Here is a 113,467-nt window from a genome sequence, read left to right as displayed (position 1 = left end):
ATCGGCATCGGGGCGGCCGCCGGGTGTCATGCCATTGGCGGTGAGGCCGCTGGGGGGGAGCGAGTCCATCACGTGACCTCCCGCGCTTCAAACCCGCAATGGTAGAGTTCGGTCAGTTCGAAGATCGCGACCCATTGCGTCCAGAAACGCTGGAAGGCGTTGGCGCGGATCACGGTCGCACTCGTCTCGAAGGTATAGCGTTCGCCGAATTCGACGCGGCCGGTCGTGCCGTGCACGATCACCTGGTCGCCCGGATTGAGGAACACGTCCTCCGGCACCGCATAGGCATGGAAGCTGTCGGCGGTGCGTTCGATATCCACTGAACAGGGCACTTCGAGGGTTTCATTCCCACCGAAGATCGCCCGGCCCACTCCCCAGTGGCCGTTCATCTCTGGTTCTCCTTGGTTGACAGGAAGCGTGCGAAGGCTTCGGCATTGGTCGTGCCGTAGGCGGCGAGGTCCAGCCGCGTGCGGGTTGCGGGATCTTCCAGCGTCAGCCGGCCATCGGACCAGCCGGTGAGGCGGAAGGGAGTCTCCTGGCCGATTCCACCGATCCGGCGTTCACGCACCAGGCCACGCAGCGCACCGCGGATGAAGCCATCCTCGCCCGGTGCGAGTTCGCCGATCGCCTGGCCGCTGCGCGCATCGGTGACGATGACGCCGCCATCGGCACGATCAGTGAAGAGAAGGTCGCGCTGCGCATTCGCATGGCCCTCATACTGCACGCCACCACCGATCGGCGGCATGGTCGTCAGCGCGAGGGTCGCGGCGATGAGCAGGGCGGCGGCGAGAATCGGGCCCTTGCCGGAGAGCGGATGCCGTATCGCCTGTGTCATCGTTCTCCCTCCCCTTCTCAGGCCAGCGCCGCGGCGCCGGGGCGCGCGGTCTGGCGGTTGCTGTCGGCCGCCATCGCGGGGACCGGCATCGCGGCATGGGCGGCCAGCGCCCGTGCCAGAATCTGCGCGGCCTGGTCCGCATCGGCCAGTGCACGCAGTGTGGGCTCTGGCCGCGCAACACGGAAGCTTTTCGTGTGCGGCCAGATGGCGATCCAGGCAACGCGGTGCGGCGCGGCCAGGGTCATGCTGATATCGCCCGTGCCATCGCTGTGCTTCACCACGCCCGCGCTCTGCATCAGGGCGAAGGGCAGGCTGATGGTCATGGGCAGGGCGACGCCGACGCGCATCACGACGCGACGGTTGGTGATGGTGTAGAGCGACGTCTTCGCCGAGAGGATGGCGAAGCCCGCCAGCAGGCCGATGGGCACCGCCCCCACCAGCAGCATCAGCAGGCCGCCGAGCGTCGCGTCCAGCGTCGATGCGCCCTCCGCCGCCATCGCCGTGCCACGCAGCACGCCGATGAAGGCGAAGTAGAGGGCGAGGCCACGGAGGTGGAGCGCACGGCGCGCGATGCCACCCCAGCGCGGGGCGCCCTGCCAGAGGATGACCTCACCCTCCGGCAGCACGGCCGGGAGGCCCGGGATGGGCTCCCCGTCATGCTCGAAGATCGGAAGCTTCTTCGTGCCGCTCATACGAAGGGCTCACTGCGCTCCGGCGTGGCGTAGAAATGCCCGCCGCCGAAATAGGCGGAGACCTTGTCCTCCTCCAGCAGCGTGATCTGCTCGGGGTTCCGGATGCCGGGCGCGGCGGCGAGCTGTTCGGCCGTGACGGAGACGACGCGGACCACGCCGTTGCTGTTCACGGTGGCAAGGAACATGGGCACCAGCACGCGACGGTCGCTGCCGGTCACCTCCACCTCCAGGTAGCGGAGGATGTACTCCGACTTGTCGACCCAGAGATCGACGACCACGCCGGCGATCTTGTCATCGAGCGTGCGGACCGGCTTGCCGCGGGGATCGGGGCAGGCCTCGTCCACCGACCAGCCGGCCGCGGCGCGCAGCGGCACGATCTTCGGCACGTTGTCGTCGAAGGTCATGTCCGGCACATCGGCGCGATGCGCCCAGGCTGCCGGGCCGATGCCATCCTGCATGGCGTTGCCGGTCGGGATCAGCGGCGCGCCCGGATAGGGGTCCGCGGCCACGACATGCGCGCTGATGTCGCGCTCGGCCTCGCGCGCCGGGGCGTGCTCGGGATGCGCCAGCTTGAAGACCTTGAGGTCCGGCACGCCGGGGAAGCCCTGGATGGGCGCGCGCAGCGGCTTTTCCGGCCGGTCGGAGACCAGCGGATAGCCCTCCCGCTTCCCTTCACGGTGGAGCCAGAGCACCAGCCCCGTGAAGAAGGCGAAAAAGGCGTAGAGCGACATCGCGGCGATATCGAAATTGACGGGCGTGGACATGCGGCCTCCGCTTCCTTGGATCCTGACGGGTTACACAGGCGCGGGGCCGGCGAGGCCGGTCCCGGTGACGGGCCGCGCCGGCACCTGGCGCTGTCTGCGCACCAGGGGACCGACGACGGCGAGAGTGACGAACAGCAGCGCAATCTCGATGAGATAAACGCCGAGATAGCCAGTGGCGGGGCCGGTGAGGCCGTCGCCGAGCGCGCCGGATTCCGCCAGCGCAGAGACGGCATCGCGAAGCCCGCCGCCGAAGGCCATGGCGCAGCCCGCCGCGGTGGCCTGCACTGCGCCCCAGACGCCGAGGGCGAGGCCCGTCTGTTCCGGCGGCGCCGCGGCCATGCAGGCCGTCAGTGTGGCATGGCCGAACAGGCCGGCGCCGAAGCCGATCAGGCCCACGCCCATCGCGAAGAGGAGCGTCGTCCCGAACGGTGCGGCCAGGACGATGAGGCTGAAGCCGGCGATGCCGAACAGGCCGCCATGCGCCGCGACCATATGCGCATCCGTGCCCTGGCTGAGCCGCCGCGCCGCGCGCAGGAAGCCGCAGACCGCGGCGGCCGCGAGGCCCGCGGACAGCGCCGTGGTACCACCGACGCTCAGCCCGAGGATCTGGCCGCCATAGGGTTCCAGCAGCACATCCTGCATGGCGAAGCCAGCCGTGCCGAGGCCTGCGCCCAGCAGGCGCCGGTTCCAGGGGCCAGTCTGGCGCAGCATGCGGAAGCTTTCCAGGAAGCCCGGCTCCTCCGCATCGGTCTTCGCCGTGCGCGTCGGGTCGCGCGCTTCCTGCTGCCAGGCGGCGATGAAGTTCAGGATCAGCGTCAGCGCGGCGGCGCCCTGCACTACCTGGATCAGTCGAAGCTGCGAGAAATCGGCGAGCAGCGCGCCGAAGATCAGCCCCGCGAGCACCATGCCGAACAACTGCATGGCGGAGAGCATGGCGACGACATTGGGCTGCTGGTCGCGCGGGGACAAATCGGTCGCCAGCGCGAGGCCCACGGTCTGCACCATGTGCATGCCAGCGCCCGTCATCAGGAAGGCGATCGCGGCGGCAAGTTGCCCGGCCCAGGGATCAGCCCAGGTATCGCCGGACAGCACCAGAAGCGCGAAGGGCATCATGGCGAGCCCGCCGAACTGGATGGTCGTGCCGAGCCACAGATAGGGCACGCGCTTCCAGCCGAGCACGGATTTGTAGTTGTCGGATCGGAAGCCGATCAGTGCGCGCAGCGGCGCGAAGACCAGCGGCAGGGCGACCATGCTGGCCACCAGCCAGGCCGGCACCTTCAGCTCCACGATCATCACGCGGTTCAGCGTGCCGACGAGCAGGATGGCCGCCATGCCGCAGGAAATCTGGAACAGCGACAGGCGCAGCAGGCGCGACATCGGCAGCCGTTCGGAGGTGGCGCTGGCGAAGGGCAGCAGATGCGGCCCCACGCCCTGCCAGAGACGGATGATGCGGCCGGGCTGGGTGCTCATCTCCGTCGCAGCTCCAGCGCCTGGGAGATGTAGAAGCCGCCCGCGACCCGCTTCTCCCGCCCGATGGTCCAGTCGCGCAGTGCGGGGTCGGCCTCGATCAGCGCGCGCAGATGCGCGGGCGCGACGGGGACGATGGAGGGGGCGCGATCGCCGCGCGGGAACAGCTTGCCCACATTGTGCATGGCGGCCAGCAGCTTCGTCCGGGGGGCGAAGGTGAAGACGATGGAGGAGGTGGTGCGCCGCGCCAGCATGCCCAGCACGCGCGTCACATCCGCGGGCTGGTAGTGGATCAGGATGTCCATGGCGACGATGTGGTCGAAGCGACCGAAGCCTTCATCGAGCATGTCGCCGACATGGAAAGTCACCTGGCCGGCGCCGTGCTTGCCTTCGGTCCGCGCGCGGCCGAGTTCCACCAGGGTGGGGGAGATGTCGACAGCCACGACATCCGCGCCGCGCCGCGCGGCTTCCACCGCCAGCGCGCCGGTGCCGCAACCCGCATCGAGGACACGGCGCGTGGCCAGATCCTCGGGCAGCCAGGAGAGGAGCGTGTTCCGCATCTCCTCCCGCCCCTTTCGCACCGTGGCGCGGATGCGCCCTACCGGGGCGTCGGAGGTCAGCCTCTCCCACGCCTTGACCGCGGTGCGGTCGAAGTAGGTCTCAAGCTCGCCCCGGCGCGTCTGGTAGGTCGCGGTCGGCATGTCAGTCATACCCCAGCAGGTCGAAGATCTCCCGATCCTTCAGCGGCGTGGCATCCAGCGGCGTGACGCCGGCGAGGAGGCCGGCGGCGAGCCGCAGGTATTCCGCGCGCACGCCCTCGACTTCCGGGGAGCTGTCCATGTCGAACAGCGTCGCCTTCTTGAGGCGGGAGCGGCGGATCACGTCGAGGTCCGGAAGGTGCGCCAGCATCTTCATGCCGGTCGCGTCGTTGTACTTCTGGATCTGGTCGGTGTCCTTCGACCGGTTGACGATGACGCCACCCAGCCGGACTCCGTAATTGGCGGACTTCGCCTTGATGGCCGCGACGATGCGGTTCATCGCGAAGATGCTGTCGAAATCATTCGCCGCGACGATCACGCCGCGATCGGCATGCAGCAGGGGAGCAGCGAAGCCGCCGCAGACCACGTCGCCCAGCACGTCGAAGATCACGATGTCCGTGTCTTCCAGCAGGTGATGCTCCTTCAGCAGCTTCACCGTCTGGCCGACGACATAGCCGCCGCAGCCCGTGCCCGCGGGCGGGCCACCGGCTTCGACGCACATGACGCCGTGGCGGCCTTCCACCACGAAATCCTCGGGGCGGAGTTCCTCCGAATGGAAGCCGACGCCGTCCAGCACATCGATCACCGTCGGGATCATGCGGCCCGTCAGGGTGAAGGTGCTGTCGTGCTTCGGATCGCAGCCGATCTGCAGCACGCGCTTGCCGAGCTTGGCGAAAGCGACCGAGAGGTTGGAGCTTGTGGTGCTCTTGCCGATGCCGCCCTTGCCGTAGACCGCGAAGACCTTCGCGCCCTCGATCTTCAGGGGATCGTCCATATGAACCTGGACGCTGCCGTCACCATCCCCGCGGCGGGAGATGCTGGAGCCCGGCGGTGGTCTCATGATCACGCTCATGCGGCCATCTCCACGGTGATTCCTTCAATCCGGTCCTCGAGTTCCTCGCCGGCGCGCTTCAGCGCCTCCAGGACCTCGGCATCCGGTTCCCAATAGCGGCGCTCCTGCGCCTCGATCAGGCGGTTTGCGATCTTCGCCGATGCGGTCGGGTTGAGCTTCGCCAACCGTTCCCGCATGGCGGGGTCGAGCATGTAGGTCTCGGCCATCTGCTGGTAGATCCAGGGAGCGACCTGGCCGGTGGTGGCGGACCAGCCCATGGTGTTGGTGACCTGCGCCTCGATCTGGCGCACTCCCTCATAGCCATGGGACAGCAGGGCCTCGAACCATTTGGGGTTCAGGGCACGCGTCCGGGTCTCCAGCGCCACCTGCTCGGCGACAGTACGGATCGTGCCCTCGCCACGGGTCTGGTCGCCGACATAGACGGCGGCTTCCTGGCCGTGGCGGGCGCGGCGCACGGCGCGGGACATGCCGCCGAGCGTATCGAAATACTGGTCGATGCTGGTCAGCCCGACCTCGATGCTGTCGAGGTTCTGGTAGGTGACATCGACGCTGCCCAGCACATGGCCCAGCAGCTTGTCCTGCCGCGCTGCCTTGCCGTCGATGCCATAGGCGAAGCCCTTGCGCTTCACATAGGCCTCGGCCAGCTCATCCTCATCGGTCCAGAGTCCGGCATCGAGGATCTGGTTGACGTTGGCGCCATAGGCACCTTCCGCGTTGCCGAAGACCCGCAGCGCTGCCTGTTCCATCGTGCCGCCATGCTGCGCGATGAAGGCCAAGGCGTGCTTGCGGATGTAGTTGCGGTCGGCGGGCTCGTCGGCCTCGGCGGCCAGGAGCGCGGCCTCCGCCAGCAGGCGGGTCTGCAGCGGCAGCAGGTCCCGGAAGATGCCCGACAGCGTCACCATCACGTCGATGCGCGGGCGGCCCAGCCCCTCCAGCGGGATCAGCTTCGCGCCGGTCAGGCGGCCGTAGCTGTCATGGCGGGGTTCCGCGCCCATCAGCCACAGCGCCTGCGCGATGGGGCCGCCTTCGGTCTTCAGGTTATCGGTGCCCCACAGGACGATGGCCACCGTCTCCGGCAGTCCCTTGCCGTCAGCCTGGTGGCGGGCCAGCAGGCGGTCCGCCTGGCGGGCGCCATCCTTCACCGCGAAGGCGGAGGGGATCTTGAAGGGATCGAAGCCGTGCAGGTTGCGGCCTGTCGGCAACACCGCGGTGTTGCGCAGCAGGTCGCCGCCCGGCGCGGGGCGGATATAGCCGCCATCCAGGGCGTGCAGGATGGCCGGGATCTCGTGTTCCGTGGCCAGCAGCGCATCGAGGCGCGTGCGTTCCTCGCCGACCGGCACCCCGGCGGCATCCAGCATCGCCGCGCGCTGTTCGCGGTTCGGCACATCGCCGACCACATGCAGGCCGTGCGGGATCAGCGTGTATTCGAGTTCGAGCAGCGCATTGCCCAGCAGGCGGATCGCCTCCGGCGCCGCATCGACGGACCAGGCGGGCTCGGCCGGGGCGAGATCGACGCCGGAGGCCTGGGCCTGGACGAGCTGCGCGAGGGAGGCGCGCACGCCGGCATCGCAATCCGGCTCCAGCACCCGCCAGCGATCGAGCGACGCCTTGAGGTCGAGCAGCCCACGATAGAGGCCGGCATTCGTAACCGGCGGCGTCAGGTAGCTGATCAGCGCCGCGCCCGCGCGGCGCTTGGCGAGCATGCCTTCCGACGGGTTGTTCGAGGCATAGAGGTAGAGGTTCGGCAGATCCCCGATCAGGCGATCCGGCCAGCATTCCGCGGATAGCCCGGCCTGCTTGCCCGGCATGAACTCCAGCGCGCCATGGGTGCCGAAATGCAGCACGGCATGGGCGCCGAAATCCTCCCGGATCCAGCGGTAGAAGGCGCTGAAGGCGTGGGTGGGTGCGAAGCCACGTTCGAACAGCAGGCGCATCGGGTCGCCTTCCCAGCCGAAGCCGGGCTGCACGCCGATGAAGACATTGCCGAAGCGGGCACCGAGCACATGGATCGTCGCCCCATCGGATTGCGCGCGGCCGGGCGCCGGGCCCCATTGCCGCTCGATATCCTTCAGGTAGGGCTCCCGCCGCACATGGTCATCGGCGGGGATGCGGGCGGCGACATTGGCGACGGCGCCGAACTGCGCCGCATTGCCGATGATGATCGCATTGCGCAGCGCATCCACATCGGCGGGCACATCGACCGTGTAGCCAGCGGCCCTCATCGCGACCAGCGTGTTGAACAGCGACTGGAAGACGGAGAGATAGGCGGCCGTGCCGGTATTGCCGGCATTGGGCGGAAAGTTGAAGACCACCGCGGCGACCTTGCGATCCCGCCGCGCGGCGCGGCGCAGCGCGACCAGCTTGGCCACGCGGTCCGCCAGCGTGGCCGCGCGTTCGCGATGCGCCACCATGTCGCGGCGCACATCCTCGGCACCCGCGATGGAGCGGCCGCCATAGGTCATCGGCCAGATCGCGCCATCGAGTTCCGGGATCGCGACCATCATGGTCGCCTCCACCGGCGTCAGCCCGCGCGGATCCTCATTCCACTGCTCGATGGTCTGGAATTCGAGGGGGTGGGCGGCGAGGTACGGCACATCGAGGCGGGAGAGCATCGCCTCCGCCGCATGCGCATCATTGTAGGCGGGGCCGCCGACCAGCGAGAAGCCCGTGAGCGACAGCACGGCGTCCACGGCCGGTGCGCCGTCCCGCATGAAGAAGCGTTCCATCGCCGGGCGGTTGTCGAGGCCCGAGGCGAAGGCGGGGATCACGCGCAGGCCCTTGGTCTCCAGCGCCGCGATCACGCCATCATAGTGCGCGGCATTGCCGGCCAGGACGTAGGACCGCATGACGAGCAGCCCGACGGTGCCAAGGCGGCCCTCGCCCGGCAGCTGGTCGACCCGTTCCGTCACCTGGCCGCGCAGGCGGGGGTGGTAGAGGCCGACTTCCGGATACTCGACCGGCGGCGAGACCTTGAGCGTGCCGACCAGCCCGGCGCGCGGGCCCGCGGCGTAGCGGTTCACCAGCATGCGGACCAGATTCGCCAGGTTCGCCTGGCTGCCGGCCAGCCAGTATTGCAGCGCCAGGAAGTAGATGCGGACATCCTGCGCAGTGCCCGGGATGAAGCGCAGCAGCTTCGGCAACTCCCGCAGCATCTTCATCTGGCCCTTGCCGGAAGCCGGGGCGCCTTCCTTCTTGGCGCCGCGCAGCCGCTTCAGCATGCCCATGATGCCGGTCGCCTCGGCACCCATGTCGAAGCGGCCGATGCGGGTCAGCTTCATGACCTCGCCCGCCGACATGCAGCAGACCATGGCGTCGCAGGCATCGCGCCGCGCCTTCAGGGCGGGCAGGACCTGGCGGATGTGATCCTCCAGGAAGAGCATGGTGGCGATGATGATGTCGCCGCGTGCGATATCGGCCAGGCAGTGTTCCAGCGCCGCGGCATCGCTGCCCCATTCATCGGCGGCGTGGACGGAGAGTTCGAGGCCCGGAATCTCCCGCCGCAGCGTGGCGCGGGCCTGCATCATGGCACCGGCCAGGTGGCTATCCATGGTCACGACCACGACGCGCATCGCGGTGGTCAGTCTGTTCACGCCCTCAGGCATGGTGCCCCCTGCGTGTATGACGAAGTGTCACCTCGAGTAATGCGCCTTGGCATCGTAGAGCGTCTCGAGCGTGATGGTCCCGATCCCGCGTTCCTGCGCGAACCGTTCGGTGTTGCGACGCGCCTTGCCGCGGACGAAGAAGGGAATCTTCTTCAACTCCTTCTCGGCATCGGCACCCCAGGCGACCACCAGCGTGCCGATGACGGCAGCAGAGGGGTCGCCCGCGGCAGCGTGGGGAGTCACTGCCGCGGGCGCGGGCAGGGGCTGCGCGGCGGGCGCGGCCTCCTTGCCCAGCTGTGACGGCGCACCATGTCCCAAGTGGGAAGGCTGCGCGCCGTCGTTGAACTCGAAATCTTCCCGGAACATGCCGAGGAGATGTTCCTCCAGCCCCATCATCAGGGGGTGGACCCAGGTGTCGAACAGCACGTTCGCACCCTCGATCCCCATCTGCGGCGAATGCCGGGCGGGGAAATCCTGCACATGGACGGGTGCGGAGATGACCGCGCAGGGAATGCCGAGGCGCTTGGCCACATGGCGTTCCATCTGCGTGCCCAGCACCAGTTCGGGCTGCAGCGTCGCGATCTGCTGCTCGACCTCCAGGTAATCGTCGGTGATCAGCGGCTCGACGCCATGGGTGGCGGCGGCGGCGCGGATCTCCCGGCCGAATTCGCGGGAATAGCTGCCGAGGCCGACGACCTGGAAGCCGAGTTCCTGGCTCGCGACTCGGGCGGCGGCGATGGCGTGGGTGGCATCGCCGAAGATGAAGACGCGCTTGTTGGTGAGGTAGGTGCTGTCCACCGAGCGCGAATACCAGGGCAGCCGCAGCGTGCCGTTGGCGGTGGCGGCGGGCACGCCGGCGAGCTGCGCGACCTCCGCCACGAAATCCTTCGTTGCGCCGACACCGATCGGCACGATCGTCGTGAAGTTCTGGCCGAAGCTGCGCTTGAGCCAGGACGCCGCCTGCCCCGCCACTTCGGGATAGAGCACGACGTTGAAATCGGCATCGCCGAGCCGCGCGAGGTCCGCCGGTGTCGCGCCCATCGGCGCGATGACATTGACCTCGATGCCGAGCGTCTCCAGCAGGCGCTCCACTTCCGGCACATCGTCGCGGTGGCGGAAGCCGAGCGCGGTCGGGCCGAGGATGTTGCAGCGAGGTGCGCTGCCACGTGCACGTCGGGTGCCGGGCGCCGGCACATGCGGCCCCGCGCAGGCGCGGACGAGCTGATAGAAGGTCTCGGAGGCACCCCAATTCTCCTTCCGCTGATAGGCGGGGAGTTCGAGGGGCACGACGGGAATCGGCAGGCCGAGCGTCTTGGCCAGGCCACCCGGATCATCCTGGATCAGCTCCGCCGTGCAGCTGGAGCCGACCAGCAGCGCCTGCGGGCGGAAGCGTTCATAGGCATCGAGAACGGCCTGGCGGAACAGGTTCGCGGTATCGCCGCCGAGGTCCTGCGCCTGGAAGGTGGTGTAGGTGACGGGCGGGCGCTTCGAACGGCGCTCGATCATCGTGAACAGCAGGTCGGCGTAGGTATCGCCCTGCGGCGCGTGCAGCACGTAGTGCACGCCCTCCATCGCGGTGGCGATGCGCATCGCCCCGATATGGGGCGGGCCTTCATAGGTCCAGACGGCGAGCTGCATGGCGCTACACCATCAACTTGGCGCGCCGCACGAGCGGGCGGGCGAATAGTTCGGCGAGATCGGCGGCCTGGTCGAAGCCCTGGATGGGCGTGAAGACCAGCTCGATCGACCATTTGGTCGTCATGCCCTCGGCCTCCAGCGGATTGGCGAGGCCAAGGCCGCAGACCGCGATGTCCGGCTTCGCGGCGCGGCAGCGATCGAGCTGGCGCTCCACATCCTGGCCCTCGGACAGCATCGTGCCGGCCGGCAGCATGGCCAGTTCCTCGGCCAGATGGTGCTTCTGCAGGTAGGGCGTGCCGACTTCCGCCAGCTTCATGCCGAGTTCGCGGGACAGGAAGCGCGCGATGGGGATTTCCAGCTGGCTGTCGGGGAAGAAGAAGATACTCTTGCCGTCGAGTCGCTCGCGGATGCGGCCCAGCGCCGCGCGGGCGCGGGTGGCGGCGGGGGCGATGGCCTCGGCGATGCGGGCGGCGGGCGTGCCCCAGACCTGCGCGGCCGCGGTCAGCCAGGCGGTGGTGCCCTCCACGCCCAGCGGGAAGGGTGCCGCGATACGGGTGGCACAGCGGGCTTCGAGCGCGCGGGCAGTGTCGTTGAGGAAGGGCTGCGCCAGGATGTAGCGCGTGCCCGGGCCGATCGGCGGCAGTTCGGAAGCGCGGCGGCTCGGCAGGAAACGCACGGGGCCGACGCCGAGGGCGGCGAAGAGGCGAAGGAACTGGTCCTCCACCACCTCGGCCAGGGCACCCACCACCAGCAGGGAGCGCGCGGTGCCGGGCTCGGCCGGCATCTCGGGCACCAGGGCCGCGAGGCAGGCATCCTCGCCCTGGGTGAAGGTCGTCTCGATGCCACTGCCGCTGTAGTTCAGCACGCGGACACCGGGGCTGAAGCGGCGGGACAGGCGCTGCGCGGCGCGGGAGAGGTCAAGCTTGATGACCTCGCTCGGGCAGGAACCGACCAGGAAGAGCAGCTTGATGTCCGGGCGACGCTCGATGAGGCGCGTCACCACCCGGTCCAGCTCGTCATTGCAGTCGGCGAGGCCGGCCAGGTCCCGCTCATCGATGATGGCGGTGGCGAAGCGGGGCTCGGCGAAGATCATGACGCCGGCGGCGGATTGCAGCAGGTGGGCGCAGGTCCGGCTGCCGACGACCAGGAAGAAGGCGTCCTGGATCTTGCGGTGCAGCCAGACGATGCCGGTGAGGCCGCAGAACACCTCCCGCTGGCCACGCTCCCGCAGGACGGGGGCATCCCCGCAGCCGGAGACAGGCACGGCGGGAAGGGCTGCGGCGGCGCTCATGCGGCTGACATTCCGGCCGGGCCACCACGGGCCAGCGCTTCGTCCCGCCGGGCGGCGCGCAGCTTCAGGACGAACTGCGCGGCGTTGACGAGGTAGGCGGCATAGGCGGCGAGCGCCAGGAGCATCTGACCCTGCCCGTCACCGACCCCGAGCAGCACGGTGCCGAGATAGGCGGTGTGCAGCCCCAGCACGAGCATCGAGAAGACGTCTTCCCAATAGAAGGCGGGGGCGAAGAGCCAGCGGCCGAAGACCACCTTCTCCCAGATCGAGCCCGTCACCATGATGACGTAGAGAACGATGGTCTTGACGACGACGGAGGCGGTGGCGACGGCCAGCCCCTCACCCGTGCTGAGGTAGCGGACCACGAGACCGAGGCTGACCAGGAAGACGGCGAATTGCAGGGGCGCGAGGATGCCCTGCACCAGGGTCCAGGGAGAGGCATCGCGGCGCTGCCGCTCGGCCTCCGTATAAAGGGGCTGACGCTGGCCGGCCTGGGCCCGGGCATGGCGGGCGGACCGACCGGTGGTTGCGCCCCAGGGCGACGCATCCAGGGCGTCCAGCAGGCCAGACAAACCGTTCGTTGTAAGCATTGCTTGACAACCCTCCGTCAAAGGCGGTCCGTTGGCCGCACGAGGCTGCCGCTGCCCCTGCACGACGGCCGACGAAGGGAGAAACTGCCGAGAAAGCCTGCGCAAACTGGCCCCGAAGGCCTGGAACCGCGCATTTCTTTCTCTCCCACTCGTCCTTGTTCAGGGAGGCTAGAAGCCCGGACCTCGTAGTGTCAAGCGTGATTGACGTAAATCGCGATTGACAGGAAGGGCCGGTGCGGTTGAAGTGTCATCACGGGAGCAGGGCGATGTCGCCGAAGCCCACGACCACGGGAAACGCCATGAGTGAGGTCAGCACACAGGCCAAGGAGGGGGGTGCCAGCGGCGCCCCGGGCCTGTCGCGTGACCAGGCCGGCGATGGCGATCGACAATCCCCGCAGGCCAATCCGCGCGCGCCGCCGCGGCAGGCCAAGCCCCCGGGCGGCGAGAGGCGGCGCGTCGCGCTGCTCGCCCGGACGCTGGAGACGGAGGTCATCCCCCGTCTCGTGCTTGCCCGGCGGGAAGCGAACTCCCCCGCCTATATCGAGACGCCAGGCGGGGCGTTTCCGCAGCCCGAGGATGTCTCCGTGGTCGCCGGCCTGGCGATGACCGGGGATCTGTCCGGGGCGCTTGACTACATCAGCGGCCTTCGTGCCCGCGGCATGCCGCTGGAGATGGTGTACCTGCAGCTTCTTGCCCCCGTCGCCCGGCGGCTTGGCGAATTGTGGGAACAGGATCGCTGCGACTTCACGGCCGTGACGGTCGGCCTCTGCTGCCTGCAGCAGGTGGTGCTGGAGAACAGCCCCGCCTTCCAGCCCCGCATCGGGCGCGCCGATGTCGATCGCCGCATCCTGCTGGCGCCCGTGCCCGGCGAACAGCACAGCTTCGGCCTGCTGATGGTGGGCGAATTCTTCCGTCGCCAGGGCTGGGACGTCAGTTCCGGCAGCGGCACCACGACCAAGGAACTGGCCGCGATGGTGCGGCGGCAATGGTTCGCCGCCGTCGGCCTTTCGCTGGCCTGCGAGGACAGGCTGGAGGTTCTGGCAACGACGATCCGGGAGGTCCGCAGGGCCTCGCGGAATCCGCAGATCGGGGTGCTCGTCGGCGGACGGGTATTCATCGACCGACCGGAGTTGGCAGCGCTGGTTGGCGCCGATGCCACCGCTCCGGACGGGCAGCAGGCAGCTCTCAAGGCCGAGACGCTGCTGGCGCTGCTGATGCGGGAAGCCTGACCGGCCGGAAGGCCAGTCGGATTTTACACATTGAATCAGTATGTTGACGATCATGAGGGGTGGGTTGAGAAGGGGGGCCCCTGGGATGAAGGACGGGATGGCTCGTGAAATCGTTCAATGCCCCAAGGACGTCGCTCGGACAGCTCGATGCGGATGCAACCGCGGGCTTGATCGCGGCTGCCGCGGACATCGCGCTCGTGCTTGATGCGAGCGGGGCCATTCGTGACCTGGCCTTCAGCAGCGAGGAGCTGGCCCGCGAGTTCGATTCGCATGATGGCTGGCTGGGTCGCTTCTGGGGCGACACGGTCGCGAAGGACAGCCGCCCCAAGGTCGATGCGATGCTGGAGCAGCCGCCGGCGAGCGAGGCGCCGCGCTGGCGCCATGTGAACCAGCTTTCGGCCCGCGGTGCCTCGATCCCCCTCCTCTGCTCCGTGGCGCCGGTCGGCAGCCAGGGGCGTCGCGTGGTCTTCGGGCGGGATCTTCGCCCCGTCTCCCAGCTGCAGCAGCGCCTGGTCGAGGTGCAGCAATCCATGGAGCGGGATTATTCCCGCCTTCGCCAGGCGGAGACCCGCTACCGCCTGCTGTTCCAGATGTCCGTGGACCCGGTGCTGATCCTGGAAGCCGAGTCGCAGCGGATCATGGAGGCCAATCCCTCCGCCCAGCGGCTGTTCGGTCGCACCGCGCGCCGGATGCCGGGGCGCGTCCTGTCCGATGTCTTCGCGCCGGAGGACCGCGCCGCCGTTCAGGCGCTGCTCGCCACCGTGCGCAGCGCCGGTCGCGCCGATGATGTCCGCGCCCGGCTGGCGGAGGGCGCGCAGGATGTCCTCGTCTCCGCCTCGACCTTCCGGCAGGAAGGCGGGCTGCTGTTCCTGGTGCGGTTCTCCGTCATCGGCGATGCCGGCCAGGCGCTGATGCTGCCGGAAGCCAAGACCAAGCTGCTGAAGGTTGTGGAAGTGGTGCCGGACGCCTTTGTCGTCACCGACAGCGCCGCCCGCATCCTGACCGCGAACGCCGCCTTCCTCGACATGGCGCAGGTGACGACGGAGGAGCAGGCGCGGGGCGAGCCGCTGGACCGCTGGCTCGGCCGGCAGGGGGTGGAGGTGGAGGTGCTGCTCTCCACGCTGCGCAGCCGGGGTTCCGTCCGCCTTTACGCCTCCACGCTGCGGGGCGAATTGGGCGGGCAGTCGGAGGTCGAGATCTCCGCCGTGTCCGTGATGAATGGCGGCCAGCCCTGCTTCGGCTTCGCGATCCGCGACATCGGGCCGCGGCTGCGGCCGCCGGTGCGCGCGCAGGAAGGTGCCACGCGGTCCGTGGAGCAGTTGACGGAACTCATCGGCCGGGTGCCGCTGAAGGATCTGGTGCGGGAAGCGACGGACGCGATCGAGCGGCTGTGCATCGAGGCCGCGCTGGAACTGACCGGCGACAACCGCGCATCGGCGGCGGAAATGCTCGGGCTGTCGCGGCAGTCGCTCTACGTGAAGCTGCGGCGCTATGGCCTCGGCGACCTGACGGCGGATGAGGGGCAGGACTGACCCATGCCGAGCGGGACCGACATCGTGGGGCGTGCGGGCGGGCAGCGGTTGCAGCCCTCGGCGGTGCTGGAACTGCTGAAGCCGGTCACGTGGTTCCCGCCGATGTGGGCCTTCGCCTGCGGCGCGGTGGCGTCCGGCGCCGCCTTCCTTGATGTCTATCCGATGATCGCGCTCGGCATCCTGCTGGCGGGGCCGATGGTCTGCGGCATGAGCCAGGCGGTGAATGACTGGTTCGACCGGCATGTGGACGCCATCAACGAACCGCAGCGGCCGATTCCCTCGGGCCGGATGCCGGGGCGGAGCGGGCTGTATGTCGCGATCGGCTGGACCTTCGCCTCCCTGCTCGTCGGCGCGGCACTTGGGCCCTGGGGCTTCGCGGCGACGGTGCTGGCGGTGGTCATGGCCTGGATCTACTCCGCGCCGCCGCTGCGCCTGAAGCAGAATGGCTGGTGGGGCAATCTGGCCTGCGGGATGAGCTACGAGACCCTGCCCTGGCTCACCGCGACCGCGGTGCTGGCGGGCAGCGCGCCGGACCCGAAGGTGGTGCTGGTGGCGGTGCTCTACGGGTTGGGCGCGCATGGCATCATGACGCTGAACGACTTCAAGTCGATCGAGGGTGACACGCGCTTCGGGCTGCGGTCCCTGCCGGTGATCCTGGGCGCCGAACGCGCGGCGAAGGTGGCCTGCCTGTTCATGGCGGCGCCGCAGGCGGTGGTGGCGGCGCTGCTGCTGGCCTGGGGCGCGCCCCTGCAGGCGGCGATGGTGGCAGGCGTGCTGGTGGCGCAGGGGCTGCTGATGCGCAAGCTGCTGCGGGACCCGCGCGGCCTGGCGCCCTGGTACAATGGCACGGGCATCACGCTGTATGTGTCGGGCATGATGGTGAGCGCGGTCGCGCTGTCTGGCGGCATGCCGTGAACGCGCTTCCGCCGCTGGGCTGGCTCGGCATCCTGCGCCTCGGCCTGGTGCAGACTTCGCTTGGCGCCATCGTCGTGCTGACCACGGCGGCGCTGAACCGCGTGATGGTGGTGGAACACGCGCTGCCGGCGACGCTGCCGGGCGTGCTGGTGGCGCTGCACTACGCCGTGCAGATGCTCAGGCCGCGGCTTGGCCATGGGTCGGACCAGGGCGGGCGTCGCACGCCCTGGATCATCGGCGGCATGGCGGTGCTGGGGCTGGGTGGCGTGCTGGCGGCGGTGGCGACGGCCTGGATGGGCACGGCGCTGGTCCCCGGCATCGCGCTGGCCGTGCTGGCCTTCCTGCTGGTGGGTATCGGCGTCGGCGCGGCGGGAACTTCGCTGCTGGTGCTGCTGGCGGCGCGGGTTGCGCCCGCACGGCGGCCGGCGGCCGCGAGCCTGGTGTGGATCATGATGATCGCGGGCTTCGTCATCACCACCGCGATTTCCGGCAGGCTGCTGGACCCCTATTCGGGCCCGCGCCTGGTGGCGGTGGCGGCGGGCGTTTCCGTGATCGCCTTCCTGCTGGCGCTGCTGGCGGTGGCGGAGATCGAGGGGCCGAGCCCCGCGCGGCGGGATGCGGACCGTGCGACGCAGGCACCCTTCATGGTGGCCCTCAAGCAGGTCTGGGCGGAGCCCGAGGCGCGGCAATTCACCATCTTCGTCTTCGTCTCCATGCTGGCCTACAGCGCGCAGGACCTGATCCTGGAGCCCTTCGCCGGCACCGTCTTCGGCATGACGCTCGGGGAGACCACCAGGCTTTCCTCGATGCAGCATGGCGGCGTGCTGGTGGGGATGATCGTCATCGCCATCGTCGGCAGCCTGTCCGGCGGCCGCATCGCTGTACTGCGTGCCTGGGCGGTGGGCGGCTGCCTGGCGGCGGCGGCGCTGCTGGCGACGCTGGCGGGCGCGGGCATGGCGGGCATCGGCTTCCCGATCCGGGAGGCTTTCTTCGCCCTGGGCGTCGCCAATGGCGCCTTCGCCGCGGCGGCCATCGCGTCGATGATGCAGCTCGTCTCCCGCGGGCGGGATGGGCGGGAAGGCGTGCGGATGGGGATGTTCGGCGCGGCGCAGGCGATCGCCTTCGGCGCGGGCGGTCTGGCCGGCACGGTGGTGCTGGATGTGGGCCGGCTGGTCACGGGCAGCGCCGGCGGCGGCTACGTCACCGTCTTCGTGGCCGATGCCCTGCTGTTCCTGGCGTCCGCGATGCTCGCTGCCCGGATCGGGCGGCCGGCAACGGAAAAGTCACGCGATTACGCTTCGATCAGCAGCCGCGATGCGCGGCTGGCCAATGGCGACTGAACGGAAGGATGGCCTCCATGAACAGCGCCGGGATCTTCGATGTGGTGGTGGTAGGGGGTGGCCCCGCGGGCGCCACCGCCGCGCATGACCTGGCGCGGCAGGGGCGGACCGTCGCGCTGCTGGACAAGGCGGGGCGCATCAAGCCCTGCGGCGGTGCCATTCCGCCCCGCGCGATCCGGGACTTCGACATCCCGAACCACCTGATCGTCGCCCGCATCAACGCCGCGCGCATGATCTCCCCCACCGACAAGGAGGTGGACATGCCCGTGGAGAACGGCTTCGTCGGCATGGTGGACCGCGATGTCTTCGACGAATTCCTGCGCGTCCGCGCCGCGGAAGCGGGTGCCGAGCGCCTGACCGGGAGCTTCGAGGCGGTGGAGCATGACGCCGATGGCGTCACGGTCGTCACCTGGACGCCCAAGGGTGCGCCCGATGGCACGGCGCCGCTGCGCCTGCGCACGCGCTGCGTGATCGGCGCCGATGGCGCGCGCAGCCAGGTCGGCAAGCAGACGGTGAAGGGCGCGGAGAAGATTCCCTGCGTCTTCGCCTACCACGAGATCGTGGAAGCGCCGAAGGGCGACGAGATCGCCAAGTACGACGCCAGGCGCTGCGACGTCGTCTACAACGGCCGCTACTCGCCCGATTTCTACAGCTGGATCTTCCCGCATGGGGACAAGATCTCCATCGGTACGGGGTCCGCGCATAAGGGCTTCTCGCTGCGCGGTTCGGTCGGCGAATTGCGCGCGGCGACGGGCATGGACCAGTTGAAGACCATCCGCCGCGAAGGCGCGCCCATTCCGCTGAAGCCCCTGAAGAAGTGGGACAACGGCCGGGACGTGGTGCTGGCCGGCGATGCCGCCGGCGTGGTCGCGCCGGCATCGGGCGAGGGCATCTACTACGCCATGCTGTGCGGGCGGCTCGCCGCCGATGCCGCGGCGGAATTCGTCGCGACCGGGGATTCGCGGGCACTCGCCACCGCGCGCAAGCGCTTCATGAAGGCGCATGGCCGCGTCTTCTGGATCCTCGGGATCATGCAGTACTTCTGGTACTCCTCCGACAAGCGGCGGGAGAAGTTCGTGAAGATCTGCCAGGACAAGGACGTGCAGCGCCTGACCTGGGAATCCTACATGAACAAGGAACTCGTGCGCCGCGATCCGATGGCGCATGTGCGGATCTTCTTCAAGGACCTCGCGCATCTGTTCGGCTTCGCCCGGGCATGACGCACCTCCTCCTCCTCCCCGCGCGCGGAGACGCCTGAGCATGCTGCTGTCATCACTCGACCAATCCACCGAGGGCCACCGCCACCGCGGTGCCATGCACGGGCATTCGCCCCATCACCGGCAGTCCACGCGCACCCTGCCGCTGAAGGTCGGCACGCGGGGATCGCCGCTGGCACTGTGGCAGACGCGGCATTTCCTCGAACTCATCACCAAGGTCTGCCCGCTGCTGCGGGAGGTGAAGGCCTTCGAGGAATGCGTCATCGCCACCAGCGGCGACAAGATCCAGGACAAGCGCCTGGCCGATATCGGCGGGAAGGGTCTCTTCGCGAAGGAGATCCATGAGGCGCTGCTCGATGGCCGCGTGGATTTTGCCGTGCACAGCATGAAGGACCTGGAGACGGAGCTGCCGCCCGGCATCGTCCTGGCCTGCGCGCTGAAGCGGGAGGACAGCCGCGATGCCATCGTCACCGGCCCCGATTGCGCCGGCGTCGATCGCGACGATCCCTATGCCTGCCTGCCGCGCGGCGCGCTGATCGGCACGGCCTCCGTCCGCCGGCAGAGCCAGCTGCTGCATGCGCGCCCCGACCTGCAGGTGGAGATCATCCGCGGCAGCGTGCAGTCCCGGCTTTCCAAGGTGCGGGCGGAAGGCGGGCCGCAGGCGTCGCTGCTCGCCATCGCGGGCCTCAAGCGGCTGGAAATGGCGCATGAGGCCGCGGTGGTGCTGGACGCGGAGACGATGGTGCCGGCGGCCTGCCAGGGCATCGTCGGCGTCACCGTCCGCGCCGATGACGTGGAACTGCGCGAACTGCTCTCCGCCATCGAGGATGGGGAGGCTGCCTCCGTCAGCGCGGCGGAGCGCGCGCTGCTGGGCTCGCTCGACGGGTCGTGCCGCACGCCGATCGGGGGCCATGCACAGGTGATGCCGGATGGGCAATTGCTACTGACCGGCCTCGTGGCGCGGGCGGATGGGTCCTTCCTGCTGAAGCGGAAGCTCTGGGGTGCCAAGGCGGATGCGGCGGCGATGGGCCGCGAGCTGGGCGAAAGCCTGCGGCGGGACAGCCCGGCCGACATCTTCGGCTGACCGGCGGTTCAGCGGCGAACCCGCAGCCAGAGGTCGAGGAGATGCGCGGCGAAGGCGCCCGTGAGCGCCATCGCCACCCAGGGCCAGCCCGCGCCCACCAGGGCGGCCCGCAGCGCCAGCACCAGGGCCACGCCCGGCAGGGCCAGGCCCAGCACGGCGGCGGGCGCCAGGCCGCGGCCGGTGCGGCGGTGCCAGACCACCAGCAGCGCCGCCTCCAGCACCAGCACCAGCAGCACCAGGTCGGCGACGTGGCCGGTGGCGAAGAATTCAGCCATGCGCGCATCCCTGCCCTTCAGCACGCAATCGTAGCGCGTGTGGCGGCAACCTGAAGGCAGTTTCATGCGCTGGGAGGGTTGCGCCCTCCGCTGCTGGCGCCACCTTGCGCCGGGCGGGAAAGACGCCATAAGCGTTGAGGCTCGTTCAACCTGCGCCGCGCCTGAAGACGCCCGCGGCGGGGCCGTTTCGACGAGACACGTTCAAGGAGGATCGCTGGAATGCGACATCTGACTCTGGCCATGGTGACGGCCCTTGCCTTCGCTCCCTTCGCCGCCCAGGCGCAGGATGCCGCGGCCGGTGCCCGCGTGTTCAACCAGTGCCGTGCCTGCCACACCATCGATGCCGGCGGCCGGAACGGCGTCGGCCCCAACCTGCACGGCATCGTCGGCCGCGCGGCGGGCTCGATCGAGGGCTTCCGCTATTCCGCCAACATGCAGGAATGGCGCGCGGGCCAGACCTGGACCGAGGAAAACCTCCGCCGCTACATCGGCAACCCGAAGGATCTCCTGCCCCGCGGCAGCATGTCCTTCCCGGGTATCCGGAACGAGCAGCAGCTGAACGACCTGATCGCCTACCTGAAGACCCAGGGCTGACCGGGTGGGCGGTGGCCGGTAGACCGGCCGCCGCCCCCTTCCCTACGGGATCGCCGCCGGCAGGCCTTCCCAGGCCTCCTCCACCGAGAGCGGCCGCGGCATCATTCCCTGTTCCGTGCAGTACCGGATGGCCAGCGCCAAGGCGGGCCGAAGGGTCTCGCGCGTGTGCATGCGCGCGCCGGATGCGGCGAGCATCCGCATGAGTTCCACCAGCAGTTCCGGGCGGGCATCCGCCACATCCCGCCGCACCACCACCAGGTGGTTGACGGGGATGAAGCCGTGGCGGTCGCGGAATTGCGCGCCGGCGGCCTCGGGATCCGGGAAGACGGTGCGCAGTCCCGTCGGCAGGTCATTGCCGAAGATGCCGGCCGCGGCCTCTCCCGATCGTGTCATGGCCAGCAGGTCCTGCGCGGCGGTGCCGCGCGTGACCCAGGGTGGATCCATGAATTCGGGGACATGCGCGTCCTCGAAGGTCGTCCAGCGCTGGGCGTCGGCACGGATGCCGTGGAACTCCGCGAGGCTGCCGCGCAGCCACATCCCCGTGGTCTGGCTGTAGGCCCGCACCGCGATATGCGCGCCGGAGAGGTCGGCAGGGCCGCGGACCGGGCCATCGATGGCGGTCAGCAGTGCGGATTCCTGCGCGCGTTCGGCCAGCACGACGGGCAGCAGGACCATCGGCTTGCCATAGGCCTTGGCCATCAGGAAGGTGGCGATCGCCATCTCGCTGACCTCGAAGGCGGATTGCCGCACCATCGCCGGGAAGGCCTTGCTGGGCGGGGTGTGGCGGATGTTGTCCAGCGCCAGCAGGTCCGACCCCACGCGGCCTTCCAGCAGCGCAGCCGTTTCGGGATAGGCGCCGATGGCGGCGCGCAGCGTGGACAGGGTCAAGGCGATCCTCATCGCCACCCGGGGGTTGCCCGGGCGGCGTTCTCTCGGTGGCGGCGGCGAGGGTTCAGTCGCGGTAGGACGGGTCGATCCGGTCCAGCTTCCGCAGCAGCGCCGGCCATTCCATCACGCCATAGGGGCGGCGCGTGCCGGGCTGGTAGTTGTTCCAGGTGGCATCCACCACGGCCTGCGGCACCTCCACCAGCTTCTGCCCGGTCGCCTGCGCGGCCAGCTGCGCGCGGCAGGAGAGTTCCAGCCGGTGCATGGCGTTGAAGGCCTCGCCGACCGACTTGCCGATGGTCAGCAGCCCGTGGTTGCGCAGGATCAGCGCGTTGTTGTCGCCGAGGTCGCGGACCAGGCGTTCCTGCATCTCCAGGTCCAGCACCACGCCTTCATAGTCGTGGTAGCCGATCTTCGCGAAGCGCATGGAGGTCTGGTTCATCGGCAGCAGGCCGCATTCCAGTGAGGAGACGGCCATGCCCGGCCAGGTATGGGTGTGGATGACGCAGGCGATCTCGTGCTTCGCCTCATGGATCGCGCCATGGATGACGAAGCCCGCGCGGTTGACGCCGTAGGAGAGGCCGCCCGGGAATTCGGGCTTCGCCAGCACGTTGCCATGCACGTCGATCTTCACGAGCGACGACGCGGTGATCTCCTCATAGAGCATCCCATAGGCGTTGATGAGGAAGGCGCCATCCTCACCGGGCACTCGAACAGAAATGTGGTTCGCGGCCATGTCGGACATGCCGTAGAGGTCCGTCAGGCGGTAGCAGGCGGCGAGGTCGATGCGGGCCTGCCATTCCTCTGGCGAGACGCGGTCGCGCATGGAGGGGATCTGGAAGCGTTCGGCGGCGCTGTCGGGCATGGGTCGGTTCCTCGGGTCTTATTCGGGCGATGCGCCGGAGGCGCGGACGATGGCGGACCACCGCCTGATCTCATGGGCGATGAAGGTGCCGAAGGCTTCCGGGCCATTGCCCACGGGGTCGGCGCCCTGTTCGATCATGGTGCGTTCGATGGCGGGCACGCGCAACGCCGCGTGACTGTCATCCGCGATCTTGCGGATGATCTCGGGCGGCGTGCGGGCCGGCGCCACCATGCCGAACCAGGAGGATGCGTCGAATTCGGGGAAGCCGAGTTCGACCATCGTCGGCACATCCGGGTTCGACCGCGACCGCTGGGTGGAGGAGACGGCGAGCGGCCGCAGGCGGTTGCCGCGGATCTGTTCCATGACGGAGGGGATGGTGGCGAACATGAAGTCGATGCGGCCCGACAGCAAATCGTTCAGCGCGACGGCGCCACGATAGGGCACGTGCTCCGTCCGGATGCCCGCCATCTGGTCCAGCATGACGCCCGAGAGGTGGGAGGAGGTGCCGACGCCCGTCGATCCATAGGACAACTGCCCGGGCCGGCGCTTCGCCTCCGCGATCAGGCCGGCGACATCGCGGGCGGGGTGGTTCGGCGCCACCACGAGGATGTTCGGCACCCCCGCCAGCAGCGTGATCGGCGCCAGGTCGCGCAGCGTGTCATAGGGCATGTTGCGGACGAGGGACTGGTTCACCGCCAGCGGCCCGACGGAGCCCACCATGATGGTGTAGCCATCGGGGGCGGAGCGGACGACATGCTCGGTCCCGATATTGCCGCCGGCGCCCGGGCGGTTGTCGATGACGACGGACTGGCCCCACATTTCCGAGAGGTGGGCGCCGACCAGGCGCGCGATGATGTCCGTGGTGCCGCCGGGCGTGAAGGCCACGACGATGCGCACGGGCCGGTTCGGCCAGGGCGCGGCCTGCGCGCGGGCAAGGCCAGGGACCGCTAGCAGGGGCAAGGCGATCAGGGCGCGCCGTGCGATCTTCATGGTCCGTTCTATTCTCCCGTCGGGCGGTCGTTCTGCCGCCTCATTCAAAGCGGCGCATCCTGTCCCAGGGCGGCCCATGCGACAAATGGAAAGAATGCGCGGGCCGTGCTGTTTCGTGCATCAATCCGGATGGCGTCAATCCAGGCGCAGGCCGATGGCGCGGATCACCGGCGTCCAGGTCGCGCGTTCCTGGGCGAGGTATTCCGCGAGATGCTCCGGGTTGCTGGCGGCGGGCTCGGCCCCCTGGCGGGCGAGCGCGCCGCGGACGGCCTCCTCGGCCAGCGCTTCGTTGAGCGCGGCTGCGATGCGGTCCAGCACGGGCCGTGGCGTGCCGGCGGGCGCCAGCAGGGCCTGGAAGTTGCGGACGACCAACTGGGGAAAGCCTTCCTCCGCCGTGGTCGGGATGGCGGGGACGAGGGGGGAGCGCCGCGGCGCCGTCGTGGCCAGCGCACGAAGGCGGCCATTCTCGACCAGGTTCAGCACCGCGGAGATGTCGCCGAACAGCGCCTCGATCTTCCCGCCCATCAGATCGGGCAGCGCCGCGCCCGTGCCGCGATAGGGCACGTGTTCCAGCCGGATGCCGGCGAGCTGGCCGAGCAGTTCGGCCGCCAGGTGCGGCGTGGTGCCGATGCCGGCGGAGCCCATGTTGATCTCGCCCGGCCGCGCCTTCGCGAGGGCCACGAATTCGGCGAGGCTGCGGGCCGGCAGGTTCGGCGTGACGACCAGGATCTGCGGGCTGTCCGCGATCAGCGCGACGGGGGCGAGGGCGTTCAGCAGGTCCGGCGCGCTGGCGCCGCCCGCCGCGGGCGCGATGACCAGCGGGCCGGAGGAGCCGACGAGCAGCGTATAGCCATCGGGCCTGGCGGCGGCGACGTAGCGCGCGCCGACGACGCCGCCCGCGCCCGCGCGGTTCTCCACCACCACGGGCTGGCCGAGGCGACGACGCAGCCCCTCCGCCGCCGGGCGGGCAACATTGTCCACCGGGCCGCCGGGGGCGAAGGGCACCACGAGGGAGACCGCGCGCTGCGGCCAGGATTCCTGGGCACGCGCCAGAGCGGGCAGCAGAAGGGGCGTGGCGAGAAGCGCGCGGCGTTGCATGGTCTCAGCGTCCCTTGAAGATGGGCTTCCGCTTCTCGGCGAAGGCCTTCCAGGCTTCCTGCGTATCCTCGGTGGAGGCCAGCGCCACGGTCTGCGACTGCTCGAAGCGGTAGCCCTCATGCAGCGGCATGTATTCGGTGACCTGGAAGCTCTTCTTCGCGGCCTGGACGGCGAGCGGCACCTTGCCCGCGATCTCCCGCCCGATCTTCTGGGCCTCCGCCAGCAGCGCGTCGCGCGGCAGGCAGAGGGAGGCCGCGCCCATGCGCAGCAGATCGGGGCCGGTGAAGCGGCGCGCGGTGTAGATCATGAGGCGCGCATCGGACTGGCCGAGATGGCGCAGCACATGGCGCACGCCGCCGGCCAGGCCGACATCGACCTCCGTCATCGCCAGGTAGCTTTCCTCCGCCACCAGGATGATGTCGGCGCAGAGCGCCAGCACGCAGCCCGCGCCGATGCCGAGGCCGTTGACGGCCGCGATCACCGGCTTGCCGCATTCCATCACGCTGTCGAAGACGGCGCGCGTCAGGCGGTTGTGGCGGGGATAGGCGCCGGGCTCGCCGGCGATGTTCGGGCGTTCCTTGAGGTCCGCGCCGGCGCAGAAAGCCTTGCCGTTCGCGGTCAGCACCACGGCGCGGACATCGTCGCGGTCATGCAATTCGTCGAAGGCGCGCACGATCTCCTGCCGCATGGCGAGGTTCATCGCATTCACCGGCGGGCGGTTGAGCGTGACGGTGGCGACGTAGTCCGCCACCTCCAGAGTCAGAGTCTCGTAAGGCGTGCTCATTCCGCGCGAATCCCCGCTGCCTCGATCACCTGTTTCCACCGCGCGCTTTCCGCGCGGATGGTCGCCGCCAGCTCCTCCGGCGTGGAGGGCGTGGCTTCCTCGCCCAGCGCTTCCATGCGGGCGCGGTAGGCAGGGTCGTTGAGGATGCCGACCACGGCCTGGTTGAGCCGCGCGACGATGGGCGCCGGCGTGCCGCCGGTGGTGGCGATGTAGTTGAACGGCGCGGCATCGAAGCCCGGCAGCGTTTCCGCCAAGGCGGGCAGGTCGGACGCCAGCGCGGAACGCTGCGGCGTGGTGACGCCAAGCGCACGGAGATGACCCGAACGCGACGGCGGCAGCAGGATGGAGAGCGTGTCCAGCGCCATGCTGACCGTGCCGCCCATGAGGTCCGTCAGCGCCTGGCTGGTGCCGCGATAGGGCACATGGGTGATGTCGATCTGCGCCAGGAATTTCAGCATCTCCCCCGCCAGGTGGGAGGAGGATCCGATGCCGGAGGAGGCGAAGGTCAGCGTGCCGGGCCGCGCCTTTGCCAGCGCGATCAGCTCCTGGACGTTGCGCACCGGCAGGCCGGGATGCACCGCCAGCAGGTTCGGCGCGCGCTTGTAGCCGGCGACGGGGGCGAAATCCCGTTCCGGGTCATAGGGCACGCTGCGCATGAGGTGCGGATTGATGATCTGCGGCCCCGGCGTGCCGTAGAGCAGCGTGTGCCCATCCGGCTGCGCCCGCGCCACGGCCTGCGCGCCGATGGTGGCGCCGCCGCCGGGGCGGTTCTCCACCACCACGGGCTGGCCGAGCACCGCGGAAAGCGGCTCCGCGAGTTGCCGCGCGCTGGCATCGGCGGAACCGCCGGCGGCGAAGGGGCAGATCATCCGCAACGGGCGGTTGGGGAAGGCCTGGGCCCATGCAAGGGAAGGCGTGGCGAGGGCCGCGGCGATGGCGGCGCGACGGGTGATGCTCATTCGGCGGTGATCCCTCCCTGGCGGATCACCGGGCCCCAGCGATCCGATTCCTCCCGCACCATGGCGGCCAGTGCCTGCGGCGTGCCGCCCAGCTTCTCGATTCCCAGTGCCTCGAACCGCGCGCGCATGGCGGGCTGGTCGAGGATGGTGTTGACCGTGGCGTTGAGCACCGCGATCACCTCCGGCGGCGTGCGCGCGGGGGCCAGCAGGTAGTTGAAGCTGGCGTCGTGATATCCCGGCAGCGTGGCCGCCACCGTCGGCAGTTCGGGCGCCGCGGCGGCGGGATCGGCGGTGGAGACGGCAAGGGCGCGCAGGCGCCCGTCCCGCACCAGCGGCAGCAGCGTCGCGATGTTGTCCATCATGAAATCGACGCGTCCGCCCATGACTTCCTGCACGGCCGGCGCGGTGCCGCGGAAGGGCACGTGCAGCATCTCCACATTGGCCATCTGGCCCAGCATCGCCGCGGCGAGGTGGCCGGAGGAGGCAACGCCCGCGCTGGCGAAGGTCAGCGCATTCGCCTCCCGCCGCGCCAGGGCGATGAGGCCGGGGATGTCGCGCGCGGCGAAATCGGGCCGCACCACCAGCAGCTTCGGCGCGCGCAGCACCGCGATCACCGGCGCGAAATCGGCGACGGGATCATAGGGCAGCGTGCGCATCAGATGCGGGTTGAGGATCTGCACATTGGGCGTGGCGTAGAGCAGCGTGTGGCCATCGGCGGGCGCGCGCGCCACCGCGACGGCACCGATGGTGGTGCCGCCGCCCGGGCGGTTCTCCACTGTCATGGGCTGGCCGAGCAGCGCTGCCAGCTGTTCCGCGATGACGCGCCCGACCGTATCCGCCGCGCCGCCAGGCGCGAAGGGAACGACCATGCGCATGGGCCGGCTTGGCGCCCAGGGCGTCTGCGCCAGGGCGGGCATGGCCAGGCTTGAGAGGAGAAGGCTGCGGCGCACGATCATTCGAGGGTGATCCGCTGCGCGGTGATGACGCCACGCCAGCGCGCGATCTCCTCCTGGATCATCGCCGCCAGTTCCTCCCGCGTGCCGCCCAGCGCTTCCGCGCCGAGCGCGGCAAAGCGGGCGCGGATGGCGGGGTCCTTCAGCACGCGGTCGAAGGCGGCGTTGAGGCTGCCGGTGATCTCGGGCGGTGTGCGGCCGGGGGCGAGGATGTAGTTGAAGCTGGCATCATGGAAGCCGGGCAGCGTGTCCGCGATCGGCGGCAGTTCCGGCGCGGCCTCCGCCCTGTCCCGCGTGCTGACGGCCAGCGCGCGGAGGCGCCCTTCCCGCACCAGCGGCAGCAGCGCCGCGGCGGTGTCGAGGGTGAGGTCGATGCGGCCGGCCAGCAGATCCTGCACGCCGGGCGCGGTGCCGCGATAGGGCACGTGCAGCATCTCGATCCCCGCCATCTGGGAGAAGAGGGCGGCGGCGAGATGCGCGGCGGAGCCGATGCCGGCGCTGCAATACGTCAACTGGCCGGGCCGGGCCTTGGCCGCGGCGATCAGGTCGGCCGTGCTGCGGATGGGCGAGTCCCCCCGCACGACGAGCAGCTTGGGTGCCCGCATCAGGGCGATAACTGGAGAAAAATCGTTGAAGGCGTCGTAGGGAACGCTGCGCATCATCAGCGGGTTCAGGATCTGCACGCCGGGCGGCGCGTAGAGCAGGGTGTGGCCATCCGGTGGCGACTGCGCCACGGCGATGGCCCCCACGGTCTGGTTGCCGCCGGGCCGGTTCTCGACCACGACGGATTGGCCGAAGCCCACGCCCAGCGGCGCCGCCACGAGGCGGGCGAGCGTATCGGCCGTGCCGCCGGGTGCCTGGGGCACGATGATGCGCAGGCTGCGGTTGGGCGCCCAGGCGCCCTGCGCGCGCGCCACCCCGGGCAGGGCGAGCGCGGTGGCGAGGAGGATGCGGCGGCGCATCGGCGCTACTCCAGCCGCGCGCCGGTGGTGCGGACCACATCGCCCCAGGTGGCGTTGGTCTCGCGGATGAAGGTGGTGAAGTCCGCCGGGGTGCTGCCAACAATGCGGCCGCCCTGCTCGACCAGCACGCGCCGCACTTCGGCATCCTGGAGCGAGGCGCGGGCGGCGTTGACCAGGATATCGACGCGGTCCTGCGGGATGTTGGCCGGGCCGAAGATGCCGTACCAGGTCTCGCTGATCATGTTGGGGACACCGGCCTCGATGGCGGTGGGCACGTCGGGAAGGATCGCCAGGCGTTCGGCGGCCGTCACGGCCAGCGCGCGCAGCGCCCCGGCGCGCACCTGGCCGATCAGCGCGGGCACATCGGCCGCGAGGATCTGGATGCGCCCCGCCAGCAGATCCGTCACCGCCGGTGCCGCGCCGCCATAGGGGATATGGGTGATGTCGATGCCCGCGCGCAGCTTAAGCAATTCGCCCGCCATGTGCAGCGACGATCCGATGCCGGCGGAGCCGAAGGTCAGCCCGCCCGGCCTGGCCTTCGCCATGGCGACCAGCTCCGCCAGGTTGCGGACGGCGAGGCCCGGCGCCACGGAGACGATCTGCGGCACGGCGAGCACCTGCGTGACCGGCGTCAGGTCGCGCAGCGGGTCATAGGGCATGTTGGACCGCATATGCGGGATGATGACGATGGCGCCCGAGGACGCCATGACCAGCGTGTGCCCGTCCGGCCGCGACTTGGACGCGACATCGACGCCGATGAGGCCACCGGCACCGGCCCGCGCTTCCACCACGATCGGCCGGCCCAGGCGTTCCGACATGGCGCGGGAGACGACGCGCGCGATGATGTCCGCGGGGCCGCCGGCGGCGAAGGGGACGATCATGCGGATGGGCTGGTCGGGGAAGGCTGCCTGCGCCTGCGCGAGGCCGGGCAGGGCCAGCAGGCCCATGGCGCCGAGGGCGCTGCGTCTTCCGATGGTCACGGCCGTGTCCTCCGTTCGTTGTTTCATTGGGTCAGTCGAAGAGCCTGGCGGGATTGTCCACCAGGATTTTGCGGGCGAGCCCATCGTCGCCCAGCGCGCCGAGGAAGGCATCCATCATCGCCCCCGCGTCGGGCGGCGGGGACATGCGCACATAGGGCCAGTCGGAGCCCCAGAGCAGGCGATCCGGGTTGGCCGCCACCAGCGCATCCTGGATTGGGCGGGGATCGCAGGACAGGCGGCAGGTCGTGATCTTCACCCAGGCGGCGCCGTCGCGCAGCAGGCGCAGGAGCTGAACGAAGCCATGATCATCGACACCAGCGGGCATGCCGCAATGATCGATCACCAGCGGCACGCCGAGCGGCCTGAGATCCGGCAGCAATTCCGCGAGTTGCGTGGCGCTGGCCCAGAGATGCGCCTGCCAGCCCAGCGCGCGCAGCCGCGGCGCGAGCAGCTTGAGCGCATCCACGCCGATGGCGCCGGGATAGCGGCCGGTGCCGCCGGGGGCGCGCATCTCCACGAAGCGCAGCGCGCGGATGCCGGCCGCGTGCCAGTCGGCAAGCGTGGCGTCGGTGACGCTCTCATCCGCGATCATCACGCCGCGCAGCGCGGGGTCGCGCTTCAGCGCATCCAGCAGGCAGGCGGGGTCGCGGCCATAGGGGGCGGGCTGCACCAGCACGGCGTGGGCGGTGCCGAGCGTGGCGCGCATGGCGGCGTGGATGTCCAGCATCGCCTCCGGCAGCGCATAGGGCGCGGGGCCGGCGGGGAAGCGGGCATCGAAGACATGGGTGTGCGTGTCCCAGGCGCCCGCCGGCACGGCATGGCGGGGCGCGGAAAGGACAGGCGCGGGAACGGTCGCGGTCACGGCAGCGGCGCCAGGGTGAAGAGGCCCGTGGGCGGCGCGACCAGGGGCTCGGCCTCACCATCCGGCAGCGGCACGCCATGCGCGTTCAGCGTCATGGAGACCATGGTGTAGTAGCCGACCAGCGCCGTCAGCTCGACCACGCCCTTCACGCCGAACAGCGCGCGGGCCTCATCATAGATCGCGTCGGGCACGCGGCCATCGGCCTGGAGCGTGCGGGCGAATTCATAGACCACCGCCTCATCGCGCTTGTCGAAGCCGGGCGCTCGGCCTTCGCGGATCGCGTCCAGCACATCGGCGGAGACGCCGACCTTGGCGGCCGTCGCGGCATGGACGAACCACTCCACCTGGCTGCTCCAGCGCCGCCCCGTCACGCAGATCGCGAGTTCCGACAGGCGCTTGTCGAGGCTGGTGGAGAAGCGCAGCGCTTCGCCCAGCGCCGACCAGCGCTCGGCCAGGTCGGCATTGTGGATGGCAGCCCGCAGCGGGCCGATGACCTGGCCGCGCGGGCCGGAGACGACGCCGTCCCAGACCTTGCGCTGCGCCTCGTCCAGCTCGTCCCGCGATGAAGGCAGGGGAATGCGCGGCATGGTCAGGTCACCTTCGCGGCAGCGAGCGCCGCCTGTTCGTCGTCACCGATGCCGAGTTCGCGCAGCACCTCCGCCGTATGCTGGCCGAGCAGCGGCGGCGGGCGATCGAAACTCAGCGGATTGTCCTTGAGGCGGATTGGGCTGACCACCTGCGGGACCTCCCCATGCGGGTGCGGCACCATGCGCAGCATGTTCCGATGTTTGACCTGCGGATCCTGGAACACGTCGGGGACGGTGTTGATGGGGCCGCAGGGGACGCCGGCGGCGTCGAGCATCGTCGTCAGTTCCAGTCGGGTGAAGTCGGCGAAGCGTTTGGTCAGCATGGGCGTCAGGACGAGTTCGTTCCTGACGCGATCGGCGTTCTTCACGAAGCGCGGATCCTGCGCCCAATCCGCCCGCCCGATCGCCTCGCAGAGCTTCGCGAACTGCCCGTCATTGCCGACGGCCAGCACGATGTAGCCATCGGCGCAGGGGAAGACGTCCTGCGGCTGGATGTTGGGATGCCGGTTGCCCGCGCGATGCGGGACCTTGCCACCCACAAGAAAATTCATCGCCTGGTTGGCGAGGAAGGCCGTCTGCACGTCGAGCATGGCGAGGTCGATCGTCTCCCCCTTCCCCGTCTGGTCGCGATGCGCGACCGCGGCGAGGATGGCGGTCGCGGCATACATGCCGGTCATGAGATCGACGATGGGGACACCGACCTTCTGCGGCGGGCCATCCTTCTCCCCGGTCACGGACATCAGCCCGCCCATGGCCTGGATCATGAAGTCATAGGCGGCCTGGTCGCGCCGCGGCCCATCCTGGCCGAAGCCGGTGACGGAACAGCAGATCAGGCTGGGCTTCAGCTTGCGCAGGCTGTCGGCATCGAGCCCGTAGCGCGTCAGCGCGCCGGCCTTGAAATTCTCGACGACAATGTCGGCCGTCTCCGCGATCCGGCGTACCACAGCCTGGCCTTCGGGCCGCGTGATATCGATGGTGACGGATCGCTTGCCGCGATTGACGGAGAGGTAGTAGCCGGCCTCCTTCGTCGGGTTTCCGTCACGGTCCTTGAGGAAGGGCGGCCCCCAGGCGCGCGTGTCGTCGCCTGCGCCCGGACGCTCGATCTTGATCACGTCGGCGCCGAGATCGGCCAGGATCTGGGTCGCCCAGGGTGCCGCCATGATGCGGCCGAGGTCGAGGACGCGGAGGTGGGAAAGGGGTCCGGCCATGGCGATCAGCCCTCCGCCACCACGGTCGCCATCATCGAGGGCCGCTTCGCGAATTCGGCGTGCCAGGCCGCGAAGCGCGGGCAGGCGGCGCGCCAGTCGATATCGGCGAAGCGGAAATCGAGATAGGCACCGACGACGCCGAGGGTGACTTGCGCGAGCCCGATCGGGCGGGCGGCGATGTCCTCGATCTCGGCCTCGATGGCGCGCAGCGCGTGGGTCGTCTTCAGCGCAAAGGCATCGAGCAGCGCGGGCAGGGGGTGTTCCTTGTCCCGCTCGTTCCGCCAGAGGATGAGCGTGTCCAGGAACAACGTCGCCATGGCGTGGCGGCGGAGTTCGACCCAGCGCGCGGCGCCCTCCGCCGGGATCATCCGCGGGCCGGGGTGCAGCGTGTCCAGGTATTCGCAGATCACGCCGCTGTCGTAGAGGACGCTGCCATCGGGCAGTTCGAGCGTGGGAATCTTGCCGATGGGGTTAAGCGGCAGAAGGTCGTGGTTCGGCTTGGTCATCGCGACCGGGGTCCGCACCGTACGGATGCGATCCACCAGCCCGGCCTCATGCGCGAAGACCATGACCTTCCGGACGAAGGGCGAACGCGGCGACCAATGCAGCGTCATCGGCGGCGGGGTGGTCGTCACGGTTGGTTTCCTCCAGGCAGGCGCAGGTCCGACCCCTCAAAAGGTCAGGATTATGACCTTATGAGGGAAAGCGCCGCTTTCGTCCAGCCTCAGCCTTTGGTGGCGTCGTGGTGGGGTCGGCCGGCGGCAAAGGCGGAAATGCCATCGGCGAGCATGGCGATCATGTCGGCGCGGGTCTCATGGGTGACGGTGGCGTAGTGCGGCGCCACGACCAGGTTGGGGGCTTCCAGCATGGCGGGGTCGGGCACGGGTTCGGACCGGAAGACGTCGGTCGCCGCGCCCCGGATCGTGCCGGCCTTCAACGCCGCCACCAGTGCGGGTTCATCGACGACGGTGCCGCGGGCGATGTTGATGAGGAACCCCTTGGGGCCGAGGCGCTGGAGCATGGCGGCATCGATGATGCGGTCGGTTTCCGCCCCGCCCGGGCAGGTCAGCACCAGCACGTCGCATTGCTCCACCATGGTGGCGAGGTCCGCGACATAGGGCCAGGCGACCCCGGGCTTAGGGCGGGGGCCGGACCAGATGACGCTCATCCCGATGCCCTGTGCCCGCCGCGCCACGGCCTGGCCGATCTTCCCAAGGCCGAAGATGCCGCAGGTCTTGCCGATCAGGCGTGTGGAGGGGGAGAGGCGCCCCTTGGCCCAGGCGCCGGAACGGACGAAGGCATCGGCCTCCACCACCCGCCGCGCGATGCCATAGAGCAGGGCGATGGCGAAGTCGGCCGTATCCTCCGTCAGCACATCCGGCGTGTTGAGCACGGCGATGCCGCGGGCGCGGGCAGCATCGAGGTCGATGCGGTCGAGGCCCGTCCCCATGCTGGCGAGTAGCCTGGCGTCGGGGAAGCGGGCGAAGGTCTCGGCGGAGGCGCCGGCCATGGCGGTGCCCAGCAGCACGCGGAAACCCGGCACGGGACCCTCGGGCTGGATGGAAAGGTCGATGACCCGGTGGCCCTGTGCCTCGATCGCCGCCTTCAGGTCCGCGGCCGCGGGCACGATGGCGAGGATTGTCTCCCCGGCGGGTTGCGGCATGGGCGTTTCCTCGGTCTATACTGCCTTAAAGGTCAGGGTAGTGGCCTTTTCAGGGAAAGGATAGGCCAGCCGCCATGGCGATCACCTACCAGGGCGTGAAGACCCTGACGGCGCAGCTCTATGACTGGTCGCTGCGCCGCATCCCGGAGGATACGAAGGAAGGGCTGCGCCGCGCACGGCAGACGGAAACCCATCCGGGTGCGCAAAGGGTGCTGGAGATCATGCTGGGCAGCGCGCTGCGCGCCGAGCAGACGGATCGTTTCGTGTGCTCCGATTCGGGCGTGCCCGTCTTCCAGGTCGGCATCGGCACCAATGCGAAGTGGGAAGGCGACATCAAGGCCGCGATCGTCGATGGCTTCGATGAGCTGGTGGAGACCATCAAGCCGCCGCTGCTGAAGCATGTGACCAACCCGCTGACGAATGAACGCGGCTACAAGGGCAAGGACATGCCCCTGGTGAGCTGGGACATGATCAGCGGCGCCGACTACATCGAGTTTGCCTGCCAGCCGAAGGCGCTGGGCTCCGGGCGTTGGGCGGCGGCGGAGACCTTCAGCTTTCCGAGCCTTGCCGATATCGAAGCCTATGTGATGAAGGTGGTGATGCAGGCGGGGTCGCAGCATTGCCCGCCGGTGATCATCGGGGTCGGCATCGGCGGCAGCTTCGACGTGGCCGCGAAGATCGCGAGCAAGGCGACCTACCGCCCCATCGGCAGCACCAATCCCGAACCCGTGCTGGCGGCGATGGAGGAGCGGCTGCTGCGCGCGGTCAACGCCACCGGCTTCGGGCCAATGGGCACGGGGGGCGACACGACGGCACTGGCCGTGCATGTCGATTACGCCAGCGGCCATGGCTACACGCCCGTCGCAATCTGCTTCAATTGCTGGATCAACCGCCGCACCCGCGCCAGGCTGCATGCGGATGGCTCCGTGGAGCGCATGGAATGAATTTTTCCGAGTATCGCCGCGTGAGGATGCCGCTCTCGCGGGAGGATGCGCGCAGCCTCAGGGCCGGCGACATGGTGCTGCTGGACGGGGAGATCGTGATCACGGCGGGGCTGCCGACGCATCACCGCATCCTTGCCTGCATGGAGAAGGGGGAGGCCCCGCCGATCGAATTGCAGAACGGGTCGCTGCTGCATCTCGGCTCCTACAGCCAGGACGCGGCTGATGGCGGGCTGGAGATCCTCTACATGAACCCCACCACCAGCACGCGCTTCAACCCGCTGATGCCCAGGCTGATCCGCCACTACGGGCTGACCTCGGTCGGCGGCAAGGGCGGGCTGGATGCGGCGTGCCGGGCGGCGATGCAGGAAGTGGGCTGCGTCTACTTCTCCTTCCTCGGCGGCGGCGCGCCATTGCATTCGGCCGCGATCAAGGCGGTGAAGCAGGTCGCCTGGAACGACCTGGTCGCGCATTACCGCCTGGTCCGCGTGGCGGTGGAGGGGCTGGGGCCCGTCACCGTCGGCATCGATGCGCATGGCAACAGCCTGTTCGAGAGCATTGCCGCGGATGCGACGGCGCGGATGCCGGCGATCCTGGATCAACTCGCACGCGATCGGGCCGGCGCATGAAGCGGCGCGCGCTGCTGCTGGCGACGCTGGCGACGCCGGCGCTGGCGCAGCCCTGGACGCCGTCGCGGCCGCTGCGGCTGGTGGTGCCCTTCGCACCGGGCGGCAGCGTGGACCTCGCGGCGCGGCTTCTGGCGGAACCGCTGGGGCAGAGGCTCGGGCAATCCGTGGTGGTGGAGAACCGGACGGGCGCGGGTGGAGCCATCGGCGCGGACAGCGTGGCGAAGGCGGCGCCGGATGGGTTGACCTTGCTATGGGGGTCGTCGGGCGTGCTGTCCATCGCGGCGGCGCTGCGGGGGCGGCTGCCCTATGACCCCGCGCGCGATTTCGCGCCGGTCAGCCTCGTGATGCGGGCCTGGCATGGGCTGCTGGCCTCGCCTCGGCTTGGCATGGTGGATCTGCCGCAGGTGCTGGCCATGGCGCGGGCGCGGCCGGGGGTGCTGAACATCGCCTCCGGCGGCACGGGGTCGGCCACGCATCTGCTGGCGGAGCGCCTGAAGCTGATCGCGGGGGTGGACATGGTGCATGTGCCCTATCGCGGCAGCGGCGCCGTCTATCCGGACCTCGCGGCGGGGCTGGTGCAACTGATGTTCGAAAGCCTGCCGGTGGCGCTGGCGCAATCCCGTGGGGATAGCGCCCGGCTCATCGCCGTCAGTGCGCCCACGCGCACCGCGCTGGCGCCTGAGGTGCCGACGCTGGTGGAAAGCGGCGTGCCGGGCTTCGTCACCAGCGCCTGGTTCGGCGTGCTGGTGCCGGTCGCGACGCCGGATTCCATCCGCGCCGTGCTGGGCGACGCGATCCGGGAAGTTTCTTCCGTTCCCGATTTCCGGCGCCGCGCGCTGGAGGCCGGGTTGGAAGTCGTCGGCTCCTCCGCCGCGGAGTTTTCGGAATTGCTGGCGACGGAGACGCGGGAGTGGGCGGAGGTCGGCGCGCGGACGGGCATCAAGCTGGATTAATTGAGGGAAATACCCTCAAGCCGCATGATTCCGTCGGGAAGGGCGCGAAAACCGGATAGGCGCGTGGCATGGGCGAAGCGCCAGCCCTCATGCACCAGGTAGATGCGATGCCGGTCGGGCAGCGCGATGCCCAGCGCCGTCGCGTAGTGGCGCGCGCGCTCTGCCGGATCGACACTGGCGCGGGCGGCTTCCAGCGCGGAATCCACGCGCGGGTCGCAGAACTTGCTGTCGTTGTTGGCACCGCGGCAGTGGTTGAAGGCGAAGATGTTGCCATCGGGGTCGACGCGGCCGGACCAGCCGATAAGGAAGGCCTGGAACTCGCCGCGATTCATCATCCCCGCGGCCGTCGCGAGTTCGCGCACCTCGATGCGAAGGTCGAAGCCGGCGTCGCGCACCATGGCCTGCATCACCTCCGCCATCTGGCGAAATTCGGGGGTGTTGGGGACCAGCATCGTGACCTGCGGGCCGGGCTGGCCGGCTTCCGCCAGCAGGCGGCGCGCGGCCGCGACATCGCGCGGCGCCATGGGGAAGGAAGGCGCGTAGAAGGGGCTGCCAGGTGGGATGGGCTGGTTGCCGGGGGTGTTCGCGCCCTCGAACACCACCTGGTTCAACGCGTCACGATCCAGCGCCAGGTCAAAGGCCTGGCGCAGCCTTGCATCCTGGCCGAAGGGGTTCTGGGCGCGCGGACCGTTGCCGACATTGGCGATGATGGAGGTGAAGCCGAAGCCCCTTGCCTCTGCATAGCGCAGCCGGGTGTCGCGGCGGAGCGGCGCGACATCATTGGCCGCGACGCGTTCCACCAGATCCAGCGTGCCGGATCGCAGGTTCAGGATGCGCACGGTGCTGTCGGGAATGGGGCGGAAGCTGACATTCTCCACCTTCACCTCGGCCGCGTTCCAATGGCCGGGGAAGCGCCGAAGATCGATGCGTTCCTGCGGCACCTGGGCCGCGAAGGCGAAGGGGCCGGAGCAGATGGGCGCGCGGGCGAAATCATTGCCGGCGGCCTGCACCGCGGTCGGCGACATCACCATCCCCGCGCGATCCGCGAGCTGCGCCAGCAGCGGCGCGGAGGGGGCGGAGAGGCGCAGCACGACCGTGCGCGCATCCGTCACCTCGATGGCGCTGATCTCTGCGATCTCGCTGCGGCGGCGCGATGAAGGCAGGGTGGCGGCGCGGGCCAGGCTGAAGCGCACGGCCTCCGCATCCACCTTCGTGCCGTCATGGAAGGTGGCGCCGGCACGCAAGGTCAGGGTCAGCGCGCGGCGATCCTCGCTCCAGGCCCAGCGTTCCGCGAGGCGCGGGATGAAGTTCAGGTTCTCATCGACGTCGAGCAGCTTGTCGCACAGCGCCGTCAGCACGCTGCGGCCCGCGATGGTGTTGGACAGCACGGGATCGAGCGTGTCGATGTCCGAAGCCAGGCCGATGCGCAGCGTGCCGGCGGGCTGTGCCAGCGCCGGTGTTGCGGCCAGCAGCGCGGCGGCGATGATGCGGCCTGCGGATTTCATGCGATGATGCCTCGTTTCCCCTTGAAGGAGCCTAGTGGATGCCGCGTGAGGTTGTGAAGTCGGCGGAATGCGCGCCGACGCCGAACTTCTTCAGCCAGGCCGTGAAGGTGAACGGCATGGTCTTCGTCTCCGGACAATTGTCACGCGATGCGGCGGGGACTGTCATCGGCAAGGGCGACATGGCGGCACAGACGCGGCAGGTGATCGCCAATCTGCAATCGGTGCTTCGCGCAGCCGGGGGTGATCTGCGCCACATCGTGAAGCTGACCGCCTTCATGACCGACATGTCCCGCGCGCCGGAAGCCTGGGCGGTGCGGGAGGAGTTCTTCGCCGGCCATCCCCCGGCCAGCACGGGCGTGCAGGTGCAGCGGTTGACCCATCCCGACTTCATGATCGAGATGGAGGCGATCGCCGTCATCGATGAGTGATGGTGTTCACTTCATCATCGCCGGCAGCACCAGCGCGATGGAGGGCAGCAGGCAGAGCAGCAGCACCGTCACCATCATCGCCCCCAGGAAGGGCAGCGCGCCGATGGCGATGGTGCGCAGCGCCACATCCTTGCCGATGCCCTGCAGGACGAACAGGTTCATGCCGACCGGCGGCGTGATCAGCCCGACCTCCGCCATGATGACCAGGATCACGCCCATCCAGATGGGATCGAAGCCCAGCGCCTGGGTGACGGGAAAGACCACCGGCAGCGTCAGCACCAGCATGGAGATGCTGTCGAGGAACATGCCGAGGATCACATAGACCAGGATGATGGCCAGGAAGACCGTCCAGCGATCCAGCCCGGCCCCGGTCGCCAGCGTCATCACCTGCTGCGAGACCTTCAAGAAGTCGAAGCCGTAGGACAGGATGTTGGCGCCGACGACGATGATGAAGATGAAGGAGGTGACGACCACCGTCTCCTCCAGGCAGGCCCGGAGCATCGGGCGGGAAAGGCGGCCGCGCAGCGCCGCGAAGACGAAGGCGGCGGCAGCGCCGATGGCGCCTGTCTCCGATGCGGTGGCGAGCCCGCCATAGAGCGACCCGATCACCATCAGGATCAGCAGCAGCACCAGGCCGCTATCCACCAGGCTGTCGCGCGTCAGGGCCGGGCCTTCGCCGCGCCGGATCGCCGGCGCGTCCTGCGGCCGGAGCCAGACCCAGGCCAGGATCACGCCCATGAACAGCAGCATCATCAGGATGCCGGGCAGGATGCCGGCCAGGAACAGCTCCACGACCGAAACGCCGACGGTGGTGGCGTAGATGATCATCGGCACGCTGGGTGGGATGAGGATGCCGAGCGTGCCGCCCGCCGCGACGCTGCCATAGGCGAGCGCGGGGCTGTAGCGCCTTCGCGTCATCTCAGGACATGCCACGGAACCGACTGTCGCGGCGGTGGCGACGGAGGATCCGGAGACGGCGGCGAAGATGCCGCAGCCCGCCGTCGCCGCATGGGCGAGGCCGCCCGGCAGCGGGGCCAGGACGCGCGCCATGACGACGAACAATTCGTCCGAGAGCCGGCTGCGCACCAGCAGCGCGCCCATCAGCACATAGAGCGGCACGGCGGTGAGGGAGAAGCTGTTGACGCCGGACCAGGCGCGTTCCGCGATGGTCATCGGGAAGGGCATAGGCAGCAGGAAGTAGATCGCCAGCAGCCCGACCAGCGCGAGGGCGAAGGCGATGCGCAGCCCCGTCGCCAGGAAGGCCGCGATGCCGGCAAAGAGCAGCAGCGCCAGCGTGCCCGTGCCCCAATCCTTGGCCATGGCGAACAGCGCGATGCTGCCCAGCAACCCGCCTGCCGTCATCAGCCCCGGCCGCAGTCCCGCGACGAAGCCACCTGCCATCACGGCCAGCAGCGCAATGACGCTGCCGAGGTCGAAGCGGCCGATGCCGCTCATCGGCACGTCGCGCCCGAAGGCCAGAAGCAGGATGGCGAGCGCCAGCACCAGCCCATAGGGCAGCGCGCGCCGCCAGCGCGGGAGATGCGCCGACAGCGTCTCGATCTCCACCAGCAGCGCCAGCACCAGGCCGCCGAGGCCGATGGCGATGGGCAGCTTCGGCATCCAGGTCGGCGTCAGCAGCAGGGAGAAGACCCGCGCCTCGTTCACATAATCCGACGCCACCATCAGGGCCGATTGCCACGCGGCCAGCAGCGCGATCAGCAGCCCGACCCAGGCGCAGGCGATCTCCACATCCCGCCGCGCCGCATCGCGCAGCAGGTTGGGCAGGAACTCAACGCGCACATTGGCGCCGGCGAGATGCGTGGCACCGGCGCCGAGGAAGATGGTGGCGATGAGGAAATAGGTGCTGAGCTCCGTCGCCCAGACCGTTGGTGCGTTGAAGACGTAGCGCACGCCGACGTCATAGGTGGTGGACAGCGCCATCGCGACCACGCCCGCCACGGCAACGACCATCATCGCCTGGCAGAGAAACCGCGCCCCGCGCGCGCCGAGCGTTGCCGATTCCGCTTGGGTGCCACCGTGATCCCGCATCATTCCCCGCGCTTGACAGCAATGAAGCGGCAGCGTGAAGATTTGTCCGGACAAAGACAAGGGGGCGATGATGGTCACGCGACGCGGCTTGATGGTGTCCTCGCTGGGTGCAGGGCTTGCCGCCCCGGCGCTGGCCCAGGCCCCCATCCGCTGGAATATCGGCTTCGTGAACGCCACCGGCAGCTCCTATGTGGAGACGCTGCGCCCTTCCGCCGCGCGCATCGCGCAGGCCACTGGCGGGCGGCTGACGATCGAGCTCTACGACACGCTGGTGGCGGGGCCGGAGCAGCCCGCGGCGGTGCGGGATGGGCGGCTCGATGGCAGCTTCGCCGTCTCCCCATGGCTGTCGGCCGAAGCGCCCTACATCAATTTCGGGCACCTCCCCGGCCTCATCACCGATGTCGCGCGCTACCAGACGATGCTCGACCCGCTGCTGCGGGAGGAGATGGCGAAGGTCTGGCGGGACCGCTACCGCTCCGTCCAGCTCGCGACCGGTGTGTTCGAGGACCAGTGCATCATCTCCCGCGCGCCGCTCCGCACCGTGGCGGATTTCGCCGGCAAGAAGGTGCGCGTCCACAACACCGAAGCCGGCGCGCTGATGCAGAAGATCGGCGCGGCGCCGACGCCGGTGCCCTTCGGGGAGATCGTACCCGCGCTGCAGCGCGGCATCGTGGATCTGGTGATGACCAGCGTCGGGACCGCCGGCGGCTTCGGCTTCCACAACGTCACGAAGGATTTCTCGACGTGGCGCATCGGGACCATCGTGCCCTGGTCGCTCGTGGTGAACGCGCAAGTGTGGCAACGCCTGCCGGATGCGCTGAAGCCCGTCGTGCAGGCGGAGTTCCGCAAGATCGAGGATGAGCACTTCGCCAACCACGCGCCCTTCAGCGCGGCGGCGATTCAGCGCCTGGTCAGCTCCGGCATGAACCACTACGTGGCGCCGCCGGAGGAAATCGCGAAGATGTTCGCGCCCGCGAATGTGGAGGCGGTGTTCGACAACTGGTACCAGCGCTGCGAACGCGCGGGGAATGACGGGCGCGCGCTGGTCCGCCGCATCCAGGCGCTGTGAGCATGGACCTGCTGCAGGCCGGCCTCTCGATGCTGGAGAAAGCGGGGGCGGAGGCGCTGGATGCGCCAGGGCCGGAGGAGGCCATGCAGGCCCTGGCGCGCGGCTGCTTCGACCTGCTGGGGGACCGGGAGGCACATCTGAAGCCCGGCGCGCTGAAGGAGGGGGAGCGGCAGTATTTCGTCGCCGGTGCCTTCTTCGTGTTGCCGGACCGGCGCTACCACATGCTGGTGGGAAGCCTGGGTTTTCCGCCGGAACAGCGGCGGCTGATGGTGCCGATCGATGGCGGTCATCCCGGCTGGGTCTATGCCAACCGGTCCAAGCTGCTGCTGGAGAACACAGATGAGCACGGGACCTTCCGGCAATACCTGAAGACGTCGCGCATGGGCTCCACCATCTTCGCGCCCATCATGTGGGAGGGCGCGTTCCACGGGCAGCTCATCATGGCCGCGCAGGCGCGGCACACGATGCGGCCGGTCGATCTCTCCATCATCGTCGCGGCGTCGCGCATCGCGGCGGGCTGCTGGATCGCCAAGGGCGGGCCGGCCTGGCTGGCGGCGAATGCGGACCCCGCGGATGCCTATCGGGTGGACCGGGAAGGGGTGGACGCCCAAGGCTGATCGTAAAGGGGGCTGAGCGGAAGGGCGGCGTTGACGCCGCCTTTCTTTTGGGTTGATCCTTACTCTAAGTACGAATCAGCCCCGGCCATGGCCCGGGCGAGGGAAGGATGATGTCCGAGCCACCGCGTTCCCGCCGCCAGACGCGCGCCGCCATCCTCGGCCGGCTGCTTGCCAGCGATGGCCTGTTCCGGCCGCGCCTGGCCGCGGAATGCCGGCTCACCGAGGCCAGTATCTCCCGCATCCTGGCCGAGCTGCGGGAGGAGAAGCTGGTGGAGGAGGTGCGCCGGCCCGCGCCCTATCCCGGCGGGCCCAGCGCCATGGTTACGCTGCGCAAGGATCAGCGCGTGGCCGGGCTGGAATTCGCCAATGACCGGCTGGGCGTGGGGCTGGCGACCCTGGGGGGTGAGGTCGATGGCAGTGCGCGCCTCGCCCTGCCCGCGGGCAGCAGCCCGGCGGCGGTCGACACCGCCATCGCCGATGCCATCGCGGAACTCCAGGGCTGGTGTGCCCGCGCGGGTGCCCCGCCCCGGCAGATCGCGGTGTCCATTCCCGGCCATGGCGCCGCGCCCAACCCGATCCTGCCGGTCGATCCCGGACGCCTGGAAGCCGTACTGACGAAAGCCTTTCCCGGCGTGCCCATCGCCATCGCCAACACGGTGGCCGCGCTGGCCGCCGTGCACCTGCATGGGCGCGGCGCGCAGCCGGTCGAGGCCCGGCATCTGTTCGTCTATCTCGGCCATGGCGTCGGCGGCGCCTGGGTGGAGGCGGTGACGGCGGCGGACCCGATCCAGCCGATCGAGATCGGGCACGTGGTACTCGACCCCACCGGCGATGCCTGCCGCTGCGGCCATCGCGGCTGCCTGGAGGCCAGCGCCTCCACCGTGGCGCTGGCGCTGCTCTGCGGGGTGGAGGAAGCGGCCCTGGTCGCCGCCGGTGCCGAATGGCCTTCCCTGGTGCGGATGACGGCGCGGCGGGAAGCGGCGATCCGCCAGGCGCTGTTCCGCGTGGGCCTCGTCATCGGCAATGCGCTGAACCTGATGCCCGCCACGCAGGTGGTGCTCTGCGGCTGGCCCGCCGCGCTGCCGCCGGCGATGCGCGATGCGGTGGCGGAGGGGATGGGCCGGAGCCTGTTCGGCGGCGGCGCGCGCGCCATCCGCTTCATCGCGCCCGCCATTGGCCAGGAACCCGCCGCCGCCCTTGCCTATGCCGTGCATGCCCTGGTGCGCCAGGGCGGGCTTGCGCGGCCCGACGACAACGCCCCGGCCCGCCTGGCCGGCTGATCCTGGAGGAGGAAGAACGATGAAGAAGCCCGTCACCCTGGCGCTGGCCCTGCTGGCCGCCACGGCACTCGCTGGCCCCCTGGCCGGCCCTGTCGCGGCGCAATCCACGCTGCGCGTGAAGCCTTCCGGCGATGTCCGCATCACGGACCCGCATCTGGGTTCCGACAGCATGGCCCGCAACATGGGCTACATGGTCTATGACACGCTCTTCGCCGTGGATGACCAGCTGCGCATCCGCCCGCAGATGGCGGAGAGCCATGAGGTGCTGGAGGGCGGCCGGGTCTGGCGCTTCCGGCTGCGGGAAGGCCTGGTGTTCCAGGACGGCTCACCCGTCACCGCCGCCGATGTCGTCGCCTCGCTCCGCCGCTGGGCGCAGAATGACGGGCTCGGCCAGCAGCTGATCGCGCGTGGCGCGGTGTTCGAGGCGGAGGGCGCGAACGCCTTCACCCTGACGCTCAACACGCCCTGGGGCATGGTGCTGGAGGCGCTGGGCAAGCCCGGCGCGCCGGTGCCCTTCATCATGCCGGAACGCCTGGCGCAGACGCCGGCGAACCGCCCGGTGCCGGAAGTGCTGGGCAGTGGCCCCTATCGCTTCGTTGCCAACGAATGGCGCGCGGGCGACCGCCTGGTCTTCGCCCGCCACGCCGGCTACCGCCCGCGGAGCGAGCCCGCCGCCGGGCTTTCCGGTGGCCGCACGGCGCGCTTCGACCGCGTCGAATGGCTGATCATGCCCGACCAGTCGACGGCGATCGACGCGCTGCGCAAGGGCGAGATCGACATCGCGGAGGACATCCCCGCCGACCTGCTGTCCGTGCTGCGGCGCGACCGCAACATCACGGTGGCGAACCAGGATGAGCTGGGCGTCGCGCAGCAGATCCGCCTCAACACAACGCAGCCGCCCTTCAACAATCCCCGCCTTCGCCAGGCGTTGCTGCATGCGGTGAACGGCCAGGATTTCCTGAATGCCGTCACGACCGATCCCTCCCAGGGGCGGGTCTGCAACAGCTTCTATGTCTGCTCCTCCCCGTTCCATTCCACGATGGGCTGGCCGGCGGTGAACCTGGACCGCGCGCGGCAGCTGGTGCGCGAAAGCGGGTATGACGGCACCCCCGTGGTGTTCCTGAATGCCGCGGAGAACACCAACATCAACGCCTTCACCCTTGTCGCCGACCAGCTGTTCCGCAGCATCGGGCTGCGCACCGATGTGCAGGCGATGGACTGGGCGACGGTGGTCGCCCGCCGCCAGTCCCGCGAACCCGTGGCGCGCGGCGGCTGGAGCGTCTTCATCTCCGGCCCCGGCGGGCTCGACATGATGGAGCCCGTCAGCCACCTCGGCCTGCGGTCCAATTGCGATCGCGCGTGGTTCGGCTGGCCCTGCGACGAGGAGATCGAGCGGCTCCGCGCCGCCTTCGCCGACACGCCGGATGAGGCGCGGAAGCGGGAGATCTCGGCCCAGATCCAGGCCCGCGCGCTGGAAACGGTGCCCTACATCCCGATCGGCGTGCAGTACCAGCTGCGCGCCCATCGGGCGAACCTGACCGGCCTGCTGAACCCGCCCGCGCCGGTCTACTGGAACGTCAGCCGGCGCTGACGGGATCGCGCCCGGACAGCACTACGCCTGCCGGGCAACCGGCAGGCGGATGCTGAACACCGCGCCACCCGCGCTTTCGTTGCGGACGGCGATGGTGCCGCCATGCGCCAGCACGACCCGTTCGGTGATCCAGAGGCCAAGGCCGAGGCCACGGCGATGCGTGTCGCCGGACCGCCAGTGGCGCCGGAAGATCGTCGCCATGTCCCCTTCCCTCACCCCGCTGCCCTGGTCCGCGACCTCGATGGTCACGACGCCGCGGCGCGGCGGCAGGATGCGCAGTTCCACCGGCGCGCCCGCCGGCGAATGGGCGATGGCGTTCTCCATGAGGTTACGGAGCGCTCGGCCGATCGCCTCCGCATGACCGCGGATCGTCACCGGTCCGCCGGCACCGAGCATGCGGATGTCATGTCCCTCCGCGCCGGCCACCGCGGCGATGCGGCGGCTCGCTTCCTCCGCCAGGGCGACGACGTCGATGATCTCATCGCGCATCGGCGGTTCGCGCGCGGTGATGGCGGCTTCCAGCAATTCCGCGACCAGTTGCCCGAGTCCCTGCACGTCGCGCTTCAGCCGCGCCACCACGTCGTCATGACCGAGCAGGTCGAGTTCCGCATGCAGGACCGCGAGCGGGGTGCGGAGTTCGTGCGCGACCTCCGCGGAAAAGCCGCGCTGCCATTCCAGCGCGTCATCCAGGCGGTCCAGCGCGCCGTTCACCGCATCGATCAGCGGCGCCACCTCCACCGGCAGGCCATTGCGGCTCAGGCGCGGCGGCCCGCCATGGCCGATCCGCTCCGCCTCCCGCGCCGCGACGCGCAGCGGGCGCAGCATCAGCAGGAGGAGGCCGACATTGGCGAGGAAGAGCAGCAGCGCCCCGGCGCCGAGGACCGTCATCACCGGGCGCAGGGCCGCCGCCGGCACATCGTCCAGCACGACATAGCTGCGGTCCATGTCCTGCGCGACCTGGATGGTGAGCGGGCCGTCGGGTGTGCGGATCACCTCGCTGCCCCCCCAGACATGCGACCCGTCGCGGCCGGTGCGGAAGACCGGCGCCGGCTCGCTCTCACTCTCGAAGCGCGGCAGCGCTCTCTCCGAACCCGGGGAGCCGCCGAGCTGGCGACCCGCGGGGTCCAGCACCACATACATCAGCGAACCGGAATTCGAATTGAAGCGCCGCGTGGTCTCCAGGGGGAAGGGCTGGGAGAGGCCCTTGACACCATCCCGCTGCAGCCGTTCGGTGATGTCGCTGGCCGAGGCCATGATGGACCGGCGGTGCTCGTTCCAGACCACCTCGCTGACGGTATGGTACAGCAGGACGCCACCCATGCCGAGCGAGACGATACCGATTGCCGCATGCCAGAGGGCGAGACGCGCGATGAGGCTGTATGAGCGTGCCATGGTCATCGTTCCTCCCCGCGACCGACGCCGCGCCAGCGCCGGGACTGCTCCTGCCGGATCGCGGCGCGGAGCATGACCATGCGCGTCCTGCTCGTCGAGGACCATGCGCGCCTGGCCGCCCTGTTCCAGGAGGGCCTGCGCCGTGCGGGGTGGGAGGTGGAGACGGTCGGCACCCTCGCAGAGGCGGAAGCCTCGCTGGACAGCGTCGTCTTCGACGTGGCCGTGGTGGATCGTGGCCTGCCGGATGGGGATGGGCTGGATCTGGTGAAGCGGCTGCGCCACCGCGCCCATGCGCCTGCTGCACTCGTGCTGACGGCGCGCGGCGAGGTGGCCGAGATCTGCGAGGGGCTGGACCTCGGCGCCGATGACTACATGGTTAAGCCCATCTCGCTGCAGGAGCTCGTCTCCCGTCTCAACGTCGCGCTGCGCCGGGGCGGGCGGACGCCAACGGTCCTGGCGCTCGGTGCGCTGGCGCTCGACCGGCTGTCGCGCAACATGACGGTGCGCGGGCAGAATTTCGATCCACCGCGGCGGGAACGCACGCTGCTGGAGGATTTGCTGCGCGCCGCGCCGCGCGCCGTGTCGAAGGAAGCGCTGGAGGCGCGGCTCGCGGGTCTCGACAAGGCGGTGCAGCCGAATGCGGTCGAGGTCTATGTGCACCGGTTGCGCGCGCGGCTGGCATCCGTCGATGCGGGGGTGGTGGTCCAGACGGTGCGCGGCCTCGGCTACCGGCTCGAGGCCACGGCGGAGGCTGCGGAGCCGTGCCAGCCAGGCGCGTGAGCGGGGAGGCTGGTCGGCGGCAGGTCGGCGCCCTGATCATCGTGATGGAAGCAGGGCGCTGCGGGACGGTCACAGGCTTCGACCGCCGGCGGGGCAGAGGCGGGCGTCCGGGGTGACCCGAGGGCCGCGCCCGGGTCGATCCCGCTTACTCACCGGGCGCCATCGAGGGCGAGGTTGAGCGCAAGCACATTGACGCGGGGTTCGCCCAGGATGCCGAACTCCCTGCCCTGCGTGTGCTGCTGGACCAGCGCCGCCACCCGCGCTTCCGGCAGGCCGCGGGCTTCCGCCACGCGGCGGATCTGCTGCGCCGCATTCTCCGGGCTGATATGCGGGTCGAGGCCCGAGCCCGAGGCGGTGACGGCATCGGCAGGCACCGGCCCGCCACCCAGCGCGGCCACGCGCTGCGCCACGGCGTCCTTCAGCGCCGCCGAGGTCGGGCCAAGCTGGGAGGCCGCGGAAGCGGCGGCGTTGTAGGGCGCGGGCCTGGTGGCGCCCTCCTGCTCCGGATCGGCCTCGGTCGTCGCGGAAGGCCGGGGGTGGAAATAGCGCGCGGCGGTGAAGTCCTGCCCGAGCAGGGCGGAGCCGACCACCCGGCCATCGCGCCCGATCAGGCTGCCGCCGGCCTGGACCGGGAAGACCAGGCCGGCCGCGCCGGTGAAGGCGATGGGCGCGGCAAGGCCCAGCAGCAGGGTGAACAGCCCGACGATGGAGAGGGCCGGGCGGAGGATGGCGTTCATGGTCAGGCAAACCCCAGTGTGACGAGGAGGAGGTCGATCAGCTTGATCCCGGCGAAGGGGGCGACGATGCCACCCAGCCCGTAGATCAGCAGGTTGCGGCGCAGCAGCGCGGCGGCCCCCACCGGCGCATAGGCCACGCCGCGCAGCGCCAGCGGCACCAGCGCCACGATGATCAGCGCATTGAAGATCACGGCGGAGAGGATCGCGCTTTCCGGCGAGGCGAGGTGCATGACGTTCAGCACGCCGAGTTCCGGGTAGGAGGCGACGAAGATCGCCGGCAGGATGGCGAAGTACTTCGCCACGTCATTGGCGATGGAGAAGGTGGTCAGCGCGCCGCGCGTGATGAGCAACTGCTTGCCGATCTCCACCACCTCGATCAGCTTGGTCGGGTCGCTGTCCAGGTCCACCATGTTGCCGGCCTCCCGCGCCGCCTGGGTGCCGGTCTGCATGGCGAGGCCGACATCGGCCTGCGCCAGGGCCGGGGCATCGTTGGTGCCGTCGCCGGCCATGGCGACAAGGCGGCCCTCCGCCTGGGCACGGCGGATGTAGCCGAGCTTGTCCTCGGGCGTGGCCTCCGCGATGAAGTCGTCGACGCCGGCCTCCGCTGCGATGGCGGCCGCGGTCAGGCGGTTGTCGCCGGTCACCATGACGGTGCGGATGCCCATGCGCCGCAGCGCATCGAACCGGGCGCGCATGCCGGTCTTGACGATGTCCTTCAGTTCGATGGCGCCCAGCAGCCGGCCGTCCCGCGCCACCGCCAGGGGCGTGCCGCCGGCGCGCGCGATCCGTTCCACCGCCTGGCGCAGCGCGGGCGGTGCCTCCCCGCCCAGGCTGCGGACCAGCGCATCCACCGCGCCCTTGCGGTAGCGGCCCTGCGGCAGGTCGAGGCCCGAGATGCGGGTCTGCGCGGTGAAGGGGATCACGCGCGCGCCTTCGGGCAGCGACGGTGCCTCGATGCCGAAGCGTTCACGCGCGAAGGCCAGGATGGACCGGCCCTCAGGCGTCTCGTCGGCCAGGCTCGACAGCACCGCGGCCTCCGCGACCTCCGCCGCCGTCGCGCCGGGCACGGGGATGAAGCCCGCGGCCTGGCGGTTGCCCAACGTGATCGTGCCGGTCTTGTCCAGCAGCAGCACATCCACGTCGCCCGCGGCCTCCACCGCGCGGCCGCTCGTCGCCAGCACGTTGAAGCGCACCAGCCGGTCCATGCCCGCAATGCCGATGGCGGAGAGCAGCCCGCCGATCGTCGTCGGGATCAGCGTGACGAGCAGCGCCGCCAGCACCGCGACCGAGGGCGGCTGCCCGTTCCAGCTTGCGATCCCGACCAGGCTGGCGACGGCGATCAGGAAGATGATCGTCATGCCCGCCAGCAGGATGTCGAGCGCGATCTCGTTCGGCGTCTTCTGCCGGGCGGCGCCTTCCACGAGGGAAATCATGCGGTCGAGAAAGGTGGAGCCGGGGGCGGCGGTGATGCGAACCACGACCCAGTCGGAGACGACGAGCGTGCCGCCCGTGACCGCGCTGCGGTCGCCGCCGCTCTCGCGGATCACCGGCGCGCTTTCGCCGGTGACGGCGGCCTCGTTCACGCTGGCGATGCCTTCCACCACCTCGCCATCGGAGGGGATGAGGTCGCCGGCCTCCACCAGCACGAATTCCCCGACCCGGAGTTCCGCCGCGGCGCGGGGCTGCCAGAGCGTGCGGTCATCGGGGCGGAGCAGCAGCTTCGCCTGCGTCTCCGTCCGCGCGCGGCGGAGGCTCTCGGCCTGGGCGCGGCCACGTCCCTCCGCCATCGCTTCCGCGAAGGTGGCGAAGAGGACGGTGAGCCAGAGCCAGAGCGCGATGCCGGCCTGGAAGCCGAAGGGATCGCCCAGCAGCGCCGCGCGTGAAGCGAGCAGCGTGACGAGGATCGCCATGATCTCCGTGACGAAGATCACGGGGTTGCGCACCAGGCGGCGCGGATCGAGCTTGCCCAGCGCGTCGATGGTGGCGCGGAGCAGCAGGGCGCGGTCCAGCATCGCCGCGCGACGGATCGTGGTTGCCATGTCGATGGGGCCTTCAGAAGGTCTTGCCGGCGAACAGCAGGAAGTGTTCAGCAATCGGACCAAGGGCGAGGGCGGGCATGAATTGCAGCCCGCCGAGGATGAGGATCACGCCGGCCAGCAGCCCGGCGAAGAGCGGCCCATGCGTCGGGAAGGTGCCGGTGGAGGCGGCGAGCTTCGGCTTCGCGGCGATCGAGCCCGCGATCGCCATCATCGGGACGATATAGGCGAAGCGGCCGAGCGCCATGGCGATGCCGAGCGTCGTGTTCATCCAGGGCGTATCGGCCGTGAGGCCACCGAAGGCCGAGCCGTTGTTCCCGGCGGCGGAGCTGTAGGCGTAGAGCATCTCGCTCAGCCCATGCGGCCCCTGGTCCTGGATGGACGCGACCGCCACGGGCAGCACGAGTGAGACCGCGGTGAAGCCGAGGATCACGGCCGGCAGGACGAGCACCGCCAGCATCGCCAGCTTGATCTCCCGCGCCTGCACCTTCTTGCCCAGGTATTCCGGCGTGCGCCCGACCATCAGCCCGGCGACGAAGACCGCCAGCAGCACGAAGACGATCATGCCATAGAGGCCCGCGCCGACGCCGCCGGGCAGGACCTCCCCCAACTGGATCAGGAACAGCGGCACCAGGCCGCCCAGCGGGGTGAAGCTGTCGAACATCGCGTTCACCGCACCGTTGGAGGCACCGGTCGTCGTCGCCGTGAACAAGGCGACCAGCGCCTGGCCGAAGCGGACCTCCTTGCCTTCCATGTTGCCGGCCGCGGGGTCGACGCCCAGCGCGATGTGCAGCGGATTGCCCGCGGCCTCCGCCGCATAGACGATCCAGGTGCCGCCCAGGACGAAGGCCAGCATTACCGCCAGCAGCGCCCAGCCCTGGCGGCGGTCGCCGACGATGTGCCCGAAGGCCAGCGCCATCGCGAAGGGGATCACCTGGTGCGACCAGATCTGCAGCGCCGTCGCCAGCGCCGAAGGTCCCTCGAAGGGATGCGCGGAGTTGGTGCCGAAGAAGCCGCCGCCATTGGTGCCGAGGTGCTTGATCGCAACCTGGAAGGCGACAGGGCCCAGCGGCACGGTCTGCGCGGCCCCTTCCAGCGTCGTCGCCTCCGCATAGCGGGCGAAGGTCTGCGGCATGCCCATCGCGACGAAGGCGACGCCGACGACCAGCGCGAGCGGCAGCAGGATGTAGAGCGTGACCCGCACGAGGTCGGCCCAGAAATTGCCGAGGTCCCGCAGCCCGCCAGCGGCGAAGGCACGGCAGAAGGCCAGCGCCAGCGCCATGCCCGTCGCGGCCGAGAGGAAGTTCTGCACGGTGAGCCCGGCCATCTGGCTCAGGTAGCTCATCGCCGCTTCGCCGCTATAGGCCTGCCAGTTCGTGTTGGTGACGAAGCTGATCGCGGTGTTGAAGGCGAGGAAGGGCGGGATGCCATCGAAGCCCTGTGGGTTGAAGGGCAACACGCCCTGCAGCCGCAGGAGGGCGTAGAGCAGCAGGAAGCCCGCCGCATTCGCCGCCAGCATCGCCAGCGTGTAGCCGCGCCAGCCCATGCCGCGCGCCGGGTCGATGCCGCCCGCCGCGTAGAAGGCGCGCTCCACGGGCGCGAGGAAGGTGACGCGCCCGGCCGCGACAGCGGCGATATAGCGCGCCAGCGGGATGGCGGCCGCCAGGATGGCGGCGAGGACGAGCGCGATCTGCGCCCAGCCGAGAGAGGTCATGGGATCAGAGATCCTCGGGGCGCAGCAGCGCCCACAGCAGGTAGAGGAGGAGGAGGGCGGCCACGACGCCGCCCAGGATCAGCTCGGTCATGGTGGTCAGACCTGCTCGCACCCAAACGCGTAGGCGGCCATCAGGCCGAAGAAGCCGACGCCCAGCGCCAGCAGCAGAAGGTCAAGCATTGGCGGTTCCCGTCCAAGGAGGCGGGGAAGGCGTAGGCGCCCTGTGCGTAAAGGCTCCATGCGGGATCCGGGGCGGCCGCATAAAGAACGCGTAAAGACAGCAGCGGCGGCGCGCCCGGGCTGTTATCGGGAGAAGATGACCGAGGAGCCCGCCCGCCCCGATCCCGATGCCCTGCTCGCCCTCGCGCGGCGGGAAGGCCGCGGGCGGCTGAAGGTGTTCCTCGGTGCCGCGCCCGGGGTGGGCAAGACGATGGAGATGCTGGCCGAGGCGCGGCGGCTTCTGGCGGGCGGCACGGATGTCCTGGCCGGGATCGTGGAGACGCATGGCCGGGTGGAGACCCAGGCGGCGATCGGCGACCTGCCCCTCCTGCCCCGCGCGCGCTTGCCCTATCGCGGCCAGGTGCTGGAGGAATTCGACCTCGATGGCGCGCTGGCCCGGCGCCCGCGGATCCTGCTGCTGGATGAACTGGCGCACAGCAACGCGCCCGGCAGCCGCCACCCGAAGCGCTGGCAGGATGTCGAGGAACTGCGCGAGGCCGGCATCGAGGTCTGGACCACGATGAACGTCCAGCACCTGGAGAGCCTGTCGGAGGCGGTGGCGCGCATCACGGGCGTGCGCGTGGCGGAAACGGTGCCCGACCATGTGCTGGCCGAGGCCGATGCCGTCGAGCTGATCGACATCCCGCCCGCCGAGTTGATCGAGCGCATGCGCCAGGGCCGCATCTACCGCCCGGACCAGGCAGGCCGCGCGCTGCGCGGCTTCTTCCGGGAAGGCAATTTGGCGGCGCTGCGGGAGATGGCGCTGCGCCGCACCGCGGAACGGGTGGATGCCGACGTCACCGGCTACATGCGCGCCAACGCCATCGCGGGCCCCTGGCCGGCCGGTGACCGCGTGATGGCGCTGGTCGGCGCGGACCCCTCCGCCGAGATGGTGGTGCGGGAGGCGCGCCGCGTGGCGGATGCGCTGAAGGCACCCCTCATCGCGCTGCATGTCGAACAGCCCAGCGCCGCGCCGGGCGCCGATCCCGGCCCGGCACTGCTGCTGGCGGAGCGGCTGGGCGCGGTGACGGAGACGGTGGTCGCGGCGGACCTGCCCTCCGCCATCCTGCGGGAGGCCCGGGCGCGAAACGCAACGCACCTCGTCATCGGCCGTGGCCGGCCGGTATGGTGGCGGCGTCTGGCCGGCCGGACGCTGTCGGCGGCGCTGCTGCGCCAGGCCACGGATTTCACGCTGCACCTGGTGCCGGAACCCGCCGCCGCGCCCCGCCGCATGCTGCCGGAGCGCCGCGTCCTGCCGCCCTGGCTGGGCTGGGCCGCGACCGCGGCGCTGGTCGCGGGCGCGACGCTGATCGGCCTTGGCGTCGATGGCGTGGTGCCGGAGGGGGCGCTGGGCATGATCTACCTCGTGCCGATCGTGGCGGCGGCCGTGGGATTCGGCGCGGTTCAGGGTGGCGTCGCCGCCGTGCTGTCCTTCCTGGCCTGGAACTTCCTGTTCCTGCCGCCGCGCTACACGCTGGCCATCGCCGGGCCACAGGATGTGGTGGGCGTGGTGGTCTTCGCGCTGGTGGCGCTGCTGCTGGCAGGCACCGCCGGCAGCCTCGGCGGGTCCGTCCGCGCGGCCCGGGCGCGCGTTGTCGGGCTGCGCCGCCTGGTCGAGTTCAGCCGGCGCCTCGGGACGGCGGGCGACAAGGGGGACCTGATGCAGGCGATCGCGGAGGAAGCCTCCCGCATCGCCGGCGGGCCGGCTTGCGTGCTGCGGCTGCTGCCCCCCTTGCCGGGTGACTCCGCGCCGGAGCCGGTGCTGCGCGCCGGCGTGCCGATCGATGCCGAGCCCGACGAGGCCAGCATGGCCGCGGCGCGCTGGGCGGCCGCGAACGGGCGCCCGGCCGGGCGCGGGACGGATACGCTGCCCGCCGCCGCCTGGCAGTTCCGGCCGATGCGCACCGCGCGCGGCCTGGCCGGCCTGGTCGGCCTGCGGCCACCGGCGGAGGGCGGGCCACCCGATGGGGAGGCGGACCGGGCCCTGAACGCGCTGCTCGACCAGGCGGCGGTGGCGCTGGAACGCGCCGACCTGATGGAGGAGCGCGCCCATAGCGAGGCGCGGTCGGAGACGGAGGCGCTGCGCACCGCCCTGCTGACCTCGCTCGGCCACGATCTGAGGACGCCGCTCACCTCCATCCGCGGCGCGATCGCGACGCTCCGGACCTCCGGCCCCGCGCTGTCGCCGGCCACGCGCGCCGACCTGCTGACGACGGCGGAGGAGGAGACGGAGCGGCTGTCCCGCTGGATCGCCAACATCCTCGACCTCGTGCGCATCGAGAACCGGCAGATCGAGCCGCGGCGGGAGGCCGTGGACCTGGCGGACGCCATCGACACCGCGGCCGAGCGCGCATCCCGTGCCCATGGGCGCGCCATCCTGGTCGATCCCGGCCCGCGCCCCATGGCCCCGCGCCTCGATCCCGCCCTGCTCGACCAGGTGCTGGCCAATCTGCTCGACAATGCGCTGAAATTCTCGGCGCCGGGCGGGCAGGTGCGCGCCCGGGCGGGGCGGGAGGGGCCGGAGGTGGTGATCACCGTGGAGGATGACGGGCCCGGCATTCCCCCCGATGCGTTGCCCCGCGTCTTCGATCCCTTCTTTCGCGCCACCCGCACGGACCGCATCGCCGCCGGCACGGGCCTCGGCCTCGCCATCTGCCGAGGCCTGGTGCAGGCGATGGGCGGGCGGATCGCCGCGGAGAGCCCGGCTGTCCCCGGCGCGGGCGGCACGCGCGTGGTGCTGCGCTTCCCCGCTGCATGAATGAGGGGCGGATGAAGGACGCCGGATCGCCGCGCATCCTCGTCGTGGATGACGAGCCACAGATCCACCGCTTCCTGGGCCCGGCGCTGGAGGCCGCGGGCTATGCGCCGCAGCGCGCGATGACCCTGGCCGAGGGGCTGCGCCTGGCGGCGGAGCGGGCGCCGGCGCTGGTGCTGCTCGACCTCGGGCTGCCCGATGGCGACGGCAAGATCGCGATTCCGCGCCTGCGCGGGTTCACCGCCGCGCCGGTGGTCGTGCTGTCTGCCCGGGATGCGGAAGCGGAGAAGGTGGCCGCGCTGGATGCCGGGGCCGACGACTATGTGGAGAAGCCTTTTGCACTGGGCGAATTGCTGGCCCGCATCCGCGCCGCGCTGAGGCGGTCACAGGCCGCCGTGACCCAGCCCCTGGACAGCGTGGTCCGGACCGGGCCGCTGGAGGTGGATTTCACGCGGCGGCTGGCGCGGGTGGATGGCGGGGAGCCGCTGAAGCTGACGCCGCGCGAATGGGACCTGCTGGCCGCGCTGGTCCGCGGCGGCGAAGGCCGCGTCATCACGCAGCGACAATTGCTCACGGCGGTCTGGGGGCCGGCGCATGGGGAGGATGCGCAGTATCTTCGTGTCTATGTCGGGCATCTGCGGCAGAAGCTGGGCGCGGCCGCGGGTCTCATCCGGACCGAGCCCGGCGTGGGATACCGCTTCGGCACGGGGTAGCGACACGGCAGGCGGGCCGGGAGCCCCTGGCAGGCGCGACGTGGCGGGTGAGGTCTCGCGCCTTGCATGGGCGCGGCGACACGCCGCCGGTTGAGGCTGATCCAGGCCAGCCGATTCCGGACGTCACCAGTGATGCGGTGGCAAGGCGCGAAGGGCGGGCCCGATCCGGCACCGCCGGGATTTCTCCCGGCAACTCTCCAGCGTGAACGGGGCGTGCTTGGCTAAGGGGTAGCGCTGCCTCGCTCGTGTCTCAGCGCTGGTGAGCGTGTGTCGAGGGCGGAGGAGTCGACTCTGCCCGCATCGCGCAGGATCAACCCGCGGTCGATTTCCGTCGCCAGCCATGCGACGGCCAGATTGAAAGGCGCACGCAGCCTGTGGAAGCATCGTCGACGACGGGCCTTGAGGCCGCCCGCACACAACGCCGCGCCATGGTGGGCCCTCTCAAGAAGGGATCATCGATACCGTGACGCCAGATTGTCATGGGATCTACAGCGGTGGTGGAGGTGAGCGGGAACTCCACCACCATTTTCAGCCCTGTAAGCCCATGATTTCAGCGGCATGCCGGCGGCAACCGGGACCGCGTGTGTAGCAGTCTGTGTAGCGGTCTGTGTAGCACCCGATGCGCGTCGGCCTACAGCAGCGCCAGGAGCCACAGCGGGAGGGTCACGCAGCCGATCAGGGTGGATTGGGCGATGACCTTCGCCACCCGCTCCCGGTCTGCACCGTATACGGAGGCCAGAACATGCGCCGCCGACGCCGTCGGCAGCGCGGCGAAGATCGTCAGCGTCAGGCGCGGGCCCGGCCCGATACCCAGGACCGCGGCGCCCGCCAGGGTGGCTCCCGGCAGCAGGAGCAGCTTGATGGCGTTCAGCGCCGCCTCGAACCGGTCCATGCAGGCCAGCGCGCGCCAGTTCACCGAGGCACCGATCGACAGCAGTGCCATCGGCACCGCGGCCTGGCCCAGCTTGGTCACGGCATCCATCGCGATGACGGGCAGGTGCATCTCCAGGATGGACAATGCAACGCCCGCGACGCTGGCCACCAGGAAGGGGTTGGTCAGCACCTGGCGCAGCGTCGTCCCCAGATCCGATCCAGTCCCACGCGACAGCGCCAGCACCGCCAGGATGTTGGCGACCGGCACGGCAAGGCCGATGGCGATCGCCATCAGGCCGCGATACTCGGGCGGAAGCGCCTGCGCCGCGACGATGGCGAGCGCGGTGTTGAAGCGCCAGGCCGTCTGCCACATGCCGGCGAAGTCGAGGAACCGCTCCGGCCCGAGGCTGCGCGCAAGCCAGGCCAGCCCGCAGGCCAACAGCATGCCCGCCCAGACACCCAGCCCCATGACCATGAGGTCCGACATCAGCGGCGGGCTGCGCAGCGCGCTAAAGAAGATGAGCGCAGGGAACAGCAGGCGGAAATTCAGCGCATCGATGGCCTGCCACCCGACCCCGGGCAGCGTCCGGCGCAGCAATCCGCCAGCGAGGAGCAGCATGAGGTCCGGCAGCAGCGCGAGGGCGACAGCGGGCATCGCCTCAGCCCTCCAGCGCCGCGACCAGCCACGCGGCGGCGGTGGCGATCGCGCTTTCGTCGAGCCCGGCAAAGCAGAGGCGAAGCCGATCGCTGAAGCGGCCATCCGCCTGATCCAGCGCGAAGGCCGGGCCTGGCGCGTAGAGCACGCCGCTCGCCACGGCTCGTTCGAACAGCCCGGCACGGGCGGCACCCGGCGGCAGGGCCGGGAACAGGAACATCCCGCCGGCGGCGGGCTCGAAGGCGAACCCGGCGCTGCCGAGCACGGCGGCGAGGCGCTGGCTGCGCGCCTGGTAGAGGCCGATGACGCGGGCGAGGTGCGCGTCGAGCTTGCCGAGGTCCAGGTAATGCACCGCCACCCGCTGGGCCAGCGCATTGGGCTGCAGATCCCCGGCTTGGCGCAACTCCGTCATCGGCCCGGCCAGCCGATCCGGAACGGCCGCCCAGCCCAGGCGCAGCCCCGGGGCGAGGATCTTCGACAGGCTGCCAGCCCAGATCACCATCGCACCCGGGACCGCCGCGGACAGGGTCATGAGCGTCTCAGGCGGCGCGCCGGTGAAAGCCAGCGCGCGGTAGGGATCGTCCTCCACCACCGCCACACCGTGCCTCCCGCAGAGTTCGAGGAGGCGCCGGCGCAGCGGGAGGGTCCAGGTCTCTCCGCCCGGGTTGGAGAAGGTCGGCTGGGCGTAGAGCGCGGCGATGTCGCCGCGGCCGAGCACTCGCTCCAGCCCAGCAAGCTCCGGATCGCCGGCCACCGCGTAGCCCACGGCGCGCAGGCCCGCCGCGGCGCAGATCGACAGGATCGCCGGGTAGACCGGCTCCGGCACGGCAACCGCGCTGCCCGGCCTGGCGAGGCAGCGCAACGCCAGGTCCACGGCCTGCTGCGCGCCGGAGGTCACGATCAGCCGGTGGCCGTCCGGGCGTGGCGGGCTCAGCGCCTCCAGCGCGGCGATGAGTTGCGGATCGCCGGCGGTCGGGCCGTAGCTCCAGGCACTGGCATCGCCGGTGGCGCGACGGGCCGCCTCGGCCAGACCATCCCTGTCATAGGCATCCGGCGAGGGATGACCGCTGGCGAGGTTGAGCATCCCGGGGCGTGCCGCATAGGGGTAGAGCGCCCGGAGGGGGTTCTTCGGGATCGCCTGCACGAGGGGTGACAGGTCAGGGAATGAGGTCGGGGTAAGCACGGTCAATCCAGCTCCGTTGCGTCGCTGCATGCCGTATTGGAATGTCCGGGCATATCGAAATAACCTGGCGTCATAATGCCCAACGAAGGCGAGTTCTCCCCTACGACGCTCCGGCTGCTGCAGCGGCTCCGGCAGGCGGGCAACCTGACCGAGGCTGCGCGGGCTTGCGGCATCAGCCAGCCTGCCGCCAGCAAGGCGATCGCCCGGGCCGAGGCGCAGAGCGGCCTGTTGCTGGTTCGGCGCGACCGGCGCCCGCTGTGCCTGACGGCCGAGGGGCACATCCTGGCCGACTATGCCGAGCGGCAGGAGGACATGGCGCGGACGGTCCACCGCGTGCTGCAGGAGAGCCGCCGGCACGGCCAGGGGCTCGTGCGCATCGCCTCCTTCGGGGCCTCCGCTTCCACCCATATCCTGCCCGGTCTGGTGGCGGCGGCGCGGCAGCGCGGGCCGGCGTTGCGGGTGGAGATCTCCGAAAGCGCCGACGAGGCCGCGCTGCAGGCCCTGCGCGATGGCGCGGCGGACTTCGCCATCGCGGTCGAAAGCGAGATGCCGGACCTGGAGATGATCCCGCTCGCCCATGATCGCCTAGTCGCGCTGGTCCGCAGCGACGATGCCCTCGCCTCGCATCCCGGTGTCGATGCCGCGACACTGTCTCGGCGCGACTTCATCCTGACCAGGGGCGGCAGCGAGCCGCTGGTCCGCGCTTGGTTCGCGCGCAGCGGACATGCACCTGATGTGCGACACAGCATCCAGCAGATCACCTCGATCCTGGCCATGGTCCGCGCCGGCATGGGCGTGTCCGTGATCGCCGAGATGGCGGTGCCCGAGACCCATGCGGGCATCGTCCTCGTCAGGCTGGCACCTGAGCAGCCGCGGGTGATCTGCCTGGCGCGCCGGGAGGGATCCTTTGCGTCGCACGCCGCGGCGATCTTCTGGGACGTGGCCCTGGACCGATCGCGGAAGGCCGATCCCTGACAGGAACCGCCAAGCGAATCCCAGATCCCGGGGCGGCACAAGGCAGGCACGGAGAACATCGGCTTCGCAGCCGCCACGGATGGTCCGGCATCATTCCAGCGACAGCGCTGATGGCTTACCGACTTAGCCACGCTCACCAGCCCGCCGCCGGACGATACGGTCTTCCTGGGCGGCATGGACTACCGGCCCCTGTTCGACGCCCTGACCGCCGGCCAGGACGGGCGGCGCATCGTATTCTTCAACTCGCTCACCGAGCCGGCCATCTTCGGCTGCGACCTACGGCGGTTCCCGACGACGAGGCGAACCAACTGGCACTACGACTGCGCGATCGCGCTCGCCACCGGGGCGCTGAAGGTCGATCGGATGTCGGGCGGGTGACGATCGGCCCGGGGGTGCTGGTTGCCATTGATGCTGCCACCCGAGAACGGCAGCAGCAGACCGGACGTCGCACGGCGTTGCCACGGCAGGGCTCGACATTATATTTGTATATCAAATACCTCTCAGCAACACTGCAACACGATGCGCGACAATGGACGTTGATGATGCCGTTTGTGGTCGTCGCGCTTCAGCGCCGGCTACGGAGCGTGAGACCTCACCAATGGCCTCGGTATCCGTGCGCCTGCCGAGCTGCGGCATCGTGTTTCACAATGGACGGCGCCAAGGTGCGGACCTGAGCGTCACCACCACGCGCATCGGCGGGGCTGCGTCGGCAGACGATGGAGGACCGCACCAGGCTGGCGTTGGTATTGGCGACGGCCGACACAGGAGCTGAAGAGCGCGAGGTCACGCAGCCCGTGCTGATCCGCCCAGGATCGTCGGCGTCGAAAGGTGGCCAGGCGCATCAGCGACAACACCGCGCCCTGCGCGACCCCCCGGGCGGCCTCCAGCACCACCATGGTCCCGCTGTCCCGGACCGCGGCGAACGCCTCGGGCATGCGAGAGCCACAGGGTGCGCCGGTTCCGGTGAAGGGGGAGGCTGGCCTCGATCGGCCCGCCGGTGTCGGTGACAAGGCCCGCCGTGGCGGCCGCAGTGTCGGCCTGAGTCCGCTTGAACGCGATGCAGCGGTTCCCCTGGCACGGTCACGTGCAAGCCGGGCAAGGCGGCACTCCCCCTGACATGACCTCCCGTTCCCGCCCACCGAACCGCCAAGGCGTCGCACTCGGTCGGCCGAAGGCGCCGGGCGGGTCAGCCGGTTGGCGCTGCTAGCCACCCGGGCTGCAGGACAGCACGCAACAACATGTTCGTGTCTTGTTCGCCACAGCGACCAAAACGTTGACCCGCCGCCTTCGTCGCGTTGCTGAAATCCGTCTGCCTCCTACGGTCACCCGGTCAGCCATGCTCGTCCAGCCGCGCGGTCCGCCGTGCCAGTTTTCGGGCCGGTGATGGGGGCGGGCCATCCGAGACGCCGGACCCCATACCCCTTAAGTAATTGATAATAAATAATTTTTTATCGATCGATGAGAACGGCCTGGAGGACTGCGACCGCCTTCTGAGTATAGGCCGACCATACCACCAGTCACCCAACAAAAAGGACACCCGTCATGTCATCCCGCCAGAACGCCCGGCAGTGGATCGTCAACCTCCCCCGAGACTTCATGCCCCCCTCTGCGCCCCGATACATGCGTCTGGACGACGCATTAAGATTGGCGAACGCCTGCCTGTTCACCGAGTGGGAGGGAACCCGGTTCGGCTGCTTGGTGACCATTACCTGGAACAAGTGCGGCAGCACCCCTGACTTGCTGCCCCGCAGCACAGCCACCCTTCAAGAGAAGGTTCTGGATCGGGTGAGGCGCGTCTTCGGCGATCGAGATCTCCCTCTTCACTTCGTCTGGTGGCACGAGTGCGGGTCACGCATGGGCGAGCATCTCCATCTCCACATGCACCTGCCCCAGGGGCTCGATGCGGTCGCCCGGCAGGTGATCCTCGATGAGCTCGACCGCGTCCTCAAGCCGAACGCCTGCGGGGTCGACTTCAGATGGCACAAGAAGTCCCAGGTGGCCGGCTATCGCACCAGGTGGGAGATCAAGCGCCAAGTGATCTACGCCATCAAGAACCTCTGCCCGAGCGAGAGGGCGCGGCTGCCGGATGGCCAGATGGTCAATGTCCGGGAGTATATCGACCTGGCGGGGGCTGCGGCGAGAGTCCTCCGGAACCCCCTCGGCGACCCCGAGCCTATGCCGGCCGGCTTCAAGGGAAAGATGACCGGTGCATCCCAGAACGTCGGCCCGCAGGCCCGCGCCGCGGCGGGGTGGATCGAGCTGACATCCCTGCCAGATCTGCAGGCGGCCATCTGGCTGGGTTATTCACCGCTGAACGATGCGGTGCAGCCGCCCCAGCCAGCGAAGCGCAAGCCCCGACGGTAACTCCAGCGGCCTCACAGAACACGATCCAGGGGTCGGCGACACCATCGCCACCCCCTTTCCTCGCCCAGGCCTTGGGCGCCCACTCAGCGCTGACCAGGCCCTCGTCCCTGCGTCATCACACCCGCCCTCACCGAAGCCACCACCGCCAGCCTTGTGGGTTATGAAGGTGCGGGCGGTCATCGTCCCGAAACCCGTCAGGGTTATCGCCGGCATCATTGGCCCAATGACCGCGGACGAGCTGGACGGGCTGCGGCACCGGCACATGGCCTCGGCCGAACTCGTGGCCGCGCACCCCGGCTGGCGGTTCCGCTGGAAGCTGGACAGCGCCGTCAGGTTCCCCACACCCATTCACCACGCCCGCCCAAAAGGCGCCCAGATCTTCGTCACCCTGGCCGCGCTGGAGAGCCCCGCCGTGCGCCAGAGCCCGCAGGGCACGATCCATGGCAAGCGCGTCGCCTGTTCCCAGAACATCGACCAGGCCGCCCGCCAGCGGGCTGGCCACGCTGATGCGATGACCGCCGATGATCTCGACGCGAACCGCCACCTCAACGCCTGGCGTCAACGCATCCGGGGTGAGATCGCCACGATCTAGGTTGGCAACGCTGTCTCGCTGGCCGCAGCGTGACCCGACCATCTGGCTGCGTGCGGTCAACAGGGCCACCAGGCCACTCGCCGCCTATCTGGCCTGCAGATACCTACAGCGGATCACGCAGTGCTCGACAGGTGAGGCTTTTGCGACCGGCGCCGCTATACCTGCCTCGACAACTGTGCCTGTAGAAGGTCGGCTGCCAGGTCGAAGGCACGGCGCGCATGCCCGAAGCGGGTGACGTAGCCGGTCGGTGCCCATGGGACGCCGTTCGCATAGGTGACAACGGCGACAAGTCTGCTTCCGCTCGCGGCATCCACCGCCTCTATCTCCACGCTGGCGCCTCCGGGGTTGGGCGGCGGTATCCCCCCGGGCATACCCATGACCGCGAGCCCGATGCCCGCTGCCTGGACCGGCACATTGATCCACCAATTCGCACGGCGGGTGTTGGTGATGGCCGCCCGGATGCGCAGCACGCCTGGCGCCGGTGCCGCCTCATCGGCCGCCATCCGCGACCGCCCCAGCGCTGTCGCCAGGCTACGCCGCAGCGCGTCCCGCAGTTCGGCGATCTCCGAATCGCCCCGTGCTGGTGCACCCTCGATGGGGCGCCAAACGATAGGGTCGAGCACGAAATGCGTGTATTCGCCGGGCCTGTAGGCGGGATCGACGAAGATGAGGTCCCGGGTGTTCGCCGCCGTGGGCGCCAGCGCCTCGTAATCCCCCAGGAAGCCAGTTCGCGTCACGCCCTGGCCGGCACAACCGCCCAGCGGCAACAGGGCGAGGAGGCCTCGTCGCGGCAGCATGAGTGCGGCCTGTCTCTGTTGTGTCATCGGCATGGCTTTCAGGGGCGGTTCAGCGTGAAGGCCAGCTGCCCATCCTCGTGGGCAGCGAGGCCGGCGCCGTTACGGCGGAGGCGGATGCAGCGGCGGCCCATCGGGAAGCCGAAGGCGATGCAGATGTCCTCGCCCTGGGCAGCCCAGCTGACCTCGCGCGACACCGGCCTCTCGATCCGCCCGGTGCCGTCAGGGCGCAGCGTCAACCTGATCTCGGCGCCGCCGGCACGCCGCGCGACCCAGGGCCTGCCGTCAGCCAGCACCGCGACCGCAGCCACGAGAGGCAGGTCATCCTCCGCCCTTGCCGGCGGCGCCAGCGAGAGCGACAGCAAGTTGGCGCACAGCGCCAGGGCGTTCGCCCGCGTGACCGACGGCTGGCCCATCGCATGCCCCGCCGCAGCCGGCGCCGCGGGCGCTGCGCCTCGCATCCGCCCATCCTCCATTGCCACGATCCGGTCAGCGAAGGCGTCGAGGCGTGGATCATGCGTCACGACGATGACCGTCGTGCCCCGGCGCCGCGCGAGGCGATGGATGGCCTCCATCACCTCGCCGCCGGTCTTGCCGTCCAAAGCACCGGTCGGCTCATCCGCCAGCAGCAAGGCAGGGCCGCCGACCATGGCGCGGGCCACCGCGACGCGCTGGCGCTGTCCGCCCGAAAGCTGGTCCTGCCGCCGATGCTCCAGCCCGCTCAGGCCCACCTCGGCCAGGGCGTCGAGGCACAGCGCTTCGGCATCGGAACGCCGCGACTGGCCGCGCGCCTCCAGCCCGATCATGACATTGCCCAGCGCCGTGAGGCTGCGATGCAGGTTGTGGTGCTGAAAGACGAAGCCTGTGCGCCGGCGGGACGCGACCCGCGCGGCCTCGTCCGCCTTGTGCAGGGGGTGGCCCAGCACATCGAGCGTGCCGCTCTGCACGGACCGCAGCGCGCCGACCAGGGTCAGCAGCGTCGTCTTCCCGCAGCCGGAGGGCCCAGTCAGGAACAGAATCTCACCGGTCTCGACAACCAGGTCGATGTCGGAGAGTGCGGCGCGGAGCGCGCCGCCATCGGGGTAGGTGTAGGACAAGCCGCGCGCGACGACGGACGGCATCAGAACACCTCCGCTGGGTCGGCCTTGCGGGCACGCCTGGTCGCCAGGGTGCCCGCCACCGCGCACATCGCCACGGTGGCGACGAAGACGATCGCTACGCGGTCGATCGGCATGCTGATCGGCATCGAGACGGCCCAGCGGATCGCTGCGTAGAGGATCAGGGCCAGGCCCAGCCCAGGCGGAAAGCCGAACATCGCGAGGATCGCGGATTGCTCGTAGACGATGGACAGGATCCGCCCGTTGCTGAAGCCCATCGCCTTGAAGGTGGCGTATTCCGCCATGTGTTCCTGCACATCTGCGGTCAGGATCTGCGCCACCACCATCGCGCCGACCAGCAGCCCAACCGCGGTGCCGAAGCCGAAGATGATGGCGATGGGGGAGTTGCGGATCATGAAGCCGCGGGTGTGCTGGACGAAGTCCTCCAGCGTCATCACTCGGCTGTCGGCGGGGTCCAGCACCGCTGACAGCCGCGCCTTCACCACAGCAGGGTCAGCGCCCGGCACCAGCCGCAGCAGCCCGATGCTCGGTGCGCCCGGATCACGGTTCACCGACAGTGCCTGGAAGGTATCGTCGGAGATGATGAGCAGACCCTCATTCCCGAAGGACGCGCCGAGTCGGAAGTCCCCGATCACGGTCACGCGTCGGCCGCCCATCTCCGTCGTCCACTCCTGACCCTGGCGGAGGCCGTCCAGCACGCCGCGGTAGTCACCGCGCGCCCCCGAATCCAGCAGGATGGTCCCGGGCTGCGCCAGGCCGCGTTGCTGGCGCGTGATGTCGGGGTCACGGAAGGCATCGAAATCGGGTCGGACGCCCATCAGCATCAGCGTCCCGCGTTCGCCATCCGGTTTCGTCCAGTCGCGGGTCGTGACGTAGAGCGCCTCGCCATCCGCCACGCCTTCGACACCCAGCGCCTGCATGAGGCGGCGTCGCGGGATAGTGCCCGAGGCGGCGACATCGCGCACGACGGGGCTGACCAGCACGAGGTCGGCCTTCAGCAGCCGATGCACCATCACCGTGGTGTCGAACACCATGTTCATGAAGCCGAGTTGCATGAACACCATCATCACCGCGGCCATCACACCGGCCAGCGCCATCACGAAGCGGCCTGGCTGATGCACCAGCTGCGCCCAGCCGAGCGCCGTGCGGCCGCGGATCACGGCACCGCCCCGAAAAAGGCTCGCACCTGCAGCCCCGTCAGCCCCGCGGCCAGCGCTGAACTGCGCGCATCCAGCGCCACCATCACTTCCACCACGCGGGCATCGAGTGTGGCGGCGGGGTCCTCCCGCACGATGGTCTGCCGCGCGACCCGCAACCCGATCGCTTCGACCGATCCGGCCAGGGGCTGGGGCAGGGCGCGGCTCGCGACCTGCACCGGCTGCCCCGGCCGGATGCCGGGCAGGTCCGTCTCGAATACCTCAGCGCGCACGCGCATCCGGCGCAGGTCGCCCAGCAGCATGATGCCGTCACTCCCCGGCACCTCTCCGGGCCTGGTGTTGATCCGCAGCACGGTGCCGTGGCTGGGCGCGCGGAGCTTCGCCATCTCGTGCTCGGCCTGCATCTGCGAGGCGCTGGCCCGCGCCATCTCGACCTCGCTCCTCAGCACGGCCTCCTCTAGCCGTCGTCCTTCCGCGTCGCGCACGCGCGCACGCGCTAGGGCGAGTTCGGCAGCAACTACCTTCTGCTCCGCCGAGTCGAGGGCCAGGCGCTTGTCGATCAACGCGGTGTCCCGATAGACGCCACCCTGACGGAGCCGGTTCATGCGCTCATGCTCCCACTTGGCACGATCGCGATTCGCCCGTTCCTGTTCCAGCGCGGATGCCAGGGAGGCCTCCTCCGCCTCCAGTTCCACCAGGCGCTGCGCGAGCCTCGCTTCCCGCTGCGTCAGCGTCACTTCCGCCTGTCGGACCTGGGCTACCAGCACCTGCACGTTGTCCATCAACGCAACCGCCTGACCCGCCTCGGCGACATCGCCCTCCCGCACCAGCAACTCGGCGATGCGCCCTGTCCGGCTGCCCTGCGGCGCCGCGAGCATGATCACGTCGCTCGCCGGCTCGATCCGGCCAAGCGCCACGCGGGAGGGCACGGCAGGGGCCGTTGGCGTGGGGGCCGGGCCGCCCACCGATGCCGAAGGCCCCTGGATCAAGCCCAGGCCGAGCACGACACCGGTCGCGGCCAGCACGGCCATGCGGAGGCGGTTCAAGCGACCTCCATCGCCGGCAGGCGAAGTTCAGCTGCCAGCCCGCCGTCGCTGCGGTTGGTCAGCCGCAACTGGCCGCCATGCGCACGGGCGACGCTCGCCACGATGGCGAGGCCAAGACCGAACCCGTTGCCGTTCTTCTGCGGCCGCCGGAAGGCTTCCGTGATGTGCGGCAGGTCAGCTTCTGCGATGCCGGGGCCACGGTCCTCCACCAGGATGCGGACGGCGCCCTCCTCCTCACGCAGGAGGAGGCGGCCACCGCGCGCATGCTTGCAGGCATTCTCGACGAGGTTGTTGAGCGCCCGTTCGAGCGCCACGGGCTGTGCCCGGACAACCAGATGCAGCGGGCCGTCATAGGCCACGTCGAAACCCGCATCAGCAAACTGATCGCAGACGGTGCTGGCCAGGGCCGCGATGTCCAGCGCCTCCAGCGGTTCCTGTCGCAGATCCGCTTCCAGCAGCGCCATGGACGAACTGACGATCCCCTCCATCAGCACCAGGTCGGCGCCGAGCGCCTGCCGCAGCCGCACGTCCTGCACCGTCTCCACCCGGAGCCGGAGGCGTGTCAGCGGGGTGCGCAGGTCGTGGCTCACGCCGGCCATGATCTTCGCCCGCTCGGCCACATCCTCCCGCAGCCGTTCGAGGAGACCGTTCATGGCCCGCCCGAGCCGACGAACCTCCAGCGCCCCGCCTTCCGGCACCCGCACCTGGAGGCCGGCCGCCTCGATCGCCGATGCGGCGCGCGCTAGCCGGTCGAGTGGCCGCGTCATCCAGTAGGCGACCCAGAGCATCACGAGCAGCAGCGGCACGCCGATCAGGAGAACCCCCAGCGTCGGCGGCAGCAGGAAGCTCGGGATCACGTTGCGCATCCGCGGCTCGCCGATCGCGAAGCGGGTCACCTCCCCATCACTGAAGTCGATCGTCACCACGACGCCACGGCTGGACCATGCCTGCGGGGCTGCCATCACCGTGGCATGCGCAGCGATGGCGCGCTCCGCCAGGCGTTCGTTCAGCGCGCGGGTCAGGACCGTGTCGATCCAGCCATCGGCAGGCGGCGCATTCGGGTCCTGCAAGTCGAACGCCTGCCCGGCGGCGCGTCGCAACAGGTCGGGCCGCGCATCCGGTGGCGTATGGCGCAGGAACTCGGCCGTGGTCGCCACATCCGCCGCGAAGGCGCGGACGGAACCCGGCACGGCACTGCCCGGCGACAGCAGCAGCCAGGCGAAGAGGGCCAGGATGTTCGACCCGATCGTCGCCAGGGCGACGATGCATCCGACCTGCCGCGCGGTGGTCGCCATCAGGAATCGCAGCATGTCGCTACGACCCGGCCGGCTGGGTGCGGACCGGCTGCGTGAAGACGTATCCACCGTGGCGGACGGTCTCGATCAACGTGGGGCTTTGCGGGTCGGGCTCGATCTTGCGGCGCAACCGACTGATGGCGACGTCGATCGACCGGTCCAGCGGCTCCGCATTCCGGCCGTGCAGCTTCATCGCGATCTGGTCGCGGGACAGGACCATCTGTGGGTGGCGCATGAAGATGACGAGGAGACCCAGTTCCGTCGCCGTCAGGGCAACTCGGGCGCCCTGCGCGTCATGAAGCGCCCGACGCCGGAGATCGAGCCGGAAGCCCTCCGCCTCCAGCACTTCCTGCGCGGCCTCCGCCCGCCGTTCGACCAGCGAATGCCGCCGCATGACGGCGCGGATGCGCGCCAGCAATTCCTCTGGCGCGAAGGGCTTCACCAGATAATCGTCAGCGCCCGTATCCAGGCCCTTCACACGGTCCAACTGGCTGCCGAGCGCGGACACGACGATGATGGGTATCGCCTGCGTCTCGGGCGTGCTGCGCAGTCGCCGGCAGATGGTCAGGCCGTCGACATCCGGCAGCATGATGTCCAGCAGGATGAGGTCAGTGCTCTGCATGCGGAGGACGCGCTGCAACTGCCGGTCCGTGCTGGCGCGGGTGACGCTGATGCCATGCTGCGTCAGGAAGCTGGAGACTAGCAGCGCGATCTCTCGGTCATCCTCGACGACAACGACGTGACAAGCCTGGTCATGGCTGGAGGGAAAGGTGTCCATATCCTGCGGCCGTATCTGCATGCCGGCACTGTAGCGGCACGTCCAGGCGATGGCTCACGGGCATTCGTTTCAATAGTTTTCAGGCGTTCAGTGGCAGCTAATGCCGGGGCCAAACAGGGCGTGTTCAGCCGCATCGTCGCGGCGCTGGCCGGCTGGACCGGTCAGCCTGATCGGCTGATCATCGACAGCACCCCCTGAAGGCACACCGCATGGCTGGCTGAACCGGAAGCGGCACGCCGCCTGCGACGACCACGACCGCACCGTCGTCATGATGCTCTCGGCGGGTCGGATGAATGGCCAGAAAGGCGCCCACATCCTCCCCCGCTGCTCCCGCCCCGGCGCCAGGGCCTCGACGTCACCCACCACCCCGCGCTTCATCCCGGCCCGTGCACTGCCGATGACCGCGGTGATCGCCATGGCAGCCTGCGTGCGCCTTACTGCCCCTCGGCCAGAACGGGATCACCGCCGCGCTGTCTGCCGCCGGAACTGCAGGCGGTGTGCTGGACGACGATGATCTTCCTGGCGGCCGCTCCCGAGCCGCGAACACCACAAGTCCGGCACACATCCAAGCCTTCGCACACGAATATCGGTGCATCAGATGACCGACAGCGCTATAATTGAGGTGCGGACCAAGTCCCGTGCGACACCCAGAGCAGGACGCACGAGCAGGGAGTTCCCTAGCTGCACTATTTCCGCGTTGGTCGGCATGACGGCAGCGACGCGGATCTTATCGCCGACTGTGGGGTCTCCTCAACGGCAAAGCCCGGTCCGAAAGGTGCGAGGGCGAGGAGCGCAGGGTGTCCTACCTGCGTAAGTTGGCACCAAGGCGGCAGGCCGACACGCCATGCCGCTGCCAAAGCGAGGGGCAGCTCCATACGAGGGCAGCAACATTCGCGAAGGCATAGGGACTGCCCTCGCTTTAAGCGGGGGTAGTCTTCCTATGCCTTCAGCTCAGGGCTTTTCTCCACCGAGGGGGCCATTGATAGGCGCGCGAGGCGTTGCGCAGCATCGTCCTGGCCGCCGCTCAACGCCGTTCCACATCGCCACCCTGGAATCTGGCCTTGAGTCCCTCCAGGACCTCGACCAGTTCCGCCCTGTTCGCCACCTCCACCAGCCCATCCTCACGGTCCAGGCGCATGCGCCGCAGGAACAGCCACAGCAGCGCCGCCCGCACCTCCAGGCGGGCCTCTCCCCCCACCATCTGGTAGTCGGCCTCGATCACCCGCCGCTGGCCTTCGCTCAGCCTCCCAGCGGGCCGCAGCCGCACCGACACCACGCGCTCCCAGACCTCATCCACCGGCGCCGCATCCGCGGGCCTCTCACCGTCAAAAGCCACCATGCGGGGGAACAGCATGTCCTCATGCCGTCCGGTATCGTGGTTCCAGGCCCGCAGGTGCCACCGCACGCCGTCGCTGCCGAAGGCCATGGGCGAGATCCACCGCCAGGACGGCTCCGGCTGGTCCATCGTCTGATACAGCACCCGCAGCGCCAGGCCGGCCCGCTTGGCCTGCACCACCCGCCGTAGCACCCAGGGGTCCACCCTCCGCTCCGGCCGCGGCGTCACCACGACCGGCAGGGGGCGCGCCTCCTCTGCCCCCGCATCCAGCAGCCAGGCCTCGGCGCTCGGCTCCCCGAACAGCGGCCGGAAGCCCTCCTCCGCCAGGTAGGCCTTCTCCCGCGTGTCGTAGCGCAGGTTGCCCGGCGCCAGCGTCTGGTAGTCCCGCAAGTCGATCGTCGCCTGCGGGACCGAAATGCCGAAGCGCCGGATCAGCTCCGACCGGTTCACCCGCCCATCCCAGAACGCCGCCTGGTCAATCGCGCGCAGCCGCGCCTCCTGGCTCCAGCGGAGGTCGTGCGAGGCAGGCGTGGGCGGAGCGTCAGTCATGTCCGCATAAAAACTACGTTGACCCTTCGATACAATACGAATAAAAAATATGCGGACCCATCGTCATCCCTGGAGCCGTCCATGCCACGCGCATCGCCCGCCCTGACCCCTAGCGCCAACCCCGATTGCACGGAGACCCTCCACACCTCCATGTCCCGCCGATACGCCCCCAGCCTGCCTGACAGCCGCCTGGTCGCTCTCTGCCGCGCCGCCTGTGCCGCCAATCCGGGCCTCGCTGCCCCCTTCCTCGCGACCTACTGGACCGAGGAGCACATCGACCGGACGGCCTTCGCCGCCGCCTCCCTCGCCGCCGAGATCGGCGACATCGCCGCGCAAGCGGTCGAGCCCACCGCCGCCGTCATGGCCCAGCGCCTGACGGTCCTCCTGACGGAGGCGCGGTTGCTTGGCGGCGGTCGCAACAGTCTCGCGGAACACCTCACCGGTCGCGCGGGCCGACACCAGGACCGCCTGCACGCCATCACCACCCCAGACGAAACGCCGGGCTGATCGATCGCGCGGACACGCCGCGCCGCCCCAGCCACCCCAAGCCCAATGACCCACCCAACACGCCGGCCCTCCGGCGTGAACGAAGGACCGCGCCCATCATGATTGCGAAATTTTACCGATTTGCAGCACTGCTTCTCCTGGCCTTCGGCCTGCCGGCCTGTGCCACCATCACCACCGGGACCACCCAGACCATCTCCGTCCTGACCGAGCCGCCCGGCGCCGCCTGCACCATGACGCGCGACGGCACCATCATGGGCGTGGTGAACCCGACCCCCGGCACCGTCTCCCTCAGCAAGTCATCCCGCGACATCGCCATCCGCTGCACCCGCGCCGGCAACCTGCCCGGCGTGCAGACCATCACGCCCCAGTTCCAGGGCATGACCGCCGGCAACATCCTGCTCGGCGGCTTCATCGGCCTGGCGGTGGATGCGGCATCGGGCGCCATGAGTCGCTACCCCGAGAACGTCATCGTCAGCCTTCCACCCGAAACCTTCGCCAGCGAGGGCAGCCGCGAAGCCTTCTTCACCACCCGCATCGCCGACACGAGGCGCCTGTTCGACGAGCGCCTCACCGCCGCCCGAAGCGCCTGCGGCACGGACACCCAGGGCTGCGAGACGCGCATCCAGGCGCTCAACCGCGAGCGGGATGACGAACTGGCCCTGCTGGAACGCCAGCGCACCACGGCGCGCATCTCGCCATGATGTAGCCCGACCGGAACCGCGCCGCTGGCCCCTGGTCAAGCGGCGCGCCCCCCGGCACCATATCGGTCATCATGCGGAACGACGCCCACAGCGCCGGCGCACCAGGCGCCAATAACCTGCCTGCCGCGCCGCGCCCCCGCTCCGAACGGCGCTCCCTCCGCGCTGACACTCGCCTGACCGCCCCCCGATATTTCAGGACTTGCTGATGCTCACCGGTGAACTTCGCAGCCAGATCGACCGCATCTGGGACAGCTTCTGGACCGGCGGGATCTCCAACCCGCTGGAGGTCATGGAGCAGATCACCTACCTGCTCTTCATCCGCCGCCTCGATGAGCTTCACACGCTGGAGGAACGCAAGGCCGCGCGCCTGCGCCGCCCGATGGACCGCCGCATCTTCCCGGAAGGCCTGAGCGGCGAGGGCCGCAAGGCCCGCCCCTTCGACGACCTCCGCTGGTCCCGCTTCCGCAATCTGGCGCCGGCGGAGATGTTCGCCGTGGTCGGGGAGCATGTCTTCCCCTTCCTCCGCACCCTCGGCGGGGATGGGTCGACCTATTCCCACCACATGCGCGACGCCCGCTTCACCATCCCCACCCCTGCCCTGCTCTCCCGCGTCGTGGACATGCTGGAAGCGGTGCCGATGGAGGATGCGGACACCAAGGGCGACATCTACGAATACATGCTCGGCAAGATCGCGACCGCCGGGCAGAACGGCCAGTTCCGCACGCCGCGCCACCTCATCCAGCTGATGGTGGAGATGGCGGCGCCGACGCCGCGGGACATCATCGTGGACCCCGCCAGCGGCACCTGCGGCTTCCTGGTCGCCGCGGCCGAATACCTGCGCCAGCACCACCCGGCGGTGCTGCATGACGATGCCGCGCGCGCCCACTTCCACGGCCAGGGCAGGCTCGGCGGCGCGTTCCATGCCTTCGACTTCGACAGCACCATGCTGCGCATCGGCAGCATGAACATGCTGCTGCACGGGGTGGAGAACCCCGATGTCCGCTACCGCGACAGCCTGGCGCAGGACCATGCGGAGGACGCCGACCGCTACACCCTGGTGCTCGCCAACCCGCCCTTCGCGGGGTCGCTGGACACGGAGACGGTGGCGAAGGACCTGACCGCCATCGTCAAGACCCGCAAGACGGAGCTGCTGTTCCTGGCGCTGTTCCTGCGCCTGCTGAAGCCCGGCGGTCGTGCGGCGGTGGTGGTGCCGGATGGCGTGCTGTTCGGATCCTCCAAGGCGCACAAGGAACTCCGCCGCATGCTGGTGGAGGACCACAAGCTGGACGGCATCGTCAGCCTGCCCAGCGGCGTTTTTCGTCCCTATGCTGGCGTGTCCTGCGCCATCCTGTTCTTCACCCGCACGGATAGCGGCGGGACGGATGGCGTGTGGTTCTACGATATGCTGGCCGATGGCTTCTCGCTGGACGACAAGCGCACGCCCCTGCTGCCGGAGGGCAGGCTCGGCCCCGTGCCGAGGGAGGCGCTGGCGGAAGCCGAACTCGCCACCCGCAACAACCTGCCCGACGTGCTGGCCCGCTGGCGCCGGCGCGACGGCGAGGAACGGGACCGCCCCCGCACGGCGCGCAGCTTCGTGGTGCCGAAGGCGGAGATCGTGGCGGCGGGCTGGGACCTCTCCATCAACCGCTACAAGGAAGTGGTGCGGGAGGAGACGTCACACCGGTCGCCTCGGGAGATTCTGGCAGAGCTTCGGAAGCTGGAGGCGGAGATCAGCGAGGGGATGACGCGGCTGGAGGGGATGTTGTCGTGAAGATTGTTCCTCTCGCGAGCATAGTCGCCGACGCGCGGCCCGGTTTCGCAAGCGGGAAATCGGACGACAACGGCGTTATCCAGGTCCGAATGAATAACGTCAGCACCGATGGGCGCCTTGCATTTAGCACCATCAGGCGCGTTCCGCGCGCCGACGCCGATCTCCTTCGGTTCGCGGTTCAGCCTGGCGATATCTTATTTAATGCCACCAACAGCCCAGAGTTGGTTGGCAAGTCAGCGTTATTCAGTGGCTATTCCGAGGCTGTGGTCTACAGCAATCACTTTCTGCGCTTGCGTCTCGATCCGCAGCAAGCCGTGCCTGGCTACCTCAGCCGTTGGCTACATGCCGAGCGCGCGAAGGGCACATTTACGGCAATGTGCAAACAGTGGGTGAATCAAGCCGCGGTGCCGACAGAACGGCTCATGCAAATGTTGGTGCCACTCCCGCCGCTTGAGCAACAGCGCCGCATCGCCGCCATCCTCGATGAGGCCGACGGGCTACGGACGATGCGGCGGGCGGCGCTGGCGCAACTCGACGAGATGGCGCAGGCGATCTTTGTGGAGATGTTTGGTGACCCGGAGTCCAACCCGAAATGCTGGCCCATCAGTCAGCTTCACGAAATCGTTAGGCTGGGTGACAACATCAACTACGGTGTCGTGCAACCTGGCGACCAGGTGGATGGAGGCGTGCCACTCGTGCGCGTGGGCGACCTCTCTGAAGGTCGTGTTGACCGGACGAATATAAAGACAATTGCACCTGAAATCGAGGCTGACTACCGGCGGTCGCGGCTACGGGGCGATGAGGTCTTGGTTAGCTGCGTCGGCTCGATTGGCGTCGTCGCGCTCGCATGCGCCGACGACAAAGGCTCCAACATCGCCCGCGCTGTTGCGCGCATTCCGGTCGGCAATCTCGCAAACCGTGTGTTTCTAGCGAATTATCTGCGCTCTAACTTCGTTCAAAATTACTTCACGCGCGAGCTGAGGACGGTTAGCCAGCCCACGCTGAACATCAAGCAGATTGCAGAAACGCCAGTGCTGCTTCCGCCCCTGCCGCTCCAATCGGAATTTGCAGAACGGTGGGCGACGCTGCAACACCTAGTAGCCGATTGGTCCACGCGCGGAGCGATGCTCGACTCCCTCTTCGCCTCCCTTCAACACCGGGCCTTCCGAGGGGAACTCTGACCCCATGACCCAATTCGGCTTCCTCCAACCCGAGTGGCCGAACCTGCATGGCGCCATCACGCGCGCCGAATCCCTTGCGCGCGGCGATCCCCGCGCCTGCGCCTTCTACGCCCGCCGCTTCCTCGAACTCGCCATGGCCTGGCTCTACCGGGCGGACCGGCGCCTCGCCGCGCCCTATACGGACAAGCTGGCGGCGCTGATCGATGAACCCGGCTTCCGCGCCATCGCCGGGGACGCCATCTACAACAAGGCGCGATGGCTGAAGGTTGCCGGCAACAGCGCCGTGCACAGCGCCAAGCCCTTCACCGAAGCCGATGCCCGCGCCGTCATGCGCGAAGCCTTTCACCTGTCCTTCTGGCTGGCCCGCACCTATGCCCGCGGCGCCCGCCCGGCCGATAGCCTCGCCTTCGATCCCGCCCTGCTGCCGCCCCCCACGGCCGATATCGTCCGCCGCAGCCTCGCCCAGATCCGCCAGATGGCGACGGAGATGGAAGCGAAGGACCAGGCGCTGAAGGAAGCCCTCGCCGCCAAGGCCTCGCTGGATGAGGAAGTGCGGGCGCTGCGCGCGGAAATCGCTGAAGCCCTCGCCGCCAACAGCAGGAAGCCCGATACGCATGATTACGGGGAGGCCGCGACCCGCGACCTCTTCATCGACAAGCTGCTGGCGGAAGCCGGGTGGGACGCGCAGGCCCCGGGCGTGGCGGAAGTGCCCCTGCGCGGCATGCCCACGCCATCCGGCACCGGCTATGCCGACTACGTGCTGTGGGGCGCGGATGGGAAGCCGCTGGCCGTGGTGGAAGCCAAGGCCACCCGCCACGACCCTGGCCGCGGCCAGCACCAGGCGAAGCTCTACGCCGATGCGCTGGAAGCCATGCACGGCCAGCGCCCCGTCATCTTCCTGACCAATGGCTATGAGCATTGGATCTGGGACGACACCCAGCACCCCCCGCGCGAAGTCGAGGGCTTCTACCGCCGCGATGAGTTGGAGCTGCTAGTCCAGCGTCGCACCACCCGCCGCCGCCTGGCGGATGCCACGGTGAACGAGGCCATCGTCGGCCGCCCCTACCAGACCCGCGCCATCCGCCGCATCGCCCAGGCGTTCGAGGATGAGCACCGCCGCAAGACCCTGGTGGTGATGGCGACGGGGTCGGGAAAGACCCGCACCGTGATCGCGCTGTGCGACCTGCTGATGCGCTGCAACTGGGCCAAGCGCATCCTGTTCCTGGCGGACCGTGTGGCGCTGGTGAACCAGGCCGTCAGCGCCTTCAAGACCCACCTGCCGGATGCCGCGCCGGTCAACCTCATCACCGACCGCGCCAGCCAGGGCCGCGTCTACGTCTCCACCTACCCCACCATGATGTCGCTTATCGAGGAGATGGGCGAAGGCGGCCGCCGCTTCGGCCCCGGCCATTTCGACCTGATCGTGGTGGATGAGGCGCACCGTTCGATCTACCGCCGCTACCGCGCCATCTTCCGCTGGTTCGACAGCCTGTTGGTGGGCCTGACGGCGACGCCGAAGGACGAGATCGACCACAACACCTACAGCATGTTCGACCTCGACACCCATGTCCCGACGGATGCCTACCCGCTGCAGGACGCCGTGGCCGATGGCTACCTGGTGCCGATGCGCGCCATCTCCGTCCCCCTGAAGTTCCAGCGCCAGGGCATCCGCTACGACGATCTGACGGAGGAGGAGAAGGAACGCTGGGACGAGGCGGAGTGGGAGGAAGACCCGCCCGAGGGCGTGGAGGCGGAGGCCATCAACACCTGGCTGTTCAACCAGGACACGGTGGACAAGGTGCTGCAGCACCTGATGACCCACGGCCTGACGGTCGAAGGCGGGGATCGCCTGGGCAAGACCATCATCTTCGCCCGCAACCACAACCACGCCGTCTTCATCCAGAAGCGCTTCGACGCGAACTACCCGCACCTCAAGGGCCATTTCGCCCAGGTCATCGACAACCAGGTGTCGCACGCCCAGTCACTCATCGATGACTTCTCCGCCCCCGCGAAGTCACCCCACATCGCCATCAGCGTGGACATGCTGGACACCGGCATCGATGTGCCGGAGGTCGTGAACCTGGTGTTCTTCAAGCTCGTGCGGTCCCGCACGAAATTCTGGCAGATGGTCGGCCGCGGCACCCGCCTGCGGCCGGACCTGTTCAGGCCTGGGCAGGACAAGAAGTTCTTCCAGGTCTTCGACTTCTGCCAGAACCTGGAGTTCTTCTCGAAGGACGCGAAGACGGTGGAGGCGAGCGCGGCGGAAAGCATCTCCGCCCGCCTGTTCCGTGCCCGGCTGGACGTGATCGCGGGCGTGGATGCGCGGGTGAAAGCCGGCACGGCGGCGGAGGCCGAGGGCGCGCTGCGCGTCGATGTGGCGACGCTGCTGCACGCCGAGGTCGCGGCGATGAACACCGACAACTTCGTCATCCGCCCCCACCGCAAGCTGGTCGAGGCCTATGCGAAGCCCGAGGCGTGGGAGGTGCTGGATGTCGCGGCGCGCGACGCCCTCGCGACCACCATCGCCGGCCTGCCGACACAGCAGGATGCCGAGAAGCTGGAGGCCAAGCAGTTCGACCTGCTGATGCTGAACCTCCAGCTCTGCATCCTGGCCGCCCGCCCCGGCTTCGCGGCCTGGAAGGACCGCGTGGTGGCGGTGGGGGAGGCGTTGGCCGAGAACAAGGCGATCCCGGCCATCGCCGCCGAGATGGAGCTGATCCTGGCCGTCCAGACCGAGGCCTGGTGGCAGGACATCACGGTCGCGGAGCTCGAACAGGCCCGCCGCCGCCTGCGGGGCCTCGTGCACCTGATCGAGAAGCGCCGCCGCGCCATCCTCTACACCAACTTCCAGGACGAGATCGGCGACGGGCAGGAGGTGGTGTTCGAGACCATGGCCACCGCCGATGGCTTCGCGAAGTTCAAGGAGAAGGTGCGCCACTTCCTGAAGGCGCATGAGGGCCACGTCGCCATCCACAAGCTCCGCACCAACCGCCAGCTGACACCGACTGATTTGGCGGAGCTGGAGCGGATGCTGGGCGAAAGCGGCGCCGGCGGGGCGGCGGAGATGGAGCAGGCGAAGGCGCAGAGCCAGGGTCTCGGCCTTTTCGTCCGCTCCCTCATCGGCCTGGATCGCGCGGCGGCGATGGAGGCGTTCGGCGAATTCCAGCAGGGCCGCGTGCTGCGTGCTAACCAGCACGCTTTCATGGACATGCTGATCGATCACCTGACGTCGCAGGGCGTCGTCGATATCGGCCGCCTCTACGAACCGCCCTTCACCGGTTGGCAGGGCGGAATCGATGGGGTGTTTCCGGAAAAAGACGTGGACCGTATCCAATCGATTCTGGAAGATATCAAAATTCGTGCCGTTGCCTGAACTTCATGATGGAGAAAACGGGGCAATGCGTGGGCTGATTATCCGTGAGCCGTGGATCGACTATATTCTGACGGGCGCGAAGACGTGGGAAATGCGGACCCGGCCAACCAATGTCCGCGGTCGCATCGCCCTGATCCGCAAGGGGGCAGGCGTGATCGTCGGCTATGCCGACCTCGTCGGCACGGAGCCACCGGTCGACGCCAGCCGATTGGCAGAAACCCGCGACCGGCACAGAATCCCAGCGAGCGAGGACTCAGCGGTCCTAGCGCAAGGGTGGGTGTATCCCTGGGTGCTCGCCAACGTGAAGCCTCTGCCGAACCCGTTGCCCTATGCGCATCCCAGCGGAGCAGTCGTTTGGGTGGAACTTGATCGTGCGCTGGAAGCGAAACTGGCATCGGCACCCGCTGGAGTGCCTGAACGAACCCCACCGCGTGCCGCCATTGCGGTGCTCCCGGCTATCGAGTCAGCAGGCGCATCGATCTCCATCGCGATCACGGCGGGCAACCTGAACCACGGTCATATATACCTGCACAGTGCCCGGCACCTCCTGCCCGAAGACGTGATCGGCGGCTCCAATAGCGCCAGCGCGGCACCATCGCTCCTAACCGTCGAGTTCGTGCCCGGTGACGTCATCGAAACGGATGTTCCCCGCGACAAGATGATTCTGCGCAAGCGCGGGCCGGTGCGGAAATTCTTTGAGGATGCTGATGCGCGGGCTGGCGAGAGCGTGCTCGTGCAAAAGATGGGAACCCATCGTCTTCGAATCACGATGGACCGTGGACGCCGCAGCGCGCCATGAATGACCAGCCTTCCAAACGGGGACTTTGATTGCGATGGTGACGACGCTGTCCTGGGCGCTGGCGAATCAGGTCTTCACGTCCTGGCCTTTTGTCGTGCTCATTGTTGTTGTCATTGGCGGCGCTTCCTGGTGGATCGTCGGGCCGCTGTTGAGGGCTGGCCGGCAGATCCGCGCGACGATGCGCCGGATGAGCGAGACGATCGGGGGTGCGCCGTCACCGGCAGAGTTGCCTCTGCGCTATGAAGCCATCGACGAGACACTGCGCGCGGAACCCATCGCGGGCGAGGCATGGGCCGCCTTCGACGCGACCCTGGCCAAGCCCATCATCCCCGGCCGACCGTTCAGGCAGACCGTGCCCGCGAGCGAGTTTTTCAATCTGGAATTACTGAAGACCGCTGGCGCGGATATGCGTTCGGCCCTTGCCTACGCCAACACGCTCGTCGGCATCGGCCTCTTCCTCACCTTCATCGGTCTCGTGCTTGCCCTCTGGGCCGCAGGTGAAAGCTTGGGCGCCACAGACCCCAACGAAGTTCGGAGCGGGCTGCAGCAACTACTTGGCGCCTCGGCAACAAAATTTCTCTTCTCCATTATCGGCCTTGGCTCCTCGCTGCTTTTCTCATCCTTTCTTCGGCGCGTGCTGCGCGCGACGGAACGAGAGATACAGGCGTTCGTCAGACTGATCGATCTGAAGATGCCGCCCATCTCGGCGCAGGAACTGGCGCTCGAAAGCAATGACTTGCTGAACAGCATTCTGCGTGAGCAACAGCAGTATTCTGCCGACCTCGCAGCAAGCCTCGGGACGAAGATCGATGACAGCCTGAACAGCCGCCTCGCCGAACACATGCTCCCGCTGCGGGAGGCGGTGGAACGGATGGCTGCATCGATGGCGGACATGAACCGCGGTGCGCTGGACGAGATGATCCAGCGCTTTATCGGCCAACTCGAAGGGGCGGCGGGATCGCAGATCAGGGAGGTTACGTCCAATCTCGAGAAGGTCGGCGCCCAGATCGGCAGCGTAGCTTCGGGCCTTGCGGAGGTTCAACTGGGTCTGGCCGCCGCAGGCAGGACAGCGGCAGAAGGCATTGGTAGTGCCATGGCCGACGCCTCCGGTCGCATGGCCAGTTCTGCTGACCTTGCCCGCCAGTCGATTGAGGCGGCGGGCAAGGACATCCGCGAGGCCTCCACCGATGCCGCGGCAGCACTGCGCGGGGGCATCCAGGACAGCATGCAGGACGTCCGGCGCGCCATGGACGAAAGCGCCACCGGCTTCGCGGACAAACTTTCAGCTTCGGCTGGCGAGATGCGGACATCCCTGGAGCAGGCCACGGATAGCTTCGCCACCCGCCTTTCGAGCGCCGCCGATAACCTGGTAACAAGCGTAAGGCAGGCGGTCATCGACCTCTCCGGTGCCGCATCCAGCGCAGCGCACGACATCGCCAAGGTCTCCGTCAGCACGTCCACGGACTTTCGCGTCGCCGTTGATGCTGCGCGTCAAGCCATCGGCACAGCCGCTACCGCCTTTGCCGATGAGACGACCCGCGCGGGCCGAGAGATCGGCTCGGTGCTTGGATCTTTCCAGACCGGCATGTCAGCGCTGGACGGGAGGCTGAGGGAGGCCGAGGGCGCCTTTGCCGCTGCGAACAGCGCCATGGCCAATACTGCCGAGGCAGTCGGCGGCGCTTTGCGGGGCTTGGACCAGGCAGCCGGCCGCCTCTCCGAAGCCTCTGGCCACATCCCTCGGGCAGTGGTGGAACTGCAGCGAATGGCGGAAACGATGGCTGCCTCCATGACAGCGCAGCGCGGTCTTCACCAGGACGCATCAGCCCTCGCGGACCGCATGGTGCAGGCGCTCGGGCGGTTCGAGGCACTCGATGGCAGCCTCGCGAATGTTTTCGAGGAACTCTCCCGTGGCATCAACGCCTTCCGCGACCAAGTCCGTGACTTCGTGCGCGACACGGACGAGGGAATGGCGAAGGCAGCCGAGCAGCTGCGCGGCGCGATCGACAGTCTGACAGAGGCGCTTGAAGATGTGCGCCCTGCCCTGGCGCGAGAGGCGATCTAGCCTATGCGCCGCAGCAGAACCGCCGACGAGGAAGTCGGTGAGGGCTACTTGGTGTCTGTCTCGGACCTCATGGTCGGCCTGCTCTTCGTGTTCATCCTCATCCTCCTCGCCTTCGCGATGCAGCTGCGCGCGGCAGAGACAGCGGTAGAAACTGAGCGATCCCTGCTCGTCGAGCAGGACCAGATCCGGCGAGGCCTTGCCGGTCAAATCGCTGAGATCGATGCGCAACGGATACAGCTCCAAGCTGAGCGCGAACGAAGTGATGCCGCCATGCAGGCGCTGGAGCAGCGATACCGGGATCTTGAGCAGACGCAGCTGCTTCGCATGCAGGAACTCGCTTTGGCGCGGCAACAACTTGAACGCCAGCTCGCTGTTGTTCGCGCTGATGTCAGAACGGAACTGAGTGCCGAGATTTTCCGCTTGGAGCAGGATTTGACGCGGGCCCAATCGAAGCGAGAAGAACTGCTGCGCCAGCTAGAGCGGACGCTGCGAGAACGCGGCATCACCGTCTCGGTCGACGTCACCTCCGGAGTGCTACGCTTGGCCGATGGCGTCTTGTTCGCAACCGGTCAGTCAGACCTGCCTGCTACTGGCGCCGCGCGCGAAAGACTGCGCGCCATCGCCGATGTCTTCGCCGCCGCCATCCCCTGCTACACCGCCAGCGGCGTCACCCAACCGAATTGCCAGCCCGGCGGCGCTCCGATCATCGACTCGGTGTTCATTGAAGGACACACGGATCGCCGCCGCTTCGGCGCAGGGGAGCGCGATGGCAATTATGGCCTGTCCGCGGCGCGGGCGCTGAACACTTATGGCGCCATTCAGTCGGCGCGGCCTGAACTATGGGCGCTTCGGAATGGGGACGGCATGCCGATCTTTGGCGTATCCGGCTATGGGCCTGACCGCCCGGTGCCCGGCCGTGAAGCGGATCGTGAGGAGGATTACGCGGCCAACCGCCGGATCGAGATCCGCTTCCTGCTCGCTGCGCCCACACCGCCCGAATTCGGCGCGCTACGCGTCCGATTGGAGCGCCTATTGCGTGGATCGAGTCAGTGACCGCCTTAACTGCATTGGGGTCTCTCGCCGACCGGATTGCAGTCAACCTCACAAGAGCACGCGGCCGCCCTCTGCCGGATAGCCGTAGCCAAAAATTGGCGGTGCGATGGGCGCAACAGGGCACTGCACTCGCGACGAAGCCGCCAACCGATCTACTGGCGCGCACTTATCAGCGCCTTCAGGCCGCCGTGCTGGACGATGACTGGCAGGCGATCACGCGCGGCGACTGGTCGCGGGCGCCGTGGACCTTCTGGCTCCGGACACCACCTCTCTTGCTTCTGCATCCACCGCTCTTGCATAAATTCCAGATTCACTTGGATACAACGGGCCGCGCACGCCCCCTGCTTGCTCTGGTTGAAGTCTGGCTCACGAACTTCGACCCTATGCGCCCAGGCATCCGTGATGCAGGGTTAGTGATTGCGACGCAATTGTCCCAGCACCAGGCAGACAAGCGCCTCGCGACCTGGGTCGCAGCACAGGCGGATTTCGGGCTATTTGATCCGGCTCGCGGCCCGGCCGAGGTCGCCGCTGCCTTGCTTGCGGACCCCGCTGGACCCGAGGCTGTTTTGCGCCGCACGGGTCTCGCTGATCGGACACAGACAGGATTTTTCGCGGCCGTCCTGCATGCGGCACTTGCTGGCCTTCGACATCGCCTTGCGTCCTTTTCAGCTGGGCGTGTGCAGCGGCTCCTCCAGTTCTTTCAGGCCGATGCCTTTCTGGCCATGCCCGTGCGGCGCGCTGGCCTGGCGGACGCGCTGCTGCTGCCTTGGGCGACCGGCAACAGCCCACAGCCCGAGGTGCGGACCGTCATTCACGACTTTCTCCAACAGCACTATGGCGACCCTCGTGTTGGCGACGGGCGGCGTTGGCAGGGCGTAGCGCCGGAAGCGATCGACGTGTTTCGTCGTTGGCTCGCTCGCGCGACGCTGCGAGAGTTCTTCGACGTCATCGCTGACCGAGCGGACACGGAAATTTGGCGATACCGGCAAGCTTTCTGGACGGCCGTGCTCGATGCTGGATTGATCGAGGACGCTTGGGTGCTTCTAAGTCGCAGCGCGCAGCGGGAAACGCACTCTCGCTTCGGCTCCGAATTAGCCTGCGGCATGGCACGCGGCTTTACTGCTGACCAATCGGTCATTCTCATGCGTGTTGGCCCACTCGTCATGGCTGAGATCAGCCATAACGGGTCTCTACGGGCCTGGCATCATCATGACTCGGCCGCCCCCCGGTTGGGCAGGGCTGAGGTGCATCGGTCAGAAATTGTCATCCCGTCGCTGGGCTTCCATCCGTGGAGCCGACCCGGCGGGGGAGGACTCAGCTATTCGGATCAAACTGTAGCATCAGGGCTCAGGCACGCTGGATCTGCCCGAGGGAACTGGCAGACCATCGCAGCCAATTTGATTCGCTACCACACGGGCGTCACGCTGAACTCCTCTGATTACATGCGCTGATTCATGCTCACCTACGATCAGCACACGATCCGCCTGGCGCCCGACCGACAGCCGAACTTGGATGCCTGCATGCAGGCAGCGGCACCCAATTTGCGCGGCGCCCTAGCGCGGCTGCGGGCGCTATCGGAGGAGGGTCTCGCGGATATGGAGACATGGCCGCTAACCCTTTCACATACCGGCGCTGCGAGGCTCACGCCAGCAGAGGCGGCGGCGCTCGGCCTCCCGCCGGCATCGCCCCTCGTCCTGCGGCTGGATCAGCGTGGCATCTTCCCCGACATCAGCGTTAGCATGCGTTGGCAGCGACCGACTGGGGCGCCAGCGCATGGCGTTGAGCGAGTCGGCTCAATCCTGCGTATCGCTGGCCGTGAAGCTTGGCTCCCTGACCCGCTGCACGAGATAGCGGAGGCAGTGACGGCTCTCTCAGAAGCTGATGATGACGATGCGCGCATGCGGGCCGTCCTCCGGCTGAAGGACGTGCTGCCCGAGCAGACCACAGCCAGCGTCCAGAGTCCGGGTGCCCTGCTCTCGCTGCGCCTCGTCTATGCGGATGCCTTCACCCTGGATCTAGCCGATGGCGATGAACCAGAACTGATCCCCTTCCTCAGACGGAATCCCGCTGACCTCGATGATCCCGGCGACAACGCCGCTCTGCCCGACGCCCAGCAGGACCAGTTCCGCGGGCGGTTCAATCAGTTCACTGCGGCACGCGGCCGATATGCCCTGGGTGGCGGGACCTACGTGGTGCTCTCGAAGCCATTGCAGGAAGCGCTGCAGGTCGTGAGGGAGGTGCAGAGCCATTCCGCGACTGGGAAGCGCGAATTTTTCCGCAACCCCAGGCCACTCATCGCTGCGCGACTCGGCGAAGCCTACAACTCTACGGTCATTGAGAACCTATTCCGTGAGACCAAGGGATACTCTGATCGGGTGTTGGGCCTCGGCCTTTGGCAACCCAAGGTGCTCCCCTGGGTGCAGCGCCCGGGCGGCAACTGGTTTGGACCCGAGGATGGGGCGCCCAGCGCTCTGGGATTGCGGGTCGGCGATCGCTCCCTCCGCATTGCAACGGAGCAAGTCGCCCCGGCAGTGAGCGCAGTCGAGTCCGCAGTCGCGGCCCAACGTCCGCGCGCGACCATCGCCACTCTTGACGGGCAGGTCGAACTTCCCGCGACTGAGAGCACGCTCTCGGCTGTCCGGGCGCTCCGGGACGCGATCACGCCTACCGCAAGTCGAGATGCCGCTCGGGAGAAGGAGCCGATCGAGGCCCTCTTGATTCTCGATGGCGTCGATGACGACTCGCTGTTCACACCAGCGGCGCGCCACCGCCCGACGCAGCTGAGCGCATCGCCCCCGATGCTTCTGGCGACGTCGCTAAAGCTGCATCAAGAGCAGGGCTTGACTTGGCTGTGCACGGCCTGGAACAGCGGCGCACCCGGGGTCCTGCTCGCCGACGACATGGGCCTCGGAAAGACTCTGCAAGTCCTGGCGTTCATGGCCACGCTCAGGGATGAGATGAGAGCGGGGACGATCCCTGCCAAGCCGATGCTCATCGTCGCCCCGACGGGCCTGCTCGCGAATTGGGAGGCCGAACATGACCGGCATCTGCACGCCCCCGGCCTGGGCAGGCTTGCTCGGGCCTTTGGCACCGGGCTGAAGCAGTTCGCAGGCCCTGGCAAGCGCATGGAACCGGCCCTGCTTCAAGGCCTGGACTGGGTCCTGACGACTTATGAGACGCTGCGAGACAACCAGGCCGCCTTCGCCGATGTGCCCTTCGCACTCATCGCCTTCGATGAGGCGCAGAAGATCAAGAACCCGGGCGTGCAGATGACCCATGCCGCCAAGGGCATGAACGCCGACTTCGCCATCGCCATGACGGGCACGCCCGTCGAGAACCGGCTTGCCGATCTCTGGTGCATTCTCGACACCGTGCACCCGGGGCTTCTGGGCCCCCTGAAGGCATTCAGCCAAGCCTACGAGGCTTCGACCGAGCCGGAGAAACTCGCCGAGTTGCGTCGCCTACTGGAGCAGGGCCGTGACCGCCTGACAGCGCCGATGTTGCGGCGGCTGAAGATCGATCACCTGAAGGGCCTTCCGGAGAAGCGCGAGCGACGTGCCCAGCGCAGGATGCCGGAAGCGCAGGCCGATGCATATCGCCTCGCGATCGCCGGCGCCCGGACCATATCAGCACCTTCGGCGAAGCTGATTGCATTACAATCTATCCGCCGCATATCTCTGCATCCGGACCCAGACGCTCCGCTCCCAGACGCTGACTACATCGGCAGGTCAGCGCGCTTGTCCGCCTGCTTCGATGTTCTGGATGAGGTCGCTCATCATCGCGAAAAGGCGCTGATCTTTCTCGATGATCTCTCGATGCAGGCCAATCTGGCAGCACTGATCCAGCGCCGCTACCGCCTGCCGTCCGCCCCCCTCCTAATCAACGGGGGCGTTGCGGGCCTCGACCGCCAGCGTCGCGTCGACAGATTTCAGAACGGTGGCTCCGAGTTCGACGTGATGATCCTGTCCCCACGTGCGGGCGGGGTGGGCCTCACGCTTACGGCTGCGACTCACGTCATCCATCTATCGCGCTGGTGGAACCCGGCGGTGGAGGACCAGTGCACCGATCGCGCCTACCGCATTGGACAGAACCGACCTGTGACCGTCCACACCCTGCTGGCACTTCTGCCGGGTGCGGAGGACGACAGCTTTGACGTCAGGTTGGACGATCTGCTGAGCCGGAAGCGGCGACTCTCGCGAGAACTTCTACAGCCACCCGCCGGGGGAGACCAAGACAGGGACGAATTGTTTCAGCGGGTGGTGGGATGAGAGGACCAATTATGGGATCACGGCGAAGGCAACCAGGGCATCCCGCGTTGCGGCGGCTATGGCGCCGACAAGACGCGGTCTGACGGTGACGACGGCAGCACGCTGGCGTTCTCCTCGAGCCATGCGCGGCGGCAGTTCTACGACTTGGCGCTGAAGGCCAAGGCGCCGATCGCCGAGGAGGCGCTGCGCCAAATCGCCGCACTCTACGCCATCGAGGCCGAGATCCGTGGCACATTGCCCGAGCAGCGCTTCGCCGAGCGCCGTTCGCGCAGTCGCCCGCTCGTCGGGGATCTGTTCGCCTGGTTCGAGGTGATGCAGGCGAAGCTGCTGTCGTGCAGCACGATGGCGGATGCCATCCGCTACGCGCTGAACCGTCGCGACGGCCTGGTGCGGTTCCTGGACGACGGCCGGATAGAGCTCGACAACAACACCGTCGAGCGCGCCGCCAGGTCCGTGGCGCTCGGCCGCAAGAACGCGCTGTTGGCCTCGGGCGACGATGGCGGGGCGAGATGGGCGGCTGTGGCCTCGCTGGTCGAGACCTGCAAGCTGAACGGCGTCGACCCGCAGCGCTACTTCACCGACGTGCTGAACCGCCTCGTCAACGGCTGGCCCAACAGCAGCATCGATGAGCTCATGCCCTGGTGCTGGGCGGACCCGACAAGGCCTGACCGTCACGCCTACGCGCCAGGGTCCTCGCGCTGCGCTTACGGTCCTGTCGGCACGAGCAGTCCACGCCGGCTGGTTGCCCAGCTACGCCGGATTGGTCCTATTCGCGACGCCCGATCTACGCCGGATTGGTCCTGTCAGGCCGGGTTATCCACGCCGGATTGGTCCTGCATACTCATAAGAGATACTAGATTCTCCTATAGGGGCGCCGCCTTGCCCTCGCAGCCCTGACGGCAAAGGCGACTGCTCATGAAGGATCTAGTTCGTAGGGCGAGATCGCCATGCCGCAGGAACAAGGGCTTGCGGCCCGACCTTCGCGCAAACAGGACCAATCCGGCGTAAGTGCCAGACGCCGACGCTAGACTTCCCGGCTACGCCGGCGCAGCGACGGCCGGGCGCCGAAGTCGTTGGGGTGGACACCAACCCCGAAGGCGGCCAAGGCCTGACTGAGCACCCCCCTTCTGGGTGAAACCTTTGTCCTTCGCCACCCGGGCGATCGCCCGCAGCGTGCTCTCGCGATAGCGGTGCGAGAGGACAGCGTTCACCTCAAGGTCGATGTCGGCGCTTGCACGGGGCGCCTGGGGCGTCGGGGCGCTTGGGGGCAGTGTGACTACCGCCCCCGGGTCAGGCCGCCCCTGGGGCGGTTCCTGGGGCATCCCCTTCCCCTCCCCAGCTGCCATCCCGCGCAGTCTAGAGCGTGATCGGCTTACACTGAAGCGTATCCGGCATGGGCGAAGTAATTGGCGCACTCGGTTGGTGAGAACTCGCCAAGCAACGAGCCAATGCGATGCCAGACGGCAGCGATTGAGCGCTCGTCGGCCTTGCGGAGCAGGGTCTTGAGCTTGGCGAACATCATCTCGATCGGGTTTAGGTCGGGGCTGTAGGGCGGCAGGAAGAGCAGGTGAGCCCCTGCGGCGCAGATGGCGCGGCGGACGGCGATGCCCTTGTGGCTGCCCAGGTTGTCGAGCACGACGATGTCACCTGGCTTGAGCGTAGGGACGAGGAATTGCTGGACCCAGGCGAGGAAGATCACACCGTTAATAGGGCCATCGACGACGCAGGGCGCCTCGATCCGATCAGACCGCAGCGCGGCAAGGAAGGTCATGGTCTTCCAGTGGCCGTGCGGAACGCGGGCCACCAGGCGCTGGCCAAGGGGGGGCGCGGCCATGGGTTCGGGTCATGTTGGTCTTGGCCCAGGTCTCGTCCACGAAGACGAGGCGCGAGGCGGGAAAGCGGCTCTGGTGGCGGCGCCAGCGGTCGCGCTTGGCGGCGACGTCGGGCCTATGCTGCTCGGCGGCGTGCAAGCTTTTTTTTGAAGGTGAGCCCCTCGGCAGCGAGGAACGCCCATACCGCGCCGTAGCTCGCAACCATGCCACGCTCGGCGAGCTCCGCCTGCAGGGCGCGCAAGGTCAGGTCGGGGGCTGCAGCGACGCGCGCCAGCAGCCAGTCACGTTCCGGCAGCAGGACCGGGCGCCGACGGGCGCCGGGTGGACGTGGCGCCGTGCTGCCGGTCGCGCGGTGCAACTGCGACCAGCGCACAACGCTCGCCACGCTGACCGAAAAGGTCTTCGCTGCCGCCCGGCAACTCGCCCCATCAGCAAGCGCCGCCACCACACGGTCGCGCAGATCAGTCGACAACGCTCTCGTCATGGGCTGCTGGCCTCCGCCCAGCCAGCAGCTTGAATCAGAAATCAGCCCCAGCCGGAATCCCCAACCCGATTCCGTCTATGACGATCACGCTCTAGCAGGCGGCGCGATTGGGGTTATCCGCCGGAGGACCTGGATGGCCTCATTGGGGCTCACCTAGTCTCCGCGTGACGTGCACCTTTTGGTCATGCGCCCCTCTTCTGCTGCTGCTGGTGAATCGATGGGAGACGACCCAACGATTGGTTCGTCGTGGTCGGCATCATCAGTTGGCTATTCGTGCTCTCGCCGAACCGCCTACGGCTGGAAACGGCTGCCGCGGCGATTGGGAATGGTCGGACACTGGCTCAGAGCCATGGCGAGGCGCGGCATTTTCCGACGCAGACCAGGGCTTCATCGACACCTACCTGCAGGCCCCAAGGCGTCGAACCAGATGCCGTTCGCCTCCTGCGGCACAAGGCGCGCCGCCAACGCTGGCTCATGTTCTTCCGCCCAGATCCGCTTCAGCGATCGCGCATCGGACCTGGTCGCCGTCGCGATCGCCGCCACCCACCCCAGCGGGATGCGCTTGGCATCGCGGCCGTCGAGAAGGGCCGCGGGAACCCCAGCAGCACCAGCAACCGCTGATACGGCCAGCCCCGCGTCAGCGATACGGCGGATGATCTCGCGATTGAACGCGCCCGCCGGCGCCGGAGACCGATGCAGTAGGAAGGGCATCGTCTGATCGGCATCCCGGTCGAACTCGGCCGCCGCCACGGCACGTTCGGCCAGCATCATTCTGGTTCCCCTCGGCCACTTGTATCGTCGATGCCACTGGCCAGGACTGGAACGCCGAACGCCAGCAGAGCCTGCGTAATCAACTGGCGAGGCGTCGTGCCGCGCTGCCGCGCAACGGCATGGATCGCGTCGTGTGATCCTGCGCTGCAGCGATAGAGAATGGCGTGTCGACGGGCGTCGTTACCCGGCAAACTACGATCTGCTTCAGACTCCGCAGGCGCTTGGCGCACCATTGGCTGAAGCACGGCAAGAACGCGCAAAGTGGCACCGGCTCTGCCATCGAGCTTTATGCCATCGTGTTCTGCCTGGTGGGGTGGTGCTTCGTCGTTCCGCATGGTCGGGGTGTTCCTTCATCGCTGACCCCGACGATCGGGGATGAAGAGACTATAGCGAGTGCAGCATAACCGGCCCCAAGCCAAATCGCTATCTCCGATTTGCGAACTTCGCTTTACTCAGCGCTGAACTATCGAAGTCCTATCGTGCGTTGCGGCGTATGACCCTGATGCCGCCACGTCCTGAACGAGGGCTGATGCACCCTTGGAGAGGGCGTAGGATTTCCCGGGAGTGCAGTGCGTCAGAAGCGCGGCCGCAGGTCCATCACCGCTTGCGGGAGCGTGATCTTCTCGATGGCATCCTGCGCCGTCTTCAGCTCGACGGATCCATACCGCTCATCAACGCTGCGCGGACTATGGCCGATGATATGGCTCGAAACGCTGTCAGTGACGCCCGCTGAACGCAGCAGTGTCTTGAGGCTATGCCGGAAGCTGTGAAAGCCTAGCCCGGGGCGAGTCTTCAGTCCGACTCGCACCAGATACCGCTCGCTCATCCACTTGCTGAGGCCCGCACCGTGATCACCTGCGATGGGCTTTGGCACATCGGGCAGAAGCAGCGGCAAGGCCTTACGCTTGCTCGCCAACTCGACCACGCCCATCGCGATCAGCCTCGAATGAACTGGAACTAGCCGCTTCGAGCTGTCGGTCTTCAGCGACTTGCCCTGGTCTTCGTTGAAGTCGAAGACCAGGATACCGTCGCGTTCATGCACATCGCATGGGCGCAGCTGGGCGATCTCGCCGATGCGGGCGCCGGTCATGAGCGCGATGACCGGCGCCCAGAAGCGCCAGTCATTCACCAGGAACGACCCAGGATCATAGGGCCGCTCCGCGCTCTTGGCCCCGGCGAAGACGGTGCCGCGGAACAGCGTTTCAATTTCGTGGCTGCGGAACTCCTTCTCCAACTTCTTCCGCCGGGCAGTCTTAATCACCGCCTTCTCCGCGAACGGGTTCACCGTCACATGGCCGGCCATCCGCTCATGCTCGAAGAGGTTCTTCAAAGAGCCGAGATACGACTTGATGCTACCGGGGTGCAGGGGCTCCAGCTTCAGCTCCTTCGCCTTCCGCGCCTTCTCGAAGAGGTCGAGACCCGCAAGGTCAGGGCGGCGTCGATGGTGAGGCGGCAACGAAACCAACGCCGACCAGATCCTGCCGGACTCGACGGTGCCGATCTCGGCGATGAGTTTGGCGGCGCCGAACGCTTCGACCAGGATCCTCAAATCCCCTTCCGCGTCGGTGACCTGCTTCTCCTTGATCCCAGCCTGCCGCCGGTGAGCGAGGTAGTCGTCGATGGCGCTCTGCACCGTGCGGCTAGGCGCGGATGACTTTGGCGCGCCCACCTGCGGTGCATCGACGCCGACTGCGGGGAGAACCGTCGGCGCGACGTCGGGGTTGTCGCGGCCTTCGACCAGCATGGGCGGGAGGCGATCCACCTCGCCGTCGGTCCAGGCGATCTTGCTTTCCTGGAGCTGCCCAAAGGCTTCCATCACCGCCTTCGCCACGATGGCGACCTCGCGCGACTTCAGCGGCGTGGCCGCGCCGTCCTGGACGAGGAGCCGCTCGGCCGCCTCCGTCATGCGGCTGAAGTCGTGGCGCCGATATTCCTCCTGGGCGGCCTCCAGAGCCAACTCGGCGTCGCGGCCGAAAAGACGGCGGTGCTCGTCCCTTGCATCGCTCACCGACAGCGCGCCGTCCCCGAGGCCAACGCTGAAGCCACCAGCGTCAAGACGCGCCCACTCGCGCGCGATTTCTTCCTCGAGCCACCTGACGGCCAGCGCCTTCAGCTCCTCGGCTGACCGGGCACGATTTCGGCTCATCAGTTGCCAAATCTGTGGGAGACGGAGAGCGATGCGGGACGCGACTGCGCGCGCCTTGATGCCGTCCGAAGTGCCGAGGGTGCGGACCAGCTCACGACGGCCGAGGCCTTGGACCAGGCTCTGGGGCACGCGCAGGCGGAAGTAGTATCGTCCATCACGGACCTGGATATAGCTCGGACACAGTGATGCCATGTGGTGAGCCCTGTGTAGCAGGGGTCACCGCCGGCATGCGCTAAGCCATTGGGGAATATACAGCGGTGGTGGAGGTGAGCGGGATCGAACCGCTGACCTCGTCATTGCGAACGACGCGCTCTACCAACTGAGCTACACCCCCGCACCGCAGGGCGCGGTTTATCGTCGGGCGATGGGCAGGTGTCAAGCGGGGGTCTTGCGCCTTGTTCGGTAACCCCTGGCCCACTAGGTTCCGGCCGCAACACCAGGGGTGCGATGATGCTGCTCGATGCCGTGTTCTTCCTCCTCAGGGCGGGGCTCGACCTTTTCTGGTGGGCCGTGATCCTGGCGGCCATCGTGCAGACGCTGCTGGCCTTCAACGTCCTCGATGGCCGGAACCGCATCGTCTGGACGATCGCGGATTTCCTCTACCGGGTGACGGAACCGGCCCTGCGACCGGTGCGGGGCAAGCTGCCGAATCTCGGCGGGATCGATCTGTCCCCGTTGGTGGTGCTGCTGCTGATCACGGCCGCGCAGATCGCGCTGGGCGCCATCCAGGGCTACCTGCTGCGGGGCGGCCTCTACTTCTGACGTGAACCCGCCATGGCGCCTCCGCGTCGATGGCGTGGATCTGGCGGTGAAGGCGCAGCCGCGGGCGAAGCGGCCCGCGGTGGGCGGGCTTTCGCCGGACGGCGCCGCCATCCGCGTGGCGGTGGCGGAGGTGGCGGAAGATGGTCGCGCCAATCGCGCCATCGGCCAGGCCCTGGCCCGGGTGCTCGGCGTCGCGCCCTCCGCGGTGGGCTTGCTGCAAGGGGGCGGGTCGCGCCAGAAGGTGTTCCGCATCGCCGGCGATCCGGCGGAACTGGTCCCGAAACTGGAAAAGCTCATCGCATGACGGCCCGCATCATCGACGGCAAGGCGGTTGCCGCCGGACTTCGCCAGCGCATTGCTGCCCGGGTGGCCGGCCTCGGCTACCGCCCCGGGCTGCGGGTGGTGCGGGTGGGGGATGACCCGGCATCGGGCGTCTATGTCCGCAACAAGGACAAGGCGGCGAAGGAGGTGGGCTTCGACAGTGCCACCATCGCCCTGCCGGCGGAGACGACGGAGGCAGAGCTGCTGGCGGTGGTCGCGCAGCTGAATGCCGACCCGGCGGTGGATGGCATCCTGGTGCAGCTCCCCCTGCCGCCGCAGATCCGCGCGGAGGTGGTGATTTCCGCCGTCGCGCCGGAGAAGGATGCGGACGGTTTCCATCCCCTCAATGCCGGGCGGCTGGCCTCCGGCCAGGCGGGGCTGGTGCCCTGCACGCCGAAGGGCGTGATGCACCTGCTGGCGGCCTCGGGCGCCGTCCTGCCTGGGGCGCGGGCCGTGGTGCTGGGGCGGTCCAACATCGTCGGCCGGCCGATGGCCCAACTCCTTCTTGCCGCCGATTGCACCGTCACCATCGTGCATTCGCGCACCCGTGACCTGCCGGCGGAATGCCGGCGGGCGGAAATCCTGGTGGCCGCGGTCGGGCGGGCGGAGATGGTGCGCGGCGACTGGATCGCGGAAGGCGCCACCGTCATCGATGTCGGCATCAACCGCCTGGCGGATGGCCGGCTGGTGGGCGACGTCGCCTATGCCGAAGCCGCCGCGCGGGCCGAGGCCATCAGCCCCGTGCCCGGCGGGGTCGGCCCGATGACGATCGCCTGCCTGCTGGAGAACACGCTGGACGCGGCGATCGCCAGAAGGGCGCCAAGGGGGGGATAGCCCGTGGGGCGGGGCGGCTGGCTGATCGGCGGCAGCTTCGTCGCGATATGGGCCTCGGCCTTCACGGTCGCCGGGGTGGTGGTGCGGGAATGGCCGCCGCTCTGGGCGCTCGGCATCCGCTTCGCGCTCACGGCGCCGATCCTGCTGGCCATCGCGGTGGCGATGCGCGGGCGGATACCCTCGGCCGCCGATGCGGGGCGGATCGCGGCGCTCGGCCTGTTCGGCATGGGCGGCTACCTCGCCTGCGCCTGGCTGGCCATGGCGCGCATCCCGACCGGGTTGGTGGCTCTGATCTGCGCCACAACGCCCCTGCTGGTCGCGGCCGGGGAGAGCCTGTTCTTGCGCCGTCCCCTGCCCCGCCTGGCCTGGATCGGCTTGGCCCTCGGCTGGGCGGGCGTGGCGTTGCTGGGGCTGCTGCGGGCGCTGGATGGGCTGGATGGGGCGGAGGCCGCGGGCATCGCCCTGGCCATCGCCGCCGCGGCCGGGCAGGCCGTGGGGCTGCTGATCTTCGCCCCCGCCAAGGGGCGGGTGGATATGTGGTCGGCAAGCCTCGGCCAGACCACCGTCTCCGCCCTGCTCTGCCTCAGCCTCGCCGTCATGCTGGAAGTCGGGCCGCCGGGGATGCCGCGGGCCGGCACCCTGGCGGCGCTGCTCTGGTCCATGCTGGTCGTCGGCATTGGGGCCTATGCGCTGTATTTCATCATGCTGAAGCGGGTGCCGACCTCCACCGCCTCCGCCCTGCAATTGCTGGCGCCGCCGGTCGCCGCAGTGTTCGGCTGGGCCCTGCTGGGGGAGAGGCTGTTCTTGAGCGACATCGTCGGCGGCGTACTGACGCTATCCGGACTGGCCCTGCTGTTGCATGCGCGGTCGCGTGGCTGATGCGGAAGGACCGAATGGCATGACCGACCAGACCCCCGACATCGTCGCGACCTCCACCCGCATCGCCTACGAGAATCGCTGGATGCGGGTGCGGGAGGATGCGATCCGCCGCCGAGACGGCTCCCCCGGCCTCTATGGCGTGGTGGAGAAGGACGACTTCACCCTGGTGGTGCCGATCCATGACGACGGCGCGGTGGAGCTGGTGCAGCAGTACCGCTACCCCGTGGGCGAAAGGCTCTGGGAATTCCCCATGGGCATGTGGGGGCCGCGCGGCACGGACCCGCTGGTGGTGGCGGCGCATGAATTGCGGGAGGAGACCGGCCTGGTCGCCGCCAGCCTCGTCCAGGTCGGCCGGATGTACGAAGCACCCGGCACGATGAACCAGGGCGCGCATATTGTGCTGGCCACCGGCCTGGCGCGGGGCGAGGCCACGCCGGAGACGGAGGAGCAGGACCTCATCAGCCGCCGCATCCCGCGCGCCGAATTCGAGCGCATGCTCCGCGATGGCGAGATCCGGGACGCGATCACCGTCGCCGCCTGGGGGCTGCTGCTGGTGAAGGGGTTGGTCAAGCCTTGACCGGCCAGGCCAGCACCGGCCCGGCTTCCAGCGTGCCGCCCGTGGCGGCCTCCAGCAGGTCCATGGCGCGTTCGGACGGGGCGATGCCGTCGGGCAGCGTCACCACCAGCGCCACCGCGCCATCCCGCTTCTCCGCCGCCAGGGCGATCCGCGCGCCCTGCGCCAGCAGCGGCACCGCATCCTGCACCAGGGCCAGCAGGGCCAGGTCCAGCCGGGCGCGGTCCAGCGCGACCTCCGGCAGGCCATCGGCCACCGCCACATCCACCCCGTGCCGCGCGCCGGCCGCCACGGCCAGCAGCGGCAGCACCTGCCGCAGCGCCTGGGCCAGGGAGGCGCGGGTGGGCTCCTCCACCGGGCGCCGCGCGGCATCGAGGAAGCCGCGCATCGTCGCGTCCAGCCGCTTCGATGCCTCGATGCAGCGGTCCAACTGCCGGCGCGGCGCGCCATCCGCGACGCTGCGGCCAAGCAGTTCCAGGTTGGAGGCCAGCACCATCATCGCGTTGTTGATGTCATGCTGCACGGCGGGCGCGATGCGGCGCAGCCGGTCATGGCGCTGCGTGGTCAGGTCGTCAGGCAAGGCCGGTCACTCCTTCATCCGCCACCGGGCGGGTTCGGCGGCTCCGATTGGGCGAGTCCCTCCAGGATGTCCCGGAACAACCGGGCGGGCAGTGTGCCGCCAGCCACATCAACCATCGGGGACCCGTCATCGTTGCCGAGCCAGATGCCGATGACGAGTCCCGCGCCCGAACCGGGCGCGAGACCGACGAACCAGGCATCCCGGAAATCCTGGGTCGTGCCCGTCTTGCCCGCCACCGCGCGGCCGCCCGGCGGCTGGGCGGTGCGGCCGGTGCCGCGCGCCACCACCGCTTCCAGCATCCGTCGCATCGCCTGCGCGGCTTCCGGCGTGGTGACGCGGTGGGAGGCCGGGGGCGCCACCGGCACGGCCCGGCCATCGGCGCGGGCGCTGGCGAGGCCCCGCGGGTCCGGCAGCAGCCCGCCATTGGCGAAGGGGGCATAGGCGGCGGTCAGGTCCAGCAGCGTCACCTCCCCGGTGCCGAGCGCGATGGTGGCGTCCCGCTGGAAGGGGCCGGGCAGGCCGAAGCGGCGTGCTGTCTCGATCGCCGCCCGCGCGCCGCCGCCGCGTTGCAGCACCCGGACGGCGGCGGTGTTGACGGAATGGGCCAGCGCCTCCTCCAGCGTGATCTCGCCGCGGGGGCGCCAGGCGCCATTGCCGGGGGACCAGCCGCCCAGCGTCAGCGGGCCATCGGCCACCGGGTCCTGGGCCGAAGCGCCGGCCTCCAGCGCCGTCAGGAACACGAAGGGCTTGAAGGCGGAGCCAGGCTGGCGGCGCGCCTGGGTCGCCCGGTTGAACTGGGTGCTGCGATAGTCACGCCCGCCGGCCATGGCGCGGATGTTGCCGGTCGCGGCCTCCATCGCCACCACCGCCCCCTGCCCCACCCGGGCGCGCTGCCCTGGCCCCGCCAGCAGCGCCTCCAGCCGCGCCTCCACCACCGCCTGCATCCGCAAATCGAGCGTTGTGCGCAGGACCAGATCAGCATTGCCGGGGAAGCGGCTGCCGAGGTCATCCATCACCCAATCCGCGAACCAGCCGGAATCGCGGGACGGGCGCGGCGGGATGCGGATCGCCTCCGCCGCCTGCGTCGCCTGGCGGGCGGTGATCACGCCGGTATCGGCCATGGCGTCCAGCACCTCCGCCGCCCGGCCCGCCGCGGCTTCGGGCGCCGAACGGGGATTGAGGCGCGATGGCGCCTTGGGCAGACCGGCCAGGATGGCGGATTGCCAGAGGTTCAGCCGCGACGCCGGCACGCCGAAATAGAGCCGCGCCGCCGCATCCACCCCATAGGCGCCGGCGCCGAGATAGACGCGGTTGAGATAGATCTCGAGAAGCTCGTCCTTGCTGAACTTCCATTCCAGCCACAGCGCCATGACGGCTTCCTGCGCCTTGCGCCGGAAGCTCCGTTCCGGCGTCAGGAACAGGTTCTTCGCGAGTTGTTGCGTCAGCGTCGATCCGCCCTGGGCGACGCGGCCGGTGGTGAAGTTCACATAGGCGGCGCGGGCGATGCCGATGGGGTCGATACCGAAATGGTCCCGGAAGCGGCGGTCCTCGATGGCGATCACCGCGGCGGGCAGATGCGCGGGCAGGTCCCGCAGCCGAACGATGTCCCCCACCACGTCGCCGGAGGTGGCGATGATCCGGCCATCGGTGGCTTCCAGCGTCACGCCTGCGCGGCGCGTCGTGGTCAGCGCCAGGTCCGTGCGCGGCAGGTCCCAGGTCAGGAAGACCAGCAGCCCGGCCAGGGCGACGCCGCCCCAGATGGTCAGCAGCACCAGCCAGCGCAGCCACCGCCAGGCACGGCGGGGGCGCTTCGGCGGCGCCGGCGGGGCGGGGCGCCGGGCGGTGGCCCGAGGGCTGGCAGGCGGTTCCGGCTTGCGGGCGATTCGGGCCATCCGCGTCCGCTGTAGCATGGCCGCCCCCCGGCACCCCAGCGGCGCAGGCATTCCTTGCCTTTCAATGACGGAACGTCCATTTGCGATCGTGATGGCAGCCCGCAGAAGGCTGCCCGCCTCATCGAACAGGGACCTCCTCCATGACCGATCTTTCGCGGCGCGCGGCGCTGCGCCTTGCCGCGGCCGGCAGCCTGGCCGGCCTCGCCACCCCCGCTCTGGCGCAGGAATGGACGCCGCCCGGCCCGGTGCGGCTGATCAACCCCTTCGCCCCGGGCGGCAGCCCGGACATCCTGGCCCGCGTCATGGCGCCCCATATGCAGGGCTTCCTCGGCCAGCCCATGATCGTGGAGAACCGCCCCGGCGCGGGCGCGGCCGTCGGCACGCGCAGCGTGGCGCGCGCCGCGGCGGATGGCACGACGGTGCTGCTGGCGCCCATCTCCTCCGTCATCGCGCCCTTCATGATGCGCGACCCCGGCTATGATCTGGGCGAGTTCAAGGCCCTGACCTGGCTGGCGACGACGCCCTTCATCCTGGTGGTGCGCAGCGGGCGCTGGGCGGATGTGCGCGAATTCGACCGCCACCTGAAGGCCAATCCCGGCCGGCTGTCCGGCGCCACCGGCGGTTCCGGCACGCCGCACCAGCTGGCGGCGGAGCTGTATCGCGGCGCCAGCGGGGGCGACTTCACGCTGGTCAGCTACCGCGGCACCGCGCCGGCGCTGACGGACCTCCGCGCCGGAGTCGTGGACTTCATGTTCGCGGACATGCCGGCCGCCCTCGGCCAGATCCGCCAGGGCGGGCTCCAGGCGCTGGCGGTCTGCACGCCCGCGCGCGTGCCGGCACTGCCGGACGTGCCGACCATGGCGGAAACCGTGGCCCCGGGCTTCGAGGCGAATAGCTGGGTGATGTGGTGGGTGCCCGCCGCAACGCCGGACCCGGTGGCGCGCCGCCTGGCCGCCGCCGCCGCGCATGGCCTGGCGCAGCCCGATGTCCGCGCCCGCGCAGCGGAGGTGGGCTTCCTGCTCCAGGGCACGGACATGGCGGGGGCGGAGGCGCATAAGCGATCCGAGACCGAGAAGTGGGGCGCCCTGATCCGCGCCCGCGGCCTGCGCTTCGAGGAAGGCTGATCCCGGCGGGGCGGTGAGGCGAGGGGGCAGGAAGCGGGCGATCCAGGCTTTCCGGCGGTGCCGGCTCAAGCCATCGCGCCGCTACGCGAGGATCGTGTGTTCCAGCAGGATCTTCACGCCGAGCAGCACCAGCGCCACGCCGCCCAGCGCCTCCGCCACCCGGCCGAAGCGGCCGCCGAGCCAGCGGCCGACCAGCATGCCGACCGTCGCCATCACCGCCGTCGCCAGGCCGATCGCCGCCGCCGCCACGGTGATGTCCACGTCGAGGAAGGCGAGCGTCACGCCGACCGCCATGGCGTCCAGGCTGGTGCCGATGGCGGTGGCCAGCAGCAGCGCCGTGCCGTGCCGGCGCGGCCGCTCCACCGGGCCCTCGGCCGGCTGCGCCGCGCCCCAGAGCATCCGGCCACCGACCAGGCCCAGGATGACAAAGGCCAGCCAATGATCCACCGCGGCCACATGCGCGCTGGCCGCCATGCCGAGCGCCCAGCCGATCACCGGCGTCACGGCCTCCACCGCCCCGAAGACCAGGCCGGTCCGCAGCGCTTCCCCGAATCGGGGGCGATCCAGCGCCGCACCCTTGCCGATGGCGGCGGCGAAGGCATCGACGGACATGCTGATGGCCAGGGCGAGGGTGGTCATCGGCGACATGGTCGGGCACTCCCCTCGCATTGAGGGGCGGCAACTAGCGACACATGCACAGCTATTCAAGTGTCGATGTCTAGCCCGCCAGGATCATCCCCGAGGCCTTCTGCGCCACCGCCAGCACCGTCGCGTTGATGTTGCAGACGGGAATGTCCGGAAAGACGGAGGCATCCACCACCCGCAACCCGGCCACGCCGCGCAGCCGCAATTGCGGGTCGAGCGGTGCGCCAGACCCCTCGCCGCCCATCCGGACGGTGCAGGAGGGGTGGTAGACGGTCCCGCCCGTCTCCGCCGCGAAGGCCGCCAGTTCATCATCCGATTGCAGCGCCGCGCCGGGGCGCAGCTCCCCGGCCACGATGCCCCGCAGCGGCTCCGCCGCCATCCAGCGCCGGGCCAGGCGGATGCCGCGCACGACCGCGGCGCGGTCCTCCGGCGCCGTCAGGAAGCGCGGCGCGATGACGGGCGCCCGCGCCGGATCGGGCGAGGCCAGCGTCACGCTGCCGCGCGACAGCGGCCGGCACTGCCAGGCACCGAGCGTCAGCCCCGGCTCCGGGTCCGGCACGCCGATCCGCCCCTCGGCCCAGGAGACGGGGCCGCCATTGAGCTGGATGTCCGGCGCCTCCAGCCCCGGCAGGGTCCTGGCGAAGACACCGACCATGCCGGGCGACCACGTCAGCACCCCGTCGCCGCGCAACGCCCAGCGCGCGAGTTCCAGCGCCAGCCGCGGCCAGGCGATGCGGCGATTGGCGGACCAGCGATGGTCCGTCAGCCGCCAGGTCATGCGGGCGATGTAGTGATCCTGCAGGTTTTGGCCGATGCCGGGGATGTCCCTGACGATCTCGACCCCGTGATCCCGCAGATGGTCGGCGGGGCCGAGGCCGGAGAGCATCAGCAGGTGCGGCGAGCCGATGGCGCCCGCGCTCAGGATCACCTCCCGCCGCGCCGCGACGATGGTCTCCACGCCGCCGCGCCGGATGGCGACGCCCGTGGCGCGGCCGTCCTGGATCACGATCCGCAGGGCGAGCGCGTTGTCGAACAGCGCCACGCCGCGCGCCAGCGCAGGCCGCAGGAAGGCACTGGCCGCGGAATGCCGCCGCCGCCCGCGCCGGGTCTGCTGGAACGTGGAAAATCCCTCCCGCACCGGGCCGTTCATGTCGCGCGGCGTGGGCAGGCCGATGGCGGCGGCGGCATCGCGCAGCTTCGCGACCAAAGGCGGCATCTCCGCCAGATGCTCGACGGATAGCTGGCCGTCCCGGCCGCGATGGGGGCCCTGCTCCTCCGCCCGTTCATAGGCGGCGAAATGCGGCGCGAGGTCCGCCCAGGACCAGCCCGCGCAACCCTTCTGCGCCCAGAGGTCATAGTCGCTGGGATCGCCCCAGACATGACCGAGCCCGTTGATGCTGGACGAGCCCCCCAGCACCCGCCCGCGCGGATAATCCAGCGCCCGGTTGCCCGTCGCCGCATCGGGCGCGGTGCTGAAGCCCCAGGTCAGGGTAGGATGGGTCAGGATGCGGGCATAGCCGGCGGGGATGTGCAGCCAGGGGTGACGGTCCCGCCCCCCGGCCTCGATCACCGCGACCGTCGCGCCGCCGGCGGAGAGCCTGTCGGCGAGGAGGCAGCCGGCGCTGCCGGCACCGACCACGACGACATCAAACATCGCGGTGATATGGGGAAGGCGCTGCCTTCCCCATGCCCCATCCGCCAGGGGCGTGACGCCCCTGGACCGTCGGCAGTGGAACAACCCTCACGCGCCGACGCCGGGCACGGGGCCGACCTCCCGCGCCACGCTCAGCAGCAGGCGGCGCAGCCAGGCATGGCCGGGATCAGCCTCGAAGCGGCGATGGAAGACCAGGCTCAGCCGCGTATGGTTCAACTCGACCGGGCAGGGCCGCAACACCAGGCCATAGGTCTCCGCCAGCCGCTGCGCGAGGCGGCCGGACAGCGACATCACCATGTCCGTCCGCATCAGGATCTCCGGCACCGCACCGAGATGCGCGACCACGGCACCCAGCCGGCGCGGATAGCCGGCCTCCGTCAGCGGCCCATCCAGCGCCCCATCGCGCGACCCGTTGGCGGAATGCAGCAGATGCGGGAAGGCGGTGAAACGCTCCAGCGTCATCGGCCCTTCCGCCAGCGGATGGCCGGGCCGCACCAGGGTGAGAAATCCCTCCGGCAGCAGGCGCACACGGGTGTAGAGCGCCGGCGGTTCCGGCAGCACGGCGATCGCGAGCTCCGCTGTCCCGGCATCCAGGATTTCCATCGCATTGGTGCGATCGGCATGCCGTACCGCGACCAGCGCGCGGGGCGCGTCCTTGGCCATCAACTCCAGCAGCGGCGGCACCAACACGCTTTCGGCATATTCGCTGAGCGCCAGGGTGAAGACGCGATCCGTGGTCGCGGGGTCGAAGGGCGCATGGTCCGCCAGCGTGGTGCGCAGCGTGTCCAGCACCTGCGCCACCGGGCCCTCCAGCGAGAGCGCCAGCGCCGTGGGCTCCACGCCGCCGGGGCGGCGCAGGAACAATTCATCCTTCAGCGCGGTGCGCAGGCGCGACAGGGCGTTGGAAACGGCGGGCTGGGAGAGATTCAGCTTCTCCGCCGCGCGGGTCACATGCCTCTCCCGCGCCACCGCATCGAAGACGCGCAGCAGGTTCAGGTCGAGGTTCTGGAGGTCCGCCAACTCATCACCCCATCATTCGCGGTGGTGATGATGGGTGTTCCGTACCGCTGTTGGAAGGGAAAGCCGCTCGCGGGCGATACCGCTGGCCATCAGGGGCGCCCACCGCGCCCCGCACAAGACGGAACCACGACGATGTTCACCGACACCCGCACCACCACTCCCTATGCCGCCGCGCTGCTGCGCGTGACTCTGGGCGTGGCCTTCCTGGCCCATGGCCTGCTGCTGAAGATCATGACCTTCGGCCTGGCCGGCACGATGGGTTACTTCGGCTCCATCGGCTATCCGCCGATCCTGGGCGCGGTCGTCGCCATCGCAGAAACCGCGGCGGGCATCGCGCTGATCGCCGGCGTCTGGACGCGCCTGGTCAGCCTGGCCGCGCTGCCGATCATGATCGGCGCCACCATCCAGCATGTGGGCAAGGGCTGGCTGTTCAATGCGCCGGGCGGCGGCTGGGAATTCCCGGCGATGTGGACGGTGCTGCTGCTGGTGCAGGCAGGGCTCGGCGCGGGGGCCTTCGCGCTCGACATCAAAAAGCTGCTGGGCCGCGGCGCGGTCGAAGCGCGCGCCTGAACCGACCGGCATCGTGACCATCATGGCTCCCGGGGATCACGCCCCGGGGGCCTTGATGTCATACAGGGCCCGGGCGTTGTCCGACAGGATGCGGTTGCGCACCGCCTCCTCCGGCGCCCAGTCCAGCATCTGGTCCAGCAGGTCGCCATCATTCGGCATCAGCCTGCCGCGCATGTTCACATGCGGCCAGTCCGACCCCCAGATAAGACGCTCCGGCGCATGCGCCACCAGCGCCTTGGCGAGTGGCGTGACGGAGGGATAGGGGAAGTCCTCCTTCGTGCAGCGCATGGGGCCGGACAGCCGCACCCAGACGCGGCCACTATCCAGCATGCGCAGCATGGTGCGGAAGGCCGGCTGGTCCACGCCGCCCGCCGCCGGCACCGCGCCGAAATGATCCAGCACCACCGGCCCGCGCAGCGCCATCAGCCGATCCGCGAAGTCGCCGAGATCACCCTGCGCGGGATAGAACTGCACCACCCAGCCCAGTTCCGCCGCCATCGCCGCCGCGCGTTCCGACAGATGCGGCAGATGCGCGCCATGCGCCGGGCTGACGAAGCGAAGCCCCCGCACGCCGAGGCCATGCAGCCGCGCCATCTCCGCCTGCGTCGTTTCCGGCGGCAGCAGCGCCACGCCGCGGAAGCGATCGGGGAAGCGCCGCAGCGTGTCCTCGAGATGCTTCGTATCCATGCCGTAGCCACCACCGCTGACGATGATGGCGTGCGACAGGCCGAGCGCGTCCTGCAGCGCGATACTCGTCTCCGGCAGTGCATCCTCCGAGATGTAGCGGCTGCCGGGATCGAAGGGATAATCGGCGGCGGGGCCGAACAGATGCACCTGGCAATCGACGGAGCCCGGCGGGCAGACCAGGCGCGGCTTGCGCGGGTTGGGATCGGGCGGTGGCGTGAGGGGCGGGGACATGAGGCGGCCCTTATTCGGCACGGATGTTGGCGGCGCGGATGACCTCGCGCCATAGCGGGATCTCCCGCGCGATGAGGGCCCGGAATTCGTCGGGCGTATTGCCCACGGGCTCCACGCCCTGCGCGGTCAGGCGCTCCACCACATCCGGCGCGCGCACCGTCGCCCTGGCGGCACGGGACAGCGTCTCGATCGCCTCGGCCGGCGTGCCGGTGGGTGCCAGGATGCCCATCCAGAGGATGCCCTCGAAGCCCGGCAGACCCATCTCCGCCACCGTCGGCACATCCGGCAGCAAAGGCGAGCGCTGCGCGCTGGCGATGGCAAGCACCCTGATGGTGCCGGCCGCGATATGCGCGGCGGAGGTCGCGAGGCTGTCGAGCTTCAGCGCCACGCGCCCCGCCACCAGATCCGTCAGCGCCGGCGCGGCGCCGCGATAGGGGACGTGCAGCACCTCGATCCCCAGGCGCCGGTTCATCAATTCCATCGTGACATGCGGATGGGACCCGATGCCGGCGGAGGAATAGCTGAGCGCGCCGGGGTTCGCCCGCGCATGGGCCACGAATTCAGCGAAATTGGTAAAGGGCGCGCTGCGCGGCGCGATCAGGATCTCCGGGATCTGCGCGACGAGGGAGATGGGGATGAAGTCGCGCTCCGGCTCGAACCCGCTGTTGGGGCTCAGGCTCGGATTGATGGTGTGGTTGGGCGCGTTGAACAGCAGCGTGTAGCCATCCGGCGTCGCGCGCGCCACGCGCTGCGTGCCGACATTGCCGCCGGCGCCAGGGACGCTGTCGATGATGATGCTGGCATTGCCGAGTTGTTCCGCCAGCTTCTGCGCGATGGTGCGCGCGGTCACGTCCACCGTGCCGCCCGGCGGAAAGGGGACGACCAGGCGGATGGGCCGGTTGGGATAGGTGGATTGCGCGCGGGCGCCGAGCCCGAGCGCAAGCCCGGGCGCGGCAAGGCCGAGGGCGAGCAGCCCCCGGCGCCTGGGGTTCAGCATGGCATTCCTCCGTGGCGCGCCACCCTTGCCGGGCGGTCGCTTCAGGGGGGCAGCCTGCGCCCGGGGCGGGGGCGCTACAAGCCGCCGGGGGCGGAGCCCCTGAACGCCTTACGGGGCGGAGCCCCTACAAACCAGTGGAGCCGAAGCCGCCGGCGCCGCGCGCGGAGACAGACGAAAATTCTTCCACGACCTGGAAGCTGGGCCGCAGCACGGGCACGAAGACCATCTGCGCGAAACGCTCGCCGGGTTCCAGCACGATCGGCTCGCTGCCCGGGCCGTTGCGGTTCCAGCAGCTGACCATGATGGGGCCCATGTAGTCGGGGTCGATCAGGCCGACGAGGTTGCCCAGCACCAGGCCGCGCTTGTGCCCCATGCCGGATCGTGGCAGCACCAGCGCCGCCATCCCCGCATCCGCCATGTGCACCGCGATGCCGGAGGAGACGAGCACGGGCGCCGCGCCCGGCATGATGGTCAGCGGCGCATCGAGGCAGGCCATGAGGTCCACCGCCGCGGCCATCTCGCTCTGGTAGCGCGGCAGGCCCCATTGGGCGAGCCGTGCATCCAGCACCTTCAGTTCCACATCCATCCGTCAGGCTTCCCGCGCAAACGGCCGCGCCGCGCGGCCCGTGGCGCCTTATGGCAGACGGCGCCCCGGGCCTCCATCGGCGCTGGGCCCCGCGGCAGCCATCGCATGCTGGCCCCCAGCCTCCTCACCCCCGGTCTCCGGATGCAGGGCGGTGCCGACCGGCACGGCAGGCGCGAGCGCGAAGCTGCCCTTCTCCTCCTGCGGCGGCGCGGGGCGCTGGCGCATCCGCCACAGGCCCCAGGCCAGCACCAGCGCCTGCGCGGCGGCCATGGCGAAGGCGAGCCCCTGCGCGCCCGCGGCCGACATGGCGGCGCCGGCGATGATCGGCCCCAGCGTCGCGCCCAGCCCCTGCAGCACCAGCAGCCCCCCGGCGGCGGAGACGTAGTCGCCGGGAGAGACGGTGTCGTTCACATGCGCGGCGACGATGCCGTAGGTCGGCATCACGCTGGCGCCGAAGATGGCGGCGCACACACAGATCAGGGGCAGGCCCGAACCCTCCGGCACCAGATTCACCAGCAGCGGCACCACCACGGCGGCCACGCCGGCCATGGAAACGGCGACGATGCGCCGGTCGATGCGGTCGGACAGCCTTCCCATCGGCCAGGACATCAGGAAGCCGCCCAGCGTGGCACTCGCCATGACGAAGGCGATGCCGCTGCCCGCCATGCCGCCATTGGCCAGCAGCAGCGGCGCCAGCGCGAAGAAACTGGCGGTGGTGAAGCCGCAGAGCGCCGCCGCCACCACGCCGAAGGGCGATCCGCGATAGAGGCGGAGAAGGTCGATCCGCGCCTCCCCCACCGCCTGGCCCGGCGCGCTGGCGCCCGAAACGGCGATCGGCACCAAGGCGAGGGAGATCAGCACCGCCACGATGCAGAAGGCCGTGAAGCCGCCGGCATCGACCAGGGTCAGCAGCAGCTGCCCGCCAATGCCCGCGACCAGCCCCGCCATGCCATAGAGGCCGAGGACGCGGCCGCGATTGACGGCGGTGGCTTCCGCGTTCAGCCAGCTCTCCACCGTCATGAACAGGCCCGCGAAGCAGAAGCCTGTCAGCGCACGCGTCGCGATCCACGCAATCGGATGCATCACGAGCAGGTGCAGCAGCGCGGCGGTGGAGGCGATGGCGGCGAGCGCCGCGAAGGTGCGCGTATGGCCGACACGGCGGATCAGCGAACCCGCGCGCAGCGATCCCACGACGACGCCGCCCCAGAAGGCGGCGCCGACGAAGCCGATGATGGCGGCGTCGAAGCCCTCGATATTGCCGCGGACGCCGAGCAGCGTGCCCTGCAGCGTGTTGCCCATCTGCATGCTGGCATAGCCCAGCAGCAGGGCGGCAAGGGTGGAGACAGTGGTGGCGAAGCCTGGTGCCGTGGTGGCGGTGGAAACCGACATGCGAAAGTCCCGGAAGCCATCAGAAGCCCCCGTAACGCCCGCAGGCGGATCGGTTCCCCGGTCAGGTCACGCGTTCGTAGGCAAGCCCCCGGGCCAGCCAGCACCCCACCGTCACGCCCGCCACCCGTCCGGCACCGTCGCGCCTGAAGGCGAGCGTCCAGTCGCCGGGCGGCGTATGGTCCAGCGCGCGGGGGCAGGGCAGCACCCAGAGATCGGGGCCGACGGGCTCCAGCGCCTCCATCCGGCCCTGGCCCAGGAAGCCGCTGAAGGCGCCGTGCGGCACGCCGCCGGCATCGAGGATGGTCAGCACCGCGTCCAGTTCGGCGCAGCGGTAGTCGCCGGCGATATCGGGCGCCGCATTCCCCGCGCAGGGGCGCAGCAGCGCAACCTGGTTCTCCTGCGGCCGTTCCATGCGCAGGCCGGCTGGCGTCATGGTCAGGCGGGTGCGCCCGTTATCGGCGCTGCCATCCTCCCGCATCTCCAGCCGTTCCGCCGAATGGCCGAAGCGCAGGCGCAGCAGGCCGGGGCCGGCTTCATCGATGCGGACGGACAGCGCGGTCTCCGGGTCCTGGTAGGCGCCGAGCCACGCCGGCATGGGCCAGGCGGCGGCGGTGGGCCGCGCCTCCCCCAGCACCGCCGCCAGCGCGTCCAGCGCCGCGGCATGGGCATCCGAGAGATGGTTGAACACCACCACGACAGAGAGGCGTTCCGCCGCCATATGCAGCCGGTGGCTCCGCCATCCCCGCAGCGCCCCGCCATGCCCCGTCGTCGCGCGGCCGAATTCGCGCCCGCGACCGAGCCCGAAGCCGTAGGGCGCCGCCGCGCCATCGGCGAAGGCGACCGGCACGGAGAGACGGTTGTAGAGCGAAGCGGCATCGTCGCGCGTTGCGTCGATGTGGCGTTCCCAGGCGATCATGTCGTCGAGGCTCGCGCCCATTCCGGCATCGCCGGTCCAGAGGATGCGGTTCTCCGCCGCGCGGAAGCCAGTGGCGACCGATCCCTCATAGCCCTCCGTCCCGTCCGGCATGGCGCGCGTATCGGCGGCGAGCATCGCGCTGTGCATGCCCGCGGGCTGGAAGACGTGGTCGCGCAGCAATTCGGCGAAGCCGCGCCCCGTCACCTCCTCCAACGCGTCGGAGATCAGGCGGAAATTCTGGTTGACGTAGGAATAGCGGGTGCCGGGCGCGAAGTGCAGGGATTGCGTCGCGCCGATGACGCGCCCGGCCTCCACATCCCCGAAAGGCGCCTCCGCCGGGGATCCGTGCAGCATCGCGACGGCCCAATAATCCCGCAGGCCCGACTGGTTGTGCGCGAGGTGCAGGACATCCGGCACCTCGCCCGCCAGACGCGGCAGCCGCGCGCGGATGGCGGCGTTGAGCCGCCCCGGATCGGGCAGCGCCGCCAGCATCGCCGCGCAGGTGAACTGCTTGGTGATGGAGCACATCCGGAACAGGCTGTGCGGCGTGAAGGGGATGCGCCGTTCGGCATTGGCGAAGCCCCAGGCGCGGCGCAGCAGCACCTCGCCCTGGCGCAGCACGGCGATGGCACCGCCCGGGCCGGGGTAGCGGCGCGGCAAGGAAGCGGCCAGCGCGTCCAGCCGCGCGGCCATGTCCTGCGTCATGACGCGATCAGACCGTGCGGTAGGCGCGGTTGAAGTAGAGCAGCGGCGCGGCTTCCGGCAGGGTGTTCACCGCCAGCACCTGGCAGAACAGCACACTATGGGTGCCCACTTCCGTCACCTGCGCGATGCGGCAGTCGAAATTGGCGATGGCCCCCCGCAGCACCGGCGCGCCCGTCACCAGCCTCGTCCATTCGCCCAGCGCGAAGCGGTCCGCCAGCGTGCCGGTGCTGCTGCCGAAGGCGCTGGACAGCGCTTCCTGCCCCGCGGAGAGCGTGTTGACGCAGACCACGCCATTCGCGCGCACCAGCGGCGTGGCGGACCCGGCCCGACGCACGCAGACCAGCAGCGTCGCCGGATCATCCGTCACGCTGGTGACGGCGGAGGCGGTGAACCCGCCCTCCCCGGCCGGGCCGCCGGTGGTGACGAGGTTCACCGCGGCAGCCAGCAGGGCCATGCCGCCACGGAACTGCTTCTGGTCGACGGGGGACAGCGTCTCGATGGCCGGCGCTTCAGACGGCATGAGGGGCAGACCCTTTGCGGGTGAAGGCTGAAAGCATGGGGGAAATCCTCGTTGCGCGTCGCAGATGGGGGCCAGGATACGCCCTGGCGAGCCCCGGTCCATCGTTTGCGTGGTCCGCTACCCGGGCCGTCGCGTCAGCCCAGGGCTTCCGCCACGCGCGCGGCCAGGCGCCTCGCCACCTCTTCCTTCGGCAGGCGCGGCCAATCCTCGACACCCGCCTCGGTCACGAGGTGCACGGCATTCTCCGCGCCGCCCATGACATCGCCGGAGACGTCGTTCGCTACGATCCAGTCGCAGCCCTTGCGCAGGCGCTTGGCGGTGGCGTGTTGCACGACCGTCTCCGTCTCCGCCGCGAAGCCGACCACCAGGCGGGGGCGCAGCGTGGCGTGCTGCGCGACGGTCGCCAGGATGTCCGGGTTCAGCGCCAGGCGGATCTCCGGCGGGGGTGCGCCGGGTTCCTTCTTGATCTTCTGCGTCGGCGCGGCCTCGGGCCGGAAATCCGCGACGGCGGCGGCGAAGATGGCGGCATCGGCGGGCAGCGCGGCCTGCACCGCGGCCAGCATCTCGCGCGCGCTTTCGATCCGCCGCACCGTGACTCCGGCGGGGTCCGGCTGCGCCACGGGTCCGCTGACCAGCGTGACGCGCGCGCCGAGGGCCGCCAGCGCCGCGGCGATGGCATGGCCCTGCTTGCCGCTGCTGCGGTTGGCGATGTAGCGGACAGGATCGATGGCTTCCTGCGTCGGCCCGCTGGTGACGATGACGTGGCGGCCCTTCAGCGGGCCGTCGGCCAGCATCGCCCCGATGGTCGCGGCCAGGGTGGCGGGTTCCACCAGGCGCCCGGGGCCGCTCTCGGGCTCCGCCATCGCGCCTTCCTCCGGCCCCGCCACCGCCACGCCGCGCGCGCGCAGCGCCGCCATATTGGCCTGCGTCGCGGGATGCGCCCACATGGCCGGGTTCATGGCCGGCGCCACCAGCACCGGCGCCCGCGTGGCCAGCAGCACGGTGGAGGCGAGGTCATCCGCCAGGCCGTTCGCCATGCGCGCGATCATGTTGGCCGAGGCCGGCGCCACCACCACCAGATCCGGCCAGCGCGCCAGGCGGATATGACCGATCTCCGCCTCCGCGGCCCAGAGGTCGTCATGCACCCGCGCGCCGGAAATCCCGGCCAGGGCTTCCTTCGTCACGAAGCGGGCGCCGCCGGCGGTGAGGATGGGGGAGACCTCATGCCCCGCCTTCCGCAGCAGGCGCGTCAGTTCCAGCGCCTTGTAGGCGGCGACGCTGCCGGAGACGACCAGGAGGATGCGGGACATCAGCGGGGCTCCGGCGTCGCGTGCGTCGCACGCGCTTCAAGCGTCGCGTGCGTCGCACGCGCTTCAGGGGCGGCGGCGATCATCGTGGCGGTCATGGTGGCGGCCAGCACCTCCCGCCCCGCCGCGTCCCGCGCGAAGACATCGGCGCGGCAGAAGGTCAGCGTGCGGCCGGGCTTCACGACCTCGCCCCGCGCCACGATCGCGACGCCGGCAGCGGGGCGCAGGAAGCTGGTCTTGAACTCCACGCTGAGCACCTCCGCCCCCTCCGGCATCAGGGACAGGGCCGCGAAGCCGCAGGCATTGTCGGCGATCGTCGTCACCACGCCCGCATGGAACAGGCCATGATGCTGCGTCAGATCGTCGCGGAAGGCGCATTCGATGGTGCAGCGGCCCGCGGACAGTTCGACCATCCGCGCATCGAGGTTGCGCATGAATCCCTGCCGCGCGAAGGCGGCACGGACCCGCGCTTCGGCTTCTACAGTCGCCATCCCGTATGGATCGCGACGATCCCGCCCGAGAGGTTGCGGTGCGCCACCCGTTCCAGCCCCGCCGCGCGCATCATCTCGCACAGCGTTTCCTGGTCCGGGAAGCGGCGGATGCTTTCGGCGAGGTATTCGTAGCTGTCCCGGTCATTGGCGACGCGTGCGCCGATCTCCGGCAGCACCTTGAAGGACCAGGTGTCGTAGATGCTCGCCAGCGGCGCGATTTCGACGCGGGAGAATTCCAGGCAGTGGAACCGCCCGCCGGGCCGCAGCACGCGCCGCGCTTCCCGCAGCACGGCGTCCTTGTCCGTGCAATTGCGAAGCCCGAAGGCGATGGAGATCTTCTCCACGCTGCGATCCGGCAGGGGAATGTGTTCGGCATCCACCACGGCGTAGTCGATGCCGTCCACGATGCCGCGGTCCAGCGCCCGCTTCTGGGCGACCTCAAGCATGGCGGGGTTCACATCGGTCAGGATCACCCGCTTCGCGCCGCCAGCCAGCGCGCCGAAGGCGATGTCCCCGGTGCCGCCGGCCAGGTCCAGCAGCGTTTCCCGCTTGGAGGCACCGATGGCGTTGACGAAGATGCGCTTCCAGATCCGGTGGATGCCGAGCGACATCAGGTCGTTCATCAGGTCGTAGCGCGGGGCCACGCTTTCGAACACCTGGCGCACCAGGCTGGCTTTTTGGTCGCGGGGAACCTCCCGGAACCCGAAATCGGTCGTGTCGGTCATCGGCCTACCTTGCAACTTGCGCCCCCTCCCGGCAAGCAAGCGCCCCGCCGTGCCACCATCCCGCGGCAGCCTGGAGAAAAAATGCCGGAATTGCCGGAGGTGGAGACGGTGATGAGGGGGCTGGCGGCCGTGTTGCAAGGCCGCCGGATCATCCGTGCCGAGACCACGCGCCCCGACCTGCGCTGGCCCTTCCCGCCCCGACTGGGGGAGAGGCTGACCGGCGCTCGGGTGGTGGGGTTCCGGCGCCGGGGCAAATACATGCTGGCCCGGCTGGACACGGCGGAGAGCCTGCTGATCCACCTCGGCATGTCCGGCCGCATGGTGGCCCGGCCGATGGAGGGCCCGCCGGTGCCCTGGATGGGCCCGACCGGCCGGTTCTCCGACGCCCGCGGCCATAACGGCCCGCCGGAGGCGCATGAGCACCTGTTCATGGAGACCGAGGACGGCACACGAATCGGCTTCGTGGACCCCCGCCGCTTCGGCTGCGTGGATTTGATGCCGACGGACCAGGAGGACCGGCACAAGCTGCTGGACGGCATGGGGCCGGAACCGCTGGAGGCGGATTTCACCGCGGCTGCCCTATCGGCGGCGCTGGCGGGCAAGAAGACCCCCATCAAGGCCGCGTTGCTGGATCAGGGCGTGGTGGCGGGCCTCGGCAACATCTATGTGGCAGAGGCGCTGTTCCGCGCCGGCATCTCCCCCCGCCGCCTTGCCCAAACCGTCGCCGGTGCCCGGGCGGCGAAGCTCGTGCCCGCCATCAAGGCGGTGCTGGAGGAGGCGATCGGCGCCGGTGGGTCGTCGCTGCGCGACTATGTCCGGGCGGATGGGGAGCTGGGCCGGTTCCAGGACCGGTTTTCCGTCTATGACCGCGAAGGCCAGCCCTGCCCCCTCTGCCCGGGCCCCGACAGCGGCTGCACGGGCGTGGCGCGCATCGTCCAGTCCGGCCGCAGCACCTTCTATTGCGGCAAGACGCAGCGGTAGCCCAGGCCCTGCTCCGTCATTGAGGCACCGACGTTGAGGCACCGGCGGTCCTGCGCTACCCCTTGGGCCATCCAAGGGAGCGTCGCCGCATGGCCTACGAAATGATCCTGGTCGAGACCCAAGGCCGCGTCGGCGTCATCACGCTGAACCGGCCGCAGGCGCTGAATGCGCTGTGCGACCAGCTGATGACGGAGCTCGGCGACGCGCTGCGCGGCTTCGATGCCGATCCCACGGTCGGCGCCATCGTCATCACCGGCAGCCCGAAAGCCTTCGCCGCGGGCGCCGACATCAAGGAAATGAAGGACCGGACCTACCCGGCCGTCCATTTCGACGATTTCATCGGCAAGCGCTGGGAAACGGTCCTGACCATCCAGAAGCCCGTGATCGCCGCCGTGGCCGGCTTCGCGCTCGGCGGTGGGTGTGAGCTGGCGATGATGTGCGACCTGATCCTGGCCGCGGACAATGCGAAGTTCGGCCAGCCGGAGATCAACCTCGGCATCATCCCCGGCGCGGGCGGCACGCAGCGCCTCGTGCGGTCCATCGGCAAGTCCAAGGCCATGGAAATGGTACTGACGGGCCGGATGATGGACGCCGTGGAGGCGGAGCGCGCCAACCTGGTCTGCCGCATCGTTCCCGCGGCCGACCTCATCGTAGAAGCCGTGAAGATGGGGGAGAAGATGGCCAGCCTCTCCGCGCCCTCCGTCGCCATGGCGAAGGAAGCGATCAACGTGGCCTATGAGACGACGCTGCGGGAAGGCGTGCGCTTCGAGCGGCGCCTGTTCCTGAGCTTGTTTTCCACGGAAGATCAGAAGGAAGGCATGTCCGCCTTCGCGGAGAAGCGGAAGCCGTCCTTCACGAACCGTTAGGTGGCATCGGCCGCCGGCACGCGGGCGGTCACGATCAGGACGTGACCGCCCTGTTGCCCCCGCGTGACGTCCGTCCATTGACTCGGACAACGCCCGGGGGATAGAAACCGCGCCTTCGCCGATGGGTCCGCCCGGAGGCTCCCGAAACATCCCGACTGGTCAGATACAGCAACCCATGGCGAACACGGCCTCCGCGCGCAAGCGCATCCGTCAGACCGAGAAGCGCACGGAGCGCAACCGCGCTCGCAAGTCGCGGGTCCGGACCTTCCTCCGGAAGGTCGAGCTGGCGATTGCCGGCGGCGACAAGAATGCGGCGGCGACGGCCTTCCAGGCGGCGCAGCCCGAACTGCAGCGCGCGGCCGGCAAGGGCGTGTTCCACGCCAACACCGTGGCCCGCAAGCTGTCGCGCCTGTCTGCGCGCATCAAGGCCATCGGCGCTTCCGCCCAGGCCTGATACCCGTCCTGGCCGGCCGTTGACAGCAACGGCCGGACACTGCGGCGTTCTTCTCCAAGCCTCGTTCAATCCAACCCGGCGGCGCGCATGAATGGCGCCGGCTGTCGGGCGATTCTGCGTGGTCTCATTTCTGTGCTGCAAACTGAATACTTTCACCCTCACGATCATGACTTGGTCAGGGTGCAGTAATCATTTGCGTGGGCCAAGTGTGGCGCTGTAGGTTCCGGGAAGCAGGGTGCATCCCCCCGGAAAGCGCGCCACTGCTCCCCCCATGGCGGGTCCTCCGCAGCACGCAGTTCACATCGACATTGCCCGTCAGGGCCCATGAGGTTGGCAGGTGCGTCCTATGGAGAATGCGGTCGGTCCGTCGTCTCCGTCCTCCCCCCCGGCACAGCTGGCGGAGGTCTGGGCGCGCATCCGCGGCCGGCTGCGGGAGGAAGTGGGCGAGGTCGAGTATCGCACCTGGCTCCGCCAGATGACGCTGTCCGCCATCCAGGGCGAGGAAGCGATCGTTCTTTTGCCGACCCGTTTCCTGCGCGACTGGGTCCGCGGGCATTACGGCGACCGCCTGCGGGCGCTCTGGCAGGCCGAGATCCCCGCCATCCGCCGCGTCGATTTCCGCGTGACGCCCGAACCCCGCGCCGCCGAGCCCGCACCCGCTGCGACTCCCGCCGTGGCGGAGGCGCCCCGCCAGGCGCCGCGCCCGGCCACGATCCGCGCCCCCGAACCCGCCGAGGCGCCCGCCGGCCTGGCGGAGCCACTCGGCCGCGCCGCGCCAGCCGCCGAGCTGCGCCCCGCCGACCCGCGCAGCGACTGGACCGCGCCGCTCGACCCGCGCTTCACCTTCGATACCTTCGTCGTCGGCAAGCCCAACGAATTCGCCTATGCCTGCGCCCGCCGCGTGGCGGAAAGGCCGGCCAGCCCGGGCTTCAACCCGCTGTTCCTCTATGGCGGCGTCGGGCTGGGCAAGACCCACCTGATGCACGCCGCCGCCTGGGCGATCCGGGAGATCGGCGCCGCCGAGGGCCGCCCACCCCTCTCCGTCGCCTACATGTCGGCCGAGAAGTTCATGTACCGCTTCATCGCGGCACTGCGGTCCCAATCCACGATGGAATTCAAGGAAAGCCTCCGCAGCGTCGACGTGCTGCTGATCGACGACCTGCAGTTCCTGATCGGCAAGGACAACACGCAGGAAGAATTCTTCCACACCTTCA

Annotated in this window: 105 protein-coding genes, 1 tRNA gene and 2 pseudogenes (2 of these 108 cut by a window edge); 44 read left to right on the top strand and 64 right to left on the bottom strand. The window is 69.4% G+C overall.

Features of this window, described 5'->3' with window-relative positions:
• The 12 genes in view from acsF to bchF are tightly spaced (at most 39 nt apart) and all read right to left on the bottom strand, a layout consistent with a single transcriptional unit that may run on beyond the window.
• Positions 1-69 carry the start of a magnesium-protoporphyrin IX monomethyl ester (oxidative) cyclase gene (acsF, locus tag BM041_RS01595; RefSeq protein ID WP_245761880.1) on the bottom strand. The gene continues 1,038 nt to the left of window position 1, outside the view, so the window shows 69 of its 1,107 coding nt (coding positions 1-69); it begins with the start codon at positions 67-69; its stop codon lies off the left edge, out of view.
• A complete protein-coding gene (locus BM041_RS01590; RefSeq protein WP_092954532.1) occupies positions 69-389 on the bottom strand; it encodes a hypothetical protein in 321 nt (106 codons plus the stop codon). Before BM041_RS01590 ends, acsF begins: the two co-directional genes overlap by 1 nt.
• A complete protein-coding gene (puhC, locus tag BM041_RS01585) occupies positions 386-835 on the bottom strand; it encodes a photosynthetic complex assembly protein PuhC (protein WP_092954529.1) in 450 nt (149 codons plus the stop codon). The genes BM041_RS01590 and puhC overlap by 4 nt, the downstream gene beginning before the upstream one ends.
• 17 nt (positions 836-852) lie before the next feature.
• Positions 853-1,527, bottom strand: coding sequence for a photosynthetic complex putative assembly protein PuhB (gene puhB / locus BM041_RS01580; RefSeq protein WP_092954527.1), 675 nt, complete (start codon positions 1,525-1,527; stop codon positions 853-855).
• On the bottom strand, positions 1,524-2,291 hold the full coding sequence (puhA, locus tag BM041_RS01575) for a photosynthetic reaction center subunit H (RefSeq protein WP_092954524.1): 768 nt from the start codon (positions 2,289-2,291) through the stop codon (positions 1,524-1,526). Before puhA ends, puhB begins: the two co-directional genes overlap by 4 nt.
• A 30-nt stretch (positions 2,292-2,321) precedes the next feature.
• Positions 2,322-3,761, bottom strand: coding sequence for a BCD family MFS transporter (locus BM041_RS01570; protein ID WP_092954521.1), 1,440 nt, complete (start codon positions 3,759-3,761; stop codon positions 2,322-2,324).
• Positions 3,758-4,459, bottom strand: a complete 702-nt coding sequence (gene bchM, locus BM041_RS01565) for a magnesium protoporphyrin IX methyltransferase (protein WP_092954518.1) — start codon at positions 4,457-4,459, stop codon at positions 3,758-3,760. The genes BM041_RS01570 and bchM overlap by 4 nt, the downstream gene beginning before the upstream one ends.
• Position 4,460: 1 nt before the next feature.
• Entirely contained in the window at positions 4,461-5,369 is a 909-nt protein-coding gene (gene bchL, locus BM041_RS01560; RefSeq protein ID WP_092954516.1) for a ferredoxin:protochlorophyllide reductase (ATP-dependent) iron-sulfur ATP-binding protein, read from the bottom strand.
• Positions 5,366-8,959: a magnesium chelatase subunit H gene (locus tag BM041_RS01555; RefSeq protein ID WP_456303950.1), complete on the bottom strand. Its 3,594-nt coding sequence runs from the start codon at positions 8,957-8,959 to the stop codon at positions 5,366-5,368. The genes bchL and BM041_RS01555 overlap by 4 nt, the downstream gene beginning before the upstream one ends.
• A 39-nt stretch (positions 8,960-8,998) precedes the next feature.
• The gene (gene bchB / locus BM041_RS01550; RefSeq protein ID WP_092954510.1) at positions 8,999-10,609 is read right to left on the bottom strand and encodes a ferredoxin:protochlorophyllide reductase (ATP-dependent) subunit B; all 1,611 of its coding nucleotides are present in this window, start codon (positions 10,607-10,609) and stop codon (positions 8,999-9,001) included.
• A 4-nt stretch (positions 10,610-10,613) separates the two neighbouring features.
• Positions 10,614-11,900 (bottom strand): ferredoxin:protochlorophyllide reductase (ATP-dependent) subunit N, encoded by a 1,287-nt coding sequence (locus BM041_RS01545; protein ID WP_092954507.1) that lies wholly within the window; start codon positions 11,898-11,900, stop codon positions 10,614-10,616.
• Complete coding sequence (bchF, locus tag BM041_RS01540) at positions 11,897-12,490, bottom strand: 2-vinyl bacteriochlorophyllide hydratase (protein ID WP_092954504.1); 594 nt, start codon at positions 12,488-12,490, stop codon at positions 11,897-11,899. The genes BM041_RS01545 and bchF overlap by 4 nt, the downstream gene beginning before the upstream one ends.
• A gap of 299 nt (positions 12,491-12,789) precedes the next feature.
• Between bchF and BM041_RS01535 the strand changes: the two genes are divergently transcribed.
• The 6 genes from BM041_RS01535 to hemC all read left to right on the top strand — a co-directional run bounded on the left by BM041_RS01535 (position 12,790) and on the right by hemC (position 19,807).
• Positions 12,790-13,719, top strand: a complete 930-nt coding sequence (locus tag BM041_RS01535; RefSeq protein ID WP_175533664.1) for a cobalamin B12-binding domain-containing protein — start codon at positions 12,790-12,792, stop codon at positions 13,717-13,719.
• A gap of 167 nt (positions 13,720-13,886) precedes the next feature.
• Positions 13,887-15,251 (top strand): transcriptional regulator PpsR, encoded by a 1,365-nt coding sequence (gene ppsR, locus BM041_RS01530; RefSeq protein ID WP_245761879.1) that lies wholly within the window; start codon positions 13,887-13,889, stop codon positions 15,249-15,251.
• 3 nt (positions 15,252-15,254) lie between these two features.
• A complete protein-coding gene (gene chlG / locus BM041_RS01525; protein ID WP_092954495.1) occupies positions 15,255-16,166 on the top strand; it encodes a chlorophyll synthase ChlG in 912 nt (303 codons plus the stop codon).
• The gene (locus tag BM041_RS01520) at positions 16,163-17,506 is read left to right on the top strand and encodes a BCD family MFS transporter (protein WP_245761878.1); all 1,344 of its coding nucleotides are present in this window, start codon (positions 16,163-16,165) and stop codon (positions 17,504-17,506) included. Before chlG ends, BM041_RS01520 begins: the two co-directional genes overlap by 4 nt.
• A 17-nt stretch (positions 17,507-17,523) precedes the next feature.
• A complete protein-coding gene (locus BM041_RS01515; RefSeq protein WP_092954492.1) occupies positions 17,524-18,726 on the top strand; it encodes a geranylgeranyl diphosphate reductase in 1,203 nt (400 codons plus the stop codon).
• Entirely contained in the window at positions 18,701-19,807 is a 1,107-nt protein-coding gene (gene hemC, locus BM041_RS01510) for a hydroxymethylbilane synthase (RefSeq protein ID WP_408735395.1), read from the top strand. Before BM041_RS01515 ends, hemC begins: the two co-directional genes overlap by 26 nt.
• Positions 19,808-19,815: 8 nt before the next feature.
• Here the strand turns inward: hemC and BM041_RS01505 are convergent, their stop codons facing one another.
• Positions 19,816-20,082: a hypothetical protein gene (locus BM041_RS01505; protein WP_092954486.1), complete on the bottom strand. Its 267-nt coding sequence runs from the start codon at positions 20,080-20,082 to the stop codon at positions 19,816-19,818.
• Between the two features lie 219 nt (positions 20,083-20,301).
• On the opposite strand from BM041_RS01505, the gene BM041_RS01500 reads away from it, so the two are divergent.
• Positions 20,302-20,676, top strand: coding sequence for a c-type cytochrome (locus BM041_RS01500; protein ID WP_092954483.1), 375 nt, complete (start codon positions 20,302-20,304; stop codon positions 20,674-20,676).
• A gap of 42 nt (positions 20,677-20,718) precedes the next feature.
• Here BM041_RS01500 and BM041_RS01495 read toward each other — a convergent pair whose 3' ends face one another.
• From BM041_RS01495 to BM041_RS01430, 14 genes are all read right to left on the bottom strand, one after another.
• A complete protein-coding gene (locus BM041_RS01495) occupies positions 20,719-21,576 on the bottom strand; it encodes an ABC transporter substrate-binding protein (protein WP_245761877.1) in 858 nt (285 codons plus the stop codon).
• 52 nt (positions 21,577-21,628) lie between these two features.
• Entirely contained in the window at positions 21,629-22,426 is a 798-nt protein-coding gene (locus tag BM041_RS01490) for a class II aldolase/adducin family protein (protein ID WP_092954480.1), read from the bottom strand.
• Between the two features lie 18 nt (positions 22,427-22,444).
• Entirely contained in the window at positions 22,445-23,416 is a 972-nt protein-coding gene (locus BM041_RS01485; RefSeq protein WP_092954477.1) for a Bug family tripartite tricarboxylate transporter substrate binding protein, read from the bottom strand.
• Positions 23,417-23,551: 135 nt separating this feature from the next.
• Entirely contained in the window at positions 23,552-24,514 is a 963-nt protein-coding gene (locus BM041_RS01480) for a Bug family tripartite tricarboxylate transporter substrate binding protein (protein ID WP_175533663.1), read from the bottom strand.
• A gap of 4 nt (positions 24,515-24,518) precedes the next feature.
• Positions 24,519-25,298, bottom strand: a complete 780-nt coding sequence (locus BM041_RS01475) for an enoyl-CoA hydratase/isomerase family protein (RefSeq protein ID WP_092954471.1) — start codon at positions 25,296-25,298, stop codon at positions 24,519-24,521.
• Positions 25,295-26,257: a Bug family tripartite tricarboxylate transporter substrate binding protein gene (locus tag BM041_RS01470; RefSeq protein WP_092954468.1), complete on the bottom strand. Its 963-nt coding sequence runs from the start codon at positions 26,255-26,257 to the stop codon at positions 25,295-25,297. The genes BM041_RS01475 and BM041_RS01470 overlap by 4 nt, the downstream gene beginning before the upstream one ends.
• Complete coding sequence (locus BM041_RS01465) at positions 26,254-27,213, bottom strand: Bug family tripartite tricarboxylate transporter substrate binding protein (RefSeq protein ID WP_092954465.1); 960 nt, start codon at positions 27,211-27,213, stop codon at positions 26,254-26,256. The genes BM041_RS01470 and BM041_RS01465 overlap by 4 nt, the downstream gene beginning before the upstream one ends.
• A complete protein-coding gene (locus BM041_RS01460; protein ID WP_092954462.1) occupies positions 27,210-28,172 on the bottom strand; it encodes a Bug family tripartite tricarboxylate transporter substrate binding protein in 963 nt (320 codons plus the stop codon). Before BM041_RS01460 ends, BM041_RS01465 begins: the two co-directional genes overlap by 4 nt.
• 5 nt (positions 28,173-28,177) lie before the next feature.
• Positions 28,178-29,152 (bottom strand): Bug family tripartite tricarboxylate transporter substrate binding protein, encoded by a 975-nt coding sequence (locus BM041_RS01455; RefSeq protein ID WP_245761876.1) that lies wholly within the window; start codon positions 29,150-29,152, stop codon positions 28,178-28,180.
• Between the two features lie 31 nt (positions 29,153-29,183).
• Positions 29,184-30,014: an amidohydrolase family protein gene (locus BM041_RS01450; RefSeq protein ID WP_092954456.1), complete on the bottom strand. Its 831-nt coding sequence runs from the start codon at positions 30,012-30,014 to the stop codon at positions 29,184-29,186.
• Positions 30,011-30,601 carry a carboxymuconolactone decarboxylase family protein gene (locus BM041_RS01445; protein ID WP_092954453.1) on the bottom strand — a complete coding sequence of 197 codons (591 nt, stop codon included), beginning with the start codon at positions 30,599-30,601 and terminating at the stop codon, positions 30,011-30,013. The genes BM041_RS01450 and BM041_RS01445 overlap by 4 nt, the downstream gene beginning before the upstream one ends.
• A 2-nt stretch (positions 30,602-30,603) precedes the next feature.
• Positions 30,604-31,809 carry a CaiB/BaiF CoA transferase family protein gene (locus tag BM041_RS01440; protein ID WP_092954450.1) on the bottom strand — a complete coding sequence of 402 codons (1,206 nt, stop codon included), beginning with the start codon at positions 31,807-31,809 and terminating at the stop codon, positions 30,604-30,606.
• Between the two features lie 5 nt (positions 31,810-31,814).
• Positions 31,815-32,444: a glutathione S-transferase family protein gene (locus BM041_RS01435; RefSeq protein WP_245761875.1), complete on the bottom strand. Its 630-nt coding sequence runs from the start codon at positions 32,442-32,444 to the stop codon at positions 31,815-31,817.
• Positions 32,445-32,533: 89 nt separating this feature from the next.
• Positions 32,534-33,472, bottom strand: coding sequence for a 2-hydroxyacid dehydrogenase (locus BM041_RS01430; protein WP_092954444.1), 939 nt, complete (start codon positions 33,470-33,472; stop codon positions 32,534-32,536).
• 74 nt (positions 33,473-33,546) lie between these two features.
• Between BM041_RS01430 and BM041_RS01425 the strand changes: the two genes are divergently transcribed.
• From BM041_RS01425 to BM041_RS01415, 3 genes are read left to right on the top strand one after another with little or no spacing between them, the layout of a single operon-like run.
• Positions 33,547-34,416, top strand: a complete 870-nt coding sequence (locus BM041_RS01425; RefSeq protein WP_092954441.1) for a fumarate hydratase — start codon at positions 33,547-33,549, stop codon at positions 34,414-34,416.
• Positions 34,413-35,042 carry a fumarate hydratase C-terminal domain-containing protein gene (locus BM041_RS01420; protein WP_092954438.1) on the top strand — a complete coding sequence of 210 codons (630 nt, stop codon included), beginning with the start codon at positions 34,413-34,415 and terminating at the stop codon, positions 35,040-35,042. Before BM041_RS01425 ends, BM041_RS01420 begins: the two co-directional genes overlap by 4 nt.
• Complete coding sequence (locus BM041_RS01415; RefSeq protein WP_092954435.1) at positions 35,039-35,995, top strand: Bug family tripartite tricarboxylate transporter substrate binding protein; 957 nt, start codon at positions 35,039-35,041, stop codon at positions 35,993-35,995. Before BM041_RS01420 ends, BM041_RS01415 begins: the two co-directional genes overlap by 4 nt.
• On the opposite strand, the gene BM041_RS01410 is transcribed toward BM041_RS01415, so the two are convergent.
• The gene (locus tag BM041_RS01410) at positions 35,992-37,500 is read right to left on the bottom strand and encodes an ABC transporter substrate-binding protein (RefSeq protein ID WP_092954432.1); all 1,509 of its coding nucleotides are present in this window, start codon (positions 37,498-37,500) and stop codon (positions 35,992-35,994) included. The two genes, BM041_RS01415 and BM041_RS01410, sit on opposite strands and share 4 nt — an antisense overlap.
• Before the next feature lie 38 nt (positions 37,501-37,538).
• Here BM041_RS01410 and BM041_RS01405 point away from each other — a divergent pair, with 38 nt between their 5' ends.
• Positions 37,539-37,928 carry a RidA family protein gene (locus BM041_RS01405; RefSeq protein ID WP_092954429.1) on the top strand — a complete coding sequence of 130 codons (390 nt, stop codon included), beginning with the start codon at positions 37,539-37,541 and terminating at the stop codon, positions 37,926-37,928.
• A 6-nt stretch (positions 37,929-37,934) separates the two neighbouring features.
• On the opposite strand, the gene BM041_RS01400 is transcribed toward BM041_RS01405, so the two are convergent.
• Complete coding sequence (locus BM041_RS01400; RefSeq protein WP_217648578.1) at positions 37,935-39,902, bottom strand: TRAP transporter large permease subunit; 1,968 nt, start codon at positions 39,900-39,902, stop codon at positions 37,935-37,937.
• 142 nt (positions 39,903-40,044) lie between these two features.
• On the opposite strand from BM041_RS01400, the gene BM041_RS01395 reads away from it, so the two are divergent.
• The 4 genes from BM041_RS01395 (at position 40,045) to BM041_RS01380 (ending at position 44,534) form a co-directional block, all read left to right on the top strand.
• Positions 40,045-41,046: a TRAP transporter substrate-binding protein gene (locus tag BM041_RS01395; RefSeq protein ID WP_092957316.1), complete on the top strand. Its 1,002-nt coding sequence runs from the start codon at positions 40,045-40,047 to the stop codon at positions 41,044-41,046.
• Positions 41,047-41,048: 2 nt separating this feature from the next.
• On the top strand, positions 41,049-41,663 hold the full coding sequence (locus BM041_RS01390; RefSeq protein WP_092954422.1) for a hypothetical protein: 615 nt from the start codon (positions 41,049-41,051) through the stop codon (positions 41,661-41,663).
• 110 nt (positions 41,664-41,773) lie between these two features.
• Positions 41,774-42,943 carry an ROK family transcriptional regulator gene (locus tag BM041_RS01385; RefSeq protein WP_175533660.1) on the top strand — a complete coding sequence of 390 codons (1,170 nt, stop codon included), beginning with the start codon at positions 41,774-41,776 and terminating at the stop codon, positions 42,941-42,943.
• A gap of 19 nt (positions 42,944-42,962) precedes the next feature.
• A complete protein-coding gene (locus BM041_RS01380) occupies positions 42,963-44,534 on the top strand; it encodes an ABC transporter substrate-binding protein (protein WP_092954416.1) in 1,572 nt (523 codons plus the stop codon).
• Positions 44,535-44,555: 21 nt separating this feature from the next.
• Here BM041_RS01380 and BM041_RS01375 read toward each other — a convergent pair whose 3' ends face one another.
• Positions 44,556-45,926, bottom strand: coding sequence for a sensor histidine kinase (locus BM041_RS01375; protein ID WP_175533659.1), 1,371 nt, complete (start codon positions 45,924-45,926; stop codon positions 44,556-44,558).
• Between the two features lie 78 nt (positions 45,927-46,004).
• Here BM041_RS01375 and BM041_RS29715 point away from each other — a divergent pair, with 78 nt between their 5' ends.
• Positions 46,005-46,706 carry a response regulator transcription factor gene (locus tag BM041_RS29715; RefSeq protein ID WP_175533658.1) on the top strand — a complete coding sequence of 234 codons (702 nt, stop codon included), beginning with the start codon at positions 46,005-46,007 and terminating at the stop codon, positions 46,704-46,706.
• A 149-nt stretch (positions 46,707-46,855) separates the two neighbouring features.
• Here the strand turns inward: BM041_RS29715 and kdpC are convergent, their stop codons facing one another.
• Genes kdpC through kdpF form a run of 4 tightly spaced genes read right to left on the bottom strand, consistent with a single transcriptional unit; the run spans position 46,856 to position 51,305 of the window.
• Complete coding sequence (gene kdpC / locus BM041_RS01365) at positions 46,856-47,443, bottom strand: potassium-transporting ATPase subunit KdpC (protein WP_092954410.1); 588 nt, start codon at positions 47,441-47,443, stop codon at positions 46,856-46,858.
• Between the two features lie 2 nt (positions 47,444-47,445).
• Positions 47,446-49,482, bottom strand: a complete 2,037-nt coding sequence (gene kdpB / locus BM041_RS01360; RefSeq protein WP_092954407.1) for a potassium-transporting ATPase subunit KdpB — start codon at positions 49,480-49,482, stop codon at positions 47,446-47,448.
• 13 nt (positions 49,483-49,495) lie between these two features.
• Complete coding sequence (kdpA, locus tag BM041_RS01355; protein WP_092954404.1) at positions 49,496-51,193, bottom strand: potassium-transporting ATPase subunit KdpA; 1,698 nt, start codon at positions 51,191-51,193, stop codon at positions 49,496-49,498.
• A gap of 4 nt (positions 51,194-51,197) precedes the next feature.
• Positions 51,198-51,305 (bottom strand): K(+)-transporting ATPase subunit F, encoded by a 108-nt coding sequence (kdpF, locus tag BM041_RS01350; RefSeq protein WP_217648577.1) that lies wholly within the window; start codon positions 51,303-51,305, stop codon positions 51,198-51,200.
• 204 nt (positions 51,306-51,509) lie between these two features.
• Between kdpF and BM041_RS01345 the strand changes: the two genes are divergently transcribed.
• Both BM041_RS01345 and BM041_RS01340 read left to right on the top strand, forming a co-directional pair.
• Entirely contained in the window at positions 51,510-54,170 is a 2,661-nt protein-coding gene (locus BM041_RS01345; RefSeq protein WP_175533657.1) for a sensor histidine kinase, read from the top strand.
• 11 nt (positions 54,171-54,181) lie between these two features.
• A complete protein-coding gene (locus tag BM041_RS01340) occupies positions 54,182-54,880 on the top strand; it encodes a response regulator (protein WP_092954395.1) in 699 nt (232 codons plus the stop codon).
• A gap of 631 nt (positions 54,881-55,511) precedes the next feature.
• Here BM041_RS01340 and BM041_RS01335 read toward each other — a convergent pair.
• Positions 55,512-56,408: an AEC family transporter gene (locus BM041_RS01335; protein WP_092954392.1), complete on the bottom strand. Its 897-nt coding sequence runs from the start codon at positions 56,406-56,408 to the stop codon at positions 55,512-55,514.
• Positions 56,409-56,412: 4 nt separating this feature from the next.
• Complete coding sequence (locus BM041_RS01330; protein WP_245761951.1) at positions 56,413-57,591, bottom strand: aminotransferase-like domain-containing protein; 1,179 nt, start codon at positions 57,589-57,591, stop codon at positions 56,413-56,415.
• A gap of 75 nt (positions 57,592-57,666) precedes the next feature.
• On the opposite strand from BM041_RS01330, the gene BM041_RS01325 reads away from it, so the two are divergent.
• Together BM041_RS01325 and BM041_RS01320 are read left to right on the top strand one after the other, a co-directional pair.
• Complete coding sequence (locus BM041_RS01325) at positions 57,667-58,566, top strand: LysR family transcriptional regulator (protein ID WP_092954386.1); 900 nt, start codon at positions 57,667-57,669, stop codon at positions 58,564-58,566.
• A gap of 174 nt (positions 58,567-58,740) precedes the next feature.
• Positions 58,741-58,944, top strand: coding sequence for a hypothetical protein (locus tag BM041_RS01320; protein ID WP_092954383.1), 204 nt, complete (start codon positions 58,741-58,743; stop codon positions 58,942-58,944).
• Positions 58,945-59,243: 299 nt separating this feature from the next.
• Here the strand turns inward: BM041_RS01320 and BM041_RS30365 are convergent, their stop codons facing one another.
• The gene (locus BM041_RS30365) at positions 59,244-59,501 is read right to left on the bottom strand and encodes a hypothetical protein (RefSeq protein WP_092954380.1); all 258 of its coding nucleotides are present in this window, start codon (positions 59,499-59,501) and stop codon (positions 59,244-59,246) included.
• Between the two features lie 607 nt (positions 59,502-60,108).
• Between BM041_RS30365 and BM041_RS01310 the strand changes: the two genes are divergently transcribed.
• Together BM041_RS01310 and BM041_RS01305 are read left to right on the top strand one after the other, a co-directional pair.
• Positions 60,109-60,930 carry a hypothetical protein gene (locus BM041_RS01310; RefSeq protein WP_092954377.1) on the top strand — a complete coding sequence of 274 codons (822 nt, stop codon included), beginning with the start codon at positions 60,109-60,111 and terminating at the stop codon, positions 60,928-60,930.
• Positions 60,931-61,153: 223 nt separating this feature from the next.
• Entirely contained in the window at positions 61,154-61,522 is a 369-nt protein-coding gene (locus BM041_RS01305) for a hypothetical protein (RefSeq protein ID WP_092954374.1), read from the top strand.
• Positions 61,523-61,677: 155 nt separating this feature from the next.
• Here BM041_RS01305 and BM041_RS01300 read toward each other — a convergent pair whose 3' ends face one another.
• From BM041_RS01300 to BM041_RS01265, 8 genes are all read right to left on the bottom strand, one after another.
• Positions 61,678-62,319, bottom strand: coding sequence for a DUF3313 family protein (locus BM041_RS01300; RefSeq protein ID WP_175533655.1), 642 nt, complete (start codon positions 62,317-62,319; stop codon positions 61,678-61,680).
• A gap of 38 nt (positions 62,320-62,357) precedes the next feature.
• Positions 62,358-63,437 carry an ABC transporter ATP-binding protein gene (locus BM041_RS01295; protein ID WP_092954368.1) on the bottom strand — a complete coding sequence of 360 codons (1,080 nt, stop codon included), beginning with the start codon at positions 63,435-63,437 and terminating at the stop codon, positions 62,358-62,360.
• Positions 63,437-64,594, bottom strand: a complete 1,158-nt coding sequence (gene devC, locus BM041_RS01290) for an ABC transporter permease DevC (protein ID WP_092954307.1) — start codon at positions 64,592-64,594, stop codon at positions 63,437-63,439. Before devC ends, BM041_RS01295 begins: the two co-directional genes overlap by 1 nt.
• Positions 64,591-65,637 carry an HlyD family efflux transporter periplasmic adaptor subunit gene (locus BM041_RS01285; protein ID WP_139225926.1) on the bottom strand — a complete coding sequence of 349 codons (1,047 nt, stop codon included), beginning with the start codon at positions 65,635-65,637 and terminating at the stop codon, positions 64,591-64,593. The genes devC and BM041_RS01285 overlap by 4 nt, the downstream gene beginning before the upstream one ends.
• Positions 65,634-66,947 (bottom strand): ATP-binding protein, encoded by a 1,314-nt coding sequence (locus BM041_RS01280; protein WP_092954301.1) that lies wholly within the window; start codon positions 66,945-66,947, stop codon positions 65,634-65,636. Before BM041_RS01280 ends, BM041_RS01285 begins: the two co-directional genes overlap by 4 nt.
• Positions 66,948-66,951: 4 nt before the next feature.
• On the bottom strand, positions 66,952-67,731 hold the full coding sequence (locus tag BM041_RS01275) for a response regulator (RefSeq protein ID WP_245761874.1): 780 nt from the start codon (positions 67,729-67,731) through the stop codon (positions 66,952-66,954).
• 66 nt (positions 67,732-67,797) lie between these two features.
• Positions 67,798-68,127: a hypothetical protein gene (locus BM041_RS01270; protein ID WP_092954299.1), complete on the bottom strand. Its 330-nt coding sequence runs from the start codon at positions 68,125-68,127 to the stop codon at positions 67,798-67,800.
• 607 nt (positions 68,128-68,734) lie between these two features.
• Entirely contained in the window at positions 68,735-69,595 is an 861-nt protein-coding gene (locus tag BM041_RS01265; protein ID WP_092954296.1) for a WYL domain-containing protein, read from the bottom strand.
• Positions 69,596-69,745: 150 nt separating this feature from the next.
• Between BM041_RS01265 and BM041_RS01260 the strand changes: the two genes are divergently transcribed.
• The 11 genes and pseudogenes from BM041_RS01260 to BM041_RS01210 all read left to right on the top strand — a co-directional run.
• On the top strand, positions 69,746-70,102 hold the full coding sequence (locus BM041_RS01260; protein WP_092954293.1) for a hypothetical protein: 357 nt from the start codon (positions 69,746-69,748) through the stop codon (positions 70,100-70,102).
• Between the two features lie 98 nt (positions 70,103-70,200).
• Positions 70,201-70,803 (top strand): hypothetical protein, encoded by a 603-nt coding sequence (locus tag BM041_RS01255; protein WP_092954290.1) that lies wholly within the window; start codon positions 70,201-70,203, stop codon positions 70,801-70,803.
• 205 nt (positions 70,804-71,008) lie between these two features.
• Positions 71,009-72,574, top strand: a complete 1,566-nt coding sequence (locus tag BM041_RS01250; RefSeq protein WP_092957307.1) for a type I restriction-modification system subunit M — start codon at positions 71,009-71,011, stop codon at positions 72,572-72,574.
• Positions 72,571-73,755, top strand: coding sequence for a restriction endonuclease subunit S (locus tag BM041_RS01245; protein WP_092954287.1), 1,185 nt, complete (start codon positions 72,571-72,573; stop codon positions 73,753-73,755). Before BM041_RS01250 ends, BM041_RS01245 begins: the two co-directional genes overlap by 4 nt.
• A gap of 4 nt (positions 73,756-73,759) precedes the next feature.
• Complete coding sequence (locus BM041_RS01240; protein WP_092954284.1) at positions 73,760-77,128, top strand: DEAD/DEAH box helicase family protein; 3,369 nt, start codon at positions 73,760-73,762, stop codon at positions 77,126-77,128.
• 25 nt (positions 77,129-77,153) lie between these two features.
• Positions 77,154-77,927, top strand: coding sequence for an ASCH domain-containing protein (locus BM041_RS01235; protein ID WP_175533654.1), 774 nt, complete (start codon positions 77,154-77,156; stop codon positions 77,925-77,927).
• A 34-nt stretch (positions 77,928-77,961) separates the two neighbouring features.
• Positions 77,962-79,989: an anti-phage ZorAB system protein ZorA gene (gene zorA, locus BM041_RS01230; RefSeq protein WP_092954278.1), complete on the top strand. Its 2,028-nt coding sequence runs from the start codon at positions 77,962-77,964 to the stop codon at positions 79,987-79,989.
• Positions 79,990-80,058: 69 nt separating this feature from the next.
• Positions 80,059-81,042, top strand: a complete 984-nt coding sequence (locus BM041_RS01225) for an OmpA/MotB family protein (protein WP_217648576.1) — start codon at positions 80,059-80,061, stop codon at positions 81,040-81,042.
• 188 nt (positions 81,043-81,230) lie between these two features.
• A complete protein-coding gene (locus tag BM041_RS01220; protein ID WP_175533653.1) occupies positions 81,231-82,493 on the top strand; it encodes an EH signature domain-containing protein in 1,263 nt (420 codons plus the stop codon).
• A gap of 3 nt (positions 82,494-82,496) precedes the next feature.
• The gene (locus tag BM041_RS01215; RefSeq protein WP_092954269.1) at positions 82,497-85,310 is read left to right on the top strand and encodes a DEAD/DEAH box helicase; all 2,814 of its coding nucleotides are present in this window, start codon (positions 82,497-82,499) and stop codon (positions 85,308-85,310) included.
• An 18-nt stretch (positions 85,311-85,328) separates the two neighbouring features.
• Positions 85,329-85,958, top strand: a pseudogene (locus BM041_RS01210) (IS66 family transposase); the annotation flags it as partial.
• 724 nt (positions 85,959-86,682) lie between these two features.
• On the opposite strand, the pseudogene BM041_RS01205 reads toward BM041_RS01210, so the two are convergent.
• The 5 genes and pseudogenes from BM041_RS01205 to BM041_RS01190 all read right to left on the bottom strand — a co-directional run bounded on the left by BM041_RS01205 (position 86,683) and on the right by BM041_RS01190 (position 90,877).
• Positions 86,683-87,626 (bottom strand): annotated as a pseudogene (locus BM041_RS01205) (IS630 family transposase).
• 387 nt (positions 87,627-88,013) lie between these two features.
• Complete coding sequence (locus BM041_RS01200) at positions 88,014-88,397, bottom strand: hypothetical protein (RefSeq protein WP_092954263.1); 384 nt, start codon at positions 88,395-88,397, stop codon at positions 88,014-88,016.
• The gene (locus tag BM041_RS29710; protein ID WP_139225925.1) at positions 88,394-88,732 is read right to left on the bottom strand and encodes a hypothetical protein; all 339 of its coding nucleotides are present in this window, start codon (positions 88,730-88,732) and stop codon (positions 88,394-88,396) included. The genes BM041_RS01200 and BM041_RS29710 overlap by 4 nt, the downstream gene beginning before the upstream one ends.
• 239 nt (positions 88,733-88,971) lie before the next feature.
• Positions 88,972-90,735, bottom strand: a complete 1,764-nt coding sequence (locus tag BM041_RS01195) for a DUF6538 domain-containing protein (RefSeq protein ID WP_139225924.1) — start codon at positions 90,733-90,735, stop codon at positions 88,972-88,974.
• Between the two features lie 66 nt (positions 90,736-90,801).
• Positions 90,802-90,877: transfer RNA gene (locus BM041_RS01190), tRNA-Ala, on the bottom strand.
• 113 nt (positions 90,878-90,990) lie between these two features.
• Here BM041_RS01190 and BM041_RS01185 point away from each other — a divergent pair.
• Genes BM041_RS01185 through BM041_RS01165 form a run of 5 tightly spaced genes read left to right on the top strand, consistent with a single transcriptional unit; the run spans position 90,991 to position 93,916 of the window.
• Positions 90,991-91,305 carry a YggT family protein gene (locus BM041_RS01185; protein ID WP_342713765.1) on the top strand — a complete coding sequence of 105 codons (315 nt, stop codon included), beginning with the start codon at positions 90,991-90,993 and terminating at the stop codon, positions 91,303-91,305.
• 1 nt (position 91,306) lies between these two features.
• A complete protein-coding gene (locus BM041_RS01180) occupies positions 91,307-91,609 on the top strand; it encodes a DUF167 domain-containing protein (protein ID WP_092954257.1) in 303 nt (100 codons plus the stop codon).
• Complete coding sequence (gene folD, locus BM041_RS01175) at positions 91,606-92,460, top strand: bifunctional methylenetetrahydrofolate dehydrogenase/methenyltetrahydrofolate cyclohydrolase FolD (RefSeq protein ID WP_092954254.1); 855 nt, start codon at positions 91,606-91,608, stop codon at positions 92,458-92,460. Before BM041_RS01180 ends, folD begins: the two co-directional genes overlap by 4 nt.
• Positions 92,461-92,463: 3 nt before the next feature.
• On the top strand, positions 92,464-93,339 hold the full coding sequence (locus BM041_RS01170) for a DMT family transporter (RefSeq protein WP_092954251.1): 876 nt from the start codon (positions 92,464-92,466) through the stop codon (positions 93,337-93,339).
• A 19-nt stretch (positions 93,340-93,358) separates the two neighbouring features.
• The gene (locus tag BM041_RS01165) at positions 93,359-93,916 is read left to right on the top strand and encodes an NUDIX domain-containing protein (protein ID WP_092954248.1); all 558 of its coding nucleotides are present in this window, start codon (positions 93,359-93,361) and stop codon (positions 93,914-93,916) included.
• Here BM041_RS01165 and BM041_RS01160 read toward each other — a convergent pair.
• Both BM041_RS01160 and BM041_RS01155 read right to left on the bottom strand, forming a co-directional pair.
• The gene (locus tag BM041_RS01160) at positions 93,906-94,493 is read right to left on the bottom strand and encodes a nitrogen regulation protein NR(II) (RefSeq protein WP_092954245.1); all 588 of its coding nucleotides are present in this window, start codon (positions 94,491-94,493) and stop codon (positions 93,906-93,908) included. The two genes, BM041_RS01165 and BM041_RS01160, sit on opposite strands and share 11 nt — an antisense overlap.
• Before the next feature lie 14 nt (positions 94,494-94,507).
• Entirely contained in the window at positions 94,508-96,403 is a 1,896-nt protein-coding gene (locus BM041_RS01155; protein WP_175533652.1) for a transglycosylase domain-containing protein, read from the bottom strand.
• Between the two features lie 122 nt (positions 96,404-96,525).
• On the opposite strand from BM041_RS01155, the gene BM041_RS01150 reads away from it, so the two are divergent.
• Entirely contained in the window at positions 96,526-97,509 is a 984-nt protein-coding gene (locus tag BM041_RS01150) for a Bug family tripartite tricarboxylate transporter substrate binding protein (protein WP_092954243.1), read from the top strand.
• An 81-nt stretch (positions 97,510-97,590) separates the two neighbouring features.
• Here the strand turns inward: BM041_RS01150 and BM041_RS01145 are convergent, their stop codons facing one another.
• The 3 genes from BM041_RS01145 to BM041_RS01135 form a co-directional block, all read right to left on the bottom strand.
• The gene (locus BM041_RS01145; protein ID WP_092954240.1) at positions 97,591-98,157 is read right to left on the bottom strand and encodes a manganese efflux pump MntP; all 567 of its coding nucleotides are present in this window, start codon (positions 98,155-98,157) and stop codon (positions 97,591-97,593) included.
• Between the two features lie 70 nt (positions 98,158-98,227).
• Positions 98,228-99,808: a GMC family oxidoreductase gene (locus BM041_RS01140; RefSeq protein ID WP_092954237.1), complete on the bottom strand. Its 1,581-nt coding sequence runs from the start codon at positions 99,806-99,808 to the stop codon at positions 98,228-98,230.
• 87 nt (positions 99,809-99,895) lie between these two features.
• Positions 99,896-100,828, bottom strand: coding sequence for a LysR family transcriptional regulator (locus tag BM041_RS01135; protein ID WP_092954234.1), 933 nt, complete (start codon positions 100,826-100,828; stop codon positions 99,896-99,898).
• A gap of 132 nt (positions 100,829-100,960) precedes the next feature.
• On the opposite strand from BM041_RS01135, the gene BM041_RS01130 reads away from it, so the two are divergent.
• Positions 100,961-101,398 (top strand): DoxX family protein, encoded by a 438-nt coding sequence (locus tag BM041_RS01130; RefSeq protein ID WP_092954231.1) that lies wholly within the window; start codon positions 100,961-100,963, stop codon positions 101,396-101,398.
• A 36-nt stretch (positions 101,399-101,434) separates the two neighbouring features.
• Here the strand turns inward: BM041_RS01130 and BM041_RS01125 are convergent, their stop codons facing one another.
• The 9 genes from BM041_RS01125 to BM041_RS01085 all read right to left on the bottom strand — a co-directional run bounded on the left by BM041_RS01125 (position 101,435) and on the right by BM041_RS01085 (position 109,952).
• Positions 101,435-102,316 (bottom strand): amidohydrolase family protein, encoded by an 882-nt coding sequence (locus BM041_RS01125; protein WP_092954229.1) that lies wholly within the window; start codon positions 102,314-102,316, stop codon positions 101,435-101,437.
• 10 nt (positions 102,317-102,326) lie between these two features.
• Positions 102,327-103,313: a Bug family tripartite tricarboxylate transporter substrate binding protein gene (locus BM041_RS01120; RefSeq protein WP_092954226.1), complete on the bottom strand. Its 987-nt coding sequence runs from the start codon at positions 103,311-103,313 to the stop codon at positions 102,327-102,329.
• Between the two features lie 124 nt (positions 103,314-103,437).
• Positions 103,438-103,899: a dUTP diphosphatase gene (gene dut / locus BM041_RS01115; RefSeq protein ID WP_092954223.1), complete on the bottom strand. Its 462-nt coding sequence runs from the start codon at positions 103,897-103,899 to the stop codon at positions 103,438-103,440.
• Positions 103,900-103,947: 48 nt separating this feature from the next.
• Positions 103,948-105,288 (bottom strand): MFS transporter, encoded by a 1,341-nt coding sequence (locus tag BM041_RS01110; RefSeq protein ID WP_092954220.1) that lies wholly within the window; start codon positions 105,286-105,288, stop codon positions 103,948-103,950.
• A gap of 61 nt (positions 105,289-105,349) precedes the next feature.
• A complete protein-coding gene (locus BM041_RS01105) occupies positions 105,350-106,909 on the bottom strand; it encodes a D-aminopeptidase (protein ID WP_092954218.1) in 1,560 nt (519 codons plus the stop codon).
• Positions 106,910-106,916: 7 nt separating this feature from the next.
• On the bottom strand, positions 106,917-107,429 hold the full coding sequence (locus BM041_RS01100) for a flavin reductase family protein (protein ID WP_175533651.1): 513 nt from the start codon (positions 107,427-107,429) through the stop codon (positions 106,917-106,919).
• A gap of 134 nt (positions 107,430-107,563) precedes the next feature.
• Positions 107,564-108,739: a bifunctional phosphopantothenoylcysteine decarboxylase/phosphopantothenate--cysteine ligase CoaBC gene (gene coaBC, locus BM041_RS01095; protein ID WP_092954215.1), complete on the bottom strand. Its 1,176-nt coding sequence runs from the start codon at positions 108,737-108,739 to the stop codon at positions 107,564-107,566.
• Positions 108,739-109,227, bottom strand: a complete 489-nt coding sequence (locus BM041_RS01090) for a PaaI family thioesterase (RefSeq protein ID WP_092954212.1) — start codon at positions 109,225-109,227, stop codon at positions 108,739-108,741. Before BM041_RS01090 ends, coaBC begins: the two co-directional genes overlap by 1 nt.
• Positions 109,215-109,952, bottom strand: coding sequence for a class I SAM-dependent methyltransferase (locus BM041_RS01085; RefSeq protein WP_092954210.1), 738 nt, complete (start codon positions 109,950-109,952; stop codon positions 109,215-109,217). The genes BM041_RS01090 and BM041_RS01085 overlap by 13 nt, the downstream gene beginning before the upstream one ends.
• 81 nt (positions 109,953-110,033) lie before the next feature.
• Here BM041_RS01085 and mutM point away from each other — a divergent pair, with 81 nt between their 5' ends.
• The 4 genes from mutM to dnaA all read left to right on the top strand — a co-directional run.
• Entirely contained in the window at positions 110,034-110,933 is a 900-nt protein-coding gene (mutM, locus tag BM041_RS01080) for a bifunctional DNA-formamidopyrimidine glycosylase/DNA-(apurinic or apyrimidinic site) lyase (protein ID WP_092954207.1), read from the top strand.
• An 89-nt stretch (positions 110,934-111,022) separates the two neighbouring features.
• Entirely contained in the window at positions 111,023-111,799 is a 777-nt protein-coding gene (locus tag BM041_RS01075; RefSeq protein ID WP_092954204.1) for an enoyl-CoA hydratase, read from the top strand.
• A gap of 175 nt (positions 111,800-111,974) precedes the next feature.
• Entirely contained in the window at positions 111,975-112,253 is a 279-nt protein-coding gene (gene rpsT, locus BM041_RS01070; RefSeq protein ID WP_092954201.1) for a 30S ribosomal protein S20, read from the top strand.
• A gap of 346 nt (positions 112,254-112,599) precedes the next feature.
• Positions 112,600-113,467 carry the 5' portion of a chromosomal replication initiator protein DnaA gene (dnaA, locus tag BM041_RS01065; protein ID WP_092954198.1) on the top strand. Its footprint extends 641 nt past the window's final position, so 868 of the gene's 1,509 nt are visible here — the first part of the coding sequence; it begins with the start codon at positions 112,600-112,602; its stop codon lies beyond the right edge, outside the window.

It is taken from the genome of Falsiroseomonas stagni DSM 19981 (assembly GCF_900114315.1).
GTDB classification, from domain to species: Bacteria; Pseudomonadota; Alphaproteobacteria; order Acetobacterales; family Acetobacteraceae; genus Falsiroseomonas; species Falsiroseomonas stagni.
This window is presented reverse-complemented; position numbering and strand designations above follow the sequence as displayed.

Coding starts and splice junctions, on each gene's coding strand:
- BM041_RS01590 (WP_092954532.1), bottom strand. CDS start 389: ATGAACGGCCACTGGGGAGTGGGCCGGGCGATCTTCGGTGGGAATGAA.
- puhC (WP_092954529.1), bottom strand. CDS start 835: ATGACACAGGCGATACGGCATCCGCTCTCCGGCAAGGGCCCGATTCTC.
- puhB (WP_092954527.1), bottom strand. CDS start 1,527: ATGAGCGGCACGAAGAAGCTTCCGATCTTCGAGCATGACGGGGAGCCC.
- puhA (WP_092954524.1), bottom strand. CDS start 2,291: ATGTCCACGCCCGTCAATTTCGATATCGCCGCGATGTCGCTCTACGCC.
- BM041_RS01570 (WP_092954521.1), bottom strand. CDS start 3,761: ATGAGCACCCAGCCCGGCCGCATCATCCGTCTCTGGCAGGGCGTGGGG.
- bchM (WP_092954518.1), bottom strand. CDS start 4,459: ATGCCGACCGCGACCTACCAGACGCGCCGGGGCGAGCTTGAGACCTAC.
- bchL (WP_092954516.1), bottom strand. CDS start 5,369: ATGAGCGTGATCATGAGACCACCGCCGGGCTCCAGCATCTCCCGCCGC.
- bchB (WP_092954510.1), bottom strand. CDS start 10,609: ATGCAGCTCGCCGTCTGGACCTATGAAGGCCCGCCCCATATCGGGGCG.
- BM041_RS01545 (WP_092954507.1), bottom strand. CDS start 11,900: ATGAGCGCCGCCGCAGCCCTTCCCGCCGTGCCTGTCTCCGGCTGCGGG.
- bchF (WP_092954504.1), bottom strand. CDS start 12,490: ATGCTTACAACGAACGGTTTGTCTGGCCTGCTGGACGCCCTGGATGCG.
- BM041_RS01535 (WP_175533664.1), top strand. CDS start 12,790: ATGAGTGAGGTCAGCACACAGGCCAAGGAGGGGGGTGCCAGCGGCGCC.
- chlG (WP_092954495.1), top strand. CDS start 15,255: ATGCCGAGCGGGACCGACATCGTGGGGCGTGCGGGCGGGCAGCGGTTG.
- BM041_RS01515 (WP_092954492.1), top strand. CDS start 17,524: ATGAACAGCGCCGGGATCTTCGATGTGGTGGTGGTAGGGGGTGGCCCC.
- BM041_RS01505 (WP_092954486.1), bottom strand. CDS start 20,082: ATGGCTGAATTCTTCGCCACCGGCCACGTCGCCGACCTGGTGCTGCTG.
- BM041_RS01500 (WP_092954483.1), top strand. CDS start 20,302: ATGCGACATCTGACTCTGGCCATGGTGACGGCCCTTGCCTTCGCTCCC.
- BM041_RS01495 (WP_245761877.1), bottom strand. CDS start 21,576: ATGAGGATCGCCTTGACCCTGTCCACGCTGCGCGCCGCCATCGGCGCC.
- BM041_RS01490 (WP_092954480.1), bottom strand. CDS start 22,426: ATGCCCGACAGCGCCGCCGAACGCTTCCAGATCCCCTCCATGCGCGAC.
- BM041_RS01485 (WP_092954477.1), bottom strand. CDS start 23,416: ATGAAGATCGCACGGCGCGCCCTGATCGCCTTGCCCCTGCTAGCGGTC.
- BM041_RS01480 (WP_175533663.1), bottom strand. CDS start 24,514: ATGCAACGCCGCGCGCTTCTCGCCACGCCCCTTCTGCTGCCCGCTCTG.
- BM041_RS01475 (WP_092954471.1), bottom strand. CDS start 25,298: ATGAGCACGCCTTACGAGACTCTGACTCTGGAGGTGGCGGACTACGTC.
- BM041_RS01470 (WP_092954468.1), bottom strand. CDS start 26,257: ATGAGCATCACCCGTCGCGCCGCCATCGCCGCGGCCCTCGCCACGCCT.
- BM041_RS01465 (WP_092954465.1), bottom strand. CDS start 27,213: ATGATCGTGCGCCGCAGCCTTCTCCTCTCAAGCCTGGCCATGCCCGCC.
- BM041_RS01460 (WP_092954462.1), bottom strand. CDS start 28,172: ATGCGCCGCCGCATCCTCCTCGCCACCGCGCTCGCCCTGCCCGGGGTG.
- BM041_RS01445 (WP_092954453.1), bottom strand. CDS start 30,601: ATGCCGCGCATTCCCCTGCCTTCATCGCGGGACGAGCTGGACGAGGCG.
- BM041_RS01440 (WP_092954450.1), bottom strand. CDS start 31,809: ATGGCCGGACCCCTTTCCCACCTCCGCGTCCTCGACCTCGGCCGCATC.
- BM041_RS01430 (WP_092954444.1), bottom strand. CDS start 33,472: ATGCCGCAACCCGCCGGGGAGACAATCCTCGCCATCGTGCCCGCGGCC.
- BM041_RS01425 (WP_092954441.1), top strand. CDS start 33,547: ATGGCGATCACCTACCAGGGCGTGAAGACCCTGACGGCGCAGCTCTAT.
- BM041_RS01420 (WP_092954438.1), top strand. CDS start 34,413: ATGAATTTTTCCGAGTATCGCCGCGTGAGGATGCCGCTCTCGCGGGAG.
- BM041_RS01415 (WP_092954435.1), top strand. CDS start 35,039: ATGAAGCGGCGCGCGCTGCTGCTGGCGACGCTGGCGACGCCGGCGCTG.
- BM041_RS01410 (WP_092954432.1), bottom strand. CDS start 37,500: ATGAAATCCGCAGGCCGCATCATCGCCGCCGCGCTGCTGGCCGCAACA.
- BM041_RS01405 (WP_092954429.1), top strand. CDS start 37,539: ATGCCGCGTGAGGTTGTGAAGTCGGCGGAATGCGCGCCGACGCCGAAC.
- BM041_RS01400 (WP_217648578.1), bottom strand. CDS start 39,902: ATGATGGTCGTTGCCGTGGCGGGCGTGGTCGCGATGGCGCTGTCCACC.
- BM041_RS01395 (WP_092957316.1), top strand. CDS start 40,045: ATGATGGTCACGCGACGCGGCTTGATGGTGTCCTCGCTGGGTGCAGGG.
- BM041_RS01390 (WP_092954422.1), top strand. CDS start 41,049: ATGGACCTGCTGCAGGCCGGCCTCTCGATGCTGGAGAAAGCGGGGGCG.
- BM041_RS01385 (WP_175533660.1), top strand. CDS start 41,774: ATGTCCGAGCCACCGCGTTCCCGCCGCCAGACGCGCGCCGCCATCCTC.
- BM041_RS01380 (WP_092954416.1), top strand. CDS start 42,963: ATGAAGAAGCCCGTCACCCTGGCGCTGGCCCTGCTGGCCGCCACGGCA.
- BM041_RS01375 (WP_175533659.1), bottom strand. CDS start 45,926: ATGGCACGCTCATACAGCCTCATCGCGCGTCTCGCCCTCTGGCATGCG.
- BM041_RS29715 (WP_175533658.1), top strand. CDS start 46,005: ATGCGCGTCCTGCTCGTCGAGGACCATGCGCGCCTGGCCGCCCTGTTC.
- kdpC (WP_092954410.1), bottom strand. CDS start 47,443: ATGAACGCCATCCTCCGCCCGGCCCTCTCCATCGTCGGGCTGTTCACC.
- kdpB (WP_092954407.1), bottom strand. CDS start 49,482: ATGGCAACCACGATCCGTCGCGCGGCGATGCTGGACCGCGCCCTGCTG.
- kdpA (WP_092954404.1), bottom strand. CDS start 51,193: ATGACCTCTCTCGGCTGGGCGCAGATCGCGCTCGTCCTCGCCGCCATC.
- BM041_RS01345 (WP_175533657.1), top strand. CDS start 51,510: ATGACCGAGGAGCCCGCCCGCCCCGATCCCGATGCCCTGCTCGCCCTC.
- BM041_RS01340 (WP_092954395.1), top strand. CDS start 54,182: ATGAAGGACGCCGGATCGCCGCGCATCCTCGTCGTGGATGACGAGCCA.
- BM041_RS01335 (WP_092954392.1), bottom strand. CDS start 56,408: ATGCCCGCTGTCGCCCTCGCGCTGCTGCCGGACCTCATGCTGCTCCTC.
- BM041_RS01325 (WP_092954386.1), top strand. CDS start 57,667: ATGCCCAACGAAGGCGAGTTCTCCCCTACGACGCTCCGGCTGCTGCAG.
- BM041_RS01320 (WP_092954383.1), top strand. CDS start 58,741: ATGGACTACCGGCCCCTGTTCGACGCCCTGACCGCCGGCCAGGACGGG.
- BM041_RS30365 (WP_092954380.1), bottom strand. CDS start 59,501: ATGCCCGAGGCGTTCGCCGCGGTCCGGGACAGCGGGACCATGGTGGTG.
- BM041_RS01310 (WP_092954377.1), top strand. CDS start 60,109: ATGTCATCCCGCCAGAACGCCCGGCAGTGGATCGTCAACCTCCCCCGA.
- BM041_RS01305 (WP_092954374.1), top strand. CDS start 61,154: ATGACCGCGGACGAGCTGGACGGGCTGCGGCACCGGCACATGGCCTCG.
- BM041_RS01300 (WP_175533655.1), bottom strand. CDS start 62,319: ATGCTGCCGCGACGAGGCCTCCTCGCCCTGTTGCCGCTGGGCGGTTGT.
- BM041_RS01295 (WP_092954368.1), bottom strand. CDS start 63,437: ATGCCGTCCGTCGTCGCGCGCGGCTTGTCCTACACCTACCCCGATGGC.
- BM041_RS01280 (WP_092954301.1), bottom strand. CDS start 66,947: ATGCTGCGATTCCTGATGGCGACCACCGCGCGGCAGGTCGGATGCATC.
- BM041_RS01275 (WP_245761874.1), bottom strand. CDS start 67,731: ATGCAGATACGGCCGCAGGATATGGACACCTTTCCCTCCAGCCATGAC.
- BM041_RS01270 (WP_092954299.1), bottom strand. CDS start 68,127: ATGGCGATCACCGCGGTCATCGGCAGTGCACGGGCCGGGATGAAGCGC.
- BM041_RS01265 (WP_092954296.1), bottom strand. CDS start 69,595: ATGACTGACGCTCCGCCCACGCCTGCCTCGCACGACCTCCGCTGGAGC.
- BM041_RS01260 (WP_092954293.1), top strand. CDS start 69,746: ATGTCCCGCCGATACGCCCCCAGCCTGCCTGACAGCCGCCTGGTCGCT.
- BM041_RS01255 (WP_092954290.1), top strand. CDS start 70,201: ATGATTGCGAAATTTTACCGATTTGCAGCACTGCTTCTCCTGGCCTTC.
- BM041_RS01250 (WP_092957307.1), top strand. CDS start 71,009: ATGCTCACCGGTGAACTTCGCAGCCAGATCGACCGCATCTGGGACAGC.
- BM041_RS01240 (WP_092954284.1), top strand. CDS start 73,760: ATGACCCAATTCGGCTTCCTCCAACCCGAGTGGCCGAACCTGCATGGC.
- BM041_RS01235 (WP_175533654.1), top strand. CDS start 77,154: ATGCGTGGGCTGATTATCCGTGAGCCGTGGATCGACTATATTCTGACG.
- zorA (WP_092954278.1), top strand. CDS start 77,962: ATGGTGACGACGCTGTCCTGGGCGCTGGCGAATCAGGTCTTCACGTCC.
- BM041_RS01225 (WP_217648576.1), top strand. CDS start 80,059: ATGGTCGGCCTGCTCTTCGTGTTCATCCTCATCCTCCTCGCCTTCGCG.
- BM041_RS01215 (WP_092954269.1), top strand. CDS start 82,497: ATGCTCACCTACGATCAGCACACGATCCGCCTGGCGCCCGACCGACAG.
- BM041_RS01200 (WP_092954263.1), bottom strand. CDS start 88,397: ATGATGCTGGCCGAACGTGCCGTGGCGGCGGCCGAGTTCGACCGGGAT.
- BM041_RS29710 (WP_139225925.1), bottom strand. CDS start 88,732: ATGCGGAACGACGAAGCACCACCCCACCAGGCAGAACACGATGGCATA.
- BM041_RS01195 (WP_139225924.1), bottom strand. CDS start 90,735: ATGGCATCACTGTGTCCGAGCTATATCCAGGTCCGTGATGGACGATAC.
- BM041_RS01185 (WP_342713765.1), top strand. CDS start 90,991: ATGATGCTGCTCGATGCCGTGTTCTTCCTCCTCAGGGCGGGGCTCGAC.
- folD (WP_092954254.1), top strand. CDS start 91,606: ATGACGGCCCGCATCATCGACGGCAAGGCGGTTGCCGCCGGACTTCGC.
- BM041_RS01165 (WP_092954248.1), top strand. CDS start 93,359: ATGACCGACCAGACCCCCGACATCGTCGCGACCTCCACCCGCATCGCC.
- BM041_RS01155 (WP_175533652.1), bottom strand. CDS start 96,403: ATGCTACAGCGGACGCGGATGGCCCGAATCGCCCGCAAGCCGGAACCG.
- BM041_RS01150 (WP_092954243.1), top strand. CDS start 96,526: ATGACCGATCTTTCGCGGCGCGCGGCGCTGCGCCTTGCCGCGGCCGGC.
- BM041_RS01145 (WP_092954240.1), bottom strand. CDS start 98,157: ATGTCGCCGATGACCACCCTCGCCCTGGCCATCAGCATGTCCGTCGAT.
- BM041_RS01140 (WP_092954237.1), bottom strand. CDS start 99,808: ATGTTTGATGTCGTCGTGGTCGGTGCCGGCAGCGCCGGCTGCCTCCTC.
- BM041_RS01130 (WP_092954231.1), top strand. CDS start 100,961: ATGTTCACCGACACCCGCACCACCACTCCCTATGCCGCCGCGCTGCTG.
- BM041_RS01125 (WP_092954229.1), bottom strand. CDS start 102,316: ATGTCCCCGCCCCTCACGCCACCGCCCGATCCCAACCCGCGCAAGCCG.
- BM041_RS01120 (WP_092954226.1), bottom strand. CDS start 103,313: ATGCTGAACCCCAGGCGCCGGGGGCTGCTCGCCCTCGGCCTTGCCGCG.
- dut (WP_092954223.1), bottom strand. CDS start 103,899: ATGGATGTGGAACTGAAGGTGCTGGATGCACGGCTCGCCCAATGGGGC.
- BM041_RS01110 (WP_092954220.1), bottom strand. CDS start 105,288: ATGTCGGTTTCCACCGCCACCACGGCACCAGGCTTCGCCACCACTGTC.
- BM041_RS01105 (WP_092954218.1), bottom strand. CDS start 106,909: ATGACGCAGGACATGGCCGCGCGGCTGGACGCGCTGGCCGCTTCCTTG.
- BM041_RS01100 (WP_175533651.1), bottom strand. CDS start 107,429: ATGCCGTCTGAAGCGCCGGCCATCGAGACGCTGTCCCCCGTCGACCAG.
- coaBC (WP_092954215.1), bottom strand. CDS start 108,739: ATGTCCCGCATCCTCCTGGTCGTCTCCGGCAGCGTCGCCGCCTACAAG.
- BM041_RS01090 (WP_092954212.1), bottom strand. CDS start 109,227: ATGGCGACTGTAGAAGCCGAAGCGCGGGTCCGTGCCGCCTTCGCGCGG.
- BM041_RS01085 (WP_092954210.1), bottom strand. CDS start 109,952: ATGACCGACACGACCGATTTCGGGTTCCGGGAGGTTCCCCGCGACCAA.
- mutM (WP_092954207.1), top strand. CDS start 110,034: ATGCCGGAATTGCCGGAGGTGGAGACGGTGATGAGGGGGCTGGCGGCC.
- BM041_RS01075 (WP_092954204.1), top strand. CDS start 111,023: ATGGCCTACGAAATGATCCTGGTCGAGACCCAAGGCCGCGTCGGCGTC.
- rpsT (WP_092954201.1), top strand. CDS start 111,975: ATGGCGAACACGGCCTCCGCGCGCAAGCGCATCCGTCAGACCGAGAAG.